The organism is Bradyrhizobium sp. (genome assembly GCF_035652035.1).
GTDB lineage: Bacteria > Pseudomonadota > Alphaproteobacteria > Rhizobiales > Xanthobacteraceae > Bradyrhizobium.
The window spans coordinates 1-115,343 of record NZ_DASREO010000085.1; the positions used below are offsets into that span (position 1 = coordinate 1).

General features: G+C 62.2%; 102 protein-coding genes (1 of these 102 running past the window's edge). 60 read left to right on the plus strand and 42 right to left on the minus strand.

Annotated elements, in window-relative coordinates; translation table 11 throughout:
* Positions 1–67 precede the first annotated feature (67 nt).
* Entirely contained in the window at positions 68–3,274 is a 3,207-nt protein-coding gene (locus VFB05_RS22495) for a multidrug efflux RND transporter permease subunit (RefSeq protein ID WP_325016329.1), read from the plus strand.
* A 9-nt stretch (positions 3,275–3,283) separates the two neighbouring features.
* Here VFB05_RS22495 and VFB05_RS22500 read toward each other — a convergent pair whose 3' ends face one another.
* The 7 genes from VFB05_RS22500 to bioB form a co-directional block, all read right to left on the minus strand.
* Positions 3,284–4,054: a class I SAM-dependent methyltransferase gene (locus VFB05_RS22500; RefSeq protein ID WP_325016331.1), complete on the minus strand. Its 771-nt coding sequence runs from the start codon at positions 4,052–4,054 to the stop codon at positions 3,284–3,286.
* A gap of 133 nt (positions 4,055–4,187) precedes the next feature.
* Positions 4,188–5,867 carry a methyl-accepting chemotaxis protein gene (locus VFB05_RS22505; protein WP_325016333.1) on the minus strand — a complete coding sequence of 560 codons (1,680 nt, stop codon included), beginning with the start codon at positions 5,865–5,867 and terminating at the stop codon, positions 4,188–4,190.
* Between the two features lie 135 nt (positions 5,868–6,002).
* The gene (locus VFB05_RS22510) at positions 6,003–7,316 is read right to left on the minus strand and encodes an MFS transporter (RefSeq protein ID WP_325016335.1); all 1,314 of its coding nucleotides are present in this window, start codon (positions 7,314–7,316) and stop codon (positions 6,003–6,005) included.
* Between the two features lie 16 nt (positions 7,317–7,332).
* Complete coding sequence (locus VFB05_RS22515) at positions 7,333–8,589, minus strand: adenosylmethionine--8-amino-7-oxononanoate transaminase (RefSeq protein WP_325016337.1); 1,257 nt, start codon at positions 8,587–8,589, stop codon at positions 7,333–7,335.
* Entirely contained in the window at positions 8,589–9,218 is a 630-nt protein-coding gene (gene bioD, locus VFB05_RS22520) for a dethiobiotin synthase (protein WP_325016339.1), read from the minus strand. Before bioD ends, VFB05_RS22515 begins: the two co-directional genes overlap by 1 nt.
* Positions 9,215–10,354: an 8-amino-7-oxononanoate synthase gene (locus tag VFB05_RS22525; protein ID WP_325016341.1), complete on the minus strand. Its 1,140-nt coding sequence runs from the start codon at positions 10,352–10,354 to the stop codon at positions 9,215–9,217. The genes bioD and VFB05_RS22525 overlap by 4 nt, the downstream gene beginning before the upstream one ends.
* A complete protein-coding gene (gene bioB, locus VFB05_RS22530; RefSeq protein WP_325016343.1) occupies positions 10,351–11,343 on the minus strand; it encodes a biotin synthase BioB in 993 nt (330 codons plus the stop codon). Before bioB ends, VFB05_RS22525 begins: the two co-directional genes overlap by 4 nt.
* 114 nt (positions 11,344–11,457) lie before the next feature.
* Here bioB and VFB05_RS22535 point away from each other — a divergent pair, with 114 nt between their 5' ends.
* The gene (locus tag VFB05_RS22535) at positions 11,458–12,093 is read left to right on the plus strand and encodes a GntR family transcriptional regulator (RefSeq protein WP_325016345.1); all 636 of its coding nucleotides are present in this window, start codon (positions 11,458–11,460) and stop codon (positions 12,091–12,093) included.
* Positions 12,094–12,596: 503 nt separating this feature from the next.
* Here the strand turns inward: VFB05_RS22535 and VFB05_RS22540 are convergent.
* The gene (locus VFB05_RS22540) at positions 12,597–13,646 is read right to left on the minus strand and encodes a hydroxyacid dehydrogenase (RefSeq protein WP_325016347.1); all 1,050 of its coding nucleotides are present in this window, start codon (positions 13,644–13,646) and stop codon (positions 12,597–12,599) included.
* A 36-nt stretch (positions 13,647–13,682) separates the two neighbouring features.
* Positions 13,683–14,609, minus strand: coding sequence for a Bug family tripartite tricarboxylate transporter substrate binding protein (locus tag VFB05_RS22545; RefSeq protein ID WP_414643276.1), 927 nt, complete (start codon positions 14,607–14,609; stop codon positions 13,683–13,685).
* 239 nt (positions 14,610–14,848) lie between these two features.
* Here VFB05_RS22545 and VFB05_RS22550 point away from each other — a divergent pair, with 239 nt between their 5' ends.
* Both VFB05_RS22550 and VFB05_RS22555 read left to right on the plus strand, forming a co-directional pair.
* Positions 14,849–15,406 (plus strand): decarboxylase, encoded by a 558-nt coding sequence (locus VFB05_RS22550; protein ID WP_325016351.1) that lies wholly within the window; start codon positions 14,849–14,851, stop codon positions 15,404–15,406.
* A 173-nt stretch (positions 15,407–15,579) separates the two neighbouring features.
* Positions 15,580–16,185 (plus strand): thiamine pyrophosphate-dependent enzyme, encoded by a 606-nt coding sequence (locus VFB05_RS22555; protein ID WP_325016353.1) that lies wholly within the window; start codon positions 15,580–15,582, stop codon positions 16,183–16,185.
* 2 nt (positions 16,186–16,187) lie between these two features.
* On the opposite strand, the gene VFB05_RS22560 is transcribed toward VFB05_RS22555, so the two are convergent.
* Both VFB05_RS22560 and gcl read right to left on the minus strand, forming a co-directional pair.
* Positions 16,188–17,264, minus strand: coding sequence for a rhomboid family intramembrane serine protease (locus tag VFB05_RS22560; protein ID WP_325016355.1), 1,077 nt, complete (start codon positions 17,262–17,264; stop codon positions 16,188–16,190).
* Between the two features lie 137 nt (positions 17,265–17,401).
* Positions 17,402–19,201, minus strand: a complete 1,800-nt coding sequence (gene gcl, locus VFB05_RS22565; protein ID WP_325016357.1) for a glyoxylate carboligase — start codon at positions 19,199–19,201, stop codon at positions 17,402–17,404.
* 199 nt (positions 19,202–19,400) lie between these two features.
* Here gcl and VFB05_RS22570 point away from each other — a divergent pair, with 199 nt between their 5' ends.
* Entirely contained in the window at positions 19,401–20,369 is a 969-nt protein-coding gene (locus VFB05_RS22570) for an MBL fold metallo-hydrolase (RefSeq protein WP_325016359.1), read from the plus strand.
* Positions 20,370–20,436: 67 nt separating this feature from the next.
* On the opposite strand, the gene VFB05_RS22575 is transcribed toward VFB05_RS22570, so the two are convergent.
* Positions 20,437–21,291 (minus strand): IclR family transcriptional regulator, encoded by an 855-nt coding sequence (locus tag VFB05_RS22575; protein WP_325016633.1) that lies wholly within the window; start codon positions 21,289–21,291, stop codon positions 20,437–20,439.
* A gap of 108 nt (positions 21,292–21,399) precedes the next feature.
* Positions 21,400–23,529, minus strand: a complete 2,130-nt coding sequence (locus VFB05_RS22580) for an acetate--CoA ligase family protein (protein WP_325016361.1) — start codon at positions 23,527–23,529, stop codon at positions 21,400–21,402.
* A 321-nt stretch (positions 23,530–23,850) separates the two neighbouring features.
* On the opposite strand from VFB05_RS22580, the gene VFB05_RS22585 reads away from it, so the two are divergent.
* From VFB05_RS22585 to VFB05_RS22670, 18 genes are all read left to right on the plus strand, one after another.
* On the plus strand, positions 23,851–24,543 hold the full coding sequence (locus VFB05_RS22585; RefSeq protein WP_325016363.1) for a GntR family transcriptional regulator: 693 nt from the start codon (positions 23,851–23,853) through the stop codon (positions 24,541–24,543).
* Between the two features lie 78 nt (positions 24,544–24,621).
* The gene (oxc, locus tag VFB05_RS22590; RefSeq protein ID WP_325016365.1) at positions 24,622–26,355 is read left to right on the plus strand and encodes an oxalyl-CoA decarboxylase; all 1,734 of its coding nucleotides are present in this window, start codon (positions 24,622–24,624) and stop codon (positions 26,353–26,355) included.
* Positions 26,356–26,417: 62 nt separating this feature from the next.
* A complete protein-coding gene (gene frc / locus VFB05_RS22595) occupies positions 26,418–27,695 on the plus strand; it encodes a formyl-CoA transferase (RefSeq protein ID WP_325016368.1) in 1,278 nt (425 codons plus the stop codon).
* Positions 27,696–27,883: 188 nt separating this feature from the next.
* A complete protein-coding gene (locus tag VFB05_RS22600) occupies positions 27,884–28,021 on the plus strand; it encodes a hypothetical protein (RefSeq protein ID WP_325016370.1) in 138 nt (45 codons plus the stop codon).
* Positions 28,022–28,359: 338 nt separating this feature from the next.
* Positions 28,360–29,661, plus strand: a complete 1,302-nt coding sequence (gene oxlT, locus VFB05_RS22605; protein WP_325016372.1) for an oxalate/formate MFS antiporter — start codon at positions 28,360–28,362, stop codon at positions 29,659–29,661.
* Between the two features lie 263 nt (positions 29,662–29,924).
* Entirely contained in the window at positions 29,925–30,356 is a 432-nt protein-coding gene (locus tag VFB05_RS22610; protein ID WP_325016374.1) for a CBS domain-containing protein, read from the plus strand.
* 102 nt (positions 30,357–30,458) lie between these two features.
* Positions 30,459–31,475: a 2-dehydropantoate 2-reductase gene (locus tag VFB05_RS22615; RefSeq protein WP_325016376.1), complete on the plus strand. Its 1,017-nt coding sequence runs from the start codon at positions 30,459–30,461 to the stop codon at positions 31,473–31,475.
* Positions 31,476–31,591: 116 nt separating this feature from the next.
* Positions 31,592–32,584 carry a nitronate monooxygenase family protein gene (locus VFB05_RS22620; protein WP_325016378.1) on the plus strand — a complete coding sequence of 331 codons (993 nt, stop codon included), beginning with the start codon at positions 31,592–31,594 and terminating at the stop codon, positions 32,582–32,584.
* Positions 32,585–32,715: 131 nt separating this feature from the next.
* A complete protein-coding gene (locus VFB05_RS22625) occupies positions 32,716–33,684 on the plus strand; it encodes a quinone oxidoreductase family protein (protein ID WP_325016380.1) in 969 nt (322 codons plus the stop codon).
* A 25-nt stretch (positions 33,685–33,709) separates the two neighbouring features.
* Positions 33,710–34,492, plus strand: coding sequence for a transporter substrate-binding domain-containing protein (locus tag VFB05_RS22630; RefSeq protein WP_325016382.1), 783 nt, complete (start codon positions 33,710–33,712; stop codon positions 34,490–34,492).
* A 222-nt stretch (positions 34,493–34,714) separates the two neighbouring features.
* Positions 34,715–34,984: a hypothetical protein gene (locus VFB05_RS22635; RefSeq protein ID WP_325016383.1), complete on the plus strand. Its 270-nt coding sequence runs from the start codon at positions 34,715–34,717 to the stop codon at positions 34,982–34,984.
* 167 nt (positions 34,985–35,151) lie between these two features.
* Positions 35,152–36,606 (plus strand): HAMP domain-containing sensor histidine kinase, encoded by a 1,455-nt coding sequence (locus VFB05_RS22640; protein ID WP_325016385.1) that lies wholly within the window; start codon positions 35,152–35,154, stop codon positions 36,604–36,606.
* Entirely contained in the window at positions 36,591–37,958 is a 1,368-nt protein-coding gene (locus VFB05_RS22645; RefSeq protein WP_325016387.1) for a sigma-54 dependent transcriptional regulator, read from the plus strand. Before VFB05_RS22640 ends, VFB05_RS22645 begins: the two co-directional genes overlap by 16 nt.
* A 107-nt stretch (positions 37,959–38,065) precedes the next feature.
* A complete protein-coding gene (locus VFB05_RS22650; protein ID WP_325016389.1) occupies positions 38,066–38,794 on the plus strand; it encodes a hypothetical protein in 729 nt (242 codons plus the stop codon).
* Positions 38,795–38,842: 48 nt separating this feature from the next.
* Complete coding sequence (locus tag VFB05_RS22655) at positions 38,843–39,481, plus strand: hypothetical protein (protein ID WP_325016391.1); 639 nt, start codon at positions 38,843–38,845, stop codon at positions 39,479–39,481.
* A gap of 47 nt (positions 39,482–39,528) precedes the next feature.
* Positions 39,529–40,815 carry an MFS transporter gene (locus VFB05_RS22660; protein ID WP_325016393.1) on the plus strand — a complete coding sequence of 429 codons (1,287 nt, stop codon included), beginning with the start codon at positions 39,529–39,531 and terminating at the stop codon, positions 40,813–40,815.
* Between the two features lie 18 nt (positions 40,816–40,833).
* Positions 40,834–42,087, plus strand: coding sequence for an arsenic transporter (locus tag VFB05_RS22665; protein ID WP_325016395.1), 1,254 nt, complete (start codon positions 40,834–40,836; stop codon positions 42,085–42,087).
* A gap of 150 nt (positions 42,088–42,237) precedes the next feature.
* Positions 42,238–44,535 (plus strand): heavy metal translocating P-type ATPase, encoded by a 2,298-nt coding sequence (locus VFB05_RS22670; RefSeq protein WP_325016397.1) that lies wholly within the window; start codon positions 42,238–42,240, stop codon positions 44,533–44,535.
* A gap of 196 nt (positions 44,536–44,731) precedes the next feature.
* Here the strand turns inward: VFB05_RS22670 and VFB05_RS22675 are convergent, their stop codons facing one another.
* Entirely contained in the window at positions 44,732–46,621 is a 1,890-nt protein-coding gene (locus VFB05_RS22675; RefSeq protein ID WP_325016399.1) for a right-handed parallel beta-helix repeat-containing protein, read from the minus strand.
* Positions 46,622–46,891: 270 nt separating this feature from the next.
* On the opposite strand from VFB05_RS22675, the gene VFB05_RS32225 reads away from it, so the two are divergent.
* From VFB05_RS32225 to VFB05_RS22705, 7 genes are all read left to right on the plus strand, one after another.
* Positions 46,892–47,155 carry a hypothetical protein gene (locus VFB05_RS32225; protein ID WP_414643243.1) on the plus strand — a complete coding sequence of 88 codons (264 nt, stop codon included), beginning with the start codon at positions 46,892–46,894 and terminating at the stop codon, positions 47,153–47,155.
* A 27-nt stretch (positions 47,156–47,182) separates the two neighbouring features.
* On the plus strand, positions 47,183–47,770 hold the full coding sequence (locus tag VFB05_RS22680; RefSeq protein ID WP_325016401.1) for a TetR/AcrR family transcriptional regulator: 588 nt from the start codon (positions 47,183–47,185) through the stop codon (positions 47,768–47,770).
* Positions 47,767–48,132, plus strand: a complete 366-nt coding sequence (locus VFB05_RS22685; RefSeq protein ID WP_325016402.1) for a nuclear transport factor 2 family protein — start codon at positions 47,767–47,769, stop codon at positions 48,130–48,132. The genes VFB05_RS22680 and VFB05_RS22685 overlap by 4 nt, the downstream gene beginning before the upstream one ends.
* Before the next feature lie 148 nt (positions 48,133–48,280).
* A complete protein-coding gene (locus tag VFB05_RS22690) occupies positions 48,281–49,261 on the plus strand; it encodes a 2-enoyl thioester reductase domain-containing protein (protein ID WP_325016405.1) in 981 nt (326 codons plus the stop codon).
* A gap of 330 nt (positions 49,262–49,591) precedes the next feature.
* Positions 49,592–49,942, plus strand: coding sequence for a hypothetical protein (locus tag VFB05_RS22695; protein WP_325016407.1), 351 nt, complete (start codon positions 49,592–49,594; stop codon positions 49,940–49,942).
* A 321-nt stretch (positions 49,943–50,263) separates the two neighbouring features.
* A complete protein-coding gene (locus tag VFB05_RS22700) occupies positions 50,264–51,643 on the plus strand; it encodes a cation diffusion facilitator family transporter (RefSeq protein WP_325016409.1) in 1,380 nt (459 codons plus the stop codon).
* A 224-nt stretch (positions 51,644–51,867) separates the two neighbouring features.
* Positions 51,868–54,198, plus strand: a complete 2,331-nt coding sequence (locus tag VFB05_RS22705) for a PAS domain-containing sensor histidine kinase (protein ID WP_325016411.1) — start codon at positions 51,868–51,870, stop codon at positions 54,196–54,198.
* On the opposite strand, the gene VFB05_RS22710 is transcribed toward VFB05_RS22705, so the two are convergent.
* A complete protein-coding gene (locus tag VFB05_RS22710; protein ID WP_325016636.1) occupies positions 54,199–55,089 on the minus strand; it encodes a LysR family transcriptional regulator in 891 nt (296 codons plus the stop codon).
* Positions 55,090–55,361: 272 nt separating this feature from the next.
* On the opposite strand from VFB05_RS22710, the gene VFB05_RS22715 reads away from it, so the two are divergent.
* The 5 genes from VFB05_RS22715 to VFB05_RS22735 are packed head-to-tail and all read left to right on the plus strand — an operon-like array spanning position 55,362 to position 61,333.
* Positions 55,362–55,835 carry a formate dehydrogenase subunit gamma gene (locus VFB05_RS22715; protein WP_325016413.1) on the plus strand — a complete coding sequence of 158 codons (474 nt, stop codon included), beginning with the start codon at positions 55,362–55,364 and terminating at the stop codon, positions 55,833–55,835.
* A complete protein-coding gene (locus VFB05_RS22720; protein ID WP_325016416.1) occupies positions 55,832–57,388 on the plus strand; it encodes an NADH-quinone oxidoreductase subunit NuoF in 1,557 nt (518 codons plus the stop codon). Before VFB05_RS22715 ends, VFB05_RS22720 begins: the two co-directional genes overlap by 4 nt.
* Positions 57,389–57,398: 10 nt before the next feature.
* On the plus strand, positions 57,399–60,275 hold the full coding sequence (gene fdhF, locus VFB05_RS22725) for a formate dehydrogenase subunit alpha (RefSeq protein ID WP_325016418.1): 2,877 nt from the start codon (positions 57,399–57,401) through the stop codon (positions 60,273–60,275).
* 4 nt (positions 60,276–60,279) lie between these two features.
* Positions 60,280–61,110 carry a formate dehydrogenase accessory sulfurtransferase FdhD gene (fdhD, locus tag VFB05_RS22730; protein ID WP_325016420.1) on the plus strand — a complete coding sequence of 277 codons (831 nt, stop codon included), beginning with the start codon at positions 60,280–60,282 and terminating at the stop codon, positions 61,108–61,110.
* Complete coding sequence (locus VFB05_RS22735; RefSeq protein ID WP_325016422.1) at positions 61,100–61,333, plus strand: formate dehydrogenase subunit delta; 234 nt, start codon at positions 61,100–61,102, stop codon at positions 61,331–61,333. The genes fdhD and VFB05_RS22735 overlap by 11 nt, the downstream gene beginning before the upstream one ends.
* A 72-nt stretch (positions 61,334–61,405) precedes the next feature.
* Here VFB05_RS22735 and VFB05_RS22740 read toward each other — a convergent pair whose 3' ends face one another.
* From VFB05_RS22740 to VFB05_RS22795, 12 genes are all read right to left on the minus strand, one after another.
* On the minus strand, positions 61,406–64,378 hold the full coding sequence (locus VFB05_RS22740; RefSeq protein WP_325016424.1) for a bifunctional [glutamine synthetase] adenylyltransferase/[glutamine synthetase]-adenylyl-L-tyrosine phosphorylase: 2,973 nt from the start codon (positions 64,376–64,378) through the stop codon (positions 61,406–61,408).
* 66 nt (positions 64,379–64,444) lie between these two features.
* Positions 64,445–65,911, minus strand: coding sequence for a sensor histidine kinase (locus tag VFB05_RS22745; protein ID WP_325016426.1), 1,467 nt, complete (start codon positions 65,909–65,911; stop codon positions 64,445–64,447).
* Positions 65,895–66,575, minus strand: coding sequence for a response regulator transcription factor (locus tag VFB05_RS22750; RefSeq protein ID WP_325016638.1), 681 nt, complete (start codon positions 66,573–66,575; stop codon positions 65,895–65,897). The genes VFB05_RS22745 and VFB05_RS22750 overlap by 17 nt, the downstream gene beginning before the upstream one ends.
* 277 nt (positions 66,576–66,852) lie before the next feature.
* Positions 66,853–68,445: a Do family serine endopeptidase gene (locus VFB05_RS22755; RefSeq protein WP_325016428.1), complete on the minus strand. Its 1,593-nt coding sequence runs from the start codon at positions 68,443–68,445 to the stop codon at positions 66,853–66,855.
* 175 nt (positions 68,446–68,620) lie between these two features.
* Complete coding sequence (locus VFB05_RS22760; RefSeq protein ID WP_325016430.1) at positions 68,621–69,109, minus strand: cytochrome c-type biogenesis protein; 489 nt, start codon at positions 69,107–69,109, stop codon at positions 68,621–68,623.
* Between the two features lie 5 nt (positions 69,110–69,114).
* A complete protein-coding gene (locus VFB05_RS22765; RefSeq protein WP_325016432.1) occupies positions 69,115–71,097 on the minus strand; it encodes a heme lyase CcmF/NrfE family subunit in 1,983 nt (660 codons plus the stop codon).
* The gene (gene ccmE / locus VFB05_RS22770) at positions 71,094–71,609 is read right to left on the minus strand and encodes a cytochrome c maturation protein CcmE (protein WP_325016434.1); all 516 of its coding nucleotides are present in this window, start codon (positions 71,607–71,609) and stop codon (positions 71,094–71,096) included. The genes VFB05_RS22765 and ccmE overlap by 4 nt, the downstream gene beginning before the upstream one ends.
* A 43-nt stretch (positions 71,610–71,652) precedes the next feature.
* Positions 71,653–72,753: a c-type cytochrome biogenesis protein CcmI gene (gene ccmI, locus VFB05_RS22775; protein ID WP_325016436.1), complete on the minus strand. Its 1,101-nt coding sequence runs from the start codon at positions 72,751–72,753 to the stop codon at positions 71,653–71,655.
* A gap of 356 nt (positions 72,754–73,109) precedes the next feature.
* Positions 73,110–74,504, minus strand: a complete 1,395-nt coding sequence (locus VFB05_RS22780) for a hypothetical protein (RefSeq protein WP_325016439.1) — start codon at positions 74,502–74,504, stop codon at positions 73,110–73,112.
* 148 nt (positions 74,505–74,652) lie between these two features.
* Positions 74,653–76,029 carry a sensor histidine kinase gene (locus tag VFB05_RS22785; RefSeq protein ID WP_325016441.1) on the minus strand — a complete coding sequence of 459 codons (1,377 nt, stop codon included), beginning with the start codon at positions 76,027–76,029 and terminating at the stop codon, positions 74,653–74,655.
* Positions 76,030–76,135: 106 nt separating this feature from the next.
* Entirely contained in the window at positions 76,136–76,807 is a 672-nt protein-coding gene (locus tag VFB05_RS22790) for a response regulator transcription factor (RefSeq protein ID WP_325016444.1), read from the minus strand.
* Positions 76,808–76,957: 150 nt separating this feature from the next.
* The gene (locus tag VFB05_RS22795) at positions 76,958–77,629 is read right to left on the minus strand and encodes a metallophosphoesterase (RefSeq protein WP_325016446.1); all 672 of its coding nucleotides are present in this window, start codon (positions 77,627–77,629) and stop codon (positions 76,958–76,960) included.
* Positions 77,630–78,071: 442 nt separating this feature from the next.
* Between VFB05_RS22795 and VFB05_RS22800 the strand changes: the two genes are divergently transcribed.
* Both VFB05_RS22800 and VFB05_RS22805 read left to right on the plus strand, forming a co-directional pair.
* Complete coding sequence (locus VFB05_RS22800) at positions 78,072–78,410, plus strand: VanZ family protein (RefSeq protein WP_325016448.1); 339 nt, start codon at positions 78,072–78,074, stop codon at positions 78,408–78,410.
* A gap of 641 nt (positions 78,411–79,051) precedes the next feature.
* Positions 79,052–80,017 (plus strand): Ku protein, encoded by a 966-nt coding sequence (locus VFB05_RS22805; protein WP_325016450.1) that lies wholly within the window; start codon positions 79,052–79,054, stop codon positions 80,015–80,017.
* A gap of 16 nt (positions 80,018–80,033) precedes the next feature.
* Here VFB05_RS22805 and VFB05_RS22810 read toward each other — a convergent pair whose 3' ends face one another.
* From VFB05_RS22810 to VFB05_RS22820, 3 genes are all read right to left on the minus strand, one after another.
* Positions 80,034–80,198, minus strand: coding sequence for a Flp family type IVb pilin (locus tag VFB05_RS22810; RefSeq protein ID WP_325016452.1), 165 nt, complete (start codon positions 80,196–80,198; stop codon positions 80,034–80,036).
* A 289-nt stretch (positions 80,199–80,487) separates the two neighbouring features.
* Complete coding sequence (locus VFB05_RS22815) at positions 80,488–82,068, minus strand: MDR family MFS transporter (protein WP_325016453.1); 1,581 nt, start codon at positions 82,066–82,068, stop codon at positions 80,488–80,490.
* Positions 82,069–82,215: 147 nt separating this feature from the next.
* The gene (locus VFB05_RS22820) at positions 82,216–82,737 is read right to left on the minus strand and encodes a YcgN family cysteine cluster protein (protein ID WP_325016455.1); all 522 of its coding nucleotides are present in this window, start codon (positions 82,735–82,737) and stop codon (positions 82,216–82,218) included.
* A 336-nt stretch (positions 82,738–83,073) separates the two neighbouring features.
* Between VFB05_RS22820 and VFB05_RS22825 the strand changes: the two genes are divergently transcribed.
* The 3 genes from VFB05_RS22825 to VFB05_RS22835 are packed head-to-tail and all read left to right on the plus strand — an operon-like array spanning position 83,074 to position 86,461.
* On the plus strand, positions 83,074–85,317 hold the full coding sequence (locus VFB05_RS22825) for a PBP1A family penicillin-binding protein (RefSeq protein WP_325016457.1): 2,244 nt from the start codon (positions 83,074–83,076) through the stop codon (positions 85,315–85,317).
* Between the two features lie 2 nt (positions 85,318–85,319).
* Positions 85,320–85,898, plus strand: a complete 579-nt coding sequence (locus tag VFB05_RS22830) for a DUF1214 domain-containing protein (protein ID WP_325016459.1) — start codon at positions 85,320–85,322, stop codon at positions 85,896–85,898.
* Complete coding sequence (locus VFB05_RS22835) at positions 85,895–86,461, plus strand: DUF1254 domain-containing protein (protein WP_325016461.1); 567 nt, start codon at positions 85,895–85,897, stop codon at positions 86,459–86,461. Before VFB05_RS22830 ends, VFB05_RS22835 begins: the two co-directional genes overlap by 4 nt.
* A gap of 13 nt (positions 86,462–86,474) precedes the next feature.
* On the opposite strand, the gene VFB05_RS22840 is transcribed toward VFB05_RS22835, so the two are convergent.
* Together VFB05_RS22840 and VFB05_RS22845 are read right to left on the minus strand one after the other, a co-directional pair.
* Positions 86,475–87,236, minus strand: coding sequence for a hypothetical protein (locus tag VFB05_RS22840; RefSeq protein WP_414643278.1), 762 nt, complete (start codon positions 87,234–87,236; stop codon positions 86,475–86,477).
* 31 nt (positions 87,237–87,267) lie between these two features.
* Entirely contained in the window at positions 87,268–87,465 is a 198-nt protein-coding gene (locus VFB05_RS22845) for a hypothetical protein (RefSeq protein WP_325016465.1), read from the minus strand.
* A gap of 258 nt (positions 87,466–87,723) precedes the next feature.
* On the opposite strand from VFB05_RS22845, the gene VFB05_RS22850 reads away from it, so the two are divergent.
* Positions 87,724–88,722 carry a DUF2336 domain-containing protein gene (locus VFB05_RS22850; RefSeq protein WP_325016467.1) on the plus strand — a complete coding sequence of 333 codons (999 nt, stop codon included), beginning with the start codon at positions 87,724–87,726 and terminating at the stop codon, positions 88,720–88,722.
* 11 nt (positions 88,723–88,733) lie between these two features.
* On the opposite strand, the gene VFB05_RS22855 is transcribed toward VFB05_RS22850, so the two are convergent.
* On the minus strand, positions 88,734–89,078 hold the full coding sequence (locus VFB05_RS22855; protein ID WP_325016469.1) for a DUF1491 family protein: 345 nt from the start codon (positions 89,076–89,078) through the stop codon (positions 88,734–88,736).
* Positions 89,079–89,190: 112 nt separating this feature from the next.
* On the opposite strand from VFB05_RS22855, the gene VFB05_RS22860 reads away from it, so the two are divergent.
* Both VFB05_RS22860 and VFB05_RS22865 read left to right on the plus strand, forming a co-directional pair.
* Positions 89,191–89,754: an XRE family transcriptional regulator gene (locus VFB05_RS22860; RefSeq protein WP_325016470.1), complete on the plus strand. Its 564-nt coding sequence runs from the start codon at positions 89,191–89,193 to the stop codon at positions 89,752–89,754.
* 82 nt (positions 89,755–89,836) lie between these two features.
* Complete coding sequence (locus VFB05_RS22865) at positions 89,837–90,733, plus strand: DMT family transporter (RefSeq protein WP_325016472.1); 897 nt, start codon at positions 89,837–89,839, stop codon at positions 90,731–90,733.
* 12 nt (positions 90,734–90,745) lie between these two features.
* On the opposite strand, the gene VFB05_RS22870 is transcribed toward VFB05_RS22865, so the two are convergent.
* On the minus strand, positions 90,746–91,411 hold the full coding sequence (locus tag VFB05_RS22870) for a peptidoglycan-binding domain-containing protein (RefSeq protein ID WP_325016474.1): 666 nt from the start codon (positions 91,409–91,411) through the stop codon (positions 90,746–90,748).
* A complete protein-coding gene (locus VFB05_RS22875; RefSeq protein WP_325016476.1) occupies positions 91,404–93,233 on the minus strand; it encodes a PAS domain-containing sensor histidine kinase in 1,830 nt (609 codons plus the stop codon). Before VFB05_RS22875 ends, VFB05_RS22870 begins: the two co-directional genes overlap by 8 nt.
* Positions 93,234–93,625: 392 nt before the next feature.
* Between VFB05_RS22875 and VFB05_RS22880 the strand changes: the two genes are divergently transcribed.
* Both VFB05_RS22880 and VFB05_RS22885 read left to right on the plus strand, forming a co-directional pair.
* On the plus strand, positions 93,626–94,060 hold the full coding sequence (locus VFB05_RS22880) for a DUF5330 domain-containing protein (protein WP_325016478.1): 435 nt from the start codon (positions 93,626–93,628) through the stop codon (positions 94,058–94,060).
* A 93-nt stretch (positions 94,061–94,153) separates the two neighbouring features.
* Positions 94,154–94,582 (plus strand): SufE family protein, encoded by a 429-nt coding sequence (locus VFB05_RS22885; RefSeq protein ID WP_325016480.1) that lies wholly within the window; start codon positions 94,154–94,156, stop codon positions 94,580–94,582.
* A 4-nt stretch (positions 94,583–94,586) separates the two neighbouring features.
* Here VFB05_RS22885 and VFB05_RS22890 read toward each other — a convergent pair whose 3' ends face one another.
* Together VFB05_RS22890 and VFB05_RS22895 are read right to left on the minus strand one after the other, a co-directional pair.
* Entirely contained in the window at positions 94,587–95,000 is a 414-nt protein-coding gene (locus tag VFB05_RS22890; RefSeq protein ID WP_325016482.1) for a MucR family transcriptional regulator, read from the minus strand.
* 146 nt (positions 95,001–95,146) lie between these two features.
* On the minus strand, positions 95,147–96,004 hold the full coding sequence (locus VFB05_RS22895) for a DUF308 domain-containing protein (RefSeq protein WP_325016484.1): 858 nt from the start codon (positions 96,002–96,004) through the stop codon (positions 95,147–95,149).
* 295 nt (positions 96,005–96,299) lie between these two features.
* Between VFB05_RS22895 and VFB05_RS22900 the strand changes: the two genes are divergently transcribed.
* The 3 genes from VFB05_RS22900 (at position 96,300) to VFB05_RS22910 (ending at position 99,434) form a co-directional block, all read left to right on the plus strand.
* Positions 96,300–97,949 (plus strand): glycosyltransferase family 39 protein, encoded by a 1,650-nt coding sequence (locus VFB05_RS22900; RefSeq protein WP_325016486.1) that lies wholly within the window; start codon positions 96,300–96,302, stop codon positions 97,947–97,949.
* Between the two features lie 114 nt (positions 97,950–98,063).
* Positions 98,064–98,843 carry a class II aldolase/adducin family protein gene (locus tag VFB05_RS22905; RefSeq protein ID WP_325016488.1) on the plus strand — a complete coding sequence of 260 codons (780 nt, stop codon included), beginning with the start codon at positions 98,064–98,066 and terminating at the stop codon, positions 98,841–98,843.
* A 171-nt stretch (positions 98,844–99,014) separates the two neighbouring features.
* A complete protein-coding gene (locus tag VFB05_RS22910; protein WP_325016490.1) occupies positions 99,015–99,434 on the plus strand; it encodes a hypothetical protein in 420 nt (139 codons plus the stop codon).
* Positions 99,435–99,437: 3 nt separating this feature from the next.
* Here VFB05_RS22910 and VFB05_RS22915 read toward each other — a convergent pair whose 3' ends face one another.
* From VFB05_RS22915 to VFB05_RS22925, 3 genes are all read right to left on the minus strand, one after another.
* Complete coding sequence (locus VFB05_RS22915; RefSeq protein ID WP_325016491.1) at positions 99,438–100,838, minus strand: M20/M25/M40 family metallo-hydrolase; 1,401 nt, start codon at positions 100,836–100,838, stop codon at positions 99,438–99,440.
* A 36-nt stretch (positions 100,839–100,874) separates the two neighbouring features.
* On the minus strand, positions 100,875–102,155 hold the full coding sequence (locus tag VFB05_RS22920) for a glycosyltransferase family 87 protein (RefSeq protein ID WP_325016493.1): 1,281 nt from the start codon (positions 102,153–102,155) through the stop codon (positions 100,875–100,877).
* Positions 102,156–102,216: 61 nt separating this feature from the next.
* On the minus strand, positions 102,217–103,770 hold the full coding sequence (locus tag VFB05_RS22925) for a helicase HerA-like domain-containing protein (protein ID WP_325016495.1): 1,554 nt from the start codon (positions 103,768–103,770) through the stop codon (positions 102,217–102,219).
* A 349-nt stretch (positions 103,771–104,119) separates the two neighbouring features.
* On the opposite strand from VFB05_RS22925, the gene VFB05_RS22930 reads away from it, so the two are divergent.
* The 9 genes from VFB05_RS22930 to VFB05_RS22970 all read left to right on the plus strand — a co-directional run bounded on the left by VFB05_RS22930 (position 104,120) and on the right by VFB05_RS22970 (position 112,145).
* The gene (locus VFB05_RS22930) at positions 104,120–104,485 is read left to right on the plus strand and encodes a DUF2267 domain-containing protein (protein ID WP_325016497.1); all 366 of its coding nucleotides are present in this window, start codon (positions 104,120–104,122) and stop codon (positions 104,483–104,485) included.
* A 23-nt stretch (positions 104,486–104,508) separates the two neighbouring features.
* Positions 104,509–104,916, plus strand: a complete 408-nt coding sequence (locus VFB05_RS22935; RefSeq protein ID WP_325016499.1) for a DUF4332 domain-containing protein — start codon at positions 104,509–104,511, stop codon at positions 104,914–104,916.
* 84 nt (positions 104,917–105,000) lie between these two features.
* Entirely contained in the window at positions 105,001–105,870 is an 870-nt protein-coding gene (gene folP / locus VFB05_RS22940; RefSeq protein ID WP_325016501.1) for a dihydropteroate synthase, read from the plus strand.
* Entirely contained in the window at positions 105,867–106,235 is a 369-nt protein-coding gene (folB, locus tag VFB05_RS22945; protein WP_325016503.1) for a dihydroneopterin aldolase, read from the plus strand. The genes folP and folB overlap by 4 nt, the downstream gene beginning before the upstream one ends.
* Positions 106,235–106,726 (plus strand): 2-amino-4-hydroxy-6-hydroxymethyldihydropteridine diphosphokinase, encoded by a 492-nt coding sequence (folK, locus tag VFB05_RS22950; RefSeq protein ID WP_325016505.1) that lies wholly within the window; start codon positions 106,235–106,237, stop codon positions 106,724–106,726. Before folB ends, folK begins: the two co-directional genes overlap by 1 nt.
* A gap of 69 nt (positions 106,727–106,795) precedes the next feature.
* Entirely contained in the window at positions 106,796–108,667 is a 1,872-nt protein-coding gene (locus VFB05_RS22955; protein ID WP_325016507.1) for a methylmalonyl-CoA mutase family protein, read from the plus strand.
* Positions 108,664–109,128 (plus strand): GFA family protein, encoded by a 465-nt coding sequence (locus tag VFB05_RS22960; RefSeq protein ID WP_325016509.1) that lies wholly within the window; start codon positions 108,664–108,666, stop codon positions 109,126–109,128. The genes VFB05_RS22955 and VFB05_RS22960 overlap by 4 nt, the downstream gene beginning before the upstream one ends.
* Before the next feature lie 35 nt (positions 109,129–109,163).
* The gene (gene scpA / locus VFB05_RS22965; RefSeq protein WP_325016511.1) at positions 109,164–111,317 is read left to right on the plus strand and encodes a methylmalonyl-CoA mutase; all 2,154 of its coding nucleotides are present in this window, start codon (positions 109,164–109,166) and stop codon (positions 111,315–111,317) included.
* Between the two features lie 99 nt (positions 111,318–111,416).
* Positions 111,417–112,145: an RsiV family protein gene (locus tag VFB05_RS22970; protein ID WP_325016641.1), complete on the plus strand. Its 729-nt coding sequence runs from the start codon at positions 111,417–111,419 to the stop codon at positions 112,143–112,145.
* A gap of 13 nt (positions 112,146–112,158) precedes the next feature.
* On the opposite strand, the gene VFB05_RS22975 is transcribed toward VFB05_RS22970, so the two are convergent.
* The gene (locus VFB05_RS22975; RefSeq protein ID WP_325016513.1) at positions 112,159–112,500 is read right to left on the minus strand and encodes a cupin domain-containing protein; all 342 of its coding nucleotides are present in this window, start codon (positions 112,498–112,500) and stop codon (positions 112,159–112,161) included.
* Between the two features lie 75 nt (positions 112,501–112,575).
* Positions 112,576–113,061: an SRPBCC family protein gene (locus VFB05_RS22980; protein ID WP_325016516.1), complete on the minus strand. Its 486-nt coding sequence runs from the start codon at positions 113,059–113,061 to the stop codon at positions 112,576–112,578.
* A gap of 160 nt (positions 113,062–113,221) precedes the next feature.
* Between VFB05_RS22980 and meaB the strand changes: the two genes are divergently transcribed.
* The 3 genes from meaB to VFB05_RS22995 form a co-directional block, all read left to right on the plus strand.
* Complete coding sequence (gene meaB, locus VFB05_RS22985) at positions 113,222–114,214, plus strand: methylmalonyl Co-A mutase-associated GTPase MeaB (protein ID WP_325016518.1); 993 nt, start codon at positions 113,222–113,224, stop codon at positions 114,212–114,214.
* Entirely contained in the window at positions 114,211–114,879 is a 669-nt protein-coding gene (locus tag VFB05_RS22990) for a pyroglutamyl-peptidase I (RefSeq protein ID WP_325016520.1), read from the plus strand. Before meaB ends, VFB05_RS22990 begins: the two co-directional genes overlap by 4 nt.
* 113 nt (positions 114,880–114,992) lie before the next feature.
* Positions 114,993–115,343: the beginning of a TIGR03808 family TAT-translocated repetitive protein gene (locus VFB05_RS22995; RefSeq protein ID WP_325016522.1), read on the plus strand. The gene runs 1,020 nt beyond the window's last position; 351 of the gene's 1,371 nt are visible here — the first part of the coding sequence; its start codon is at positions 114,993–114,995; its stop codon lies off the right edge, out of view.

The following is a 115,343-nucleotide window of genomic DNA, read 5'->3' on the forward strand; positions in this document are numbered from 1 at the left end:
ACGCGGCCGCCGACCAGCAAGGCTGAAAGGCCGATTGAACGAAACATCCGGAAATCGCGAGTTCCCCATGACCCACAGCTTCATCGACAGGCCGATCTTCGCCACCGTGCTGAGCGTCTTCGTGACGCTGATCGGGCTTGGCGCGCTCGCGATCCTGCCCATTGCGCAATATCCGGAGATCGTGCCGCCAACGGTCCAGATCACCACAAGCTATCCGGGAGCCTCCGCGGACGTCGTTTCGCGGACGGTGGCGACGCCGCTCGAACAGGAGATCAACGGCGTCGAGAACATGATCTACATGAACAGCCAATCGACTGGGGACGGCAAGCTCACCATCACGGTGACGTTCCGGATCGGGACTGATCTGAATGTCGCGCAGATGCTGACGCAGAACCGCGTGCAGGACGCCCTGCCCCGGCTGCCGGAGGACGTGCAGCGCCAAGGCGTGCAGGTGAGAAAGGCAACGCCTGACATCCTGCTTGCCATTCACCTCTATTCGCCAGACTCATCCCGCGATCTGCTTTACATCTCGAACTACGCAACATTGCACGTGAAGGACGTGCTGGCGCGGCTGCCGGGCGTCGGCGACGTCACGATGCAGGGCGGGCGCGAATACGCCATGCGCATCTGGCTCGATCCGGACAAGGTCGCGGCGCATAATCTGAACGCGAACGAAGTTCTGACCGCGCTGCGCGCCCAGAACGTCCAGGTCTCGGCGGGCATCCTGAACCAGCCCCCGATCGCCTCCAAGCAGGCCTATCAGATCAACGTGCAGACGCTTGGACGGCTGTCAACGCCCGAGGAGTTTGCCTCGATCGTGCTGAAGGCCGATAGCGAGGGGCGCGTCACACGGCTGCGCGACGTTGGCCGCGTCGAGATCGGAGCGTCCGATTACGGCTCGACCGCCTTCATGGACCGCGAACCGGGTCTACCGCTCCTGATCTTCGCCCAGCCGGGCGCCAATTCGCTCGCCGTCGATCGCGAAGTGAAAGACGCGATACAGAAGCTGAGCAAGGACTTCCCTCCCGGCCTCGAATACACGATCATCTATGATCCGACCATCTTCGTCAGCAAATCGATCGACGAGGTGATCAAGACGATCTTCGTCGCGGTTCTGCTCGTGGTCGGCGTCGTGTTCCTGTTCCTGCAGAGCTGGCGCGCCGCGATCATTCCGGTCATCGCTATCCCGGTCTCGCTGGTCGGCACATTCACCTTCCTGTACGCGCTCGGGATCTCGCTGAACAACCTGTCGCTGTTCGGCCTCGTGCTCGCGGTCGGCATTGTCGTCGACGACGCCATCGTCGTGGTTGAGAATGTCGAACGCAACCTCGAGCGGGGGATGAAACCGAGGGAGGCCGCTCATGTCACCATGAACGAGGTCGGCGGCGCGCTGATCTCGATTGCGCTGACGCTGTGCGCGGTGTTCGTGCCTTCGGCGTTTCTCTCCGGCATCACCGGCGAGTTCTTCCGGCAATTCGCGATCACGATCGCGGCCTCGACGCTGATCTCTTGCTTCATCTCGCTGACCCTCAGCCCTGCCCTTTGCGCCGTTTTGTTCAAGGCCCACGAGCCTGGCCACGCCGCGCGCCGTTCATGGATCGCGCGTCTGGTGCAGGCGGGATTCGACCGCTTCAACTTCGGCTTCAATTGGCTCTCGACGGGCTATGGACGGTTGACGCGGCGGCTTCTGCAGATCGCAGGCGTGGTGCTCGCCGTCTACGTTGGGCTCATCGGCATCGCCGGCGTCCAGTTTGCACGCGCGCCCACCGGCTTCATCCCGGAACAAGACCAGGGCTATCTGATCACCGTGCTGCAATTGCCGCCCGGCGCGACACTCGATCGGACCGAAGCCGTGGTCAAGAAGGCGATCGACATCATGATGTCGACGCCAGGCGTCGAACACGTGGCCCCGTTTGCGGGGCTCGACGCGACCACCTTCACCATCGCCTCCAATGCCGGGACGATCTTTTCCGGCCTGCCGTCGCTCTACAATCACCAGGTTGAGGGCGTGACCGCGGCGAGCGTGCTGGCGGATTTGCGCAAGCGCCTTTCGGTGATCCAGGAAGCCCATGTGCTGACGATCCCGCCGCCACCGGTGCATGGCATCGGCAATGCCGGCGGCTTCAAGTTGATGGTGCAGGATCGCGCGGGTCTGGGATCAGAAGCGCTCGCGAAAGCGGCGCAGAAGCTGGTCGCCGCCGCCAACAAGGATCCGAGCTTCGCTGGCGTCTTCACGCTGTTCGGCACGCGCTCGCCGTCGATCTATGCCGATATTGACCGCGAGAAGGCCGAAAAGGTCGGCCTGACGCCGACCGACGTGTTCTCGACGCTGCAGCTCTATCTCGGCTCGCAATATGTCAACGACTTCAACTATCTCGGCCGCACTTATCAAGTGATCGCGCAAGCCGACGGCAGTTTCCGCCAGGACCCGCAGGACATTGCGCGGCTGAAGGCGCGTAACCGATCGGGCGAGATGGTCCCGATCGGCACGGTCGCGCGGATGAAGTCCGAGAACGCGGCCTACCGCGTGCCTCGCTACGATCTATTCCCGGCCGCTGAAGTCATGGGCGTCGCCGCCCCGGGCGTTGCGACCGGCACGGCGCTGAAGCAGATGGAAGAACTCGCCCATGATGTGCTGCCGCCGGGGATCGGCTTTGAGTGGACCGAGCTTGCCTTTCAACAGCAACTGCCGGGGACCTCATCTTTGCTGGTGTTCGGTGCCGCGGCCTTGTTCGTGTTCCTGGTGCTCGCGGCCCAGTACGAGAGCTGGAATCTGCCGCTGGCGGTGGTGATGATCGTGCCGATGTGCCTGCTCGCTTCCGTGACCGGGCTGTTGATGCGGGGCATGCCGATCGACGTGCTGGCGCAGATTGGCTTCGTCGTCTTGGTCGGTCTTGCGGCCAAGAACGCGATCCTGATCGTTGAATTCGCGCGGCAGACCGAAGAAAGCGGCGCCACTCCGGCTGAAGCCGCCGTCACCGCGGCGCGGACGCGGCTGCGCCCGATCCTGATGACGTCGCTCGCGTTCATCTTCGGCGTTGCGCCGCTGGTGGTTGCGACCGGCGCAGGCTCGGAGATGCGTCAATCGCTGGGGACGGCGGTGTTCTCCGGCATGCTGGGCGTGACTGCGTTCGGCCTGCTGTTCACGCCGGCCTTCTATACCATCGTCCGCAAGATCGGCCGCAAGGGCACGAAGTCAACCGAACAGCGCAAGGAGGCAAAGCATGCCGCAGCGACCGCAGACGATCATGCCAGCGACGCACGCGCCGCATGACGTGAACCGTTACGTCAGCGCGGGCTCTTTCTTGGAAACTGCCTGCTCGGCCGCCTGCCAACGCACATCGGAAGAGGAATGCATTGTTGCCTGGGTCGCCGGCGTCTGCTGCAACAGATAGAACGCGGAGCGGAAGCCAAACTGCATGTAGGCCAGGCTCAAAAGCAGGAGAGACGGAGACTTCAACGGCATGCGGCGCACTTCCAGCACTCTCATGCCGTGCTCTGATGCAAGCCTTCCGATCAGCCCCCGGAACCAGATCGGGTACTGAATGACCAGCAAGCCATCTCGCGCCATGTAGTCACCAACCTTGGAAAACAGGACGGGAAGATAGCGTTTCGAGGTCGCGAATTGCCGGTCCTTGTTGGCGAATTCCGCCTCGAGATAAGGCGGGTTGGCCAGGATCAGATCGAACTTGCCCTCGACGTTGGAGAACATGTCGCTTTGCTTGACGGTGACGTTGTGGATGCCGTGAAGCCGGCAGTTCTCCGCCGTGTTCTGAACCGCTGATGGGCTGATATCGACTGCAAGCAGTTCGCGCGCCTTGGGCGCACAGAACACCGCGCCTACGCCGCTGCCGCATCCGAGGTCGAGGACCATGTCTCCAGCCCGGCAGTAGTCGACACAGGCATGCTCGTTCTCGAGCGGCTTGTAGACGCCGGGGAAGATGACCAGCCGCTTTCCGCCAACGACAATCGACGGCCAGATCCTGTTCAGCATCCCGACATAGGGATACCAGAACATCATGAACGCGTGTTTTGCAAACGACCAGATTATCATCGGCGCGAGTCCCCTAACCGTTGGCAGCCGCTTCCGAACGGCTATCGGCGGCCAGTTTCTCAAAAAACCGTTAAGAATTGTCCCCGCGCGAATACGCTCTTTGGCTTAAGCCCATAGGGCAAAGCGACGCTGATCAGGCCGCGCGGATATTGGCGAGGAAGCGATCGACGTCGGCGCGAAGCGTCACCGCCTGCTTGCTCAGCTGCTCCGCCGAGGCAAGCACGCCGTTCGAGGCCGCGCCGGTCTTTTCGGCTGCATCGTTGACGGCCGCAATATTGCTCGAGACCTGACCGGTGCCGAGCGCTGCTTCCTGCACGTTGCGGGCGATCTCCTGGGTCGCCGTTCCCTGCTGCTCGACCGCGCTCGAGATCGCCGACGCGATCTCGTTGATCGAGCTGATGGTGCGGCCGATGCCCTCGATCGCCTGCACCGCTTCGGTGGTTGCATCCTGCATGGCGCCGACCTGAGCCGAGATTTCGTCGGTTGCTTTCGCGGTCTGGCTCGCCAGCGATTTGACTTCGTTGGCGACAACGGCAAAGCCCCGGCCAGCTTCGCCCGCGCGCGCCGCCTCGATCGTGGCGTTGAGCGCCAGAAGATTGGTCTGGCTCGCGATATCGCTGATCAGCTTGACGACGTCGCCGATCTTCTGCGCCGCCGCCGACAGACCCTGCACGGTGAGATTGGTTCGGTTGGCCTCGGCGACTGCCTGGCCGGCGATTTCCGTCGATTGGGTCACTTGGCGGCCGATTTCCGACACCGAGGACGACAGTTCCTCGGTCGCGGCCGCGACGGTCTGGACGTTGACCGACGCCTGCTCGGCGACGGCCGCCACGGACGTGGCCTGCTGGCTCGCCTCGATTGCGGTCGAGGACATGCTGCGGGAGGTCGCCTGCATGTCGGAAGCAGCGCCGGCAAGACTGTCGAGTGAGGCACGGACACCGCGTTCGAATTCATCGGCGGTGCGAGCCATAATAAGCTTTCGCTCGGAATCGGCCTGCGTCTTCAGGACGTCCTGCTCGCCGCGAAGCCGCTCTGCCTCGATCATGTTGTCGCGGAACACCTTGACCGACTGCGCCATGGCGCCGAGTTCGTCGCCGCGCTCAAGCGCCGGAATCGAGGTCGATGTATCGCCTTGTGCAATCTTCCGCATCGCGATCGTCATTGCGTTGATCGGATTCACAATGCTGCGGCTGAGCAGGAGAAAGAGACCGCCGATGACAAGCATCGCCAGGCCGATCAGGATTCCCCGGGTCAGCGCCTGACTCCAGAAGATGGCATTGATGTCGTCGAGATACATGCCGGCGCCGATCACCCAGTTGAAGGGCTTGAATTCGACGGCATAAGAGGTCTTCGGCAGCGGATCGCCTCCGGCGGCGCGCGGGAAACGGTAGGACAAGAAGCCACCGCCATTGGCGGCAATCTCAAGCTGGCGCTTGACGAATAGAACGCCATCGGAATCGGCCGCGTCATAGAGGTTCTTGCCCTCGACCTTGGGATTCGGGTTCGCCACCGCAACGCCCTTGGGGTCGATGGCGTAGAAGTAGTCATCCTTGCCGAAGCGGAAGGTGCGGATCAGCACCTTGCCGTGCTCGATGGCATCGGCCTCCGAAAGCCCGGCCTTCTTTGAGGCCTGATAATCCAGCTCAAGCGTCTGGCGTACCAGCAGGACGACATCCTGGAGCTTGGCCTTGCGATCCTCAATCAGGTTGCCCCACAGCGCCGACAATCCCATGGCTGCCATCGCGGCGATGCCCAGCACGGACAGGCCGATCATCATGAAGAGCTTGTAGGAAATCCGGAGGTTGCCGAGCATTCAACACCTGATTTTGGAAACGCCGTGCGGGCGGGAAGCGGACAACCGGTCCGATGCAGATCACGATGCGATCAACATAAAGAGAGAGCCCCTAAGTAAGGGTAAAAATCCGTGAACGCGTGTTTCACGGCGAGCTCAATCCGATTTGGCGTAGCCCTTGAGGCTTACAACCGCACTTCCACCGCCAAACAGCACCAGCGCAACGAGGCATGCGCCCATCCTGAGATCGCCGGTGAGAACCGAGACATAGCCGAACAGCACCGGAGCGATGAGGCTGCCGATCTGACCCGCGCTACTGATGAACGCGATACTGCCGGCGGATTCCCTTTCGGAGAGGAAGCCGGTCGGAATGGTCCAGAACAAGGCGGTGGCGGAGAGATAGCCGATCGCAAGGACGGCGAGGCAGGCGACCGACAGCGCGGAGTTCCACAATGAAAAGGCGATCGCAATCGCCGCGCAGCCAGCGACGGCGACGGCGGCGAAGAAATGCCAATGCCGCTCGAGCCGGCGATCGGAATGATAACCGAACACGAGCATGCCGGCCGCTCCGATCATGTACGGCACCGCTGACAGCAGGCCGACATGCAGCAGGTTCGTCACGCCTGCGCGCTGGATAATGGTCGGTGACCAGAAATTGAGAACCATTCCCGCCCATGTCACCGAGAAGTAGCCTGACGTGGCGACCCACAGCATTGGCTTGCGCAGCGCCAGCAGAAAGGCGCGCGTGCCGGAGCGGCTGTCGCTACCGCCTTTGACCTTGAGGTTGGCGATCAGCAAGTCTTTCTCCCGGTCCGATAGCCAGACGGCATCGCGCGGCCGATCATTGAGCACGAAGAACGCCGCGATCCCCATGACCACCGGCAGCATTCCCTCGATCAGGAACAGCCATTGCCAATTCTTTAGCCCGAGCAGGCCGCCGAGGTTTTGCATGATCACGCCGGAAATCGGCCCACCGATCGTTCCGGATGCCGCGATTGCGAGCACGAAGTAAGACATGATCCGCCCGCGCATGCGGTCCGGAAACCAAAGCGTGAGATAGAGAATGATGCCCGGAAAGAAGCCGGCCTCAGCCGCGCCGAGCACGATGCGCGCGAGGTAGAACTGAAGCGGGCTTGAAACGAAAGCCGTGGCCATCGAGGTCAGGCCCCACAGGCACATAATCCTCATAATGGTTTTACGCGCGCCGATCTTCTGCAACACCAGATTGCTCGGCACTTCGAACAGGATGTAGCCGACGTAGAACAGGCCGACCCCAAGGCCATAGCTCGCGTCGGTGAGGCTCAGATCATCCTTGAACTGCAGTTTGGCGAAGCTGACATTGACGCGGTCAATGTAGTTGAGAACGTAGCAGACGAAGATAAAGGGGATGATCCGCCAGACCACCTTGCGGTAGAGGCGACGTTCGTCGTCGCTCGCGATTGACGCCAGACCTTCCATGCCTTGTTGCAAGTTCTTCTCCCCCCACTCAGTGGAGGTTAGCGGCATCTTCTATCGCTGCATAGATCTCGTCGAGATCGGCCTGGGTGACGCAATAGGGCGGCATCACATAGATCGTGTTGCCGAGCGGGCGGACCAGCAAATTCCGGCTGCCGAAGAACGCGAGGAGCTTTGGCCCGATACCGGCAAGATAGCCACTGTCGCGCACGTCGAGGTCGAGCGCCGCAATGGTGCCGACGCGGCGCACATCCTTAAATCTTTCATCGGAGCGAAACGGCGCCAGCGCTTTTTCCTGCATCGCCGCGACGGAAGCAACGCGTCCGAGAGTCGCCGGATCGCTCCATAAATCCAGGTTCGCTTTGGCGGCGGCGCAAGCAATGGGATTGGCCGTGTAGGAACTGGAATGGAAGAAAGTGCGGCTGCGGTCGTGCGAGAAGTGCGCATCGAAGATCTCGTTTCGGCAGAGCGTCACGGCAAGCGGCAGCGCGCCGCCGGTCAGCCCCTTCGAGTAGCAAGCGATGTCGGGCACGACGTCCGCCTGCTCGCACGCAAACAGCGTACCGGTGCGGCCCCAGCCGGTCATGACCTCGTCGGCGATGAACCACACGCCGGCCTGCTCGCAGATCCGCTTCATTTCCTTCAGCACCCACGGCTGATACATCAGCATCCCACCCGCGCCCAAGATCAGTGGCTCGACGATGAAGGCGGCTGGCTTGTCACGGCAGGCCACCTCCAGTGCATCAAGCGTCGTTTGCTCCTGTCCTCCAGACGGAAACGGCACCGTCGCCACGTCGAACAGCAGCGGGCCATAGGCGGCATTGAAGACGCCGCGGGCGCCGACCGACATCGCCCCGATGGTGTCGCCATGATAGGAGTGCTGCATCACCACGATGCGCGAACGGCTTTCGCCGATATTGCGCCAATAGCCGAGCGCCATCTTCAGTGCGACCTCGACGCTGGTCGAGCCGCTATCCGAGAAAAACACATAGTCGAGGCCGGGCGGCGTCAGCTTGAGAAGCGCAGATGCCACCCGTTCGGCCGGCTCGTGCGTGTGACCGGCGAAGATGATCTGGTTGAGCCGTTCCGCCTGCTTCTGAATCGCGCGGACGATGGCGGGGTGACAATGGCCGTGCGTGACCACCCACCACGAAGCGATGGCGTCGATGATGCGGCGCCCGTCGGCCGCATAGAGATAGGCGCCCTCGCCGCGCTCGATCTTCACCATGTCGGGCTGCAGCGCGTGCTGCGTGAACGGATGCCAAATGGGAGACGTTTTTCTGCGCATCAGCGAAAATCGCCTGGATTGAACGATGCGGCGAAGGCGTCGCGCAGCGCATTTCGATTGAGCGGCGCAATGCGCGGCAACCGCCCGAGGCGTTTGACACGCCCGATTTCGCAGATCGCGCGCTCGCTCTCGGTATGGCTATCGCCGAGAAACGCAATGCCGAGAAGTTCGATGTCGCGCCGGCGCAGGGCCTCTATGGACAGCAGCGAATGGTTGATGGTGCCGAGCGTCGTTCGGGCGCACATCACCACGGGAAGGCGCCATCGCGCGAACACGTCGATATAAAGAGTGGATGGATTTAGCGGCACCATCAGACCGCCGGCGCCTTCAATCACCAGCGGCCGGCCGCCCGTGTCGGGTGGCACCAGCGCGTCTGCATCAATGCGGACGCCATCGATCGCAGCCGACTGATGCGGCGAGACCGGTGTCTTCAAACGATAAAGCTCGGGGAGGATGCGGTCGGAGGACAAGCCGCCCAATCGCGCGACAACCTGCGAATCCGTCTCGCCTTCAAGGCCGGACTGGATCGGCTTCCAGTAACTGGCTTGAAGCAGATCGGCGAGGCCGGCGGCAAAAACGGTCTTGCCGATTTCGGTGTCGGTGCCGGTCACCACGATCGGCCGGCTCATCGGCTTCCGCCGCCCGTGACTTCGGCGAGCGCATCCAGCATCGCGCGCACATCGCTCTCGTCGACATTATTGGTCAGCGAAATGCGCAACCGCGCGGTGCCAACTGGTACTGTCGGCGGACGAATGCCCCTGATGTCGAAGCCGCGCGCCTGCAAGCCGCCCGCAAGCGTCATCGTTCGTGCATTGTCGCCGACGATATAGGGGATGATCTGCGAGCCACAGAACTGCCATCCCTGGCGCGCGCCGATTTCCTCTCGCGCAAAACCGATCAGCCGTGTCAGGCGCTGCTGGTGCACCGGCTCCTCGCGCAGGATCGCGAGCGCTTCCTCAACAGCGACCGCCATCAGCGGCGACGGCGCGGTCGAGAAGATGAACGGACGGCAGCGGTTGACGATGAAATCCCTCAGCAGCCGCGTCGTCGTCACCAGTGCGCCGGCAGCGCCCAATGCCTTGCCGCAGGTGTGAATGGCGATGAGATTCTCGCGGCCCTCATAGGCTGCTGTGAGGCCTCGGCCGTTCGGACCAAAGACGCCGGTGGCGTGCGCTTCGTCGATCATCAGGAAGGCGTCGTGGCGGTCGGCAATCGCAACAAGCGCTTCAAGCGGCGCGAAATCGCCGTCCATGCTGTAAAGGCTTTCGGCGACGATCCAGATCCGCCCCTTGCCACCTTCCCGGCGCCAGGTGCGGATCACCTCTTCAACAGCATTGGCATCGTTATGCGCGGAAAAGCGAAACTCGGCGCGGCCCGCACGCGCGCCTTCGTGAATGCTGGCATGAACGAGTTGGTCCAGTACGAGGAGATCACCCCGCTGCGGGAGCGTCGTCAGCACGGCGAAATTGGCGGTATAGCCGGTCGCAAAAAAGATCGCCGCTTCCGCGCCGAAGAATTTCGCAGCCTCGGCCTCGAGGCTTTCGTGCTCGGCGCAGTTGCCGCGGAGCAGCCGCGAGCCGCCGGCGCCTATTGGCGTTCCCGCCTCAACCGCAGCCGCAATCGCCTTGCGCATGCGCGAATTGTTGGCGAGCCCCAGATAATCGTTGGAGGAGAAATCGATGCCGGCGCGGGCTTTAAGGCTGCGCAGCCGATCGTCATCCTTCAGCGCGTCCAGGTCTGCGGCATAGCTTGCGGCGAGGCTCACGACTTGAGGCCGGAAGTGATGCCGAGCCGATCGAACAGATTGGCGTCGCGCGATCTTTGCGGATTCTTCGTCGTGAGCAGCACATCGCCGATGAAGATCGAATTGGCGCCGGCGAGGAAACATAGCGCCTGCAATTCGTCTGTCATGTATTGCCGCCCTGCCGAGAGCCGCACCACGCTTCTAGGCATCATGATGCGGGCCACCGCGACCAGCCGCGCCAGCGCGATTCCGTCGGGGCGCGCGGCGGTGTCGTTGACCGGCACGCTCTTCACCTCGTTCCACAGATTGATCGGCACGCTTTCGGGATGGCTGGGCAAATTGGCGAGCAGCACCAGCATGCCGAGCCGATCGTCGACCTCCTCGCCCATGCCGATGATGCCGCCGCAACACACCTTGATGCCGGCTTCGCGCACGTGGGCCAGCGTATCGATACGGTCCTGCAAGGTGCGCGTCGTGATGATCTGGTCGTAGAATTCCGGCGAGGTGTCGACGTTGTGGTTGTAGAAATCGAGCCCTGCTTCGCGCAGACGCGCGGCTTGCGGCGCGGTCAGCATGCCCAGTGTCGCGCAAGCCTCCATGCCCATTTCTTTCACCGCGCTAACCATGCCGCAGACCTCGTCGAGGTCGCGGTCTTTCGGATTGCGCCAGGCAGCGGCCATGCAGAAACGCGTCGCGCCGGCATCCCGCGCGCGCTGTGCGGTCGCGACTACATCGGCCTGCGCCATCAATTTCGTCGCCTTCAACCCCGTGTCGTAATGCGCGCTCTGCGAGCAGTAGCCGCAGTCCTCCGGGCAGCCTCCGGTCTTGATGCTGAGCAGGCTCGCGGTCTCGACGTGATTGGGATCGAAGTTTGCGCGATGGGCGCTCTGCGCGCGAAACATCAGATCGGAAAAGGGCAGATCGTAGAGCGCTTGCGCTTCCTTGCGCCTCCAGTCGTGACGGACAACCTCGCGGCTGTCGTGCTGCCCCTCTGCCAATCCATCTGCCATCGCACCGCCCTTTCATTTTATAGATAACTATGATTTTTATCTATAATCATACCGATGCGTTTTACGTTAGCGGAGGCCATTGGCCATCGCACTCAAATTTACGATAGATAATCTATGACTGACGCCGCCGAGAATTCGACCGTTGCCACCCGCATCACCGAGGCCATCGCGGAGCGCATCATTGCGGGCACGCTGAAGCCCGACATGCCGCTCCGTCAGGACCACATCGCGCGCGAATTCAACTCGAGCCACGTGCCGGTGCGCGAAGCCTTTCGCCAACTCGAGGCTCAGCATCTCGTGGTCGCCCTGCCCCGGCGCGGCGTGCGGGTCGCGCCGCTCGACGCCACAGCCATTCGCGAGATTTCCGAGATGCGCGCGGCACTCGAAGTGGTCGCATTGCGCCACGCCGCGCCGCGACTGACGCAGGCACATCTCGCCAAAATCGAGCTGGCGCTGATCGAAGGCGAGAACGCCGAGACCTTGCAGGATTTCGAGGCCGCCAACCGCGCCTTTCACAAGGCGCTGGTTGCTCCCTGCGGCATGCCGCGCCTGCTTGCCAGCCTCGATGGATTGCAGCGCGCGAATTCACGGCTAGTGTTCGCGATGGCGCGCAGTTCCGGCTGGCGGCCGCGGTCCAATCAGGACCATCGTCTCATTCTCGGGGCGTTGCGCGCACGCAATATCGAGCAGGCGAGCGCGCTGCTCGCCCGCCACATTCAGACCATCGAGCGGCTAGTGTCCCAGTTCTGACATTCGTATCGTGTCGCGGCAAGTTCGCTTACGAATGTCAGAACTGAAAGGACACTGGCAATTCTATAATTTCAGTGTGGCTTTGACTCTGACGTTCCTTCGAAGGAGTCGCGGCAGCACTGAAAGGAACGTCAGTGTCGCCGCACTGAGCGTTCCGGCGGCTTGATTTGAGATGAGAGAAAGAGGCGTTAGACGCCGGCGGCCGGAAGGCTCGCCGCCGCGATGGCAACGATCTCGGAAAGCCGCTGTCCGATCCGGGATCGGGTCGAGCGCAAAATTGAATTCAGGCGGGCCATAACTTGTTTCCCAAGACCTTCGTCCAAGCCATTGGCCTGAAACTCGAAAGTCCTGGGATAAGGTATGGGTTCCGCTCGCCTCAGTGTCGAGATTGCCACGAAAATAGCAACGGGACGCGCGTGCAGACCGGGCGGCGCAGCAGATTCATTGCTGCCCGGCGGCCAGGGAGAAACAAAATCTTCTACGGTCTTCCCGAGTTCAATGGCCTATCCCGGCGCAAAGCCGAAGGTGCGCTCGAAGCGCTTGACATAAGCCGGCCAGACTTCCGGGTTGATCAGGCGCGGCGGCCGCTTGCCGTCGAGTGCATCGAGCATCTGCTCGGCAGCGATCCTTGCCATGTTCTCGCGCGCCTCCCTGGTCACGCCGGCCGTATGCGGGCTCGCGATCACATTGTCGAACTTCAGCAGCGGATGATCGGGCGGCGGCGGCTCCTTGGCCCAGACATCGAGGCCCGCGCCCGCGATGCGCTTGTCGCGCAGCGCCTGCTCCAGCGCCACTTCGTCGTGGATGAAGCCGCGCGCGGTGGTGATGAAATAAGCGTGGGGCTGCATCAGTGAAAATTCGCGCTGCCCCATCATGCCCTTGTTGTCCTTGGTCAGCGGGCAGGAAATCGACACGAAGTCCGAGCGGCGCAGCAGTTCATCTAGCGTGACCTTCTCGCCGCCACGCTCGGCCATTTCAGTTGCCGACAAATAGGGATCGTAAGCCAGCACGTTCATGCTCAATAGGCCCTTGCAAAGCGCGGCGATGCGGCGGCCGACATTGCCCAGCCCAACGATGCCGATCGTCTTGCCCCGCACCTCCTGGCCCATCAGCGCGTTGCGGTTGACGTTGGCTTCGCGCCGGATGACGCGATCGGCCTGGATGATCCGCTTCGACAGCGTGAGCAACATCGCCAGCGCATGTTCGGCGACCGAATGCGCGTTGCCGCCGGACTGGTTGACCACGATCACACCGGCTGCCGTGCAGGCGTCGACGTCGACGGGATCGTAGCCGGCGCCGTTCGAGGAAACGATCAGTAGGTTCGGCGCGCGGCGCAGCAGATCGGCAGTGGCGTGAAAGTGCGGCGCCAGTTCGTCGCGCGCAGCGCCGATCTGATAGGCATGCGCGGCTGAAAGGATCGGCGCCGACACCTCGTCCGGGCTCTCGTTCTCGAGCCGGTCGAGCCGCACGTCGGGGCGCGCTTTGAGAATATCGGCATAGAGCTGGTTGGCGAGATATTTGACGTAGAACACGCGCTTGTTGTTGACGGACATGTCTTTGCTTTTCTTCTTTCGGTTCTGATCCAACTATTATTCGGCCGTCATGCCGGCCGCCTTGATGATCGGGCCCCACTTGTCGTAGTCGGCATGAATCTTGGCGTCGAGCTCTTGCGGCGTGCTGCCGATCGGCGAAGCCCCGAACTTGGCCAACTTCTCCTTGACCGGATCGGTGTTCAGCGCGGCAACAAACTCGCGCGAGATTTTTGCAACCAGGTCGGGGCGCATGCCCGCGGGGCCCAGGAGGCCCCACCACACTTCGGTGTCGTAGCCCGGCACGGTCTCCGACATTGCAGGCACATTGGGCAGGAACGGCGATCGCTTGCTGGTGGTCACGGCGAGCGCGCGCAGCGTTCCCGCCTGCAACTGCCCGAGCGCTTCCGGCGCGTTGTTGAAGGACATCGGAATTTGCCCGCCCAAGAGATCGTTGATCGCGGGCGCCCCGCCTTTATAGGGAATCGCGCTCATGTCGAAGCCTGCGAGCTTCTTGAGCAGTTCGCCGGCGAGATGCGTCGAAGTGCCATTGCCGGACTGGCCGTAGGAAAGGCTGCCCGGCTTGGCCTTGGCTTGCGTAATGACATCGGACAGCGTCTTGAACGGCGAATCCGCGCGCACCACGAGGATGTTCGGCGACGAAGCCAAGATCGAAATCGGCGTAAAGTCCTTGAACGTGTCGTAGGGAAGCTTCGGATAAAGGAACGGGTTGGTGGCATGACCGCTCGCCACCACCATCAGCGTGTAACCGTCGGGCGCAGACGTCGTCAGCGCCTGCGAAGCGACGACGCCCCCTGCCCCAGGCCGGTTTTCGACGACGACCGATTGGCCCCACTGCTTCGAAACGGCATCGCCCAGGGTACGCGCGAGAATGTCGACGCCGCCACCGGCCGCATAGGGCACGAAGATATGAACGGGTCTTACAGGGAACGTCGCCTGCGCCAGTGCGGCGCTACTGGCAAACATCGCCACGACGCCGATAGCCGCCCGCAGGCATCGGCGAAGGAACAACATGCCGAGCCACGCGCCGCCGAAGAACCGACCTCCCTGTTTCATTTATCCGCCTTATGCCATGCCTGCGTATCGGCCACCTCGTCGCCTCACGCAGATCGCAACGCGATCAGGACATGTTGACAATCCCGCCGTTCGCGTCAAGTTTCGGCGCCTCAATAAGGCCGTTGCAAGCGGCAATGGAGGAAACATCAATGACGGCCGCGGACGGACAAGTGTCTCATGCCGGCGGGGGCGAGAAGAGTTGGTACGAGATCGCGTTGCAGACGCTCAAGCGCAACGACATCAAGCTCGTGCCCTATGTGCCTGACCGGGTGCTGACGCGGCTCATCAAGGAATTGCACGCCGACCCGTTTTTCACGACGTTTCCGACCGCGCGCGAGGAAGAAGCTGTCGGCATCGTTTCGGGCGCCTGGATGGGCGGCCTGCGCGGCGCGGTGTTGATGCAGACCTCCGGCTTTGCGACGCTCGCCAACGTGCTGGCCTCGCTGGCGCTGCCCTATCAAATTCCGCTGATCATGTTCGTGTCCGAGCGCGGGACGCTCGGCGAATTCAATTACGGGCAGTCGCTGGTGTGCCGCACCATGCGTCCCGTCCTCGATTCACTCGCCATGGAACATCACACCGCAACCCGGATCGACGAATTCGAGTTCATCGTCGACCGCTCGATCAAGCAGGCGATCACCACGCAGGCGCCCGTTGCGCTGATCCTGTCGCCGCTCCTGACCGGCGGCAAGGTATTCGACAAGTGAGACTAGTGGAGTGGATTTGACATTCGCTACTCGCCAAGCCGCAAGTTCGGAATGCGAATGTCAAATCCTAAACTCCACTAGAAATATATATCTTCTAGTGGTCCTTCTGATTCTAACATTCGCAAAAGGGATCGCTGAGAAGGGATGCGAATGTTAGAATCGGACCACTAGCGATGAATCAAACACCCGCACGCAACACCAAGGTGATGAACCGCTTCGATCTCACCTCGCGGCTTGTCGCCAAGTTGAAGAACGAAGAAGCCGTCATTGGTGGCATCGGCAATACCAACTTCGATCTGTGGGCCGCCGGTCATCGCCCGCAGAATTTCTACATGCTCGGCAGCATGGGGCTGGCGTTTCCGATTGCGCTCGGGGTTGCGCTGGCGCAGCCGAACCGCCGCGTGTTTGCGCTCGAAGGCGACGGCTCGCTCTTGATGCAGCTCGGTTGCTTGTCGACGATTGCGACCTTGAAGCCGAAAAACCTGACAATGGTGGTGATGGACAACGGCATCTACCAGATCACCGGCGCGCAACCGACGCCCGCCGCCAGCGCGACCGATCTGATGGCTGTTGCGATCGGCTGCGGTCTCACGCGCAGCACCTGGGCGGCGGATGAAGACGACTTCGAGCGCCTGATCGATCAATCACTGACGTCTTCGGAGCCGATGCTGATTGGTGTGCGGATCGACGACAAGCCCGGCACCGGGACCACCCGCCGCGATCCCGTGCAGATCCGCGAGCGCTTCATGAATGGGCTCGGCGTCCGCGAAGTGCTGTGAGGCTACAGTCCGCGTCGTCGGCCTCGCTCGGCGCGGAAACTCGCCGCAACGAACCCGCCGCGATCGTTGAGCCCGCGCGTCAGCTCCGGCCAATAAACAAGCGGTGTCAGCCCGAGCACGGCGACAACCACGATCAACGTTGTGATGACGGGAACGGCGGCCGCCGCCTCGATCAGGCTTCTCAACGAGGACGCCGCCCAGGGCACGAGGTTCGCCGGCAAGAGAATGTCGCCGGTCGTCTCCGGAAGCGTGAGGATCACGACGGCGCCCATCACCAGCGCATTGCCCGCGGCAAGCATGGCGACCGTCAACGCGAGCCCTCGCGGCAGCGACAGCGCAACGTCGATGCCCTTCACGGCGACGATCAACACCGCCAGCACCAATAGCATCGCGACGGGCGAAAAATCGGTCAGCCACGCCACGACTGCAAAGAGGATGCCGAGGTTCAGTTTGACGAATTCCGGAAACTTGCAGCGCATAAGCTTCGGGCCCGTAACCTCGAATGCATCGATGACAGCGCAGACCACCATGCCGGCCAGGATGCCGCCGAGATGCGCACGCCAGTCGACCCTTCCAATGAACGCAACGAGCACGTTGAGCCCGAGGTTGATCACGAAGAAGCTGGCCGGCAGGTCGATCCGCTTCAACAGCTTCAGACACAACAGCGCCCCGAGAATGCCGGAGATTCCGGCGGAGGCGCCGACACTCAAGTAAAGACCGGGGGACGTAAAGATACCGAAGAGCGCGCCGGCGATCACCGAGGCAAAATAGATCAGCAGAAAATAGGCCGTGCCGATGCGCTTCTCCAGCGGCCCGCCCCACCAGACCAGGCACGCCATGTTGGTGAGGATGTGCAACATGCTGACGTGCAGGAAGGCATAGGCGACGAGCCGCCAGTACTCATGGCGGGCCAGCGCACCGCTGTAGATCGCGCCTGAACGAAACAATGCGGCCGAACTCGGGACGGATGTGCCCGAGCGCTGCAACACGAGCGCATAGACAACGATGTTGACGCCCAACAGCAACGCCGTCGCTGTGTGTGGAACCTCGAACGCGCCGACGGAACGGGAAAATTTCATGACGGATGCGCGACCGCACGATTGCAAGACGACCCGAACTCAGCCTTAAGGCGTCTTGGGCGCGCGCGCAAGCGGCGGCGAGGCTCGCCGCCGTGCGTCATCCATTTTGTGATCAGGCCTCGATAAGGCGGGCTCTGCTATACCGGAAGCAACTGATCGGCACGTTTTGCCGCAGGGCTGGCAGGCTCATCGTCGAGCGGCAGATCGAGCACCTCCTCGAATTCGACGACGTTGTCGATCTCGGTGCCCATCGCGATGTTGGTGACGCGCTCGAGGATGAATTCGACGACCACCGGCACCTGATGTTTCTTCATCAGTTCGCGCGCTTCCGTGAAGGCCGCCTGCGCGTTCTTCGGATCGGTGACGCGGATCGCCTTGCAGCCGAGCCCGGTGGCAACCGCGACGTGATCGACGCCGTAGCCATTAAGTTCGGGCGCGTTGACGTTCTCGAACGACAATTGCACGTGGTAGTCCATGTCGAAGCCGCGCTGAGCCTGCCGGATCAATCCGAGATAGGAGTTGTTCACGACGACGTGGATATACGGCAGCTTGAACTGCGCGCCGACCGCAAGCTCCTCGATCAAGAACTGGAAATCATAGTCGCCCGAGAGCGCAACGATCTCGCGGGTTGGATCGGCAGCGCGCACGCCGAGCGCCGCCGGCAGCGTCCAGCCCAGCGGACCCGCCTGCCCGGCGTTGATCCAGTTGCGCGGCCGATAGACGCTGAGGAACTGCGCGCCGGCGATCTGCGACAGCCCGATGACGCTGACATAGCAGGTGTCGCGGCCGAACGCTTTCGTCATCTCCTCATAGACGCGCTGCGGCTTGATCGGAACGTTGTCGAAGTGGCTCTTGCGCAGCATCGAGCGCTTGCGATCCTGGCACGCCGCCGGCCAGGCCTGACGCTCCTTCAGCTTTCCCGCCTTGCGCCATTCCCTCGCAACCGTCACGAACAGTTCGAGCGCAGCCTTCGCGTCGGACACGATGCCGAGATCGGGATTGAAGACCCGGCCGATCTGTGTCGGCTCGATATCGACATGCACGAACTTCCGTCCTTTCGTGTAAGTCTCGATCGAACCGGTATGCCGGTTGGCCCAGCGGTTGCCGATGCCGAGCACGAAGTCGGATTCCAGCATCGTGGCGTTGCCGTAGCGATGGCTGGTTTGCAAACCGACCTGGCCGGCCATCAGCACGTGGTCGTCGGGAATAACGCCCCACGCCATCAGCGTCGGCACCACGGGGACATTGGTGATCTCGGCGAACTGCACCAGGAGATCGCTGGCGTCGGCGTTGATGATGCCGCCGCCCGCCACGATCAGCGGGCGATCGGCGGCATTGAGCATCTCGAGCGCCTTCTCGACCTGCTTGCGCGACGCCGCGGGCTTGTAAACCGGCAAAGGCTCGTAGGTCTCGACGTCGAATTCGATTTCGGCAAGCTGCACATCGAGCGGCAGATCGATCAGCACCGGACCGGGACGGCCCGAGCGCATGATGTGGAAGGCCTGACTGAAGACGCGCGGCACCAGCGCCGGCTCGCGCACCGTCACCGCCCACTTCGTCACGGGCTTCGCGATAGCTTCAATGTCTACGGCCTGAAAATCTTCCTTGTAGAGCCGCGCCCGCGGCGCCTGGCCGGTGATGCACAGGATCGGAATCGAATCTGCGATCGCCGAATAAAGACCCGTGATCATGTCGGTTCCAGCGGGACCGGAGGTGCCGATGCATACACCTATATTGCCAGCCTTGGCGCGGGTGTAACCCTCCGCCATGTGGGAGGCACCCTCGACATGACGCGCCAAAATGTGGCTGATCGAGCCGTTCTTCTTCAGCGCTGAATAAAGCGGATTGATTGCGGCGCCGGGAACGCCAAAGGCGCAAACGACGCCTTCCTTCTCCAGGATCTGCACAGCCGCATCGACCGCTCGCATCTTCGCCATGTCACGCTCCATCCGATGATTTCTCGAGTGGAGATCATCGGGCTGAGCGGCACATCATCTCAACGGACGCGATTTTATTTCCCGCAAGATGGCAGTGAGGGGATTTTTTCGCGTCGCGTCAGAACGTTAGCGGCAAGAAAAAATGGAAGTGCAGAGTCTGCTCCAGCTGATAAGGTTTGATCCTTTGGGAGTGCCGAAGATGTTCGATGTCTCGCGCCGCAGCCTGACACTTGGCGCAGCCACTGCTTGCGTTGCGCTTGGGCTCGAAAAGCGGGTCACCTTTGTTGATCCGGCGAAAGCTCAACAATCCGACCCTCAACCCTATCGCAAGTACAAGATCGGCGACGTTGAAGTCTTTTCCCTGATCGACGGCATGCGCGATGCTCCCTTGCGGGACAATATGATCAGAAATGTTGATTTCGAACGGGTCAAAGCCGTGTTGCGTCATGCCGGTTTTCCCGACAATCGGCCGTCGCGCTTCATCGTGATGGCAGTCAAGCTGCGCGATCAGGTCGTGCTGATTGACGCAGGCACGGGCGGTCATCCGATCTACGGAGAGGGCAACGGACGGCTATTCGCGAGTATGGCCGCCGCGGGGCTCGACCCCAGGGCGGTCAAGACTATCCTCGTCTCTCATCTTCATGGTGATCACATCTACGGCCTGATGCACAACGAGACCAACGCGCAGCTCTTTCCGGATGCCGAGATCATGGTGCCGGCAACCGAGTTGAACTGGTGGACACGCCCGGGAGTCGAGTCGATCGATCTCGGGCCGACCCGCAAAGGACTGGCCCGGCGCATTCAGGCGACGATCGCGACGTGGAAAAATGTCAGGCCTTTCGAAGGAGAGCCAGAACTCGTGCCTGGCGTTCACGCCGTTCAGGTGCCCGGCCACAGCCCTGGAATGGTCGCGCACCTCGTCGCTTCCGGCGGCGATCAGTTTCTGATCAGCGCCGACGTGGTCAACTTCTCGCCCCACATTTCAATAAATCCGGAATGGCAGCTCGCTGTCGACCAGGACCCGCAGATGGCCGTCGAAACGCGAAAGAGGATTTTCGATCGCGCGGTCGCAGACAGGCTCATCATTTCAGGCACTCACTGGCTAATGCCCAATGCCGGCAAGCTGGCCAAGGATGGCAACAGCTACGTGTTCACAGCCGAAGTGTAACGCCGGGCAAGAATCCCCAGGACATAGCTGCGCCAGACTTCGCGTTCCAACCTACGAATACACGCCCTTAGCGAACCACTTCCGCGGCGGGCGGCATCACGCCGCCCAGCACGATGGTCAGTTCGGCTGCGACCGAACGCACGATACAGCCGAGCACGGGCAGCCTCTCGTCGGTGATCCGGCTGGTCATGCCGGAAACCGAAATGGCAGCGAGCGGTTCGCTGCAATCGTTGTAGACGACGGCAGCGATGCAACGCAGCCCGATGCGCGCTTCTTCGTCGTCCACGGCATAGCCGCACTGCCGCACCTTTTCGAGCTCCTTGAACAACTCGCCGGGACGAACGATCGACTTTTCGGTCAACCGCGGCATGCCCTGCCGGCAGATGATCGAATTGACGTCTTCGTCGGCGTAGGTGGCGAGCACCGCCTTGCCGACCCCGGAAGCCACCATCGCAACGCGGCCGCCCACTTTCGTGAGCGAGCGCATGATCTCGCGGCTTTCGATGCGCGTGAGCACGATGATGGACTCGTCGTCGACCACGGCGAGATTGGCGGTCTCGCGGGTCTGGTCGCGCAGCTTGCGCAAATAAGGCATCGCCTGCGCGGTAAAATTGCGGCGGCGGGCGAAGGTGGCGCCCACGGAAAAGCTCTGCGCGCCGACATGCCATTTCGATTCGTAGCGGTCGAAATGAACGAAGCGACGCTTTTCGAGTGTCGCGAGCAGGCGATGCACCGTCGAGGTCGATAGTCCCGTGCGTACGGCGAGATCGGTGAGACGATATCCCTCGTCGTCCTCGGCCAGCGTCTCGATGATCAGGAGCGCGCGATCAACCGATTGAACGCCGCCGTCGCGGGAATCGCCTTCGCTATCCATGCCCGATTTCGGCTCGACCGCCTTGCGCCGGATCACGTTTCTCTTCATCGCGACTGCCCCTGACATGAGAGACCTCTTCGCTCGATAAAACCGCGCTGCTCGATTCCAGATAAGAAAATGCCGCCCCGGTCTTGCCGGAGCGGCATGTCGTGTTGCTTAGAGCAGGCCCGCGCCGCGCGCCCACTTGTACTTGGCGCCCAATACCTCGACCGGGATTTCGGTCGAATAGGCATAGGCCGGAATGCCGTGCTGGTAGAGATATTCGGCGGCTTCCTCGACCTCGATGTCGCCGGCGAGCGAAGCGACGATCGGCTTCACGAAGCCCTTCGCTTCCATCTCCTTCTTCACCTCGACCATGTTGCGCGCAAACACCATCGGCGGCGTCACGATCGTGTGCCAGTAGCCGAGGATCAGCGAGTGAATGCGCTCATCGGTCAGGCCGAGCTTCACCGTGTTGACGTATGTGATCGGCGGCTCGCCGCCGGTGATGTCGACGGGGTTGCCGGCCGCACCGAACGGCGGGATGAACTTCCGGAACGCGGCATCGAGATCCGGCGGCATCGTCATCAGCGACAGGCCGTTATCGACGCAGGCGTCCGATAGCAACACGCCCGAACCGCCGGCGCCGGTGATGATCAGCACGTTCTCGCCCTTTGGCGTCGGCAGCACCGGAACGCCGCGCGCAAAATCGAGCAGCTGCCGCAGCGAACGGGCGCGGATCACGCCGGACTGCTTGAGAACGTCCTCGTAGATCTTGTCGTTACCGGCGAGCGCGCCGGTGTGCGAGGACGCGGCCTTGGCGCCGGCCGACGTACGGCCGGCCTTGAGCACGACCACCGGCTTCTTCTTGGCGACGCGCTTGGCGGCTTCGGCGAATGCACGGCCGTCCTTGAGATCTTCGCAGTGCTGCGCGATCAGGTTGGTGTTCGGGTCCTGCTCAAAGAAGGCAAGCAGATCGTCCTCGTCGATATCGGACTTGTTGCCGAGGCCGACGATCGCGGAGACGCCCATCTTGGCCGAACGCGAGAAGCCGATGATCGCCATGCCGATGCCGCCGGATTGCGACGACAGCGCCGCGTGGCCCTTGACGTCATAAGCCGTACAGAAGGTCGCGCAGAGATTGGCGGGCGTATAGTAGAAGCCGTAGATGTTCGGCCCCATCAGGCGGACGTTGTACTTCTTGCCGACCTCGACGATCTCGGCCTGCAATTCGGGATGGCCGGCTTCGGCAAAGCCCGACGGAATCAGGACGGCGCCCGGAATTTTCTTCTCGCCGCATTCGGTGAGCGCGGCCGCCACGAACTTTGCGGGGATCGCGAACACCGCAACGTCGATCACGCCCGGAACGTCCTTGACGCTCTTGTAGGCCTTGTAGCCGAGGATCTCCGGAGCCTTGGGATGGATCGGCAGGATCTCGCCCTTGTAACCGCCGTTGATGAGGTTCTTCATCACGGAGTTGCCGATCTTGCCGTCCTCGGCCGAAGCGCCGATCACCGCAACCGCCTTCGGCTGCATGATGCGGTTCATGGCGGTGACGATTTCTTCGGTCGGACGCGGCTTCTCGCGCGGCTTGTAGTCGAAATCGACGACGATGCGCACGTCGGCCGCAACTGCGTCCTTCTTGGTGGCAAACACCGGGTTGAGGTCGAGTTCGACGATCTCGGGGAAGTCGCTGACGAGCTGCGACACCTTGACGATGACGTCGGCGAGGGCTTCACGATTCACCGGATCGCCACCGCGTACACCCTTGAGCATCTCGTGCGCCTGGATGCCGTCCAGCATCGAGAGCGCATCGTCCTTGGTGGCCGGCGCAAGGCGGAAGGTGACGTCCTTGAGGACTTCGACCAGCACGCCGCCGAGGCCGAAGGCCACCAGCTTGCCGAACGAGCCGTCGGTGATGGAGCCGACGATGACTTCGGTGCCGCCGGCGAGCATCTGCTGGATCTGGATGCCTTCGATCTTGGCATCAGCCTTGTACTTCTTGGCGTTGGCCAGAATGACGTCGTAGGTTTTCTGGGCGTCTTCGGCGGTCTTGACGCCGACCACCACGCCGCCGGCCTCGGTCTTGTGGAGGATGTCCGGGGAGACGATCTTCATCACGACCGGGAAACCCATGCCGGACGCCATCGCGGCCGCCTCGGCCGCCGACTTCGCCACACCCTCTTTGGGAACCGGGATTCCGTAGGCGTCACAAACCAGCTTGCCTTCGGGCGCCGTCAGACTTGTGCGTTTGTCCGCCTTGACTGCATCGAGAACTTTGCGGACCGCATCTTTGGAATTCGACATTCGCTTCCTCCTTGACTTCAATTCTTGGTGCGCAGGCAGGAGGTGCTGGCATCAGCAACGTCTCGGCCTGGCGGGGACTCACTCGCTTTTCATGTGACGGCAGACGTTTAGACCAGGTCCGTTACAGCTTGACCGGGACGCGGGAATTCGCTCGTATGGCATTTGGTATGCCAGAAACGAACTTGTCAAGTCACGGAAATGCTGAAAACAGGGGCAACTTGACATTCTGGCATGTGGTATGCCAAAAATTACTGAGTTCTGGTTCTTAAATATAAGATACACCAACGGCGGACCTCTCACTCAACCAGGGCATCAACAACCATGGCCGACGCAGACATTGCCGTAGTCCGGATCGTGCCGGAGACAAGCTTCAAGAACAAGGCGTATGAGGCGCTGAAGGAAGCCATCCTGAAGATGGACATCTATGCGACGCCGGAGCCGGTAATGCTCGACGAGCGCGCGCTGTCCGAACGCCTCGGCGTCAGCCGAACGCCCATTCGCGAAGCGATCGCGATGCTGGAGCAGGACGGCTTCGTCAAGACCGTGCCACGCCGCGGCATCGTGGTCGTGCGCCGCACCAAGAGCGAAATCGTCGACATGATCCGCGCCTGGGCCGCACTCGAGAGCATGGCCGCGCGCCTGATCACGACCACTGCGCGCAAGAAGGACATTTCTGCGCTGCGCGACTTCTTCACCGATTTCGGCAAGGACCGCCTCCCCGAGCAGCACATCGAGGAATATTCGAAGGCCAATATCGCGTTCCACCAGGCGCTGATCGCGCTCAGTGAATCGCCGACATTGGTCGACATGACGAACGAGATCCTGCTGCATGTGCGCGGTTATCGTCAGTTGACGATCGGACGCACCGAGCGGATCGCCGCGTCCCTGCCCGAACATCTGGCCATCATCGACGCCCTCGAACAGCGTGATACCGAACTCGCCGAAAGGCTGGCGCGGGACCACACCCTCGGCCTTGCGGCTTTCGTCGAAGCGCACGGCAAGGAACTGTTTTAGGCGCGTCATACCTCACGCGTTTCGAACCAATCAGGGGACGAACTCGTTCCCGTTAAAAAACGACCAAGGAGAAGCGGAATGTCCGCAGTAGTACAGAGCATCGATGCCAAGGCGACCGAACAGGAACTGACGGACGGCTTTCACCTCATCATCGACGCGCTCAAGCTCAACGACATCAAGACGATTTACGGTGTGCCGGGCATTCCGATCACCGATTTCGGACGCATGGCGCAGGAAGAAGGCATCCGCGTTCTCTCCTTCCGCCACGAACAGAACGCAGGTTACGCCGCTGCGATCGCCGGCTACCTGACCAAGAAGCCCGGCATCTGCCTCACCGTGTCGGCGCCCGGCTTCCTCAACGGCCTGACCGCGCTGGCGCACGCCACCACCAACTGTTTCCCGATGATCCTGATCTCGGGCTCGTCCGAGCGCGAGATCGTCGACCTGCAGCAGGGCGACTACGAAGAAATGGATCAGCTCGCGATTGCGAAACCCCTTTGCAAGGCGGCCTATCGCGTGCTGCACGCGCAGGACATCGGCATCGGACTTGCGCGCGCGATTCGCGCCGCGGTCTCGGGCCGTCCCGGCGGCGTCTATCTCGACCTGCCCGCCAAATTGTTCGGCCAGGTGATGGACGCGGAAGCCGGCCGCAAGTCTCTGGTCAAGGTGATCGATGCCGCGCCGGCGCAGATCCCCGCCCCCGCTTCCGTCAAGCGCGCGCTCGATGTGCTTAAAGCGGCAAAGCGTCCGCTGATCATTCTCGGCAAGGGCGCAGCTTACGCGCAGGCCGACGAGGAGATCCGCACGTTCGTCGAAAAGAGCGGCGTGCCGTTCCTGCCCATGAGCATGGCCAAGGGCTTGCTGCCCGATCTTCATCCGCTGTGTGCGGGGGCTGCGCGCTCGACCGTGCTGAAGGACGCGGACGTCGTGATGCTGATCGGCGCCCGCCTCAACTGGCTGCTCTCGCACGGCAAGGGCAAGGCCTGGGGCGAAGCACCCAAAAAATTCATCCAGATCGACATCGAGCCGAAGGAAATGGATTCCAACGTCGAGATCGTCGCGCCTGTGGTTGGCGACATCGGCTCCTGCGTCTCCGCGATGCTGGCGGCAATGGGCACTGGCTGGACTTCTGCTCCGGCAGACTGGGCGCAGAAGGTCAGCGCCAAGCGAGAAGAGAACGTCGCCAAGATGGCGCCGCGGCTGATGAACAACAACTCGCCGATGGATTATCACGGCGCGCTCGGCGTGCTGCGCACCATTATCAAGGAGCGGCCGGACGCCATCCTCGTCAACGAGGGCGCCAACACGCTCGATCTCGCACGCGGCGTGATCGACATCTACAAGCCGCGCAAGCGGCTCGACGTCGGCACCTGGGGCGTGATGGGCATCGGCATGGGCCAGGCAATCGCTGCTACCGTCGAAACCGGCCATCCCGTGCTCGCGGTCGAAGGCGACAGCGCCTTTGGTTTTTCCGGCATGGAGATCGAGACCATCTGCCGCTACAACCTGCCGGTCTGCGTCGTCATCTTCAACAACAACGGCATCTATCGCGGCACCGACGTCAACAAGAGCGGTGGCGCCGATCCGGCGACCACGGTCTTTGTCGCCGGCGCCCGCTACGACAAGATGATGGAGGCGTTCGGCGGCGTCGGCATCAATGCGACGAGCCCGGACGAACTCAAGCGCGCTGTGAATGCAGCGATGGATTCCGGCAAGCCGACCTTGATCAACGCGGTGATCGATCCCGCCGCCGGCTCGGAGAGCGGACGCATCGGCAACCTCAATCCGCAAAGCGCTCTCAAGAAGAAATAAGCCAACAGGACCCACACGCTCCCGCGCACGGGAGCAGATCATTTGCAAGACGGAGTAAGACGATGACAAAGGCGCTGAAAGGCGTTCGCATTCTCGATTTCACGCACGTTCAATCGGGCCCGACCTGCACGCAGCTGCTGGCGTGGTTCGGCGCGGACGTGATCAAGGTCGAGCGCCCCGGCGTCGGCGACATCACGCGCGGTCAATTGCAGGACGTCCCGAACGCGGACAGCCTGTATTTCACCATGCTCAACCACAACAAGCGCTCGATCACGCTCGACACCAAGAACGCAAAGGGCAAGGAAGTCCTCACCGCGCTGATCAAGAGCTGCGACGTGCTGGTCGAAAACTTCGGCCCCGGCGTGCTCGATCGCATGGGCTTCCCCTGGGAGAAGATCCACAGCCTCAACCCGAAAATGATCGTGGCTTCGATCAAGGGCTTTGGTCCCGGCCCGTACGAAGACTGCAAGGTCTATGAGAACGTCGCGCAGTGCACCGGCGGCGCGGCTTCCACCACCGGCTTCTATGACGGTCTGCCGCTCGTGACCGGCGCGCAGATCGGCGACAGCGGCACCGGTTTGCATCTTGCGCTCGGCATCGTCACGGCGCTCTATCAGCGCACCCACAGCGGCCAGGGCCAGCGCGTTACGGCTGCGATGCAGGACGGCGTGCTCAACCTCTGCCGCGTCAAGCTGCGCGACCAGCAGCGCCTCGCCCACGGCCCGCTCAAGGAATACAGCCAGTTCGGCGAAGGTGTTCCGTTCGGCGACGCGGTGCCGCGCGCCGGCAATGATTCCGGCGGCGGTCAGCCCGGCCGCATCGTCAAGTGCAAGGGTTGGGAGACCGACCCGAACGCCTACCTTTATTTCATCACCCAGGCCCCGGTCTGGGAGAAGATTTGCGACGTGATCGGCGAGCCCAGCTGGAAGACCGATCCGAACTACGCCAAGCCGGCAGCCCGTCTGCCCCGCCTGAACGAAATCTTCGGCCGCATCGAACAATGGACCACAACCAAGACCAAGTTCGAGGCCATGGAGATCCTCAACAAGTTCGACATCCCCTGCGGCCCGATCCTGTCGATGAAGGAAATCGCCGAGGATCAGTCGCTGCGGGCCACCGGAACAGTGGTCGAGGTCGATCATCCGACGCGGGGCAAATATCTGTCGGTCGGCAACCCGATCAAGCTGTCGGACTCTCCGAGCGAGGTGAAGCGCTCTCCGCTGCTCGGCGAGCACACCGATGAAATCCTCCGCCAGGTGCTCGGTTTCTCCGACCACCAGGTGAAGGAAATCCATGATTCGGGCGCCCTCGATCCGCCGCGCAAGGAAGCGGCTGAGTAAATCGCGCTCCCGAAAGATACAAAAGGCCGCCGCCTCGGCGGCCTTTTTATTTGATAAAACAATGACTTATAGATACGTATTGTTGCATTGCAAAACAAATTATGCTGCTATGCAAACAAATCCGTTGTTCTTGGTATCTGGTATACCTACGTTAGGTCAGTCGCACTGACCAACTCAAGGAACGCCACATGCCCACGACCGCTGTTATCGCTTTCGCGCCCTCCGCCAACCCGTTTAGCCGCCTGCTCACGACCATCGACCGCTGGCTGATGGCCTACGCCGAGATCACGATCCGCAACGGCGATATCCCCCGCTGCGGCATTTGATAGACCGGGCGCAAGGATCCGCCCCCGATCCGAACAAAACCCTATCGCAGCCGATGGCTCCCAAACCTTGGGAGCCATTTTTTTTGCGCGTTGCGCGGCTATATGATGTCCTCAATCGAGGTGCAGTCGGCGCAGCATCGGCCGCCTGAAATCGAGGACCGCCTGCAGCAGAACCGGCTTGCCGTTCGACAGTCGCCATCAGCAGAAGGTCTAGCCTGCCCGGCAACATTGCGACAAAATCGATCTTGCGCCTTGGCATATATTATACCAGAATGTGAACTTGTAGCGCTCGACCTCCGACTGGGTAGGCCAAAAAGCGCACAACAGGAGGAGACACAATGACGGCAACCGCAGCGAGTGCGCCGAGCCAGAGCATATCCAACAGCTTTCGGTGGACGCAACTGATCGTCGGCATCATCTGCATGGCGATGATGGCCAATCTTCAATACGGCTGGACTTTCTTCGTCCCTCCCATGGCGAAAGCGCATAACTGGGAGATCGCCAGCATCCAGGTCGCATTCAGTCTCTTCATTGCGTTCGAGACCTGGTTGACCCCGGTTCAGGGATTCTTCGTCGACTGGATGGGCCCGCGCGGTCCAAAAGTCATGGTCGCGATCGGCGGCGTGTTCGCTGCCGCTGGCTGGCTCATCAACTCCTACGCCAACTCGCTGGAAGTGCTGTATGTCGGCGCAATTCTTTCCGGCATGGGTGCGGGCGGGGTCTACGCCACTTGCGTCGGCAACGCGGTGAGATGGTTTCCTGATCGCCGTGGCTTGGCGGTCGGCCTTACAGCCGCAGGCTTCGGTGCGGGCGCAGCCCTCACCGTCATTCCCATCCAGAAGATGATCGCCTCGATCGGCTACGCCGACACCTTCTTCTGGTTCGCGCTCTTTCAGGGCGGCATCGTCTTTGTGCTCGCCTGGCTCCTACGCCCGCCGCTGCCCGGCGAAGTCCCGACCGCCTCGGCCGTGAAAGTCCTGCAATCGAAGACCAGCAGCAACCCGGCTCAGGTGCTGCGATCTCCGCTGTTCTGGATTCTCTACCTGATGTTCATCGCGGTGTCCGCGAGCGGCCTCATGGTGACCGCGCAGCTCTCGATCATCGCCAAGGACTACGGCGTGGCGCAAACGATTCTTCTGTTTGGTCTGCCTACGCTGACGCTCGCCGGCGTCATCGACAGCGTGTGCAATGGCGGCGCCCGGCCGTTCTTTGGCTGGGTGTCCGACCAGATCGGCCGCGAATACACGATGGCGATCGCGTTTACCCTGGGCGCCGCCGCCTATTGGCTGCTTGGAACGGCAGGCACGACGCCGTGGGCATTCGTGATCTGCGCCGCGATCGTTTTCTTCACGTGGGGCGAGATCTTCAGTCTGTTCCCTTCGACCACGACCGATATATTCGGGCCGCAATACGCGACGACCAACACCGCCCTGATGTACTCGGCGAAGGGCGTGTCGGCCTTTGTGGTCCCGTTGGCCAACATCCTGAAGGTCCACACCGGCAGCTGGCACGCCGTGTTCGTGGTGGCATCGGTCATGAATCTTCTTGTGGTGGCGGCCGCCTTGTTCGTCATACGGCCGATGCGGCTGTCGGCAAAGGCCGCAGAAAAGGACAGCCCGGTGGCGCAGCCGGCGGAATAGGCGCGAAGGCGCCCTCCACCGAACAGGAATGTCGGGGCGCACCTCGGTGCGCCCCTCTTTTCCGCCGAAAATTCTGGCATACAAAATACAAATAAGATCTATGAGCTGCGGCGGCATAGTAACTTTCACCGGTGAAATGTCAGCGATACTGCCGCTTTTCCTGCGAAATCGCCCTCACAAACGAATTGACAACTGGCATAACGTATACCAAACTTCTTTCTGATATGATCATGCCTTCTGCGGCTGACCCTGAGGAGCTTGCGATGAAAGTCGGAGACATCCTGCGCAAAAAGACCGCGCGTATTTCCACCATTCGAATGAACGAGACCGTCGCCATTGCCGCGCAAGTCATGCGCGCCAGCAATGTCTCTGCCCTCGTCGTCAAGGACGTCGTGCGTACGGAGGGTAACACCGCCGTCGGCATGTTCACCGAACGCGACGTCGTGCGTGCCATCGCCGAGCACGGCGCGGCCGGGGTCAACCTGAAGGTTTCGCAGTTGATCTCGGTGCAGCAGCTGGTGTGGTGCTCTTCCGACGACACGCTCGAAGACGTTCGTCATCTGATGAACCAGCATCACATCCGCCATTTGCCCGTGATCGACAATCACAGCCTGTGCGGTGTCGTGAGCATTCGCGATATTTCGACGGCGTTTGACGAAGAGGCGATGGCCACGGTGTTCGCCGCTTCGGCCTAAGCCGCCTTCCCTTTCAGTCCATTTTCCAGCGCGGAAATTTCGTTTCTGCGCAATACGGTGACGTGTCCAAATTTCACAAGTTCAGCTTCGAAGTGGGGTCCCATGAAGGTTTGCATTTACGGCGCCGGCGCGATCGGCGGTTATCTCGGGGTCGAGTTCGCACGCGCGGGCGCCGATGTGAGCCTGGTTGCGCGCGGCGCGCATCTTGCGGCGATGAAGACAAATGGATTGAAGCTTCTGATCGGCGGTGAAGAGCGCGTCGTGCATCCGCGCTGCACCGATAACCCGGCCGAACTCGGCCCTCAGGATTTCATCATCATCTGCCTGAAGGCACATTCCATCACCGGCGTCATTGAGGTGATGAAGCCCTTGATCGCGCCGCAAACCCGCATCGTGACCGCCGTCAACGGCATTCCCTACTGGTACTTCTACAAGCACGGTGGTGCGTATGAGGGATCGACGCTGGAGAGCATCGATCCCGGCGGGCGGCAATGGCGCGAGCTGGGGCCCGAGCGCGCCATCGGTTGCATCGTCTATCCCGCAACCGAGATCGTCGCGCCCGGTGTCATCCAACACGTCTACGGTGACCGTTTTCCGATCGGCGAGCCTTCGGGCGAGACGACGGAAGACGTCACCCGCCTGTCCGCATTGTTCAGCGCGGCCGGCATGCAGGCGCCGGTGCTCGACCGCATTCGCGACGAGATCTGGCTGAAACTCTGGGGCAATGTCTGCCTCAACCCGATCAGCGCGCTGACGCACGCCACGCTCGACGTGATCTGTTCCGATCCGGCGACGCGCGCGCTGTCGAAGGCGATCATGATCGAGAGCCAGACGATCGCGGAGAAGTTCGGCGTCAGATTCCGCGTCGATGTCGAACGGCGGATCGAAGGCGCGCGCAAGGTCGGCGCGCACAAGACCTCGATGCTGCAGGACCTCGAACGCGGACGGCCGATGGAAATCCAGCCCTTGGTCTCGGTGGTGCAGGAAATGGGACGGCTGACGGACACGCCAACCCCTGCCCTCGACGCCGTGCTTGCGCTGGTGGTTCAGCGTGCGAAAGTCGCCGGACTTGGCTGCACGCCTGCTACGGTCGAGGCGAAAACGCCGGCGTTTGCCTGAGTTCGCCTGATCACCCCCGCCATGCAGCGCCGCCGTAGACAATTCAAGGCTGCGGCGGCATCCTTCCTCCGAAATCAAGAAGGCGCACTGACAGGTGTGCGGCTTTCGGAGGAAAAATGCTCAAAACCCGATTTACCGAACTTGCCGGCGTCGACCATCCGATCGTCCAGGGCGGCATGCAATGGGTCGGCGTCGCCGAACTGGTTTCGGCGGTGGCGAACGCAGGCGCGCTCGGCTTCATCACCGCGCTGACGCAGCCGACGCCGGAAGACCTTCGAAAAGAAATCGCGCGTTGCCGCGACATGACCGACAAGCCGTTCGGCGTCAACCTGACCATCCTGCCCTCGATCAAGCCGCCGCCTTACGCGGAATATCGCCAGGCCATCATCGAAAGCGGCATCAAGATCGTCGAGACCGCGGGCAACAAGCCGCAGGATCACGTCACCGAGTTCAAGAAGCACGGCATCAAGGTCGTGCACAAATGCACCAGCGTCCGCCACGCACTGTCGGCCGAGCGCATGGGGGTCGATGCGATCTCGATCGACGGCTTTGAATGCGCCGGTCATCCCGGCGAGGACGACACCCCCGGCCTGATCCTGATTCCGGCCGCCGCCGACAAGGTCAAGATCCCCATGATCGCATCGGGCGGCTTTGGCGACGGCCGCGGCCTTGTCGCAGCGCTCGCGCTGGGCGCCGAAGGCATCAACATGGGCACTCGCTTCATGGCGACGCGGGAGAGCCCGATCCATCAGGCGATCAAGGAACGCATCGTCGCCAACGATGAGCGCGAGACCGAGCTGATCTTCCGCACCATGCGCAACACCTCGCGCGTCGCCAGGAACGCCATCTCCACGAAAGTGGTCGCGATGGAGAAGGAAGGCGCAGCCTTCGAGCAGGTCCGCGAACTCGTCGCCGGCAACCGCGGCAAGATGGTCTATGCCACTGGCGACGCCGACCAGGGAATCTGGTCCGCAGGCCAGGTGCAAGGCCTGATCCACGACATTCCGAGCTGCGCCGAGCTCATCTCGCGCATCGTCCGCGAAGCAGAGACCATCATTCAAGGCCGGCTGGAGGGCATGATGTCCCCTCGCCGTCAGGCCGCGGAATAAGGAACTAAGGGCTCGTCATCGCGAGGAGCAACGCGACGAAGCGATCCAGTCTGATTGAAGAGATTCTGGATTGCTTCGCTTCGCTCGCAATGACGGGTAAATACTGGACGCTCCAACGAGGAAACAACCCCATGAAGGCCTATGTCTACGGCGCCAATGGCGCTGAAATCGCCGATGTCGCCAAGCCAGCTCCTAAGGCTGCGCAGGTGCTGGTTCGCGTTCACGCCTGCGGCCTCAACCGCGCCGATCTCGGCATGACCAAGGGACATGCGCACGGCAGCGCGGGCGGCGTCGGCACCGTGCTCGGCATGGAATGGGCCGGCGAGGTCGCCGAACTCGGCCCCGACGCCAAGGGCGTCAAGGTCGGCGACAAGGTGATGGGTTCGGGCGCAGCGGCGTTTGCCGAATATACGCTCGCCGATCACGGCCGCCTGTTCCGCGCGCCTTCGAACATGAATTTTGACGAGGCCTGCACCCTGCCGATTGCAATCACCACCATGCACAACGCGGTCGTCACCGTCGGCGCTTTGCAGGCGGGACAGAGCGTGATGATTCAGGGCGCAAGCTCCGGCGTCGGGTTAATGGCGATGCAGATTGCAAAATTCAAGGGCGCCAAGCTCGTGGTTGGCTCGTCGACCGACGCCACCCGCCGCGCGCGGCTGAAGGAATTCGGCGCTGATCTCGCAGTCGACTCCAGTGACGCCGGCTGGGTTGATCAGGTCTTGCAGGCAACCTCGGGCGAAGGCGTCGACCTGATCGTCGATCAGGTGTCGGGCAAGGTCGCGAGCCAGAATTTAAAGGCGACCAAAATCAAGGGCCGCATCGTCAATGTCGGCCGCCTCGGCGGCACACATGCCGACTTCAATTTCGATCTGCATGCGGCGCGGCGGACCAATTATATCGGCGTCACCTTCCGCACCCGGTCCATCGAGGAAATCCGCGAGATCTTCAAGCTTGCAAGCGCCGATCTGTGGCCGGCGGTAGAGAGCCGCAAGCTGCAATTGCCGATCGACAAAGTTTTTGCCTTTGACGATATCGGCAAGGCGTTCGCGCATATGGAAGCCAACAAGCATCTCGGCAAGATCGTCGTGACCTTTTAGCAAACAGTTTTCCGTGGAGTTTCCCATGAGATCCTGGATCGTCGTGATGGCGGCATCGGTTACTCTTGTAGCCACCGCATTCGGCGCCTTCGCAGAAGATGCAAAGGCGATATTGGCGCCGAATGGAAAACTGCGCGTCGGCGTTTATCTCGGCAGCCCCACCTCGCGGGTCGTCGACCCCAAGACCGGCGAGAGCCACGGCCTGAGTTTCGAACTGGGCAAGGAGTTGGCCAAGCGGCTCGACGTCCCCTTCGAGCAGATCGACTACAAGCGCATTTCAGAGATCATCGAAGGCATGAAAGCGGGCGACGTCGACTTCACCATCAGCAACTCGACGCCGGCACGCGCAGAGTTTGTCACGTTCAGCCAGACGCTGCTGACGATCGAACTCGGCTATCTCGTCGCCGCCAACTCGCCGATCACGGCCATTGCCGACGTCCAAAAGTCGGGCCTTCGCATCGGCGTGACGAAGAACAGCACATCGCAGGGCACGATTCCGAAGTTGCTGCCGAATGCGGTGGTCGTGCCTGCGGAGAATTACAAGCGCGGCATTGAAATGCTGGAGCACGGCGAGATCGATACTTACGCCACCAACAAGCCGACGTTGTTCGAGATGTCGGACCAGATGCCGGGGTCGCGGATCCTGGAAGGGCGATGGGGCGAGGAACATCTTGCGGTCGCAATCCCGAAAGACCACGCCGGCGGACTGGATTATATCAAGAGCTTCGTCGAGGATGTGCAGAAGAGCGGCCTTGTCGAGCGGCTCGCCGCACAAGCGGGGCTCAGGGGCGCCGTGAAAGCGCAATAGGCAAGAGTACCGAAGCGCCGCGAAACGGACCTCGCGAAAGTCCTTATCGTCACTGATTTCTCAATGCCGATCCAGGATTTCGTGTCATGTCGATGACATGAACATCACAAGCTTGAGCAGTCTGCTTATCGTTCAGGCAAAACCGAACGATCTATTCATTGTGGATTAATTTCGAGGCGGGTAGTGGTGCCGCCGGGGGACTACCACAAATTGGAGAATATCGTGAAAAAGCTTGCTTTAGCCCTGTCCACCGGACTTCTGGTTACCTCGCTCGGGGCCTCGGTCGCGAATGCGCAGACCATGCGAATGGAAGCAGCGGAACATCCGCGAATCGTGCGCGCCATTCAGAACCTCGAAGACGCAATCGCCTATCTGGAAGCCGCACCGAATGATTTCGGCGGCCACAAGGGTGCGGCGATCCAGGCCTCGCGCGCGGCGATTTCCGAACTGCGCGCCTCGCTCGCGTTCCGTGCCCAGATGGATCGGCGCTAGTCGATATTAGAAAACCAGGTTATTGGAAAACCGAGGCTCCAGACCGGCGGCGAAACAACGTCGCTGGTCTGGGGCTTTATGCCCCCGGCAATGACCTTCCGCTCCGATAGCGATCGCCTCATATTCGTATAGATTGGCGGTTCGTGTCATTTGCACCGGGAATTTCGATGCGATCTCTCAGGTCGCGACTGCTGGCGCTCTGGATCATGCTGGTCCTGTCGGGTACGGCGACCGCATATCTCCTGTTCGAGTCGTTTCAAGAGACAACGAATGCACGCGTGGCACGCTCGGAAGAGTTGGTCGCACGGGCCTGCCGTGATATCGCCGACCGCTATCAGTTCTTCGTCTCTGGCTGGGCCGGCGGGCCAATCGACGACCGACTTCGGCAGCAACTGGCAACGGTGGTACAGGCCGCCCTCTCTACCGCCACCGGCGTCGAGGGCGGCATCTGGCAAGCCGATAAAGGTTCGCTCGCATACGCCTTTCCTTCCTATGAGGGGACCGGTCCGAAGACCGATCTTCCGGCCGCAGAGCTGAACACGATCCGTGACGTCAATGCCGAGGCTCTGCGTTCCGGCCGACCGGCCGGCCTGCGGCAGCCCGCACGCTCGCAGGTCCTTTTGGTGCACGCCTGCCCGCTGCGCGGACCGCTACAGGGCACCACAGCCTGGAGCATGACGCGCGCCCAAACCGCGGAGGGACCGGCCTACACGCAATTGCTGGCCGGGCTGGTCGTGCTGGCACTCACCATTTTCGGCTCGGCTATCTGGCTCGCTCGCGTGCTGCTCTCGTGGTCACGGAAGATCGCGACGCTGGAGAAGGCGCTGGGGAGACGCGAGAGCGGTTTGGTCGATCTTCCAAGACTTCCGCGCACCGGTGAACAGGAGCTCGACAGGTTGGTCGATGCACTCAACGAGACCGGCGAACGGCTTGCGCAGGAGCGCAGCCGCGCGAGCACGGCCGAGCGTCTGGCCGCCGTCGGACGGCTGTCGGCGGGACTTGCGCACGAAATCCGCAATCCTATCGCGGCGATGCGGCTCAAGGCGGAAAATGCGCTTGCTGCAAGCGATGACGCCCGCAAGGGAGCTGCGCTGGATGCGATCCTCAAGCAGGTCGCGCGGCTCGACACGCTGCTGCGCGACCTCTTGCAAATGACCCAGGCCGGCGAGCCCAAGCCGAGAGATGTCGAACTCGCGTCGTTCCTGCAAACGACGATCGAGCCCCATCGGGAGCTCGCGGCGGCGAACGGAGTGTCGATCGAGGCGGGAACCGAGGAGCCCGACAAACCGTTACCTTGTTTTGATCCCTTGCAAATGCAGCGCGCTCTCGACAATCTCATCCTGAATGCAATCCAGAACACGCCCGCCGGCGGCCGCATCGACGTGAACGCCCGGCGGCAGCAGGACGCGTTGTTGCTGAGCGTAACCGACAGTGGGCCAGGGGTGAGCCAGGACATGCGCGAACGCTTGTTCGAGCCGTTCGCAACCGCACGTGCCGACGGCACCGGGCTCGGACTTGCCATCGTGCGCGAAATCGCGCGTGCCCACCGCGGAGACGTTCGCCTTGTATCCACCGAGCGCGGCGCACGGTTTGAGATCGAGATGCCATGGCAAACGTCCTGATTGTCGACGATGATCCGGCCCTGCGTGAGGGACTCTTCGAGGCATTGACCGACCTCGGACACACGGCGCAGACCGCATCGTCCGGACGCGAAGGTCTGGCCGCCCTGTCCGAGACGGTGGAGGCGGTGCTGCTTGATCTCAATATGCCCGGCATGGACGGCATCGAGGTGCTGCGCCGCATCCGCGCGCGGGAGAATCCACCTGCCGTGGTGGTGCTGACCGCCTTTGCGAGTGCGGAGAATACCATCGAGGCCATGCGGCTCGGCGCATTCGACCATCTCACCAAGCCGATCGGGCGCGACGAGCTGAGGACTCTGTTGACGCGCCTGCCCTCGCGACAGCGCCCCGCCGCCACGACTGCCACGGCCAGTCTCGACACGCTGATCGGATCGAGCGAGGGCATGCGGCGGGTGCAGAAAGCGATCGGGCTCGCCGCCGATACCCAATCGACTGTTCTCATCTTTGGCGAAACCGGAACCGGAAAGGAGTTGGTGGCGCGCGCGCTTCACGTGCACAGCCAGCGTAAGGATGGGCCCTTTATCGCGGTGAACTGCGCGGCCATCCCGCCGGACCTGCTCGAAAGCGAACTGTTCGGGCATGTCAAGGGTTCGTTCACAGGCGCGGTCGCCGACCGCACCGGTGCGTTCCGCGACGCCGATAACGGTACGCTGTTCCTCGACGAGATCGGCGACATGCCGCTTGCAATGCAGGCGAAGATTCTGCGGGTCTTGCAGGAACGGATGATCACCCCGGTCGGCGGCAAGCCGGTCCGCGCCACGGCGCGGGTCGTGGCCGCAACCCATCGTGACTTGTCAAAGCTGGTGGCGGCGGGTGAGTTTCGCGAAGACCTCTACTACCGGCTCAATGTCGTTCCGATCGCGATCCCGCCGCTGCGCGAGCGACCGGCCGACATCGTGCCGCTGGCGGAACACTTTGTGTTGCTGTCGGCCTCACCGGGACAGCCGATCAAGCAGCTCGGCCGCGGCGCGATCGACAAGCTCACGCGTTACAACTGGCCTGGCAATGTCAGGCAATTGCGCAATGTCGTCGAGCGGGCCTGCGTGCTGACCAGAAGCCACACCATCGAAGCCGACGATATCCATACCAGCGCCGAGGAAACTCATCGGCTTCCTGCGGGACCGCCCACGGGCGACCTGCCGACAGCCGTCGCGCAACTTGAGGAAGCGATGATTCGGAACGCGCTCGCGGCCTGCGGCGGCAACCGCACTGAAGCGGCGCGGCGCCTCAATATCAACCGCCAGCTTCTCTACACGAAGATGCAGCGCTACGGCCTGAGCTGCGGCGACGCGTCAGAAAACCCGACACCCAGCGTCGGCAAAGACGACGATTGAAGCCCCTCCTCCGCTGTTAACTCCTTCATAAGCAAGCAATTCAGCTTTGGCACGGCCATTGCTGATGCTTTCGCATCGGCGATGAGATCGCCGTTCGAAGGAGCTTGATGATGAAACTGACAACGAAACGAATACACGCGCTTGCGTGTGCGTTTCTCGCCGCGACCGCTATCGGCGCGGGAACAAAAGCCTATTCACAGACAGTCGGAACAGTCTGGGATTCCTCGCAACTGCCGGAGTCGCGCGGCCGGGTGAAACAATACACGCTGACCCCGCGAGGTGACGTTGACGGGCTGATTCTCGCCGACGGCACGGAAGTGAAGCTGCCGCCGCATCTCTCGGCCCAGATCGTCTATGCGATCCGCCCGGGCGACGAGGTTTCGATACGCGGTCTTCGTGCGCGGGCTGTTGCGCTGGTCGATGCGGCCTCGATCACCAATATCTCGACCGGCAGAAGCGTCGCCGACAATGGACCGCCGCGTGGTCCAGATCGCGGCGGCATGCAGCAGACCTATAGCGGCCGGATCACCACGACGCTGCACGGCAAACGCGGCGAAGTGAACGGCGCGCTGTTCGACGACGGCACCCAGCTTCGTCTGCCGCCGCCGGAAGCCGAGCGCTTTGCCGACTGGTTGCAGCCCGGACAGATGGTGTCCGTCCGCGGAGAGCTGCTCGATACGGCGCTCGGCCGAGTGGTCGACGTGCAGGCGATTGGTGCTTCACCCGGTCAGATGACCGAGCTCGACGGACCGCGTCCGCCGCGTGGCCCCAAAGGTCGTCCGGAGGGCGGCCCCGACCGGTTCGCTCCGCCGCCTCCGCCCCCGCCGCGCGGCTGAGACCGATAGCGACATTCAAGACCCAACAAACCAGAAGAGGAGAACAACATGCACTGGATTGATCCCGATTGCCTGCCGGAAGTGAAAGGCACCGTCGAACGCTTCCTTCTCAACCCTCACGGCGAGATCGATGGATTCGTCATCACTGACAACACGCAAGCGTCCGTCCTCGTTCACACCCCGCCGCACATGGAGGCCGAGCTGACCCGCCAGATCAACGCCGGCGACGTGGTCGGCGTCCGCGGCGTCCGCCCGCGCAAGGCAGATCTCATCGCGGCGGTCGCGGTCACCACGGCCAGCGGCGCTGACATCGTCGATCGGGGGCCCGATCACGATCGCGAACATCCCAGGATCGAGAAAAAGAAGATGTCGGCGGAGGGAACCGTGCGGCTGTCGCTGTTTGGCCCAAAAGGCGAACTTCGCGGCGCGCTGCTAGCCGATGGCACGGTTGTCCGTATCGGGCCGAAGGAGGCTGAACAGGTTGCGAAGCTTCTGGCGCCGAACGCGAAGATTGCCGTGAAGGGTGATGGCCTCGAGACCAAACATGGCCGCGTGCTGCATGCGAAGGAGATTGGCAGTGGCAGCGGCGACCTTCGTCCGATCAAGGAGGCCAAGCCGAAGCCAAAACCCGGGCACGACCCCAAGCACGAGGCAAAGCCAAGGCACGATCGCGCCGAACACGCCTGAGGCAGTGACGCGAAATGCGATAAGTGGAATCGAGGTCGAGGTTCGGCATGTCTACGGATTCAGTATCAACACAGCGTGCCAACCGCGCCCTCGATGCCGCCAATTTCTTCCTGGCCGACGTCCGCGATGGCTTGGGGCCCTATCTCGCCGTCTATCTCCTGACCGAGCAGAAATGGGACGAAGCCAGCATCGGTGTCGTCATGTCGATTGCCGGCTTTGCCGGCATTGTCGCGCAGACACCGGCCGGCGCTCTCATCGATGCAACAAGGGCAAAACGTCGGGTGATGGCGGCTGCGGCGCTGATCGTCACCTGCGCCTGCCTGATCCTGCCGCTGTGCCCGGGCTTCTGGCCTGTTGCGGTATCGCAAGGCATCGCGCATGCGGCGGGCGTGATCTTCCCACCGGCGATATCAGCGGTTTCGCTCGGCGGCGTCGGCCACCGCGCTTTCACGGGGCGAATCGGCCGCAATGAAAGCTTCAACCATGCGGGCAATGCTACGGCCGCGACGATTGCGGGCATCGCGGCCTATTTCTTCGGCCCGCAGGTCGTGTTCTACCTGCTCGGCTTCATGGCGATCGCAAGCCTCGCCAGCGTGCTTGCGATCCCGGAACAGACGATCGACCATGATCTCGCGCGGGGACTGCATGAACGTCGGACGGGCGCCGATGACGCCGCGGAGCAGCCATCGGGCTTGAGCGTTCTCCTGACTTGCCGTCCGCTTCTGATCTTTGCCGTTTGTGTCGCCCTGTTTCACCTTGCGAATGCGGCGATGCTGCCGCTGGTCGGGCAAAAGCTGGCGCTGCAGGACAAGAATCTCGGCACGAGCCTGATGTCGGCCTGTATCACCGCCGCACAAATCGTGATGGTGCCGATGGCGATGCTGGTGGGCGCGCGTGCAGACCGATGGGGGCACAAGCGCTTCTTCCTCGCAGCCTTGCTGATCCTGCCAATTCGCGCCGCGCTCTATACACTGTCCGACAACAAGGCCTGGCTTGTTGGCGTGCAGCTTCTCGACGGCGTCGGCGCCGGCATCTTCGGCGCGATCTTTCCGGTGATCGTGGCGGATCTCATGCGCAACACCGGCCGTTTCAACGTTGCGCAAGGAGCGGTCATCACGGCGCAAAGCATTGGCGCCGCGCTGTCGACCACCCTTGCCGGTCTGGTCGTGGTGAAGGCGGGCTATAGCGCCGCCTTCCTCGCGCTTGGTGCGGTCGCGGCTGTCGGCTTCGCCGTTTGCTGGTTTGCCCTGCCCGAAACGCGCTTGAAATCCGCCGCGGTCTCAAGCCAAACAACAGGGAAACCGCTCCCGCCGTGCGACACCGCGGCGGGGTGATTTGGAGACGACAGAACGATGCTTTCGCACGAATACCTTCTGGCATGGATCATCATTGCCGCGGCGACCGCCGGCGTGATCATCAGGCCGTTTCGCCTGCCGGAAGCGATCTGGGCCGTCGCCGGCGCCGCCGCGTTGGTGCTTTGCAACTTCCTTGACCCGAGGGAGGCGTTGTACGGCGTCGCCAGGGGCCTCGACGTCTACTTCTTCCTGATCGGCATGATGCTCACCGCCGAACTCGCGCGCGGCGAAGGCCTGTTCGACTATCTGGCCGCCTTCGCGGTCGAGCATGCGCGGGGCTCGCCACAGCGGCTTTTTCTTCTGGTGTATGCCGTGGGCATCCTCGTCACCGTGTTGCTCTCCAATGACGCCACGGCAATCGTGCTGACGCCCGCAGTCTACGCCGCGACCCGCGCCGCCGGCGCCACCCCCCTGCCCTATCTCTTCGCCTGCGCCTTCATCGCTAACGCCGCAAGCTTTGTGCTGCCGATCTCCAACCCGGCCAACCTCGTGGTGTTCGGCGCACGCATGCCGCATCTGTTCGAATGGCTGCGCCAGTTCACGTTGCCTTCGCTCGCTGCTGTCGTTGCGACCTATATCGTGCTTCGCCTTAATCAGCGCCGCGCGCTCGCCGATGAAAACATCGCAAGCCGCGTACCGCATCCCAAGCTCGGTCGCGCCGGCGGGCTCACCGCCATCGGCATTGCAGCGATCGGTGTCGTGCTGCTGACGGCTTCGGCCCTCGACGTGCCGTTGGGATTGCCGACCTTCATCTGCGGCGGCGTCACGGCCGCCCTTGTGCTCGTCCTGAGCCGCCAGTCGCCCTGGCCGGTGATCAAAGGCGTCTCCTGGAGCGTGCTGCCATTGGTTGCCGGTCTGTTCGTGATGGTTGAGGCGCTCGTCAAAACCGGTGCGATCGGCGAGCTCAGCGCGTTCCTGCAGGGGATCATCGACAGATCGCCGAACACGGCCGCCTGGGGTGCCGGAATCGTCACAGCGATCTCCAGCAACATCGCCAACAACCTTCCCGTCGGCCTGGTCGCCGGTTCGGTCGCAGCCAACGACCATCTTCCTCCTTCCGTCCTGAGCGCGATGTTGATCGGCGTCGATCTCGGACCCAATCTCTCGGTCACCGGGTCGCTCGCGACGATTCTGTGGCTGGTGGCGCTGCGACGGGAAAAGATCGACGTCACGGCCTGGCGTTTCCTGAAAGTTGGCGTGCTGGTCATGCCGCCCGCGTTGCTGGTAGCACTGGCAGCAACTGGCTGGTGAAACGAGGCGACAATAGTATCCATGTCCAGCTGGGCTGGATCGGCGGCCGCGGGCGTTCACCCACCCGGCTCATCACGTTGATATCGATCAAACCTGTCCGACTGATCGCGGCGATAATCTGGTCGCGTCTCATGCGCGGGCGAACCGAGAATGGCTTGGCTATGGTCTGAAAGATTCCTGCGGCGTGCGCTGATCGCCGTCGCAATCGTTGGGCTGCTCTTCGGATTTGTCGCCTGGCTCGCAAACAGGCGCGATGTGGCGGAATGTTGCTGGATCGGCGGAACAATCCCGGTCGTAATCGTTCTGCTTGTCTCGATCGTGCGCGACTTCGCGGCCGGCCGGATGGGTGTTGATTCGATCGCCCTCGTTTCAATGGCGGGCGCGATCGTGCTCGGTGAGGCGCTGGCGGGCATTGTCATCGCCATCATGTATGCCGGAGGCAACGTGCTTGAGGACATCGCGGTTGCGCGAGCCCAGCGTGACCTCAGGTCGCTGATTGACCGCGCGCCGAGAATTGCTCATCGCCGCGACGGATCGACCATCACCGATACGCCGATCGAGCAGGTTGAAGTCGGAGACATTGTTCTGGTCCGCAGTGGCGAGGTGGTTCCGGTGGACGGCGCCGTTACCAGCGCGGAAGCGACGATCGACGAGTCGGCGTTGAGCGGCGAGCCCATTCCCGTGTCGAGGGGCTGCGGAGAATTGGCGCGCAGCGGTTCTCTGAATGCGGGCGGACCTTTCGAGATCCGGACGTCAGCGGCCGCTGGCGAAAGCACTTACGCCGGCATCATTAGAATGGTGAGCGCAGCCGAGAGCGCAAAGTCACCTTTCATCCGCATGGCGGATCGATACGCCTTGCTGCTGTTGCCGATGGCCCTGCTGGTCGCCGGTGGCGCCTGGTTTTTCTCGGGTGATCCCATTCGCGCTCTGGCTGTGCTGGTCGCAGCGACGCCGTGTCCGCTTATTCTCGCAGCTCCGGTTGCCTTCATTTCGGGGGTCGCTCGGGCTGCAAAGCGCGGGATTCTCGTCAAAGGCAGCAGCCCCCTCGAAGCGCTTGCCCAGACACATACGGTGATGTTTGACAAGACCGGCACACTGACGGTCGGCGGCGCCCGTCTTGTGGCCATCGAAGTTGCTCCCAACCATCAAGCAGATGAGGTGCTCCGCCTGGCGGCCTCGCTGGAGCAGGCGTCGCATCACGTCGTTGCCGCAGCCATCGTCCAAGCCGCCACGGCACGGGTTCTCAAACTGAGCGCCGCATCGCAAGTCCGCGAAACCGCAGGCGCAGGTCTCGAAGGCATGATTGACGGCAGGATGATCCGGGTCGGATCGCACCAGCTCGTGGTCGGATCTCAAAAGCCCGAAGCCTGGGTGGTTCGGGCTCTTCGACGCGGCGCGTGGCGCTCGGCCCTCACCGTATTCGTCGCCGTGGACGGTTTCACCATTGGCGCCTTGTTGCTGGGTGACGAACTTCGGCGTGAAACACCGCGCGCCGTTCAAGCGCTGCGATCGGCCGGAGTATCCCGGATTGTGATGGTGACGGGCGACCGGGCAGAGGCAGCCGAAACGATCGGCGCCGCGCTTGATCTGGATGCGGTTCTTTCGGACCGTGAGCCGGCCGACAAGGTCGACGCTGTCGCGACCGAAAAACGCCGAAACCTGACCGTCATGGTCGGGGACGGCATCAACGACGCTCCTGCTCTGGCGGCCGCAAATGTCGGCATCGCACTTGGCGCACGGGGCGCGAGCGCGTCCTCGGAAGCGGCCGATGTCGTCATCCTCGTCGATCGTGTCGATCGTATCCCGGACGTGATCAAAATTGCGAAGCGGACCCGATCGATCGCCTTGCAAAGCATCGTATCGGGGATGATGCTGTCCGGCCTTGCAATGGCCTTGGCCGCGATCGGATGGCTGCCACCGGTCGGCGGTGCCCTGACGCAGGAGGTCATTGATGTCGCGGTGATCCTTAACGCCCTGCGTGCGCTGAGCCCCGGCCGCGCAAACGGTCGCCGAAGGATGCCGGCTGCGAAGGCGGGCTCTCTTCAAGCGGATCACGCGCAAATGGAGCCGACGCTCGATCGCCTGAGAGAGATTGCAGATGCGCTGGACCAGGCAGAAGCGGCCAGCGCAGTCGCCTTGATTGCGGAAGCGGATTCGATCGTCGCAACAAAGATCGTGACCCACGAGCAGGACGACGAGAGTGAGGTCTATCCGCACGTCGCAAAATACCTGGCAGACCGGCATGGGCTCGGAGCCATGAGCCGGGCGCATCGCGAGATCATACATCAGTCGCGCCTGTTGCACCGGCTCGCTGACGGTCTAAGCGCTGAAGATATCGATCCCTACCTGATCCGGGATGCCCAGCGGGTCATCGAGTCGATCGAAGCTCTTGTGCGCATCCATAACGCCCAGGAAGAGGAAATCTATGAATATGCGATCGGGGCGTAGCTGAAAGCCGGGAGTAAAATCATCGACATCCCTGCTGATTTGCGCATCGCGCTGCGACGGGAAAAGATCGACGTCACGGCCTGACGCTTCCTGAAAATCGGCGCTCTGGTCATGCCGCCTGCGTTGCTCGCAGCGCTCGCGATGGCCGTCTGGTGAATGCAAGGATGGCCTGACTCATCCTAACGGGAGGCGGCCGCTAGTTTCCTTGCGCAACCGCGTTCGGGTTGGTCACATTGCCGTCGATTTCAAGATTTGAGCTGTTGTGAGTCACGAGAGCCTGGCTGGAATCCTGCATGATCAGGGCCCGCGTCTGCGCATCGACGCCGTTGAGCGGCAGCTCCGGATGCTGATTCCATCCTGTGATGACATTGTTGCGGATCGCGCCGCCTGAAAGCTCATTCACCCAGATTCCACTTCGGCCGGATCCGATCACGGCGTTGCGCTCGATTACGACGTTTGTATTCGGTGACGACGCCGGGAAATCGTTCTTCGGAGTCGTCGTCGCCACCTCGATCGCCCCCACCGCGATCTGGCTGCCCGAACCTGAGGCCATGGGGCCAAGGCTGCCGCGCACGACATTGTCATGAATGGTGACATCGTGCGCCGGCGGCGTCGGAATCAGAACAAGCGGAACGCCGTTCAGATTCTGGAAAATCTCGATCCCGGCGAAGCTGGTGTGCCCGACCTTGTTCCCGGCAACCGTCAGGCCGATGTTGCCGGCGCCATAGACGCCACGGCCGAACAACACGTCGCTGACCTCGTTGTTTTTGATCGTCGACCCCTGCCCGCGGGATGCCGGGTCGGCGAGAGCCATGCCGAAGCCCGCGGCAAGCGTCGGCAAGTCTGCATCGAACATAACGGTGACCGCGCCGCCGAAGACCGGCGGCACCGAGTCCGGCGGCTGTTGCGAGACGATGGTCGCGCCACCGAGCTCATTTCCGGTCGCAGGATCGATAAAGTTGACCTTGGTGCCGTCCGGGAAGCGACGGAAGGCGGCGCGATCGACGATGAGCTGGCGGGGCCCGAGCTGTTGCACCACGGTCGCAGCGTCCGTCTCGTAGATGGCGAGAGCATCGTCGAGGTTGCGGGCGACAAAATTGTTGTGGATGTGATTGGCGCCGGCATCGTTGACGAAAATGATGCCGCCGGCATTGGCCGAGATCAAGCCGCCCGGTCGCGGCATCACACGAACGCGCTCCACGATCCCGTTCGAACTCGAGTTGAATAGAATCCCTTGTACGCTCGATCCATAAATCGTCGCGTCCGAGACCGTGATCGAGTCTCCTCCGGCCACAGAAATCGTCGCCTGCCCTCCCCGCACGAACACGACGATGATGTCGCCGGGCCGGAACGTCGACAGGGTCGGACCCTGCACCCATGGCGCGTTGCTCGGGACCAGATCCAACGCACCGCTGGCAATCGGCTGCGTCAACTCCATGCGCGATGTGCCAGGGAGAATATCGCCATCACGAAAATCCAGAGCCCAGAACCCGAGCGGGTTGGTAGGAGCGGTGCTTTGGGCGAGACCGTTGAATTCAACCGGATCGGGCCAACCTGGCAGAGTTGCGTAGGAGAGCCGCCGCGCGAGCGGATCGATGGCCGTCAACTGCACATGCGTGTAGGGCCGCGAGATGAAGTCAGCCCGAAATCGCGTCAATGTCACGTGCTCGCAATTGACGACGGCAAATCCCTGCAGGAAGGCGCCGGCAAAAAAGACCGTTGAATCGTCGAGGTCGATCGTGAGATCGGACAGTGATTTCAGCAGCAGATAGGCCGTCGAATTCTCGGGGGTGAGAAAGTAATAGGCGCCGCGGTCAACCGTAATCCGCTTGATCGGATGGCTCTCCGCATACTGCAGGGCCGCCTGGAACAGCGGCCGCGCATCGGTGGTCGGACTATTCGGAGGCAGATTGTTCGCGGCAATCCCGAGCCGCACCAGGTCACGCGAGAGGTTGATCGCATCGCTCTGTGTAGTGGCTTGCGAGGCACTGTCGGCAATCGCATCGGCGTGGGCCGGCGATCGTGCAGCGAAGGTCCAGCCTAGTGTTCCGAGCATTGCCGCGGCTACCAGCCAGTTCCCTTTCATGCTTGTGCCCTCCCGCGCCATCGTTGCTTCGACGACGCTCCAATGAGCTGCCGATGCGCAACGCCATGTCGGCCGCCGATTGTGGCGAGATCCCGTGAATGCAAAATGAACCAACAGACAACATCTTGTGTTCGAATGCTCGCGCAGCGTCGCGATTTCATGAAGCGAGGTCGCGAAACCGCGTCCATCGGTTTCCCCTGCCTGAGGTTCCTCGTCGCCTTCCGAAAACGGGTTGCAACCTGCCTGGACCCCTGAAACCACTGGATGTAGATGCGCGAATTCGCGCTCGGTCACGAGGCGCTGAGGCGCTTTGTTGGCCGCGAGCCGCTCAGGCGCGTCCACGAATGCGTGTTAGCGGTACTGGCGCTCGAAGCGAGCCGATCGACCCGCGGCTCTGAGTCTGTCTCAATGCCCCGCGTCATCCGGGCAAGCCTCGCGCGCGATCAAGCAAGCGACCGGGACACCTTCGCGTTCGGAAACGGCACCGCCAAGCTGAGCCTTGACAGGCAAAATATAAGCTTTATTCTAAAATGAACATTTTATAATGATGAGCGAGGAAACGTGGTCAGATCGCGATCCTACGATGAAGACGACGTATTGACGCGCGCCATGCACGCGTTTCGCCGCGAGGGCTACGCGCGAATTTCGATTCCCCAGCTCGAAGCGGCGACGGGCCTCAGTTCCGGGAGCATCTACAACAGCTTCGGCGACAAACGCGGCATTTTTCTCGCAGCGTTCGAACATTACCTGCACTCCGTGCTCGAACGGCGCATCGCCCAGTTTGCAAAGCCTGAAAATGGACTGGTGGGGGTTCGTCAACTCTTTCTGTCATTGCTGCGTGAACCCGACGGCGAAACCTTCGGATGCTTGATCACCAACTCGGCGATCGAATTCGGCGCCGACAACGACGCTGCGGAATCAGCCATCGTCAAGGGATTTGCAATCCTGGAGCGCCTCTTCGCCGATCGCCTCGCGGCCGCGGTGTCGTCGGGCCAGCTTCCGAAGCGGTTTGACCCCAAGGCCGGTTCAGTCCGATTGCTGGCTCTTTACCAGGGTGTGCTCGTCCTCGTCCGCGGCGGCTATGATCTCAAGGCTATCCGGCGCGCGATCAACCAGGAATTCGATCATCTCGAAGGGGAAATCTCATGACGCCTGAAACCCTCTGGCATCGTTACGCGCGCATCTGGTCCTCGGAGCCGGCAGTTCGGACGTCGGAGCTGGAAGTTTGCCTTGCCGATGATTGCACCTATTGCGACGTCAACGGACTGCTTTCCGGCCGCGAAGCGCTGTCGCGCTACATGGGCGGATTTCAGCAGACCGTGAAGGGGGGCAGGTTCGAAATTCTGTTCGTCATCCATCACCACGACAGAATGCTTGCGGAGTGGCGCTTGCTCGGAGCAGACGGCGCCGTCCTCCAGACGGGACGAAGCTTCGCGAATGCTGCACCCGATGGACGGTTGCTCAACATCAGCGGCTTCTTTGATTCGCCAGGACGGGCGCGCGCGGCCTGAGGACTTCGCGTCGAAGGTGATTGCGCGGCAGATCCGACTTGCCTGAAGGCGCCGGTCCCATTCGGCCCGCCTTCGCCGGCGTCGGACTTACTTCCAAACTGGGCTGCGAAGGCGTTCACGGCCGCATGGGCCGAGCGAGAGGCATCAGATGAAGCAGATTGAATTTGTCACCCCAGGCCGCCCCGAAGATGTCGTGAGCTATGTGGATGCCGCGATGCCGCCAAATCCCGAAGCAGACGACGTGCTTGTCAAAGTGCGCGCGTTCCCGATCAATCCGGCCGACCTCCTGACCATGCAGGGCGTCTATCCGCGGCTTGATGCAAGCACCCACGCGATTGGCACCGAGGCTGTCGGAGAGGTTGCCGCACTGGGGACTGACGTGGAAGGGCTCGCTCTCGGAGATCGCGTCATGCTGTTGACGCTGAACAATTGGCGTCAGTTCCGCCTGGTCAAAGCACACGACATCATCAAGCTCTCATCGCACGGGGACCTCATGCAGCAGGCGGGGCTCAAGGTCAATCCGGCGACCGCTTCGCTGCTGCTGCAGAATTTCGTCGATCTCAGGCCCGGCGACTGGATTGTTCAGGACGCCGCGAATTCTGCCGTCGGCCGCGCGACGATTCAGCTCGCCAAGCTGTCCGGCGTGCGCACGATCAACGTGGTTCGCCGCGCGGATGTCATCGACGAACTCAAAGGCCTTGGCGCAGACGCCGTGCTGGTCGATGGCGACGACCTCGCCGCCAGAGCGCAGGCGACTATTGGCGGTGGATCGATCGTGCTGGGCTTAGACTCTGTTGCAGGCTCGGCGACCGACCGCATCGCTTCATGTCTGAAACCTGGCGGGACGCTTGTCGTCTACGGAGCCATGAGTGGAGCGCCCTGCACGATCAATCCCGGCACGCTGGTCTTCCAGGACATTCTCATCCGCGGTTTCTGGCTTTCGAAATACCTGATGAACGCACCGCGCGATGCCATCGCGGCTCTCTACGCCGGCCTCGATGATCTCGCGTCGTCCGGCAAGCTCGATACCAGGATTGATTCAGCGTTTCCCGCCTCCGACATCAAGGGCGCCGTCAGTCGGGCTTCCAAGCCGGGCATCAACGGCAAGGTGATGGTCACCTTCGACTGAGCGGTCGGGACGTGCAACTTTCGAACGCGGCGTCATCGCCGAAATCAAAAGCGTCGGTCCGTGGCGAGCTCCGGCGGTTTGACGAGCGGCTCCAGCTGATTTGCTTCTCACGCAAGCCTTCCTGCAAAAAATATTTCGCTTCGCGTTTTGGTAGACACAGCTTTAGTGATTCCAGTCGTTCCGTTCCCGCTTGAGGGGCGTTGCGCATCGTCACGAACGTTGGGTGCGGGATGCGATGGACACTTTCCTTGCGTCGGACGAACGCATGGACAGGTGGACAGCGAAGCCATGTGGTTCTGACGTCTCGACGCTGACGTCAAGCTGGCGACAATGCTGACGCATTGCGCCGGTGACGGTGACAAAAAGCCCGATCGCCGGGAAGAGCATGGAATAAGCCGTAACACCATCGCGCAGGGAATGCCGGACTGTTTCGGCGAACCTGTGGTGGACTTACTCGTGTGCTTTTTTCCTTTGCACGCGAGGCTGCGGGTGAGCCTGATCACCCGGCGTTCCCTGCGCCCTCTTCTTCAGGGCGAAAAATTCGGACAAAGCTCGGGCGTATGGCGCCGGGAGAAGGAGAAGGTGTGTCAAGTGAGAAACTCGTCATTGCCTGCGACAAACGCAAAGCGTTTGCGCGAGGAGCGCACGCGACGAAGCAATCCAGCGCTGAATCCGATGTGAAGGCTGGATTGCGGAGCCTGTCATCGGGCGTGCATTCGCGCGACCCGTTGGCTAACGCTCGCAATGACAGCTTAATCCCGGACGCTAATGCAACTAAGTAGCAACAGCGAAATTTGATCGTTCTTTAATCGTTAAAGACGCCCTGCTAAACCCTAGTGTGGCGGTTCAGAAGTCCGCATCATCTATGCCGCGAGCGGGTCATGCGGACTTCTGAACCAAAGCCACACTAGATCAACAAGTCAAGCTAGCGTCCTTTCGATTCCGAAGTTCGAAAAGTGGCCCCGGAAATGCTACGAACTTCGGAATCGGGACGCTAGCCCCATGGAACACGGCATTCATCCGACCAAGTCACGCGTCGCGGCGATTTCGATCTTCGCCAGCGCCGGCATGGCTATCGCCAAATTCGTGGTCGGCATCGCGATCGGCAGTCTCGCGCTGATCTCCGAAGCGCTGCACTCGTCGGTGGACGTGGTCGCGACCATCGTCACCTGGTTGGTGGTGCGCTTTTCCGATCGCCCGGCCGACGAAGAACACCACTACGGCCATGGCAAGCTCGAGAGCGTGTCCGCGCTCGGCATCATCGCCATGCTCTACGTCCTCGCCGGCGGCATCCTGGTCGAATCCTTCAGCCGCCTGCGTAACGGCACCCCGCCTCCGATCTTGTCGGCCATCCCGTTTATCGTGCTCGTGCTCGATATCGCGGTGAACCTGTGGCGAGCCCGCGCGCTGCATCGCGCCGCGCACGAGACCAAAAGCCAGGCACTCGAAGCCGACGCGGTGCATTTTGCCTCCGACGTGCTGGGCTCGCTTGCGGTCATGGCAGGCCTCGCGCTCTCCGGTTTCGGATTTTGGTGGGGCGACGCCGTCGCCGCGGCCACCGTTGCCGTCGTCATCGCGGCGCTCGGTATGAGGCTCGCCCGCTCGACCGTCGAAACGCTGACTGACCGCGCGCCGGAAGGCGTTGCGGCGCAAGCCGCCGCCGCGATCCGCGCGGTTCCAGGCGTGGTCAGTGTCGAGCGCCTGCGGGTCCGCATGGTCGGCGCAACCCATTTCATCGACGCCATCGTGCAGGTGCCGCGCACCTATCCCATCGACCGCGTCGACGAGATCAAGCACAAGGCGCAAGGAGCCGTTTCCGATGCGCTCGATGACGCCGATCTGACCTTCACGGCCGTGCCGGTCGCGCTGAACAACGAGAGCGTCCGCGAGCGCATCATGGTGATCGCCCGCAACTCCGGCCTCGCCGTCCATCACGTGACGGTTCACGATCTCGGCGACAAGCTCACCGTCTCTATCGACCTCGAAGTCGATGGCGAGATGGCGCTGACGGCGGCCCATGACATTGCCCACGCGCTGGAGCGGAACATTCGCGACGAATTCGGTGAGAACGTCGAGGTCGACACCCATATCGAGCCGCTGGAACCGGAATTGCCGCTGGGAACCGACGCTGCTCCGGAGCGGGTGGAAACCATCCGCGCGGCGCTAACGCAGCTCGCGGCCACAGGTGCGATCCAGGACATCCATAACGTGCGCGTGCGCGACACCGATGCCGGCGAAATCGTCAACTTCCACTGCCGCGCAGCGCCTTCGATGAGCGTGATCAAGGTTCACGAGGGCGTCGACGAGATCGAGCGGGCGCTCCGCCGCGCCTTTCCGACCGTGAAGCGCGTCATCAGTCATGCCGAACCGCCGAAGGTCTGAGCACGTCGCGAGCCGATGCGCGTTCCCGTTTCGGACTCATCTCGCCCGGCAATTTGCGGGCTTTTTGGCGACTAAGATTCGGCGTGGACAAGAATTATTTGGCTTAACGAATCGTTGACTCTCGACAGCCCCAGAAAAGTGGATTCAAATGAATCTGATTCGGGGAGCGGCGATTCTCCTCGAATGGGGTGGGTACTGCAAAGCTTTCCAAGGGGGCCAACGGTATGGCGCGCGCACACGCGGCGAGCGCGTGCGTCCAATCCGATTCGATCAAGGGATTGGCGCAATCGATCGCGAAGCCAGCCTATCACAGGCTGTTGTTAGCGGAGCCTGCGCTCCGTCGTGCAGTACCGACACTGATCATCGCGTTCCTGATCACCATTTGCCTCGGCGCCTTCGTGCAGGTGGTCGATCAATCGCGCCAGAAGCGCGCGGCGACCAAGCGCGACCTCGCGGCCGTGGCCGATCTGCTCGCCGAGCGTCTCGATCGCATTGCGTCGGGACGGCAGGATCGCACGATCGCGTTCGAACGTCTCCAACTGTTGCTGCCGGGGCTGATTCCGTCATGGGCGATCGCGGCCGGGCGCCATGTCATTGTCACAGGCCTGGACCAGCGGGTTCTCGCCCGCGTTCCGATCGAATCCGCGATCGGCGATACCTCCAGCATCCTCGAAATTATCAGCGCGGTGGTGCCGCCGGCGCCCGCGGGGCAAGTCTCGGGCGTCACCGACATCACACTGCCGAACGGCAGCGGCGCGCTGGTGGTCCGTCACGCCGTCCGCTCCCTGCCCGGCCAGGTGATCGTCATTCAGGAGAAGCTGGATTCGATCTGGCGCTCGGATGCGGCACTCTCCGTGACGCTGTCGGCCACCACCGGCTTCGTCGTGCTGATCCTCGGCTTTGCCTTCCACTGGCAGTCGACCCGGGCCCGCGAGGGCGATCTCATCAACGACGCCGTGCGCGGCCGCATCGATACGGCGCTCAACCGCGGCCGTTGCGGCCTTTGGGATTGGGATCTTTCGCGCGGCAGGATCTTCTGGTCGCAGTCGATGTTCACCATGCTCGGACTCGATAACCGCAGCGACCTTCTCACCTTCGGCGAAGTCAATGCGCTGGTGAATTCGGACGACATCGACCTGTTCGAGATCGCCGATCAGCTGATCTCATCGAAGATCAACTACATCGACCACACCTTCCGCATGCAGCACACCGACGGACACTGGATCTGGCTGCGCGTGCGCTGCGAACTCAGCCAGGGCGCGGCCGATGCCGGGCTGCATCTGATAGGCATCGCGGTCGATATCACCGAGCAGAAGAGTCTCGCCGAAAAGACCGTCGAGGCAGATTTGCGGCTGCGCGACGCGATCGAAACCATTCCCGAAGCCTTCGTGCTGTGGGACGCCAGCGACCGGCTCGTGCTCTGCAACTCGCACTTCCAGCGCCTGCACAAGCTGCCGGACTCCGCAGTCATTCCGGGAACGTCCTACGAGACCGTGATCGAGGTCGGCCGGATGCCGGAGGTCAAGACCCGCCTGCACGAGATCGCCAACCAGGCGCCGGGCGCGCGAACCTTCGAGGCGCAGCTCGACGACGGCAACTGGCTGCATATCAGCGAGCGGCGGACCAAGGATGGTGGCTACGTCTCGGTCGGAACCGACATCACCCGCATCAAGGAGCACGAACAGAAGCTCGTCGACAACGATCTGCGGCTGCGCGCAACCGTCATCGACCTGAAGCGGTCGCAAAGCGAACTGGAGCGGCAGGCCCTCGAACTTGCGGACTTGGCCGAAAAATATTCCCGCGAGAAGACCCGCGCCGAAGAAGCCAACCAGACCAAATCGAAGTTCCTCGCCAATATGAGCCACGAGCTGCGCACGCCGCTCAATGCCATCATCGGTTTCTCCGAAATCATGGAAAGCGGCATGTTCGGCGCGCTCGGTTCGGAGAAATATCGGGAATACTGCCACGACATTCTCACCAGCGGGCATTATCTGCTCGAGGTGATCAACGACATCCTCGATATGTCCAAGATCGAGGCCGGGCGGATGAAGCTCGACATGGAAGAGCTCGACCTGTCGAAGACGCTCGCCGAATCCCTGCGCGTGGTGTCGGGCCGCGCCGACGACAAGAATCTCGATCTCGATGCCGAGATCGATGGCCCGATCTCGATCGTGGCCGACCGCCGCGCCACCAAGCAGATCATCGTCAACCTGCTCTCCAACGCCGTCAAATTCACACCTGACGGCGGAAGGGTCGTCGTCCGCAGCCGCGAGGTCGCCGATTCCGTCGTGCTGTTGATTGCCGATACCGGCATCGGCATCGCGCCGCAGTCGCTGCGGCGGCTTGGGCGCCCGTTCGAGCAGGTCGAAAGCCAGTTGACCAAGACCTATCATGGCTCGGGACTGGGGCTTGCGATTGCGCGATCGCTGGCCAACCTGCACGGCGGTTCGATGCGGTTGCGTTCGAAGCTCGGCAGCGGCACGGTCGTGCGGGTGTCGCTCCCGCGCAAGGCGATCAGCAAGGTTCTCAACGAAACCAGCGCGGCCGCGGCCTGACTATTGCAGCGAGGGCGCGACCTCGCGTGCGATCTGTACCAGCGCGGCAATCAAGGGGGTCATGGGATCGCGCTGCGGAACCACCATCCCGATGCTGTAATCGACAACCGGATCGATGATCGGGATGCTGCGGACCTTGTCCGCGAGCCCCAGCGTCTCCGCCAGTTTCGCAGGCATCACGCTCGCCCAGCGGCCCGTCTTCACATGGGTGTAAAGCACCAGCAGCGAGTTCGAGGTCAGCGTTGGCGTCGCCTCGGCCCCGACCGATTTGAGCGCGCGGTCGATGATGCGCCGGTTCTGCATGTCCGGCGTCAGCAGGCATAGTGGGACCTTCCCGACCTCCGTCCAGGTCACCTGGTCGCGATCGCCGAACATGCCTTCGGGCGACGTCAGCAGGCGATAACTTTCGTTGTAGAGCGGAATGGTGCGGACATTGCCGATCGGCTCGTTCTCGATATAGGTCAGGCCGGCATCGACCTCGAGGTTTTCAAGCAAGCCGAGGACGTCGGCCGAGGTGCACGATACAACCCGAAACCGCACATCCGGGTGACGTGCACGAAACGGCGTCGTGAGCGAAGCCACCATGCCGAGCACGGTCGGGATCGCCGCGATGCGGATTTCGCCGGAAAGCTTGTCTTTCAGCGAATTGATTTCCTGGCGCATGGCGCGGGTATCGCCGACGATGCGCCGCGCCCAATCCAGCGTGCGTTCGCCTTCCGGGGTGAAGCCCTGAAAGCGCGACCCCCGCTGCACAAGCATCACGCCAAGAATTTCCTCTAGCTGCTTGAGACTGGTCGACATCGTCGGCTGCGTGACACCGCAGGCCTCCGCCGCCCGTCCGAAATGGCGTTCCTTGGCGAGTGCCAGCAGAAGTTCAAGCTTGTCGATCAAGACGTCCCCCAACGTTTCGAGGATAACGGATATCACGGCTTCGCTGCCGTCATACGGGGCTAAAAGTTCTATTCTGAAACAGGCTAAATCGCACGAATTTTGGCCCTCGGAAGGGCCTGCCAAAGCCCTCATCATTACCACCGCCTATCGATCAATTTCACTTCTCTATCGATTGCCTTTCGCTATCGCAGCATGAGACAGCTTTATTGATTCTTAGAACGATTCCGCATCTTTATCAGCCTCAAATAAGCTGCTGATTGAGAAGGTGGAATATGCCCGTTTACGAACCATGGGACAGCAAGCGCGGCGCGGAAATTATCGCCGAAAACAGCCACATTGAAGGCCCGACGCTAGTGATTTTGCACGCGCTGCAAGAGGCCTTCGGATACGTGCCGGAAGCCGCCATTCCGATGGTCGCGGAAGCTCTGAATTTGTCGCGCGCGGAAGTGCACGGCACCTTCACCTTCTATCATGATTTCCGGCACAAGCCCGCGGGCAAGCATGTCCTGAAGCTCTGCCGCGCCGAAGCCTGCCAGGCCGCGGGCGGCGATAAGGTCGCCGCGCGCGCCGAAGCCAAGCTCGGCGTCAAGATCGGCAATACGACGGCGGATGAGCGCGTGACGCTCGAGCCGATCTATTGCCTCGGACTGTGCGCCACCGCGCCGTCCGCGATGCTTGACGGCCGCGTGGTTGGAATGCTGGACGAAGCGCGTATCGACGCGCTGATCGCGGAGGCGCAACGATGAGCGTGCGTATCTTTATTCCCCGCGATGCGGGCGCCGTTGCGGTTGGCGCAGACGAGACTGTGGCGGCGATCGAACAGGCGGCCGCTCAGCGCAACGCGGCAATCGAAATCGTCCGCACCGGCTCGCGCGGCCTCTATTGGCTGGAGCCAATGGTCGAGGTCGCAACCCCAAAGGGTCGTGTCGCATACGGCCCGGTGAAAGAAGCCGATGCGGCATCCGTGCTGGACGCGATCCTGAAAGACGGCCCGCACCCGCTCCGGCAGGGCCTCACCGAAGAAATTCCCTGGCTCAAGCGCCAGACCCGTCTCACCTTCGCCCGCTGCGGCATCATCGATCCGCGTTCGGTCGACGATTATCGCGACCATGACGGCTATAAGGGCCTGGAGCGCGCGCTGTCGTTGACATCGGATGCGATCCTCGCCGACGTGACGAGGTCGGGACTGCGCGGCCGCGGCGGCGCAGGTTTTCCGACCGGCATCAAGTGGAAAACTGTAGCGCAGACGAGTGCCGAGCAGAAATACATCGTCTGCAACGCCGACGAAGGCGACAGTGGCACCTTTGCCGATCGCATGATCATGGAAGGCGATCCCTTCGTGGTGATCGAAGGCATGACCATTGCCGGCATCACCGTCCGCGCCACCAAGGGCTACATCTATATCCGCTCCGAATATCCGCACGCCGTTGAGGCGATGAAGGCCGCGATCGCGGCCGGCAGGCGCGCAGGCACTCTCGGCAAGGCCATTTGTGGTTCGAAGCACGATTTCGATCTGGAAGTCCGCGTCGGCGCCGGCGCCTATGTTTGCGGCGAAGAGACCTCGCTGCTCGAAAGTCTGGAGGGCCGCCGCGGTATTGTCCGCGCCAAACCGCCCCTGCCCGCGCATAAGGGCCTGTTCGGCAAACCGACCGTGATCAACAACGTGCTTTCGTTTGCGGCGATCCCCTTCATCCTCGCCGGCGGCGCGAAAGCCTATGCCGATTTTGGCATGGGCCGCTCGCGCGGCACGATGCCGATCCAGCTTGCGGGCAACGTCAAGTTTGGCGGCCTGTTCGAAACCGCCTTCGGCATCACGCTTGGCGAACTCGTCGACGACATCGCCGGTGGCACCTTTACCGGACGTCCCGTTCGCGCGGTGCAGGTCGGCGGTCCGCTCGGGGCTTATTTCCCGCGTGCGCTGTTCGATACGCCGTTCGATTATGAAGCCTTCGCCGCGCGCGACGGCCTGATTGGACATGCCGGCATCGTGGTGTTCGACGACACTGTCGACATGGCAAAGCAGGCGCGCTTTGCGATGGAATTCTGCGCCGTCGAATCCTGCGGCAAATGCACGCCCTGCCGGATCGGGTCGACCCGCGGCGTCGAGACCATCGACAAGATCCGTGCCGGCGAACGCGTCGAGCAAAACCTCGCGGTGGTCGAAGATCTCTGCAACACCATGAAATTCGGCTCGCTCTGCGCGCTGGGCGGCTTCACGCCCTACCCCGTCATGAGCGCGCTGAAACACTTCCGGGAAGATTTTGGCCCGGCCCCGACAAGTCTCCAGGCTGCGGAATAAGGAAATCGCCATGTCGCTGATTCACGAAACCGACTTCGGAACCCCGCGCTCCAAATCCGAGACGATGGTCACGCTGACCATCGATGGCCAGAGCATCACGGTGCCTGAGGGCACCTCGATCATGCGCGCGGCCATGGAGGCCGGAACGCAGATTCCAAAGCTCTGCGCGACCGACATGGTCGATGCGTTTGGCTCCTGCCGTCTGTGTCTGGTCGAGATCGAAGGCCGCGCCGGAACGCCGGCGTCGTGCACCACGCCCGCGACGAATGGCCTTGTCGTTCACACCCAGACCGAGCGGCTGAAGAAGCTACGCAAGGGCGTCATGGAGCTCTATATCTCCGACCATCCGCTCGACTGTCTCACCTGCGCCGCCAACGGCGACTGCGAATTGCAGGACATGGCGGGCGCGGTCGGTCTGCGCGACGTGCGCTACGGCTACGAAGGCGAGAACCATGTTTTCGCCAAATCCAATGGTGAGGCCAATGCGGCCTGGATGCCGAAGGACGAATCCAACCCCTACTTCACCTACGATCCCTCCAAGTGCATCGTCTGCTCGCGCTGCGTGCGCGCCTGCGAGGAAGTCCAGGGCACCTTTGCTCTAACGATTTCCGGCCGCGGCTTCGACAGCCGCGTTTCGCCCGGCATGAACGAAAGCTTCCTCGGCTCCGAATGCGTCTCGTGCGGCGCCTGCGTCCAGGCCTGCCCGACCGCGACGCTGACCGAAAAGTCCGTGATCGAGATTGGTCAGCCCGAGCATTCCGTGGTGACGACCTGCGCCTATTGCGGCGTCGGCTGTTCCTTCAAGGCCGAAATGCGCGGCGAGGAAGTGGTGCGCATGGTGCCGTACAAGGACGGCAAGGCCAACCGCGGCCATTCCTGCGTCAAGGGCCGCTTCGCCTACGGGTACGCGACCCATAAGGAACGTATCCTCAAACCCATGATCCGCGAGAAGATCACCGAGCCCTGGCGTGAAGTGTCGTGGGACGAAGCCTTCAACTTCGCCGCCGCCAAGTTCAAAGGCATCCAGCAGAAGTACGGCCGCGACGCCGTCGGCGGCATTACCTCGTCCCGCTGCACCGACGAAGAGACCTATCTGGTGCAGAAGCTGATCCGCGCCGGCTTCGGCAACAACAACGTCGATACCTGCGCCCGCGTCTGCCATTCGCCGACCGGCTATGGCCTCAATACGACCTTCGGCACTTCGGCCGGCACGCAGGATTTCGACTCCGTCGAGGATACCGACGTCGCGGTGATCATCGGCGCCAATCCGGCGTCCGCGCATCCGGTATTCGCCTCCCGCCTGAAAAAGCGCATCCGGCAAGGCGCCAAGCTGATCGTGATCGATCCCCGCCGCACCGAAATGGTGAAGTCGGCGCATATCGAGGCGCTGCATCTGCCGCTGTTGCCCGGCACCAACGTGGCCGTGCTCACCGCGCTGGCGCACGTCATCGTCACCGAAGGCCTCGTCAACGAAGCCTTCGTCCGCGAGCGTTGCGATTGGGACGAATTCCAGGACTGGGCCGCGTTCGTCTCATTGCCGAAGCACAGCCCGGAAGCGACCGCGATCATGACCGGCGTCGATCCGAACGATCTGCGCGAAGCTGCCCGCATTTACGCGACCGGCGGCAATGGCGCGATCTATTACGGGCTCGGCGTCACCGAGCACAGCCAGGGCTCGACCACGGTGATCGCAATCGCCAACCTCGCGATGGCAACCGGCAATATCGGCCGTCCCGGCGTCGGCGTGAACCCGCTGCGCGGCCAGAACAACGTGCAGGGCTCCTGCGACATGGGCTCGTTCCCGCACGAGCTGCCCGGCTATCGTCACATCGCTGGCGACGCAGTGCGCCAGCAGTTCGAGGCGGCCTGGAACGTCAAGCTCAACCCCGAACCGGGTTTGCGCATTCCCAACATGTTCGACGCCGCGATCGAGGGCACCTTCATGGGCCTCTACGTGCAGGGCGAGGACATCCTGCAATCCGACCCGAACACCTCGCATGTGGTGCAGGCGCTGTCGTCGATGGAATGCGTCATCGTTCATGACCTCTTCCTCAACGAGACCGCGAACTACGCGCACGTGTTCCTGCCGGGCTCGACCTTCCTGGAGAAGGACGGCACCTTCATCAACGCCGAACGGCGCATCCAGCTTGTCCGCAAGGTGATGACGCCCCGTAACGGCCTGGCCGACTGGGAGGTCACCATCGGCCTTGCGAAAGCAATGGGCTTCGAGATGAACTACAGCCATCCGTCCGAGATCATGGACGAGATCGCCGCGTTGACGCCCACTTTCGCCGGCGTCTCCTTCGCCAAGCTCGAGGAGCTCGGCTCGGTGCAGTGGCCCTGCAACGAGAAGGCGCCCGAGGGAACGCCGATCATGCATATCGACGGTTTCGTGCGCGGCAAGGGCAAGTTCGTCGTCACCGAATATATCCCGACCGACGAGCGTACCGGGCCGCGCTTCCCGCTGCTGCTGACGACGGGCCGCATCCTCAGCCAGTACAATGTCGGCGCGCAGACCCGCCGCACCGAGAACGTTGTCTGGCACAGCGAAGACCGGCTCGAGATCCATCCGCACGACGCCGAGCAACGTGGCGTGCGCGATGGCGACTGGGTGCGGCTCACGAGCCGCGCCGGTGAAACCACGCTGCGCGCGCTGATCACCGACCGCGTCGCGCCGGGCGTCGTCTACACCACTTTCCACCATCCGGACACGCAAGCCAACGTCATCACCACCGAGTTCTCCGACTGGGCCACCAACTGCCCCGAATACAAGGTCACGGCGGTGCAAATCTCGCCGTCCAACGGACCGTCAGAATGGCAGAAGGCCTATGACGAGCAGGCGCGACAGTCGCGGCGGATTGCGCCCGTCGTGGAAGCTGCGGAGTAGACGCTTGCACGATCCGGTTCGCAGCGTCGAGCGTGTGGTGTGGCGGGATTCCCGCCTCAGCGAGGGCACGCGTGCGATCCCGGAAGAGACGGCGCTGGCGCTGACCTACAATGGCGGCACCTACGCGGTCATGATGGGGACACCGCAGAACCTTGCGGATTTCGCCATCGGCTTCAGCCTCAGCGAAGGGATTATTCAGACGCCTGAAGAAATCTCATCGCTCGAGATTGTCGACCTTGAGGACGGCATCGAATTGCGAATGTGGCTTTCGGAAGAGAAAGCCGCCCGCCTCGGCGAGCGGCGGCGCCATATCGCGGGCCCCACCGGCTGCGGGCTTTGCGGGATCGACTCCATCGCGGAAGCCGTGCGTCCAAGCGCGGTCGTCGGCAAGGGACGCTCGTTCTCCCCGCGCGAAATCATGGTTGCAATGGCCGGCATTTCGCCGCTGCAGCCGATCAACATCGAAACCCGTGCCGTTCACGCCGCAGCGTTCTGGACGCCTGCAGGCGGCATCGTCTGCTTACGCGAGGACGTCGGCCGCCACAACGCACTCGACAAGCTCGCCGGAGCCCTGGCGCAGGCCAAGGTTTCCACGAGCGAGGGCATGGTGCTCCTGACCAGCCGCGTCTCCGTCGAAATGGTGCAAAAGACGGCGGCAATCGGCGCATCGGTCATGGTCGCCGTTTCCGCGCCGACGGCGCTGGCCGTCAAAATGGCCGAGGCCGCCGGCATTACGCTCGTCGCCATCGCCCGCTCCGACGGCTTTGAAATCTTCACCCATCCCGATCGCATCGCGTCAGCGGCGATCACGCAAGGAGCGGCTCATGTCGCATAGCCATAGCAATCTGGTCTACATGGCCAATCAGATCGGCAAGTTTTTTCAGAGCCAGGGACACGACAAGGAAGTCGCGGGCGTCGCCGATCACATCAAGAAATTCTGGGATCCCCGGATGCGCAAGGCGATCTTCGCCCACCTCGATGCCGGCGGCGCAGGCCTCGATCCGAACGTGCTCGAAGCCCTCGCATCGCTGAAAGCGGCCGGCGTGAAGGCGTATTGAGACAGGCGGCAGGCACGCGAACCGGCACCACCCTCGGATCAAGTCCGACGGCATGCTTCGCTTGAAAACGCTTTAACCCCGCTCCTCGATCACCGCACGAAATACCCGACGCACCTCGGTTTGGGTCTCCTTGACCCGCGCCTGAAGCGACGAGAAATCGGGCGCATCGCCGGCACGCGCCATGATGTGCAGGAGGTCCTCGCCGGCGGTGTCCGGATTGAATCCCTCATTGACGCAGAGCCGCAGGATTTGCGTCAGGTCGTGATACAGCAGCGCCGCAGAGCGCAATGTTTCCACTGACGCCGCCGGCAATATGCCGAGCCGGGCGGCGTTGTCGAGCACATGCAGCGTGTTGACGTCGAGGATGTCGGGCTTCTCGGCCGCGTGGACGAGTTGCAGATACTGGGCGATGAAATCGATATCGACCAGGCCTCCCGCGACATACTTCAGATCCCAGAGATCGCTCTCGCCCTTTTCCAGCGCAATGGCGCGCCGCATGTCGGCCACGTCCATCGCAACGCCCGCCGTCTCGCGCGGTCGCGTCAGGACCTGGCGGATGGTTGCTTCGATCCTGTCGCGAAAAGCCGGTGAAGCCGAAATCACCCGCGCCCGGGTCAGCGCCATGTGCTCCCAGGTCCAGGCCTCCTTGTCCTGATATTCGGCGAAGGCATCGACATGTGACGCCACGGGCCCGGCCCGGCCGGATGGCCTGAGCCGCATATCGATGTCGTACAGCACGCCATAGTTCGTGCGCGTCGTGAAGGCTGAGATCAGCCGCTGCGTGAAGCGCGCAAAATATTGCGCGCCATGCAACGATTTGGCGCCGTCGGAATCCGGATGATCCGGATCGAAGTCGTAGAGCAGGATCAGGTCGAGATCGGAGGCCGCCGTCATCTCGCGGCTGCCGAGCCTACCCATCGCCAGGATCGCGGTCTCCTGTCCCCTGATCCGGCCGTATTGGGCGGCGAATTGCTCGCTCACCAAGCCGTGCACGGTATGCACGATGCCTTCGGCGACGTCGGCGAAGGCGGTGCCGGCCTGCTGCGCGGAGACGGTGCCGGACAGAATCCGCGTACCGATCAAAAACAGGCTTTCGCGGCCAAACAGCCGCAGCCGGTCGAGAAATTCTTCGTAGGAACCCGCATCCTCCAACGTCGCGGCCAGACGCGCCGACAGTTCGCTCCGGTCCGGCATGGCGCCGAAGAAACGCGGATCGATCAGACCGTCCATGATTTGCGGCTGCCGCGCCAGCATGTCGCCGAGCCTTGGTGCCGCACCGAGAATCAACGCCACCAGCGCCACGAGGTCGCGGTTTTGGCTGAGCAGCACAAACAGCCGGCCGCCGCGTTGTAGCGCCTGAAGGAAACGGTCGAAGACGACAATGGCATTGTCGGGGTCTTCGGCATTGGCAAGCCCGTCGATCAGCGACGGCAGAAATTCGACGAACGAGTTGCGTGTCGCCTCGACGCGAAATACGCGATAGTCGCCGTCCAGCCACTGCCGAACGGTCGCCGCGACCGCGACAGGCTTCTTGAAGCCAAGCGAGGCGAGATGATCGATCAGGCGCGGATCGTCAGGCCCTCCGCGATAGTCCACATCCGGCAGCTTCGCCGTTCCCGCAGGGTCGCCCTCAAACAGCTTGGCGTAATGTCCCTGCACGATCGTAAGGTGTTTGAGCAGGTCGGCTGCGAACGCCGCGCGGCTCTCATAGCCAAAAAACCGCGCAAACTGCTCGATGGCCTCGGGCTCATCCGGCAGCGCATGGGTTTGCTCGTCGGCGACCATCTGCAAGCGATGCTCGACCCGGCGGAGGAATTCGTAAGCCGCGGTGAGCTGATCGCGCGCTTCAAACGTGATCCAGTGGCTCGAGGCCAGCCGGTCGAGCGCCTCCAGCGTCGGCCGCACGCGCAGCTCCGGATGCCGCCCGCCGGTGATCAGCTGCTGGGTCTGCGCAAAGAATTCGATCTCGCGGATGCCGCCGCGCCCGATTTTGACATTGTGGCCTTCGACCGCGATATCGCTTTGCCCGCGATAGGTCTGCATCTGCCGCTTCATGTCATGCACGTCGGCGAGCGCGGCAAAATCCAGATGCTTGCGCCAGACAAAGGGCGCAAGCTCCGCCATCAGCGCTTCGCCGGCCGCAAGATCGCCCGCGCAAGGCCGCCCCTTGATCATGGCGGCGCGCTCCCAAGTGCGGCCCTCCCGCTCGTAGTAATGTAGTGCCGACGCGGTCGAGATGGCGAGCGGCGTCGAGGCCGGATCCGGACGCAGCCGCAAATCGACCCGGAAAACGTAGCCATCGCCGCTGCGTTGCTGCAACATTCGCGACACGCCCTGCGCCATACGGATAAAGAACGGTTGCGGTTCGATATCGGGCGCAAGTGAGGACGCCTCGGCGTCGTAAAAGACGATCAGGTCGATATCGCTGGAGAAATTCAGCTCTCCTGCGCCCATCTTGCCCATCGCCAGCACGATCAGACCGCATCCCTCTTCCGGGCGGTCCGGATTCGGCGGACGCATCCTTCCGCGCGTCGTCTCCTGACGCAAAAGAAAGTGCAAGGCCGACTGCACGCAAGCGATGGCAAGATCTGTCAGCACCTCGGTCACGCGCATGACAGGCCACACGCCGCCGATGTCGCAGAGTGCGACCAGAAGCGCAGCTTCGGCTTTCGCGCTGCGGAGCGTTTGCATCACGTCGGTTTCGCTTGCAGCCGCCCACACTCGCTCGTGAGTTTGTTCGAACAACTGGTTCAAGCGCTGATCGGGCTCACCTTGCAGGATCCGGAGCGCACGCGCCGCATCGGAGCGGATCAGCTCGAAAAGATAGGGTGACGCTTCCGCGAGACTTGTGAAGATCTGCCGGGCACGGGGATAGCGCGCGAACAGTGCTTCAAACTCGGCCGCATGCGCGGGCGCAATATCCGACAGCCAGTCCGAAAGCCGGCGCGCCGCTTTGTCGGGGGCCATAAGATGTGGCGCAGTAGCGAAAGCTGCGGCAAGCGAAATGGACTGCACATTCGCATCATGGAGTCCGCGAAGAGTCATGGCGAATGTCGATCCAGAAGAAGCTCAAGCCAGCATGAAATTCCGCGCGGAACGGCCAAGACCGATTCACGCTGCTTTCTGTGGCATATCGGGCGTTTGAGCCGCAAGCCTGTCGCTGGAGCCTGACAGGGCGGGAATCGCCAGTGTGGCAATAAGTCCCGGATGGGCGTCGTCGAGCCTGAGATCGCCGCCATGCAGGGTCGCGACCGCCGAGGCCAGGCTCAGCCCAAGACCGGAACCCGGCTGTGTCCGGCTCGCCTCCAGCCGGACGAATCTCTCCACCGCGTGTTTGCGGTCGGCAGGCGGAATCCCCGGCCCGCGGTCGGTGACGCTGAGCAGTACGCGGTCGCCCACACGTTTGGCCTCGATCAGGATCGTCTTGCGATCGGCTTCAGCGGTCGCGCTGAGCGGCTGCACGGCAGGATCGGGCTTACCGTACTTGATGGCGTTCTCGACCAGGTTGGCCAAAGCCTGGCTGATCAATTCTCGATTGCCGTGGATTGGCGCGGGCTCGACTTTCACCTGCAGCGTCATGCCGTCGTCCTCGGCGAGCGGCTCGTAGAGCTCGTGAATGCCGTGGGCGACGTCGGCCGCGTCGAAATCGTCCATGTTGCCGCGAGCCTGTCCGGACTCGGCGCGCGCAATCATCAGAAGCGCATTGAAGGTCCGGATCAGACCGTCAGATTCCTCGATGGTTCGCTCCAGCGCGGAGCGGTACTCCGGCTCGGTCCTGGATTTCGACAGCGCTTCCTCGGCGCGATTGCGCAGACGGGTCAGCGGCGTCTTCAAGTCGTGGGCGATGTTGTCGGAAACTTCCTTGAGCCCCGTCATCAGCGCCTCGATGCGCTCCAGCATCGCGTTCAGATTCAGCGCAAGGCGGTCGAGCTCATCGCCGCTGCGTCCAACCGGAAGACGGCCGCTCAAGTCGCCGGCCATGATGCGCTGGGTCGTGCCCGTCATGGCATCGATCCGGTGCAGCACGCGCCGCGCGACAAAAATGCCGCCGCCGAGGCCCAGCACCACGACGACCAGAAGCGACCATTGCGCGGCCTTGGCGACGATGCCGAACATCCGGCGCCGCTCCTCGAGATCGCGCCCGATCAAGAGCCTGAAGCCGCTCGAGAGTTCGGTGACCTTCACCAGCGCGTAGTGATCGGTAGAATCCTGATCGTCGAGACGACGATACGCGGTTTCGGACCATCCGATCGTGGCCATCACGCCCGGCGCGAGTGCGCCAACGTTGCCGGCAACCGGCTGCCCTGCCGGCGTGGTCACGAGATAGAGATTGGCGCCGGGACGCAGCGCCCGGTTTTCGATGGTGCGAACTAGGCCTTGCAAACCGCGCCGGGCGAAGATTTCGCTGACCTCGCCGGTTTCCGCGCTCACCGTGGCGGTGATCTGCTCGGTGACCAGATGCCGCGTGTTCCAGGCGAAAAAGGCAAGCAGAGACGCGGCGAACAGCGCGAACAGAAACAGGTAGACCAGCGTCAAGCGAAACGCCGTGGTTCGGATCAGCTTACCGAATGCCGTCACGGATCATGTATCCCGCGCCGCGAATGGTATGAAGCAGCGGCCGCTCAAAACCCTTGTCAATCTTGGAGCGTAGCCGCGAAATATGCACGTCGATGACATTGGTCTGTGGATCGAAATGATAATCCCAGACGTTCTCCAGAAGCATGGTCCGCGTCACCACCTGGCCCGCATGCTTCATCAGATATTCCAGAAGGCGGAACTCACGCGGTTGCAATGTCAGCTCTTCCTTGCCGCGCATCACGCGATGCGAGAGGCGGTCGAGCTCGAGGTCGCCAACCCGGTAGGTGGTGTCCTCCGCCGGGCCGCCGCGGCGGCGCGACAGCACTTCGATCCGGGCAAGCAGTTCCGCAAACGAATAGGGTTTGGGCAGATAGTCGTCGCCGCCGGCTCGCAAGCCCTTGATGCGGTCGTCGACCTGCCCGAGCGCCGAGAGGATCAGGACGGGGGTGCGGTTGCCCTTTTCACGCAGCGCGCCAATCAGCGACAGGCCGTCGCGCTTGGGCAGCATGCGATCGACCACGAGCACGTCGTAATCGCCGCCTTCGGCAAGCGCGAGCCCTTCCTCGCCGTCGCCAGCCAGATCAGCCACATATCCGACTTCACGAAACGCCTTGACCAGGTAGTCGGCGGATTCGCGGTCGTCTTCGATGATCAAAAGGCGCATCTGGGTGTCGGTTGCAAGCGCGGTCACGTGGAAAGTTCCATCACCATGGCGCGGCCGGGGCCCTCATGCAAGGCGATCGGACGCGCCACTCCACCAAGGTCAAAAAAAGCGGGCGGTGAAGCTGGGGGGACCTCACCGCCCTTTGACCTCCCGACGGAGGGGGGCGTTTTCCACCGGAAGGTAGTCAGGAGAGCGGGTTAACGACCCGCCCCCAAGGAAAGCGCCATCGGCGGGGGCGATTATGCCGACGGTACCCTCCATCTCGTCATTCCCTGCGTTAGCCTTTGGCGAGCGGGACCGCGACAAAGCGCGAAGATCCGCCGCTCTTGACCCGCATCAGGACGCTGTTCTTGTTGTCGTTACGCGCGGAGGTGATGGCCTCCCGCACATCTCCGACACTGGTAACGCTCTTCCCGGCGACTTCCAGAATGACGTCGCCTTCCTTGAAACCGCGCTCCGCCGCCGCGCTCTTCGGATCGACGTCGGTGACCACGACGCCCTCCTTGCCGGCGCCGGCAACGGAATTGGCCGGTGCAAGGGTCAAACCGAGCTTCGGCACATCGGTTCCACGGGTGGTGCCGCCCTTGTCGTTATTGTCGGTATCGGCCTTGGCCTCGATCGTATTCGGCAACTGGCCGAGGTTCATGCTGACCGTCTTGTCCTGGCCCTTGTGCAGGACGTTCAGTTTGACGGCTGTGCCAGGCGCGAGCCCGCCAATGGTGCGAGCGAGCTCACGGGCGTCCTTGACCGTTTCGCCATTCACGGACGTGATCACATCGCCGGATTCGATACCGGCCTTCGCCGCCGGACCGTTCGCCTGCGGTTCCGCAACCAGCGCGCCTTCCGCCTTCTTCATGCCGAGGCTCTCGGCGATATCAGGCGTGACCGGCTGAATTTGCACGCCGATCCAGCCGCGGCTCACCGAGCCCTTGTCCTTGAGCTGGGCAACCACGCTCTTCACGGTGGCTGAGGGAATCGAGAACGCGATGCCGACGCTGCCGCCGGACGGCGAATAGATCGCGGTGTTGACGCCCATCACTTCGCCTTCGGTATTGAAGGCCGGACCGCCGGAGTTGCCCTTGTTCACGGGCGCGTCGATCTGGATGAAATCGTCATACGGACCGTTGCCGATGTCGCGGCCACTCGCCGAAACGATGCCGGCCGTCACCGTGCCGCCGAGGCCGAAGGGGTTACCGACCGCAAGCACCCAGTCGCCGATCCGCGGCTTACCGTCGGACAATTTGGCGAACGGGAAATTCGAGCCGCCCTCGACCTTGATCAGCGCAAGATCGGTTCGCGCGTCGGTTCCAATCACCTTGGCGGTGTAGGTCTTGCCATCGTCGGTCGTCACCTCAACCTTGTCGGCGCCATCGACCACGTGATTGTTGGTCACGGCAAAGCCGTCAGCCGAGATGAAGAAGCCGGAACCCTGTCCGGTCACCATGCCGCGGCCGCGCGGAATGGAGCGCAGGCCGGGCGGCAGGTCCCCGCCACCAAAGCGGCGGAAGAAACGCTCCATCGGCGATCCCGGCTGGAAGGGCGAGGAGTCTTCGTCATTGTTGTTGTCGTTCTTGGAGAGTTTCTCGTTGATATTGACCTTCACCGAGATCACGGAAGGCTTCACGCGCTCGACGATGTCGGCAAAGCCGACCGGCCGTGCGACCGTCTTCACCTCGTTGTTGACCTGCGCATGCGCGCTGGTGCTGAAAATATCGACAGGACCCGACGACGAGCCGAAGCCATAGGCGGCGACGCCCAGGCCGGCGACAACCGAGGCCATCAAGGCGAATTTGCGTGCCGACAGAAGACGCGAGCGGCGCGGCGCCCGATAGGACGGAAGTGAGGAAAGATCGATGGGGCGATCGGTCATAAAAGCTTCTCCAGAGCGTCAGTGAAAGTGGTGCGGGGCGCAGGCACCCATAGGCCTGAACATGGTGATTTCAGCCTTACAACGCGCTGACGGAGGAATTAAACTTTGGTAATGAAGGCTCAAGGCTATGCGGCGGATGATCGCAGGCCAAACCACGCCGTTTTTTGCTTCCGCGCTATTTCTCGGAAACGGGTTCCGTGGCGATCAATTGATTGATCCGCGCCTCTTCGTCGGGCGTCAAATTCGATAACGCCTCATCCCGTTCCGTGCTCGTGCGGGCGCGGCGCCGGGCCTGCCTCCACAACGCAATACCGCCAACCGAGAAGGCCAGCGGCGTCAAAAACCAGAGCAGCCAGGTGTGCGAGTTGAGCCGCGGCTTGAGCAGCACGAATTCGCCATAGCGCGCCACCAGAAAATCGATCACCTGGGCGTCGGTATCGCCGGCGGCGATTCGCTCGCGGACCAGCAGCCGCAGGTCGCGCGCCAGCGGCGCCTCGGAATCGTCGATCGACTGGTTCTGGCAAACCATGCAGCGCAATTCGCGCGACAAATCCCGGGCGCGAGCCTCTTTGGCCGGGTCCGCCATGATCTCGTCGGGCAGCACGGCATAAGCCGGCGTCGCCAACGTCGCCACAATTGTCAAAGCGAGAAGAGCGCGTTTCAAGGACATCACTCCGCCGGCTGCAATTCGCGCACCGCTTTTGCAGGTTTTGGCGCCCCGACACGCAGCCGCCGATCTGACAACGACAGCGCGCCGCCGAACGCCATCAGCACCGGGCCGAACCAGATGAAAAGCACGAACGGCTTGTGATAGATGCGCACGGTAATCGATCCGTCGGTGCCGATATCGCCCAGCGAAATGTAAAGCTGGGTCGCGCCGCGCGACAGCAATGCCGCCTCCGTCGTGGTGGCGTTGCGCGTGGTGAAATTGCGTTTTGACGGCGTCATGGTGTCGATCACGCGGCCATCGACCAGCACACTGAACTTTGCCGCCATTTCGCGATAGTTCGGACCCTGTCGCGGCGTCAGGCTTTCGAGTTTGAGGCTGTAACCGGCGATGTTGGTGACATCACCGGCTCTCATCGTCCTGATGTTCTCGCTGTTCCACGACGTTTCGCAGACAATGCCGATCAGCGCGATGCCGACGCCGGCATGCGCGAACATCGTGCCCCAGGCCGAGCGCGGCAATCCGCGTGCCCGCCGTATCGTGACACCGAGCGGCAGCCGGAACATGCCGACGCGCTCAGTGATATCGATGACAGCGCCCGCGATCACAAACATCGCAAGGGCGATCGCGAGCGGCGCAAGCGTGCTTCCGCCAAACGACCAGGCCAATACAAAAGCCAGGACAATCAACGCGACAATGCCGGCCGCGATCAGCCGCTGGGCGGCGCCAAGCAGATCGCCGCGCTTCCAGGCGAGCATCGGTCCAAAGGGCAAGGCGATCAATAGCGGGACGAACAGCGGCCCGAACGTCAGATTGAAGAACGGCGCACCGACCGAAATCTTCTCGCCGGTCATCACCTCCAGCGCGAGCGGATAAAGCGTCCCGACAAACACCGTCGCGCACGCCGTCGTCAGCAGCAGATTATTCAGGACAAGCGCACCTTCCCGTGAGATCGGCGCGAACAGGCCGCCCTGCTTCAGCGAAGACGCGCGAAAGGCGTAGAGCGAGAGGCTGCCGCCAATGAAGACGCACAAGATCAGGAGGATGAAGACGCCGCGCCGCGGATCATTGGCGAACGCATGCACCGACGTGAGCACACCGGAGCGGACCAGGAAGGTGCCAAGCAGCGACAGCGAGAAGGTCAGGATCGACAGCAGGATGGTCCAGACCTTGAGCGCGTTGCGCTTCTCCATCACGACCAGCGAATGCAACAGCGCCGTGCCGGCAAGCCAGGGCATCAGCGAGGCATTCTCCACCGGATCCCAAAACCACCAACCACCCCAACCGAGCGAGTAGTAGGCCCAGTAGGACCCCATCGCGATGCCGGTGGTGAGGAATATCCAGGCGATAAGCGTCCACGGCCGCACCCAACGTGCCCATGCCGCATCGATCCGGCCTTCGATCAGCGCCGCAATCGCGAAGGAAAATGAAATCGAGAAGCCGACATAGCCGAGATAAAGCATCGGCGGATGCACGGCGAGTCCGATATCCTGCAAGACGGGATTGAGGTCCTGGCCTTCGATCGGCGGATTGGCGATCCGCAGGAACGGATTGGAGGTCGCGAGAATGAAAAGATAGAACGCGCTTGCGATCCAGGCTTGCACCGCCAGCACGTGGGCGCGAAGCGATATCGGCAGGTTGTTGCCGAAGATCGCAACCAGGCCGCCGAACAGCGCCAGGATCGAGACCCAGAGCAGCATCGAGCCTTCGTGGTTACCCCACACGCCGGTGATCTTGTAGATCAACGGTTTCATCGAATGCGAATTCTCGACCACGTTGACGACGGAAAAATCCGAAGAAACGTGCAGCGTCACCAGCGCTGCAAACGAAGCGGCGACGAACAGGAGCTGGGCGACGGCCGTCGAGCGCGCGACATTCATCAGCGAATATTCGCCCCAGCGCGCGCCCAGGATCGGCACGGTCGACTGGATCAACGCCAGCCCAAAAGCCAGAACCAGCGCGTAATGTCCGCTTTCGGCAATCACCGCATGGCTCCTTGCCCGCCTGGCGTCGCGCTCGCGGCGTTTCCATCCATCCGCGCGCCGCCTTTCGCCTTCGCTTCGTATTCGTCCTTCCAATGCCCCTGCTTCTTCAGGGCATCGGCAACATCCTTGGGCATGTAGTTCTCGTCGTGCTTGGCAAGAACCGTGTCGGCCCTGAAGACGCCGGAGCCGTCGAGCGCGCCTTCGGCGACAACGCCCTGCCCTTCGCGAAACAGGTCGGGCAAGATTCCCTGATAGGAAACCGGCAACTCGGAGCTTCCATCGCTGACTTCAAACGTCACCTTCAGATTGTCGCCGCGCACCAGCGACCCCGGCTGCACGAGGCCGCCGAGGCGAAAGCGCTTGCCCGGCTGGATATGCTTCTCCGCAACCATCTTCGGCGTCGAAAAGAACAGAATCGAATCGCGCATGGCGTTCAGCACCAGCGCGGCCGCCACCGCGAGCACGGCGAGCGAACCGCCAATAATCGTCAAACGCCGCTGCTTGCGTGTCATCGATTGCCTCTTCCGCAGCCCCGCGTCATTCCGCTCATCATACTCATCCGTCTAGCCCGAGATTCTTCAGACCTTCGTTCAACAGTTGCAGCCGTTCGGGATCCTTCGCAACCGCCTGCCGCGCATCGGACAACGCGGCCTTGGCCTTGTCGGTGTCGCCCAGCACCATATAGGCCCTCACCAGCCGCAGCCATCCTTCGACATCATCGCCATTCTGTTTCAGCCGCGCCGCAAGGCGATCGACCATGCTGTGGATCATTGCGCTGCGATCGGTGTCGCTCATATCTTTTGCCGCGGCCACGGCGTCATTCGACGGTCCGGGAACCGGCGAGCCGCCGACCCGCACCAGAGCGCCCTGAACCAGCGGACGCCAGGGCGCGTTCGCCGGCGCCTTCTCCAGCATGGCGCGCCAGATCGAAGCTGCGTCGGCCGTGCGGCCGTCTTGCTCTGCGGCCAACCCCAGGAAGTACCTTGCCTTCACCTCCTCGGCGTCGAGCGCCACCGCGCGCTCGAACTCGGCCTTGGCCTCGGCCGTGACCACCCCGCCCGCGGCTGCGGTCAACGCCTCGCCAAGATCGGCCCGTCGCGCGGCGTTCTCGCCGTTATAGGTGATCGAATTGCGGAAGGCGCGGACGGCATCGTCCAGACGTCCGAGCCGGCCGTACACCGGCGCGATCACACTCCAGCCTCGCCCGTCAGCGGGGTTTTTCTCCAGATGCTGCTCGACCTGGGCGATGAGATTTTCGAGCGATTGCGTTCCAGCGGGCGCGCGGCTGCGCTGGGCCAGCGGAAAATCGGGCAGACCGGGCGAACCAAGCGCGCCATAGAGCCCAATCGCAACGATGGGCAGCCCGACGAGAGCCACAACGGCAGCGAGCCGGCGCAAGGCGACATTCGTTCCCGACGGAGCCCGCTGATTGTCGGCCGCTGCCAGCAACCGGCGGCTGATCTCGACGCGCGCTGCTTGGGCTTCCGGCGGGTTGATGAGCCCCGTCGAAACGTCGCGCTCGATTTCGCTGAGCTGATCCCTGTAGACGGCCGCCTCGCTGCCATCCGCCTGCTTGCGATTGCGACGGCCGAGCGGCCAGAGCACGGCAAAGATCGCCGCGGCCGTCATCAGCGCGAACACAAACCACAGCGTCATCTAGTGTCCCGGTTCTGACATTCGTATCCTGTCGCAGCGCCCACTTTTACGAATGTCAGAACCAAAGGGCACTAGCGACCATGCGATTTCAGTGTGGCTTTGGTTCAGAAGTGCGCATGACCGGCCCTCGGGACGAACGATGCGGACTTCTGAACCGCCGCACTGGCGGGTTCCGAAGCGGCGCAACTCAAAACAGCGCCTTGCCGTCGCTTTACACCACAGCCGCAAAGGGCCGGCAATTGACAATTATCAATTTGAAGCAAAAGGCCTAAAATATTGAGATAGCTCACGAAAAACTGATTTTCAAAGCAGGGAATTTTGCCCCTTCCGCAAACAGCGCAGGGCGGGCTTGCGGTCTATCCCGCACGCTGCGATTTGCGTTCGCCCGTTACGGCGTTTTCGGCAGAGCGGCTCATCAGCGCTGCATAGTCGGCGCCGAACAACACATCGCAAAAGCGGATGGCGGCTGCCACCTGTGTCTGACGATAGGCGCGCCCCTTGCCGTCGCTGCCGCGCAGCGACTGCACCAGGGCTTCGGTCGACTGTTCGACATAGTGCTGAAGATCAGAATAGGTTCGCATCGTCACTTCGTTGATGGCGAGTTCACTCGCATAGGTCCGGCAGACCGCGACGAATTCGATCAAGGCGGTGGTTTCGTCCACGTCGCCCGGGTTGATCGCAGCGCCCGCACCGATGTCCTTGTCGGTGCGCTGGCGCAAGATGCGTCTCACCCGGCCTGGAACGCTGTCGATTTCCGATTGCAACGCACTGGAGATGTCGGCGCGGATTGCCGCGAGCTGCCTGCCCCAGGTTGAATCGTTGCGCAGATCGAGTTCGGTCCTGAGGCCGCGCACGCCATCGTGGAGGGTTTTCAGGTGCTCGGCGACTTCACCGAAACGGCCGCGCCTGATGTCGATCCGCAGCGTCGCTGCCAGACACGACAGGTCATACAGGGCGATGGTGACGGCTGTGCCAAATGGCGTCGAGGCCACACGCATCTCGTCATCGGAAGCCGCCATACGGATGGCAAGGCGAATGATCTGCCATGGCGCAGCCAACCTCTGGATCACCAGCGACAGCGCGAACGGCAGCAACTGCGGGGTCTGCAAGGACGGCACATTCATCGCAGCGATCGCCGCTTCGATTTGCGCGTCGTTGAACACCCGCATGTAGCTCGGAAGCCGGTTGCCGAACGCGTCGATGGCTTCGCGCGCGTGCAACAGACGGGCAATCGACGGCAGATCTTCGATCACATCCGTCGGGCCGATACGAGCGAGCGCGCGGCGATCGGACGTCCCCGGCGCCGTCATCGTCAGCAGCGTCTCGGCCGCGGCGTGTTGAAGCTTCCGCGTGGCGGCTTCGATCTCCGGCGTCGTGCCGCTTTCCGGGCCGCGGGCGAGCGCGGCCTCGAATTCCCCTGCGAGCGCCGGCGTCGCCTCGCGCGCCAGCCATTGCCATACCGGCAACAGCGAGGAGCGGCGAATTTGCCCCGGCCGTGGTGCTGCGTTGCCTTCGATCAGAAACGGCTCAAGCGGATGAAACAGGATCCGGGCCGGATTGTCGGTGCGCGGCCGCGCATCGTCCGTGTTGCCGCGCACGATCTTGCGCAACTGCTCGAGCACGAGATTGGCAACCGCAGCGTCCTCGCCGCGCTCAATGGCGCGTTCGAATTCCCGCATCAAAAGCGCCTGCGACCCCGGCGGAAGCCTGGCCAGATAGTCTCTCAGCCGTTCGGTTGACGTCTGGCTCATGCGCCCGGGGTGCAAGCTTGTGCCGCGGCAAAAATACGTCCGCACGGCATAGTAGAAGCCACCGCGTTAAGAAGTCGTTTAGGATGACCAAGCGCCCAGGAGGCTTCCGGCCCTCAAATCTATCACAGGTTGCAGGTATCGAGCAGATTCAGGCCGCCGGCAGCAGGAGTTCTGCCCGTAATCCTCCGATCGGGGCGCGGCCGAGGGTCAGGCTGCCGCCGTAGAGGGCAGCGAGATCGACCACGATCGACAGGCCAAGGCCCGAGCCGGGCTTGGATTCGTCAAGCCTCTGTCCCCTGCGGGACACCTGGGCCCGCTCCTGTTCCGAAAGACCCCGCCCGTCGTCATCGACGACGATCTGCAGCATCGACGTTGCGCCTGGCTCGGCGGGCTCTTCGACGAGCGCCTCGATAAAGACCCGCGAGGAGGCCCATTTGCAGGCATTGTCGACGAGATTGCCGACCATCTCCTCGAGGTCCTGGCGTTCGCCGCGAAACTTTGCGTTTGGGGCGGCGGAAACCTCGATGGCGACGCCGCGGTCGCGATGGATCTTTTCCATGGTCCGGCGCAAGGCGTCGACCACCGGGCCTACTTCCGTGATGGTGCCGACGATCGTCAGCCGCGCCGCAATCCGCGCGCGCTCCAGATGGTGGGCGACCTGATCACGCATCACGTCCGCCTGCTCGAGAACCTTTGCGGCAAACAGATCGGACGAATGGGACGTCGCCTCGTTGACGATCACCGACAGCGGCGTCTTGATCGCATGCGCCAGGTTGCCGACGTGGGTGCGGGCGCGTTCGACGATTTCGCGGTTGGCATCGATCAGCGCGTTGGTCTCTCGCGCAAGCGGCGCGATCTCAACTGGAAATTCACCTTCCAGCCTCTCCGCGCGGCCGGATCTGATGTCGGCGATCGCATCCGAGATGCGCTTGAGCGGAGCGAGGCCAAAACGGACCTGGAAGATCGTGGTCAGCACCAGCACGATCGACAGCGCGACGAACGTGCCGCCGAGATAGTAATCGAAATTGCGGGTCTCATCGAAAATTTCCGATGCATCGCCAGCGACATCGACAAGAAACTTGCCGTCGGCGCCGAGATCGACCGGCCGCTCGACCATTCGCAGCGTCTGCCCCTCCGGCCCCTCGACATAGCCCTGGCGAATACCGGCGGCGCTCAGTTCGGCGCCGTGGTCCTCAAGCTTCGGCAGTTTCTTGTCCCACAGCGAACGCGATGCGCGCACCTCTTCCTTTTCGGCGTCGGTACGGGTGATCTGCCAGTACCAGCCCGACAGCGGCAATTCGAACAGCGGCTCGCCGAGCGACTGGAATTGATGATCGGGCGGCTCGTCGGGCGTCGCCACCTCGGCCACCAGCGTTCGCAGATACAGATTGAGACGGCGGTCGAAGGCGCGCTCGGTGGCATCGCGGTAGACGGAGGACAGGATCACGCCGGTGATCAGGAGAATGACCACCACCCAGGCGGTCGCCGACAGAAACAGCCGGGTCGCAAGCGAACTGCGGCGCATCAGGGCGTCATCCCGAACGGTCGTGCGCAGAGCATCCACATGGCGAGCTACCAGACGTCAAGAAAAGAAGCCAACGCCGGAACAGAGCACAGGTGGAGACGCCGGATCAACCACCCGCTGCTGGTGGTGTCAGCAGATAGCCAAGTCCCCTCACCGTCTGGATGATATCGACATCCAGCTTCTTGCGGATACGGCCGACAAAAACTTCAATCGTGTTCGAGTCGCGATCGAAATCCTGATCGTAGAGATGCTCGACCAGCTCGGTGCGCGAGACCACGCGGCCGGTGTGGTGCATCAGATACGCCAGCAGGCGATATTCATGCGACGTCATCTTGATCGGATTGCCCGATACGCTGACGCGGCCGGTGCGGGTGTCGAGCGAAACCGGTCCGCAGGTCAGCTCAGACTGGGCATGGCCGGTCGAGCGGCGCAGCAGCGCGCGAATGCGCGCCAGAATCTCTTCGAGGTGAAACGGCTTTGCGACATAGTCGTCGGCGCCGGCGTCAAAACCCTGAACCTTGTCGCTCCAGCGATCGCGCGCGGTGAGGATCAGGACCGGCATCGAGCGGCCGTTGCGTCGCCAGGCTTCCAGCACCGAGATGCCGTCCATCTTGGGCAGACCGATATCGAGCACCACCGCGTCATACGGCTCGCTATCGCCGAGGAAGTGTCCCTCTTCGCCGTCGAAGGCGCGGTCAACCACATATCCGGCGTCCGACAGCGCCGTCGTGAGCTGGCGATTGAGATCCGGATCATCCTCGACGACAAGTAAACGCACGCGAGTCTCCCCAAATGTAGTTATCACCTTCAGGCGCATGATGAGCGCCGCCGTCGTGAATGGGCTATGAACGGCTGACATCCGCAAGATTACTTTTTCTTCACGAGGGCTTTGAACGGAATTCCTGCCGCAGCGCAAGAGGCGGATTCGTTAACGCCGCGCCGGGGCTCCCTTGATGACGAGGAAATCGACCGGGCCGCCCGGCCTGTCGTCGTCGAAAACGCCGATGGTCAGCCGCCCCGTCTTCCAGGCCGCCGTATCCAGATTGGTTCGGCCGTCGAAAAGCAGCGGACCAGTCGGGTCGTTGTCGTGGCCATGAACGACATGAAGGTTGCCGAAGCCCTTGGAATAGCCCTTGGGATATCGCTTCCACAACAACGTCTCTTCGCGCTGACGATCCAGCGGCGCTTCGGGATCGACGCCGGCGTGCACATAGAGGCGATGTGCGTCGACATGCAACAGCCGCAAGCGGTCGAGCCAGGCGATGTGGGATTGCGGGACGCGGGACGCATCGCCGCCGTAGGAAGCCAGCGCCGCATCACCGCCTTTGGTCAGCCAATCCGCCATCTTCGAAGGATCGCGCAACGCATCGACCATCATGGCATCGTGGTTGCCCTTCAACGTCACCAGCGCAAACTTGTCATCGACATCAGACATCATTCGGTCGATCACGTCCTTGCTCGCCGGCCCCTTGTCGACGTAGTCGCCGATCACAACGATGGTATCTTTTGCGCTGTTCGATCGTGCTGCAATTTCGGCAAGCCCCTGATCCAGGAGATCGAGGCGGCCATGGATGTCTGGAATGACGAAGGTCTGGCTCATCGCGAACGCCGCACCTGATAGTTCGGTGGTACCACAGGCAGTCCGTTCGGAACGGCGCTCACCTTGCGATCAGCATCACGGGAATTACCGCCAAATACAAGATTTCACACTAGTGGAGTGGATTTGACATTCGCTACCCACCGAAACGCGAATTCGTCAAGCGAATGTCAAATCCAAAACTCCACCAGAAAACCGCTATTTGCTGGGGGTCCTTCTAATTCGAACATTCGCAAAAACGGCCGCCGAGAAGGGGTGCGAATGTTAGAATTGGACCACCAGCTGCACCGAGTTCAAGCCGCAGCGCTGACCGAAGGCCTGCGCGGAAATTTACCAAGAATTTTAGTGGCGATGAGGTGATTTCGGCCACGTCGAGCTCAAATGAGTTGAGCTCAAATCAAATGTGGCCTACCTAACGGGCATGATTCAAAGGCTATCCGCTATCATGGGCTGGCTGGCGCTCGCCGCCATTGTGTTCGTGACTTTATCGCCCATCGAAGCCCGCCCTTCCGTGGCCAGCCCTCATCTGGAGCATTTCGTGGCTTTCGCTTTGATTGGCATTGCGTTCGCGCTGGCCTATCCGAGTCGTATCCTGCTGGTTGTCATCGTCGTGGTGGGAGCCGCGCTCGGCCTCGAGGCGCTTCAACTGCTGACGCCGGACCGCCATGCCCGCGCCACTGACGCCCTGATGAAATCGCTTGGCGGCATCAGCGGAATTTGCGCCGGTCAACTCGTATACTTCCTTATCCGCGTGAAGCCGATCCAGGCTGATCACTCGGTATGAGCTCATGACTTGCCGCTCCGCAAGTGAGCGCGCGGCGAAGCTCAGAAGGCCCTGCGGGGATGTCCAAACATCGAGATACGCGGCGCAATGGCGAATTGCGTCCGACGCCGATAGCGCCATGCGCAAGCGACGTATCCGACAAGGAAGCCCGCAACAAAGATTGAAGACTGAAGGAGAAGAGTGAGCATGGAATGCATCCGGTTATCCCCCCGTACTTCTTGATCGCCCGGAATAGGGCGACATGATGAATTGAGATGCTGAAACCTGCTTTCCGCTGCCCGCGTCCAGGTGCAAGCTCTCGCAGGCCCGATCATGCTCGATTCGTGATCACGAAAAAACCGGAATAACACGGGCACCGGATTCACACGGATTGAAACCGGCGAGCGCCATCGGACGCAGATGAAAGTTCCATAGCGCGTTCGTTCCATCACCAATCATGTTCCATTGCCCGATCCGGCATCGGCCAATGACCCACGGGCCGGACCAGTTTCTGCTCGGCACGACCGGGCAACCGAGCGTCACCGCAGCAAAGCAACTCATCGCGGTTAACGCCGTTGCCAGATTCCCGGCCCGGCTTGGTTGAAACCCCGCCGCGCAGTGATATCGTTGCCTTTTGGTCTGTTGCGTTTGAGGAGTATCCCATGGCCCCCCGCGCCAATTGGAAGGGTTTTCTGCGCCTTTCGCTGGTGACCTGTCCTGTCGCGCTCTTTCCCGCGACGTCGGACACCGAAAAGGTCAGTTTCAACCAGATCAACCGCAAGACCGGCCACCGCATCAAATACGCCAAGGTCGATGCAGATACCGGCGAGGAAGTCGCATCTGAGGACATCATCAAGGGCTACAAGGTCGATACCGACACCTACATCGAGGTGACAAAGGACGAGCTCGACGACCTCGCGCTCGAATCGACCCATACCATCGAAATCGACGAGTTCGTCCCGAAGGCGCAAATTGAAAGCCGCTACCTGATCCGCCCCTATTATCTCGTGCCCGACGGCAAAGTGGGGCACGACGCCTTCGCCGTCATCCGCGAAACCATTCGCAGCATGAACAAGGTCGCGATTGGCCGCATCGTTCTGACCAATCGCGAACACATTGTCGCGCTGGAACCGCTCGGCAAGGGCCTGATGGGAACGCTGCTGCGCTATCCCTACGAGGTGCGCAGCGAAAAGGAATATTTCGACGACATCCAGGACGTCAAAGTCACGAAGGACATGCTGGACCTTGCCAAGCACATCGTTGAGCAGAAATCGGCCTCGTTCGAGCCCGACAAGTTCGAAGACCACTATGAGACGGCGTTGATCGACCTGATCAACAAGAAGCGTGCAGGCATTCGCCCTACAGCGAAGGCTGCTCCGAAGACCGGCGGCAACGTCATCAACCTGATGGACGCGCTCAAGCGCAGCCTTGCCAACGAACGGCAGGCGCCTCCCCCGGAAGCCAAGACCAAGGGCAAGAAGTCGAAGAAGCGCGCCGAAGGTCAACGCGAGATGTTGCTGCCTATCAGCGGCAAGCGCGCGGCGAAAGAGGATGCGAAGAGCGAGACCAAGGCTCCAGCCGCGAAAAAGCCCGCCCGCAGTTCGGTTCGGACAAGGAAGGCCGGATAGCGCGAGACGGACGCCGCTATTTCAGCGACGAATTGATCGACGAGAACTTGGTGTTCATGCCGCTGCCGATGCCGTTGACAGCGGTGATGATCACGATGCTGAGGCCGACGGCGATCAGGCAATATTCGATTGCGGTAGCGCCGGACTCGTCATTGAGGAATCGCGAAACAAGCCGCAGCATGGACAACTCCTGCGCGCAGACCCCAGAGCACTGCTACTCACTTTAGTGGCGCGGAATCTAGGGTTCGATTGGTTACGGCGGCATTGAAGAACGGCCTGAATGGCCCATTAATCGATACGGTCTTCATTCCCCGATTTTCAGATAACTAATTGATCCAATATCGAAAATCGAGTGCGTATTTGATGCCGCGTCGATCGATGGCCGCGCGTTCAAGAAGCAGTCATTGAAGACGCACCCAGCGCGACGGAAGAGCTTATCGCGCGCTCCATAACGGCGAAGCCAGGCTGATCTATTCGGCGAGCTCGACCGGCCGCGCGGGACCCGCGAGCGGCCTCTCCTCCATCAGCCCCATGCTAATGGAGGCGACGACCATCATCGCGGCAGCGGCGCCGAACACATAGCGGAACGCAGCGATCATGTCGGCGGCCGGAATTGCGCTCATCACGCCGCGATGCTCGCCCGAAAGCGATATGTCTCCGCCGAGCGCCGTCAGCAAAATGGCCGAGAAGACCGCGACCGTGAACGACGCCATCAGAGCACGGAAGAAGTTGGTCGCACCCGTGATGGTGCCGACCTGCGACCGCGCAACCGCATTTTGCGACGAAACGGTGGAGACCGGAAAGGCTGTACCGAGGCCCAGGGCGAAGATCGACAGCAGCACCAGCAGGAGCCACAGCGGCATCGGCGCCAACGCGAGCGCTGTCGCGGTGGCTGCGGCGATGATCGTTCCGATGATGGCAACGTGCTTATAGTGTTTGGAGCGCGCCATAGCCTTGCCGGCGACTGCCGCGCCAAGGGTCGAAACCGCGGCCAGCGGGATCAGCGCCATGCCCGCCTCGCTCGCGCTGAGATGATAGACGCCTTCATAATAGAGCGGCAGATAGACCGTCAGTCCCAGCATGGCGCCCATGGCGCAGCCGCCGCAAACCATCGCGTAAGGCACCACTGTTCCGCCCATCAGCGACAACGGCAGGAACGGCTGGTCGGCTCGCAACGCATGCCACACAAAGGCGAACGCGAGCGCGATCGAGGCGCCGATCATCGCCATGATGACCGGCGAAAGCCACGCATAACGGTTCCCGCCCCAGGTCAATACCAGCATCACGACGACAGCGGCCGCCATCAGCAGAACGCCGCCGAGCCAATCGACCTTGCGGCGCCGGTGGAACACCGGGATGCGGCCCATCTTCGGCAACAGCATCGCAAGCGAGGTCAATCCAAGCGGCACGTTGATCCAGAAGATCATCGACCAGTGGAGATGTTCGGCAAACACGCCGCCAAGGATCGGGCCGCCAATGCCGGCGGCCATCCACACGCCGCTGAAATAGGCCTGGTACTGGCCGCGCTCACGCGGCGTGACGACGTCGGCAATGACGGTCTGAACGAGCGGCAGAATACCGCCGCCGCCCAAGCCCTGAAGGCCACGGGCGATAATCAGGACCGGCATGTTGGGGGCGATCGCGCACAGGATCGAGCCCACGACGAACAGGCTCATCGATGTGATGATCATGCCGCGGCGGCCATAGATGTCGCTCAAAGTGCCGAAGACCGGCGCGACCGCGGTCGATGCCAACAGATAGGCGGTAATCACCCAGGAGAGGCTGGAAACGTCCCTGAACTGCCGGCCAATGGTCGGCAGCGCCGTCGCAACGATGGTCTGGTCGAGCGCGGCCAGGAACATCGTCAGCATCAGGCTCAGCAGGATGGTGCGGACCTCGCTTGGGGTGAGCGGCGCAGGCGCGATCGGCGGCGCGTCCGCGTCGCTGATATCGAGGATGTCCGCGGGCACCACCGTGGGCTCGCTGGCGAGACTTTCGGACAATGTTGGCTGGTCGGTCGAGGGACGGCCCTGACGTTCGAACTTGTTCATCTGAAGGTGATGCTGGAAAGGGGCGGTTCACCGCAAAACATGTTCCCTCATTAAGGGACGAATCGGGGTTGCGGCAGCGGGTCGGGCGCATGGGTGCTGCCCGGCGAACGCCGTTTGGTTCAAAAATTCGCTATCGGGCAAAATTCGCTATCGGGAAGGCGTCGGGCGCTTCTTCAGCCGCGCGCGCTTCGGCAGCAGCGCCGGCCACCCCACAATATGATCCTCGAGATCCTCGTCCGGGACTTCGTCCTCGGTCCCCTGCACGCGTCCTCGCACGGAAACGCCGGCCTCATGCACCGTATTGGGCTCGCCCGAAATCAGCGGGTGCCACCAATAGAGGTCGCGGCCTTCCGCCACCAGGCGATAACCGCAGCTTGGCGGCAGCCAATTCAGCGTGCGGACGTTGGCGGGTGTCAGTCTGACGCAATCCGGAACCTGTTCGGAACGATGCTGATAATCCTTGCAGCAGCAAAGGCCTGCATCGAGAAGCTTGCAGGAGATGTGAGTGAAGTAGATCTTGCCCGTATCCTCGTCCTCGAGCTTTTCCAGGCAGCAACGGGCGCAGCCATCGCACAGGCTTTCCCATTCCGCATCCGACATTTGTTCCAACGTCTTGGTTTTCCAGAAGAATCCCTCTTGTGGTGAGGGCGACTGGGGCTTTTTGGTCATGGGATCCCGATTTTTCGGATATTTGGCTGCCTTCCGATCTTCTAAGGTCCGCGGCAAGAGCGGCGCAAGTGCTCAGGATGACCGGACTTCGCGAGGTTCGGACCACGTTATCCCTTCCCCTTGAAATGTGAGGCGGGCCATTGGTTTATCGTGCCTACTCGGCTAGATAGGTTGGTGACGGCCAAGGCGCCATATGCCTTGGCTTTGCCGCAACATTCCCGCAGGATTTGAGCGCCATGCACCGCAAACGGTGATCGACCTCAAGTCAGACAACGAAACCGGAATTCCTGTTTCAGGTAACGCCTGCTCGTGCCCAACACCGTTTTAGCCGAATGGATGAAGACGATCCGGCGCCGGATGCTGGATCTGGACGCGCGCATCGATTCGACGCTGTTCTCGGCCGGCAAAGGCTCACGCGAGCTCTATGAGCGTTATTCGGCGTTCATGGACCGCTTCTATGTCGGCCGCTGGAAGCGCTGGGTTTTCATCGAGCCGCTGTCGGAAGCCGCCACCCTCGGCCTTGGTGGCCTGATCCTGCTATTGATGCTGGCTGTGCCCGCCTTCCGCGAGACCGCCGACGAGGACTGGCTGAAGAAGTCCGACCTCGCGGTCACCTTCCTCGATCGTTACGGCAATCCGATCGGCAGCCGCGGCATCAAGCATAACGACTCGATCCCGCTGGAAGATTTTCCGGACGTCCTGATCAAGGCCACGCTGGCGACGGAAGACCGCCGCTTCTACGACCATTTCGGCATCGACATCCCGGGCCTGGCGCGCGCGATCGTCACCAATGCGCAAGCCGGCGGCGTGCGGCAGGGCGGCTCGTCGATCACGCAACAGCTCGCCAAGAACCTGTTCCTGTCCAACGAGCGCACCATCGAGCGCAAGGTGAACGAGGCGTTCCTGGCGATCTGGCTGGAGACGAGGCTCACCAAGAACGAAATCCTGAAACTCTATCTCGATCGCGCCTATATGGGCGGCGGCACCTTCGGCGTCGACGGCGCGGCGCATTTCTACTTCAACAAGTCGGCGCGCGACGTCAACCTTGCGGAAGCCGCGATGCTCGCGGGGCTCTTCAAGGCGCCGACGAAATATGCGCCGCACATCAACCTGCCGGCCGCGCGCGCACGCGCCAACGTCGTGCTCGACAATCTCGTCGATGCCGGCTTCATGACCGAGGGCCAGGTGTTCGGCGCACGCCGCAATCCGGCCACCGCCGTCGACCGCCGCGATGAGAACTCGCCGAACTACTATCTCGACTGGGCCTTCGACGAGATGCGCAAACTCGTCGACACCTTCCCGAAATCCTACAATGAGCGCGTGTTCGTCGTCCGCACCGCGATCGACATGAATGTGCAGCGCGCCGCCGAAGAAGCCATCGAGAACCAGCTGCGACAGTTCGGCCGCGACTATCACGCCACGCAAGCTGCAACCGTCGTCTCCGATCTCGACGGTGGCGTCCGCGCCATGGTCGGCGGCCGCGACTATGGCGCAAGCCAGTTCAACCGCGCCACCGACGCTTACCGGCAGCCCGGCTCGTCGTTCAAGCCGTATGTCTACACCACCGCCCTTTTGAACGGCTTCACGCCGAAGTCGATCGTGGTCGACGGTCCCGTCTGCATCGGCAACTGGTGTCCACAGAATTACGGCCACTCTTATTCCGGCGCGGTGACGCTGACGCAGGCGATCACCCGCTCGATCAATGTCGTGCCGGTGAAGCTGTCGATCGCGCTCGGCGGCAAGTCGCCGAATCCCGCCAAGGTCGGTCGCGCCAAGATCGTGGAGGTCGCGCGCCGCTTCGGCATCAAGGCGCCGCTGCCCGACACGCCCTCGCTGCCGATCGGTGCCGACGAAGTCACGGTGCTCGAACACGCGGTCGCCTATGCGACCTTCCCGAACAAAGGCAGGTCGGTCACGCCTCACGCGGTGCTGGAAGTTCGCACCGGCGCCGGCGATCTGGTCTGGCGCTGGGACCGCGACGGTCCGAAGCCGAAGCAGGCGATCCCGCCCAACACTGCGGCCGACATGGCCGAGATGATGAGCCACGTGGTGAGCGAAGGCACGGCGCGGCGCGCGGCACTCGACGGCATTCCGACCGCCGGCAAAACCGGCACGACCAACAACTACCGCGACGCCTGGTTCGTCGGATATACCGGCAACTTCACGTGCGCCGTCTGGTTCGGCAACGACGACTACTCACCGACCAACCGCATGACCGGCGGCTCGCTGCCGGCGCAGACCTGGCACGACATCATGACCGCCGCCCATCAGGGCGTCGAAATCAAGGAACTCGCAGGCGTCGGCATGGGCCCGAAACTGCCGCCCCCGCCGCCTGGGGCTCAGGCGGCCAACGGTGGCGCAAAAACGCTGGAGATCAAGCCGCCGCCGGTCCTCACCAAGCGCGGCGCGGATATTCTGGTACGCGTGGAAAAGATGCTGGACGAGGCGGCCAAGACGACCGAGGGACCTGCCAAGCCGACCAAGCCGGTGTCCTCGACCTCCGCAGGATTTAACGAGAGCTTTGCCTCGTCGGCATTGCCCGGCGAAACGGCGGCACCAACCGCTCCACGCAAGAACTAAACGTGCGACTTATCCTTGTCACCCTGCTGGCGCTGATACTGGCCGCTGCCGTTGGCCTCGGCGCCACGTGGACGACGGCAACCCGCGGCACCGACATCGGCACGCTGACCATCGGCGCCTGGACTGCACGGCCGAGAACCGGCACTGCCGACGTTGATCCGTATTCGCGTGCCTCCATCGCGCGCAGCGGCGAACTGCCGGTCGGCACCGGCGACGGCGTTGCGTTCTCAGCCACGCGCGACGATCGCAAGCAACCGCTTGACGGACGCTGCGACGTGCTGGTCAGCGGAATAACGCCCGCTGCACGGTTCTGGACGCTGACGCTCTACGATGCGAGAGGACGGCTGGTGGCCAATTCGCTGCAGCGCTACGGCTTCACCAGCCAGGAAATCATTCGCGGCGCCGATGGCTCGTTCGAGCTGCGGGTCGCTTCGCGCTCGCGCGCCGGCAACTGGCTGCCAACGGGCGGCATAGAGCGCTACACGCTGGTGCTGCGGCTCTACGATACGCCGGTTGGCGTTGCGACGCGCACGCAGCGCGACGCGCCGATGCCCTCCATTGCGACCGTGAGCTGCCCATGATCCGGTTGGTATTTACGATTCTGGCCGGCTTGTTCCTCGGCGGCATCGTGCATCTGGTCAGCGTGCTGGCCCTGCCACGCATCGCGACACAGGACGCCTATTCGCGGCTTGCGCCGATGACCAAGTTGAATGCGGTCACAACCTTGCCCCAGCCAGATCCGAACAGCGCACCCCTGCCGTTCATGGATCCTGCTTTTGCCGTCGCCGTCTGTCGCTACGACCTGTCCGGTGGGCCGATCAAACTCGCCGTTCCCGTGAGCCAGGCCTACACGTCAGTGTCGTTCTATACCCGCAATGAACTGGCCTACTATGCCATCAACGACCGTTCTGCCGGACGCAAAGTCATCGAACTCGATCTGATGACGGAAGCCCAGCACGCGGCGCTGCCCGAAGACGAGGATGTCACCGCAGCCGACCGGCTGATCATCGATTCACCGAGCCTGTCCGGACTGATCGTGATCAAGGCCTTGGCGCCGGAGCCCGGCCTGATGGCGCAGGCGCAGGGCACGCTCGCCGCATCGAGCTGCAAGGTGCAGACCGAACCGATGCCAGCCAAGCGTTGAGTGAGATTGGCGTTTAGCCTTTCGAGTTGACGGTGTATCCGGCGACCGGCTCGATCGTAACGGGCGGATTGGCAGCGAGCCTTGCCAGTTCGTTGATCAGCCGGTCCGCTTCGGCGGCGATGTTGTCCGGCCCCTGCACCACCAGCCGTTCCAGCGCCCAGCGGTACGACGAAATTCGCCGCTCCTGGCATTGCTGGACCCATTGCACGATCAGCGTGTTCTCTTCCATCCGCGCGACGGCATCAGTGCGCTCGCGCGGCGACAATTGCGAGACACGCTCGAGGCTCGCTTTACGTTTCCGATCGAGATCGAGCACACGCCCGGCCGTCGAATAAAACGGCTCGAAGCGGGTGATGTCGTCGCGCACGTCATCGATCAGTTGCGAATAGCGCGAGGCGTCCGAGCGATGCGGCTCGTCGATCAGCGCGCGGCCGTATGCAGTGCGGTCGAAGACGACCTTCTGTCGCCATGGCGATGCGATGACCTGATAGTCGCCAAACACCGTCTTCCAGGCGGGACGGGAATGCGGCGGTTCGATCAGGGGATAGGCTTGATCGCGAAGCTGCCTTTCGCCGTCGGTGAGCTGGAACTGCGATGGCTTGATGCCGACGCTGCCGGTCGCCTCGGCGCCCAGCCAGCGATGCATGTCGTCGTTGCGGAAATCATCACGGGTGCGACCGAAGTCGCCGCCGGAGCAACCACCAAGCAGAAGAGCCGTTGCAAGAAGAACCGAAAGCGAGAGGGAAGCGTGAGGCTGGCGCCGCGTGCGGGTCAAATGAGAAGGGCCCGGCATATCAGATCCGGCGTTAGCGGCGGCGGCGACGGCGGCCAGGGGCTGTCCCCTCCTCTGGCCCACGATCTCCGCTGGTTTCCTCGGCCTGACGCTCGATGCGGATGACGGGAAGGATCAGAACCGTCGCCTTACCTTCCTGCAAGGCGCCATCCATGGTTGAGCCCAGCCGCCGTGACGCCGCATCTGCTGGAAATTCAATGATGGTGCCCATTTGCGAACTCTCTCCGGTTGCCGCTTGTGACGCGATTTGCGGCGCCGGCGGTCATTAAGACCAAAACGTGGTTAACGGCTTCTTAATTTGTGACGCCGGTGGATTAACGGCTGCGACTTTCGCCGTACCGATTTGAGAACGTCAGCGACATAGCAGCTAAATGCACGCGAGCGCTTCACGGATTGTTTTCCTTAACGCGGCGTTAAAGCAAACCGGCGTAGGCTGACGCGAGATTTGAAATCAGTCGCGTACCCAAAGATGACAACACGTCCGCTGTTCTCGGGTTTTGACGGTTTGATGAGCCTCTCCCGCCGGGAGGGCGTCGATATCCGTCCCACCCTGCTTCGCGTCCTCGCCGATCTCTACGTTCAGACCAATGCGCACAGCGAGGAAGAAGCCCGCCAATTCGTCGAGCTCACATCGCGCCTGATCGATCAGGTCGACGATGCGACGCGCGCGGCGGTGCGGGCGCGGCTTGCTCTCTATCCGGAAACACCCGCGCCGGTCCTCAAACATCTCGGACTCAAACCCTCGCCTTCCGATCAGCGCGTACGGCTGGCGGCTGAACGTCCCGTTGGCTCAGCGTCAGAGGCCACCCTCGCGCCGGAAGTGGCGGCGACATCCCGCGAAACCCCATTACGCATGACCTCGAACCTGTCGATGCAACCGGCTGACGCGGCGGAAATCAGCAACCTCTTTTTTGGCGCAGCCTCGGCCGAGCGCGTCTTGATGCTGCACAATCTTGCCGAAACGCCGCTGAAGGCTTCCGCGCGTGTTCCCGCCTATCGCGCGCAACGTGCGATCGAGGCGCTGGAAATGGCGGCCTGGGTTGGCGACGTCGATAATTTCACGCTCGAGCTCGGTGAGACGCTGATACTGCCCTGGAAGATCGCAACGCAAGTGGTCAACGATCCGACCGGCGAGCCGCTCGCGTGCGCGGCCAAGGCGCTTGGCATGTCGAGCCTGGTTTATCAGCGCGTCCTGCTGTTCCTCAAACCCGAGACCGGCACGTCCGTTCACACGGTATACCGGCTCTCGCGCCTCTATGACACACTGCAAGAACGGTCCGCGCTGATCATTCTGGCGGCGTGGCGCGGCTCGACCATGGTGGCGGCGCGCGCACGGTATCGTTCAGGGCTTTATGACGACGAGCGCAGCCGGGCGCGGAACGCGGCGGTGCAGACGCGAACCGGCACGCCGCCCGCGAACGGCGTTGCCGTACCCCGCACGGCATCGTCGCAGAATTCCGGACGCTGATAAGAACCGCCTCAGTCGCGCGACAGGTCGAGAAAGTGCCGCCCGGAGCGGTCTTCGGTCTCAACGATCCAGGCATCCGGATCAAACCGGATTTCCTTTTGCAGACGCTCCTCGACCGAGGGTTCGGGCAACGGCTCCTTCGATGTCGGCATGAACAGCCGCTCGATCGGCCGTGAGTCGTCGTAGACCGTCTGCGGCGCCGGCACGTAAAGCATGGCGTTGCCGTCGAGCAATGCCACCTTGACGAACACGGCGCCCGCCTCTTCCGCGCCTCGCCGGCGCACCGCGCCAAAGACTCCCGCGGTCTGGCAACGGCGCAAATAGGCCGCGACCCATATACTTGATTTCAATCGCATGAAATGACGATAGGCCAGTCGATGGCGCGATGCTAGTGGTCCGCGGGCGGTCACTTGAAAGACGAATGCCGATCGGTGATGTTGACCGTGGCGAAATCAGGCGGAAACCATCGTGGCCCAGCGATCGAAACTCGGCGATGCCTTGAAGCAACGACGCGCCGAACGCGAATTGACCCTCGATCAGCTCGCCGCGAAAAGCGGCGTAAGCCGCGCGGCCATTTCAAAGATCGAGCGAGGTGACAGCACGGCCTCGACGTCGACGTTGGGCAAGCTTGCCGAAGCGCTCGACCTCAGCATCTCGCAACTCGTCGGCGGCAAGCACCGCGAACCGGTCCTGCACATTCCCCGCGAGCGCCAGCCCAGCTTTGTCGAGGACACCACCGGCTTCGAGCGGCGCTCGCTCTCTCCGATGTATTCCGGACGCGGCGTCGACTTCGTCCTCAACAGATTGCCGGCGAAGGCCAGGACCGGTCCATTCCCGTCACACCGCGAAGGCGTCGAGGAGCACCTCTATGTGACCAAGGGGCGGCTCAAGGTGACGCTCGGTGGCACGGCCCATGTCCTCGACACCGGCGATTTCCTGTTCTATCGCGGCGACATGAGCCACAGTTTCGAGAATCTCGGCACGAGCGTCTGCGAGTATTTCATCGTCATCGACAGCACACGGCTGCGCTGAGGGCCTATGGCCCCATCCCTTGCCGGACAGCCCATCTTCTCATATGATAGAATAATTCTACCATAAGAGAATCTGGCGAAACATGAGATCCCCCGATTTTCGCGGCCTGCTATGGGGACTGCTGGGCGTTGCCGCCTTCAGCCTTACCCTTCCGGCAACGCGCGCCGCCGTACCTGCACTCGGCGTCGCCTTCGTGTTTCTGGGCCGCGTGACCGGCGCGGGAATAGCCGCCGCGCTCATCCTCCTGATCGCCCGTCAGCCGCTGCCGCAGCGCGGCGATTGGCCGGGCTTGATCGCGACATCGCTTGGCATTGTGCTCGGATTTCCGCTGCTGACGACGCTCGCGCTGATGTACGTCCCGGCATCGCACGGCGCTGTCGTCGTCGGCTTGCTGCCGATTTCGACCGCGGTCGCCGGCGCGGTGCTGGCGGGGGAGCGGCCGAGCGCGGGCTTCTGGCTTGCGAGCTCTGCGGCGACCTCCATCGTGCTCGCCTTCATCGTGCAGAGCTCGGGCGCGCGTCTTAGTCTGCCGGACGCGGCTCTGATCGGCGCCGTGGTTGCGGCGGCCTGCGGCTATGCCAAAGGCGGACAGCTTGCGGCACGGCTCGGCAGCTGGCAGGTCATCTGCTGGAGCCTCGTGATCGCGCTCCCCGCCAACGCGATCGCCTCAATCCTGTTTGTCAGCTTTCCGCAACAACATGTTGCGGCCTCTGCATGGACCGGCTTCGCCTATGTCACGCTGGTCAGCCAATTGACCGGCTTCTTTGCCTGGTATTATGGGCTCGCGCTCGGCGGCATCGCGCGTGTCAGCCAAATGCAGCTGTTCCAGCTTTTCTTCACCCTTGCCGCCTCGTCATGGTTCCTTGGCGAGACGATCGATGGACGGATTTTGATCTATGGGACGGCCGTCGTCATAACTGTTGCGATCGGTGCGCGTGCACGCATCCTCCGGACGGCGCCATCGCACGCAGCAACGTAAATTGAGGCGCCCCTATTCGACCGGATGGCCGATCGTGGAAGCAAGCTCACGCACCAGGCGATCGGACACCTGCCCCGTGACCGGGAGCTTTCGTTTCCGTTCGAATCGCTCGATCGCAGCCTGGGTGTCAGCCCCGACAACGCCCGTCGGCTTCAATTGCCCATAGCCATATTCGGTCAGCGCGCGTTGCACGGCGGCAACGCGATGCGCCCCTGAGACAGACGCGCTGTCGACGTGGCTCGATAGCGGCACCGTAAGCGGCGGGCGCGGAATATTCGCCGTCGCCGGTTGCACCGAGCTGGTCGTCTTGACGAGGCTGGTCAGGGGATCGGCGGCTTTCGGATCTGCGGCCCTGGCGTCCACCGGCCTCGCTTCAGGCAGCGGAACGTCCGCCTCGGCCTGCCGTCGCGGCGAATGACCGGCGGGCAGCGATGCCACCGCAGGCATGACGGTCACCGTGCCAAACATCGGCGCGGGATGACGCCCGGCCTGCATGAACAGCGCATTGATGATGATGGCGCAGACGGCGATCAAAGCGAGCGCGCCGGCAATCACGTCTTTCGGGCTATGCAGAAAAATACGCATCGCAAGGCCGCGCTCGGAATCCTCCTGGATCGCGGCGGCTCGGGAGCGGCGGCGGCGCGGCATTTCATCGTCGATGATCGATTTCCTAGGCACTTTTCTTCACCTGAGGGGCCTGCTCGGGCACGGCGGGACGCGACGGCGGAGCGAGCGTTGTAATATTGCTTGAAGGTTGCGCAATTTGTGGCGTCAGCGGCAGCGCAACGGTCACGGTGGTGCCTTCGTCGACCTTGCTCTGCACGGTCATGTCGCCGCCATGCATCGCCACGAGGCTCTTTACGATCGACAGTCCAAGGCCCGTGCCTTCGTGCCGGCGCTGATAGGTCTTGCCAGCCTGGAAGAACGGGTTGCCGATCCGCTTGAGGTCATCGGCGGCAATGCCGACGCCGGTGTCGGCGATACGCACCACGAGCCGCGCGCCTTCGATAATGGCAGAGACCGTCACGGTGCCGCCGCGTTCGGTGAACTTGACGGCGTTGGAGACGAGGTTGAGCACGATCTGCTTGAATGCGCGGGGATCGCCGATCATGATCGGCAGATCTTCGGCTGCGCGGGTGACGAGATCGATGCCGCTTTCGCGCGCCTTCAAAGCGAGAAGATTGCAACAATTGATCAACGCTTCGCGCGGCGCGAATGGCTCCGGCATCAGTTCGAAATTGCCGGACTCCATCTTCGATATATCGAGAATGCCGTTGACGACCGACAACAGGTGCTGACCTGAATCATTGATGAGCTGGGCATATTCCTTGCGGCGCGCGGCATCCAGCATCAACGCGTCTTCCTGCATGATCATCTCGGAGAAGCCGATGATGGCATTGAGCGGCGTGCGCAGTTCATGGCTCATTGTGGCAAGGAAGCGGGTCTTCGAAGCATCCGCCTGCTCCGCCGCGGACCGCGCCAGATCCAGCGCGTGTTCCTGGTTCTTGCGCTCGGTGACGTCGCGCATCACCGCGACCACCTCGGCCTCCGAAGATTTTGAAAACACCGTTTCGAGCGGCCGGCAACGCATCTCCACCCAGATGAAATTGACCTGGCCGGCCTGCGTACCATCGCGGCCGCGGCTGACATCGCGCTTGAGGCGGAACTCGACACTTTGCACCTCGCCGCCACGCGCCGCATCCGAAAGCGCGGTCAGATAGGCCGGGCGGTCGGCGACGTGGACGCGATCGAACAGGCCGTAGCCCAAAAGGCGCGAGGCCGGCGTTCCCAGCAGCGCTTCCACTGCCGGCGATATGAAGCGCACGGCGCCGTTACGCTGATGGCGGGAAATCACGTCGCTCATATTATGCGCGAGCAGGCGATAACGGTCTTCCTCGACATAAAGCAGCGAGGCACTGGTGCGTGCAAGCAATTCGGTGCCAAACGCAAGACCAGCAGCATAGAGCGTTGCCGCGGCCACGCCGAAGGCCGTCAGGATCGCGCGCGTATCCAGGTCGACATCGTCGACCGGCAGCAGTTGAAAATGACCAAGCGCGATCAGCAGGGAGACACAGATCAAAGCGACCGCTGAAGCAAACGCAACCACCCGGCGCGATGCCGACAGTGCAGCTTCCACCGGCACGACCACCAGCCAGATTGCCGCGAACGATCCGATGCCGCCGGTGCTCGATGCCAGCATCATGATCAGGCCGGCGAACACCAGGGACGAAAGGAAACAGGCCTCTTCGTAACGACCGGTTCGCGACAGGAACCAGGACAGCACGATGGGCGCAATCAGCCAGGCGAAGGCCGCAACCCCAAGCAGGGTCGGCGCGCCGTGCATGGCGAGGTAGACTGGAAATGCGGCAAATGCCGTGAGGCTTCCCAAGAGCCGCGGAGCGATGAAAGCGCGATGGCGCGCGCGCATCAGCACGTCGTGTTGTGCCGACGGGTGCAGCAGCGCATCAAGGCAATCGCGAATGGTACTCAGAACTGTCACAGCTTTGGCTTCGGCCTGTGCGTCGAACAGACGCCCGGGAACACCCCCCTTGTCGTTGTCGCAACCTGTCAGAGCGACATTAAATGAACGCTAAGGCGGCCCGCATTGCCGCCCGAGAGCGCATCTCCACGCACTTTCGGAGACGGATGCGGGCCTCAATCAACGCAGATGGTGAATAGCGGGTTTCCGGAAGCTTTTCGGTATGGTTTCGAAAGTGTGGATGGCCTGCCCACGCCTGGAATCGGCATCAATCAAAAATTTACGCCGAATCAAACCAAACGCATTTTTCGCGAATTTTTCGCGATTTAACTTCAAAGCAAACACTTGCGATTTATCGACGACTGTTAGGGATCGAAAAAACGGCGGAACAAGAAAGGCAGCCGGAGTAGCAAATGTTTTTTCTGCTTCGCTTGGCGTTTTGGATCGGGCTCGTGCTCGTTCTGTTGCCGCGAGACAAAACTCCGGAGAACGACAAGGCGCCCCAAATCAATGCGTCCGAAGCGGTCTCGGCTGCAACGGCTGCGCTCTCCGACATGGGACAGTTCTGCAAACGTCAGCCGACGGCATGTGAGGTTGGCGGCCAGGCCGCAACCGTGATCGGCCAGCGCGCCCAGGGCGGCGCGCGCAAGCTGTATCAGATCATCACCGACAAACCCGAAAAATCCGACAAGTCTGACAAATCCGACAAGTCTGAAAAAACCGACAAGCGCGCGCCGGACCACACCGGGTCGATCAGCGGCATGGAGGCTCCCGACGTCGCCCATGACACGCTGACGCAGGACGATATGCAGATCGACTGGCAAGGCGCTCCGCCGCCGTCGCCGTAATCGCCTCGAAAAACGGCAATAATTCCGGTCCGGAACGATATCGCTTTCAGCCGCCTTGCCCTTTATATAGGTGGCTGAAGGTTGAGCACGATCATGACGATTGACGAAATCCGAGAAAATTTCGAACTGCTGGAAGATTGGGACGACCGCTACCGGTATGTCATCGAGCTCGGCCGGACGCTCGAGCCGATGCCGGAAGCAGAACATTCGGCCGCCAACAAGGTGCAGGGTTGCGTTAGCCAGGTCTGGCTGTCGAAGAAGCTTGGACGCAATGATGCGGGCGAGGCTCTGCTGAAATATATTGGCGACAGCGACGCTCATATCGTGCGCGGATTGGTTGCGATCCTGTTGATGCTTTACTCCGGTCAGACGCCGCAAAAAATTCTCGCCACCGACGCTATCGCCATATTCGACGAGTTCGGATTCCGCGAGCATCTCACGCCGCAACGTTCCAACGGCCTGCGCGCGATGGTCGAACGCATCCGTACCGATGCGCGTGAAACATTAGCCACGGCTTCGTAAGTTACTACTTCCGCCGGCGGCGTTGCTGCCCAAGCCCCATCTTCTTGGCGAGTTGCGAGCGGGCGACCGCATAATTGGGCGCGACCATCGGATAGTCCGCCGGCAAACCCCATTTTTCCCGATATTGTTCCGGCGTCATGTTGTATTGGGAGCGCAGGTGCCGCTTTAACGACTTGAAGCGTTTGCCGTCTTCAAGACACACGAGATAGTCCGGCTTCATGGACTTCTTGACGGAGACCGCTGGCTTTGCGGGTTCCGACGGGGCTTCGGGTCTGCCCGTTGAAACGCGCACCAACGCCGCATGAATCTGGTTGATCAGGCCCGGAATTTCCGATGCCGGCGTCGGATTGTTGCTGAGATAGGCCGAGACGATGTTCGCGGTCAGATCGATGAAATTCTTGCCGGTGGTGTCGGTCATGGCCAAGACCTTCTCAAGAGTTTCATCCTGCAAGCCGTAACCCTGTTGATTCACGACGCGTCAGCGCTTTTTGGATATGAGCGGATTAGTTGTGCAGAGTACTTGTGCAGAGTATTTGGGCAGAGACAAGAACGGCAATCCAATTTTCACGGCCGCTGGTCGAGGTGCGCGCGCAGTTCGTCAATCGAGGCAAAGCGCATCATGCCTTCCGGCATCTGTGCCTCGATCGAGCCATCGGAATACAATGAATAAGCCATCCCATCGACGACGCCCGATTTGAGGACGGTAACCTGCGGTTGATTTTCGGCGGCCGGAGGCTGGCGGGTCGCGCCGGGTTCGCCGAACGTCGGCGGCGTGCGCGGTGGCCGGCGTTGCGGCTGACCTTCTGCAGGCCGCGCCCGCGCCGATTTCGGCCAGGCGTCGTCGAAGCTTGCGGGCGGAACTTCATTCGCCTCCACGGCGGGCGCGTCGGCCGCCCCCGGGCGGGGCTCGGCGACAGGTGCATCGCCGGCACGCGCTTCGGCCCGTTCGCGCTCGCGGCGCGATGTCGATGAAAACATCAAATTGCGCCGTGGCTTCGGCTGCCCCTCAGGCGGTGATGGCGCGTCCTGGCGGGACCGATCGCGGACCGCCGCCTCGTCGACCCAGGGAGCTGACGCTGCCAGTGGCGGAGGCTGACCTGCTTGTTGCTCGGCGCCCGTCGGATCGGCATGCGAGGCAGCAATATCGCTCTCGGCGGCGGCCGGACGCGGTAACGCGACGGGCTGTGATCCGCTGCGCTTCACGTCGAGCGCCGGGCTCGACCCAAGCTGGCTGGCGATGCCTTTCAGTTCCCTGACGGCAATCCACAAGCTCAGAATGATCAATCCGGAGCAAGCCGCCACTGAGCCGGCAAGTATCAACGTGTTGCCAAGACCGAACTCGTTGATGGGGATCCCGAAACCGATCGCAAGGAGGCCTGCCAGCAGGCAGCCAATCCCGGCGACCAACATTCCAATCGTCATCAAATTTACCCCTGGGCCGCGCTCCGCCACCCGCGCAAGCCCCCCTACAGTCCCCCGATGCCACGATACCGTCATATTGCGTGCCTCGCCAACCGGCAATTAACTAGGTAATTCCGAGACCTGCCGGTCATTGGAACCATGGTTAAGGGCCAAATCCGCCGTTTCGTTGCGCCGCAGTAGGGGAATTACGCCACAATTGCCAATTACTTGGCAGTGGAACTGCGCTATATGGATGCCGGGGATGAGGCCCACTAGGCGCTAGCTGGGCCAAGAGGACACCGGGTTACCAATAGCGATGACATCAATCACGACCTCCGCTCTCGAAACGCCTCTCCGGCGCTCGATGGAGCGAACTTGCGACGACGCCGCAAAGCTGGTGTTGGTTGCGGTCGGAGTGGTCGCCGCTTTCACTTTTCGCGACTACGGCCTCGGCTGGGACGACTACACCCACGCCGAATATGCCGATCTGTTGCTGAAGATGTACGGCTCCGGATTCAGGGACACGGGCGCATTATCGTTCGTCAATCTTTACATGTACGGCGGCGGCTTCGACATGGCCGCGGCGTTGCTGCACAAGGTGATCCCGCTCGAACTGTTTGAGACGCGGCGGCTTGTCGGCGCCATCGTCGGCGTCATTGGTCTCGCCATGACCTGGCGGCTGGGCCGTCGCGTCGGCGGTCCACTCGCCGGACTAGCAGCGCTGCTGCTTCTGGCGCTGTGTCCGACGTTCTACGGCCATATGTTCATGAACCCGAAGGATGCGCCGTTTGCTGTAGCTATGGTGATCCTGATGCTCGGTCTGGTGCGTCTTGCCGAAGAATATCCGCATCCCTCGCCACGCACCGTCCTCATCGTCGGCCTCGGCACCGGCCTTTCGGTCGGCTCACGCATCCTCGGCTGCATGGCGTTGCTTTACGCGTTGATCGGCTTCATCCCGATGCTGATCGAGGAAATCCGCACCCACGGGGCACGGGAAACGGCACGACGGTTTGTTCGGATGTCGTATGCGCTGCTGCCCGGCCTGATCCTCGGCTACCTCGTGATGGGATTGATCTGGCCGTGGTCGATCATCGAGCCCGATCATCCCTTCCTGGCCGCGACCTATTTCTCGCAATTCTTCGAAAAGCCATGGAAGGAGATGTTCGACGGCGCGATCTTTTCGGTTCCCGACATGCCGTGGTCGTACCTCCCGACGCTGTTCGCATTGCAGCTTCCGGAAGTCTTGCTGGCACTGACGATCGCAGGTGTCGGCGGGACAGTTCTGGCCCTAACCCGGAGCGACGTGCCCGCGCGCCGCAAGACCATTCTGCTGATGTTGGCGCTGGCGGCGTTGTTGCCGATCGCAATCGCCATCCTCAAGCGTCCGGCGCTCTATAACGGCATCCGCCATTTCATCTTCGTCATTCCGCCGATGACGGTGCTCGCAGGTGTCGCCTTCGCGCGCGGCATGGAATGGCTGCGCAAAAATCATCGCAGCTGGCAACCCGCTGCGCTGGCTATTTTCGCGTTCGGCCTGATGCTGCCGCTGGGCGAAATGATCCGCCTGCATCCCTATCAGTACACCCATTTCAACCACATCGCCGGCACTGTGCGCGGCGCCGACGACCGCTACATGCTCGATTACTGGGGACTTGCGTTCAAACAGGCCTCCGACGGCCTGCGCGAGCAGCTCGAGGAAAAGCATGAAACTCCAGCGCAAGGGCACAAATGGAAAGTCGCGGTGTGCGGTCCGCATCGTGGCGCCCAGGTCGCTTTAGGGCCCGACTTCACCATCACGGGAGACAGTCATGGCGCCGACTTCGCGATGACGCTTGGCGAATTCTACTGCAAGGGCCTGACTGCACCGGTGCTGGTCGAAATCAAACGCGACGACGTCGTGTTTGCCCGCGTCTACGACATCCGCGGGCGCAGTATTTCGAGCCTGTTGTCGACGCCGCCGCCGTAATGCGCAAGGACTCGCCGCCAAAAGACATAACTGTCGTTTCCGTCGCGCGCCTTGTCGCAGGCCGAACGCAGGACTAGGTATTCGAACAATTCGGTCATCACAGGAGAAGGCGCGATGTCGCCAGCGGAAGCCCAGTTGAAGGAAATGCCGTCAGGAATGACGGATGCAGAGTGGGAGCAGCGCGTCAATCTCGCCGCCTGCTACCGCCTGATCGCCTATTATGGCTGGGACGATCTGGTCGATACCCACATCTCCGCGCGCGTCCCCGGTGGGGAACATCATTTTCTCATCAATCCCTATGGACTGATGTTCGACGAGATCACCGCATCGAGCCTGGTCAAGGTCGATCTTGACGGCAACCTGCTGACCGAAAGCCAGTACAACATCAACCCGGCCGGATTCACGATCCACTCGGCGATCCACGAGGTCCGCGAGGATGCCGGCTGCGTGATCCATCTGCACACGCCCGACGGCACCGCTGTCGCCACCTCCGCAGAGGGCTTGCTGCCGCTCAATCAAACCGCCCAGCTTGTCACCTTCGATCTCGCCTATCACGACTATGAAGGCATCGCGCTCGATCATGACGAGCGCCCGCGCCTGCAACGCGACCTCGGCAGCAAGAACCACATGCTGTTGCGTAACCATGGGACGCTGACCGTCGGCCGCTCGGTGGCGTCAGCCTTCGAGCGCATGTTCCATCTCGAACGGGCCTGCACCATGCAGGTCCGCACCCGAATGCTGGGACCGACCGCCTACCCGGTCGATCCTGATGTGATCGACAAGAACACCCAACTGCTCGACAATCCCGAACGGGCGGAACTGCGCTCGACCACACTGGTGTGGCCGCCGCTACTCCGCAAACTCGATCGGTTGGATCCGAGCTACAGGAATTGAAAAATCAGCCGATCGGATGTAGAGTGTTTCCATATACCTCTGCACGTTGAATTAAACGCCGCCCAATCCCGGGCGGCGTTTTTACGTGGGCGGTACGCTTCCCATATTGCACTGCGTCTTGCAGGCCCTATTTCGTTGCGATCAGATGCCGCCGTGCCTTTGGGGGACATCATGAAAAAGATCATCCGTGTCGTAGCCATCGTCGTTGCACTCGCAGCGGTCTTGCCAGGAGCAACGGCCCAGCAGGCCGATCCACCCAAGTCAACCCTGACCGCGAAACTGAAGCAGACATATCTGGAACGCCGGGCAAAGCTCTTGGGCCAGGTGAAGGACATCTACTTTGCCGTCGGCTGCAAGATTCTGCCTGATAATGCCGGCGCCCGAATTGCCCGCAGGGATCGCGATCTTGCCGCCATCAGAGACCAGGCGGTCCTTGATTTGAAGGAAGATCAGGAGCTCGTCGAGGCCGCGAAGCAGGAGGGCATGGAGCGCGCCGCCAAGCCCGGGGCGTGCGATTACTATCGGCGCCATCCGGAGGCCGCCGAGGCGATGCGTCGGGAAGCAGGCGAAACGGATCAGCCGAAGCAGTAGGCCCTACCCCGCCAATGCTGCGAGAATTCTCGCCCAGGAGCGAATGCCCTTGTGGAAGCTTCGCAGGTCGTATTTCTCGTTCGGCGAGTGAATATTGTCGTCGTCGAGCGCAAAGCCCACCAGCAGCGAGTCAAGGCCGAGCGTGCGCTTGAAGTCGGCAACGATCGGGATTGAGGCGCCCGATCCCATCAAGACGGCGTCCTTGCCCCACTCCTCGGCCAGCGCGCGCCGGGCCGCCGCGAGCGGCTTCATGTTCCAGTCAAGCGCAACGGCAGGTGCGTTGGAATGGTCGGTGAATTCCGCGCGGCAATCGCCGGGCAAGCGCGCCGTGACGTAATCGCGAAACGCATTGCGGATCTTGTTGGGATCCTGTCCCTCCACAAGGCGGAACGAGACCTTGGCGGAAGCCTCCGCCGGAATCACGGTCTTCGAGCCCTCGCCGATATAGCCGCCGACGATGCCGTTGACGTCGCAGGTCGGGCGCGAAGAGACTTGCTCGATCAACAGACGTCCCTTCTCGCCGGCCGGGATCGACAGCCCGATGGGTTTGAGAAATTTTTCCGCCGTCAGGTCGAGTTTCTTCCACTGCTCCAGAACGTCCGCCGGCACATCCTTGACGCCGTCATAGAAGCCAGGGATCGTGATGCGGCCGTCGTCGTCGAAAATGCCGCCGAGAATGCGGGTCAGCACCCGGATCGGGTTTTGCGCGCCGCCGCCAAAAATGCCGGAGTGCAGATCGCGGTTCGCGGCCTTGATCTTCACCTCCTCATAGACGAGGCCGCGCAGCGACGTCGTGATCGCCGGCGTGTTTGGATCCCACATGCCGGTATCGCAAACGAGCGCATAGTCTGCCTTGAGGTCCGCCTTGTTCTTTTCGAGGAACGGCACGAAGTTTTTCGAGCCGACCTCCTCCTCGCCTTCGATCACGATCGTCAGATCGATCGGCAACGATCCCGTCACCGACTTCCAGGCGCGGCATGCCTCGACGAAGGTCATCAGCTGTCCCTTGTCGTCTTCCGCGCCGCGTCCAACGATGATTTTCCGTCCGTCCGCGTGATCGGCGACGACCGGTTCGAATGGCGGGCGATGCCAGAGATTCGACGGATCGACGGGCTGCACGTCGTAGTGGCCATAGAACAGCGCGTGCGGCCGCCCGTTGGTTGATATGCCGCTGGATCTGGCGACGACGGCCGGATGTCCGTCGGTCGGCCGCACCTCGGCGCTCAATCCCAGCGTCGCGATGTCTTTCGCGAGATGATCGGCGGCCGCTTTGCAATCGGCGGCAAAGGCCGGATCGGCGGAAATCGACTTGATGCGTAGAAGTGTAAACAGCCGCGTCAGACTGTTTTCGAAATCGGCATCGATGCGATCAAGGACTTTTTGAAGCTGGGCGGCGTCGGACATTTCCGATCTTCCTTCGTGAGCAGGACTGTTCTGACTTTACTCTATGGTAGATGTGGACAAGGAGCCAGCCACGGAACCCGGCTTATCTTCGATTGTATGCAGCAGATACCAGGCAAGCGCTGCCGCGATCAGGGCAGTGGCGAGGAAGTTGTTTCCGAACGCCTGAACTTCGTGCGGAAAAACCGGAAGCGAGAGGCAGACCAGCACGGCAGACATCGCCAATACGATCCATGTTGCCCTGCGCGCGACATCACGCGGATCGTAGGCCGCCCGGTGGAGCAGGACCGTGAGCGGGAAGAACAGCCAGATGAAGTAATATTGTCGCGCGAGCGGCGATGCGACGGTCATCAGGCAGAACAGGATGCCGAGTTCCTCGGCGTCCGAACGCGGCGTCCTGCGCGAGGCCCGCGGCATCACCGCAATGAAGCCGAGGCCAATGAGAGCCGAGATCCCCAACACGACCCAATTCGCTGTCTTGAAGTCGAGGTTGAGCAAATTCATGTAAGCCGGCGCGTTGTTCGGGTTGTCCTGGTTGTAGTCCACGGGGCGCGTCAGGCGATGCGTCAACGAGATCAGGGACTGGTTCATCCACGACCAGTTCTGATCCTCGCGCTGGCCGAACCCTGCTTCCGAACTCGATCCGACCATTCCCTGATACCAGGTCTTCAGCTCGGACATGTTGTGCTCGAAGCCGCGGATCGGGGCCGGAATGGCGATCAGAAAAACGGCGAGAAACACGATCGTGCTTGCGACCGACGCCCATTGCCGCCGCCACACCAGATAAGGAAGCACGGCCACCGGAAAAACCTTGATCGCCGTCGCAAGCGCAAACAGGATTCCGGAACTCCAGGGACGGTCATGTTGTACCAGCCAGAACCCCCACAGCATGATGGCGAGCAGGACCAGATTGGGCTGGCCGAGATCGAACATGTCGAAGGTGAATGAGATCATGGCGATCGACGGCAACGCCGCCAGCCAGGGGGATACGGTCTTGCCGTCGCCGGTCATCGCATTCGAAAGCTGTGCCGTCATCCACCATGCAATGACGTTCAGCAACGACAGAAGGAGATAGAGCGGGATTTTGCCGAAGAATGCGGGGATGGCGAGCAGGATTGCCGCCGGCGGCGGATACAGAAAAGCAAACGTCGTGTGCGGGTCGTGCGGATAGAGATCGCCCCCGTGCAGGACCTGCTGGCCGGCCCAGAACCACAGCGGGTAATCCTTGGTCTTTCCGTGGCCGAATATCTCGGGACCGAGGACGTCGGCGGTCAGCACGACGCAGCAGACCAGGAAAAGGATATCGAGCGGCGCTCGCAACGACGGAAGTCTCAAAACGCCTCACTTTCTGAAGTTGAAAAGGATCAGGCCGTGTTGGCTGTTACCGGCGCAGCAATCCGCCGAGCGCGCCGCGCACGATGGAGCGGCCGATCGAACCGCCGATCGAGCCGCCGACGGATTTGCCGAGATCGGCGACCGCGCCGCCAACGACCTTGTTGGTCACCGACCGCGTGACGTTGCGCGCAATCAATTGGCCGGTCGACAATCTGCCGCGCGGCGTGTTGGTGCCGAAGATCGCGCCCACGATGCCGCCGACCTGTCCAAGAAGTCCGCCACCTCCGCCGCCCGCGCCCCCCACCCGCTTCTGCAAAACCTCATAAGCGGATTCGGAATCGATCGCGGTATCGTATTTGCCTTTCACCGGACTGTTGTCGATGATGGATTTGCGCTCCTCCGGCGTAATCGGTCCGATGCGCGCGGTCGGAGGTCGCACCATGACGCGCTCCACCACGGCCGGAATACCGTTACCTTCCAGAAAGGACACCAGGGCCTCGCCTTTGCCGAGCTGAGTGATCACTTGCGCGGTATCGAGCTTCGGATTGGGACGGAAGGTTTCGGCTGCAGCCGCCACGGCTTTTTGGTCGCGCGGCGTGAAGGCACGGAGCGCATGCTGCACGCGGTTGCCCAATTGAGCGAGCACCTTGTCGGGAACATCGATCGGGTTTTGTGTCACAAAATAAACGCCGACGCCCTTGGAACGGATCAGCCGCACCACCTGCTCGATCTTTTCCATCAGCGCCTTTGGCGCGTCATTGAACAACAGGTGAGCTTCATCAAAGAAAAAGACGAGCTTCGGCTTGGGAGGATCGCCGACCTCGGGGAGTTGCTCGAACAGTTCCGATAGCATCCACAACAGGAAGGTCGCGTATAATCGCGGGCTTTGCATGAGCTTGTCGGCAACCAGGATGTTGACCATGCCACGGCCGTCACGGTCGGTGCGCATGAAGTCTTTCAGATCGAGCGCCGGCTCGCCGAAAAACTTGTCACCGCCCTGGTTTTCCAGCACCAGAAGCTGACGCTGAATGGTTCCAACAGTCTGCTTCGAGACATTTCCATACTGGGTCGTCAGCTCGCCGGCATGCTCGGCGATGAAAGACAGGATCGCCCGCAGATCCTTCATGTCGAGGAGTAATAGTCCCTGCTCGTCCGCAACGCGGAAAGCGATGTTTAGCACGCCCTCCTGAACGTCGTTGAGATCCATCATGCGCGACAGCAAAAGCGGGCCCATCTCCGAGACAGTGGCGCGCACCGGATGTCCCTGCTCGCCAAACACATCCCAGAACACGGTGGAGAACTGATCCACCTGGAACGAAAGCCCCATATCGGCGGCCCGCTTGACGATAAAGTCCGCAGGCACACCGACTTCCGAGATGCCGGACAGGTCTCCCTTGATATCGGCCGCGAACACGGGAACGCCGGCGCGCGCAAATCCTTCGGCCATCACCTGCAACGAGACGGTCTTGCCGGTCCCGGTCGCGCCTGTCACGAGCCCGTGCCGGTTCGCGAGCGGAAGCGTCAGCCAGGCGGGCTGCTCGCCCTTGCCGATAAAAATCTTCTCGGCCGTGTCGGCGGTCTGATTTTCTGACGTTGCCATCACTTTCGCCTCTTCTGCACCTTAAGGCGCAGTCCAAGCCCACACTTATCAAGCCTACACTTATATTGCATGTTGCGAGCCGATTGAAACCTTCGACGAAGGAACGAAGGATGGAAACGCATTCCATTCGGCGCGCTTTCGGTCCGATTTGCTGCTGCGCTCCATCCTATTTTCAACAAAACTTCTCGGCAAAAGTGCAAAATGGACACCTGCCCTTGCATTGGTGCAACACCTGCGGATCGATTCACACGCGCACGCGCGCTGGTCGCTTGTAATTCCTCTCGCGGGAGCTCAAGATAAATCGCAAGCAGGGGGCCCGGCGAAACAAGCCGGCCGAGGACGGGGCGCAATGGACGAGCTGACGGCGTGGCTGGCCTCCAAGGCCGGTATCGAAGACACCGTGGCCGAAAAAACCATCGGCATTATTCTGGGTTACCTTCGCAACGAAGGTCCTTCCGATAAGGTCCAGGCCTTGATCGACAGGATTCCAGGAGCAGAAGCTGCAATCACTGCTTCCGAGAACAATGGCGGCCTCGCAAAACTGATGGGCGGCGGCCTGATGGCTGTCGGCACCCGGCTGATGGCGCTGGGACTTGGCGTCAGCGACATTCAAAATATCGCGCGAGAACTTTTCCGGTTTGGCCGAGACAAAATCGGGGAGGATCAGATGGGCGCGATCATCGCGGGGACCCCCGGCCTCAGCCAATTTGCCTGAAGCACATTTCCAGCCGAAAAATCATGACATATCCAATCTCCGAGATTCATGGCCTTTCGTCCTTCGCAGCCGCCAAACTGAAATCGCTGGGCATCCGCACCACCGACCGCCTGCTAGAGGCGGCCAGCACGGTGAAGGGACGCAAGATGCTTGCGTCGAAGACCGGCATCAGCGAACAGCAATTGCTCGAATGGGCCAATTTCTCGGACTACATGCGGATTCCCGGCATGGGCAAGGCCAAGGTCGGATTGGTCCGCGCCGCCGGCGTGCCGACGGTGCGCGAACTGGCGCTGCGAAACCCGTCGCGCCTGGCGCAGAACATGAAAGAAGTGAATATCAGGCGCAAACTGGTTCGTGTCATGCCTTCCGAAAAGTCGGTCGAGCAGCTGATTGCGAAGGCGCGCAAGCTTCAACCCAAGATCACATACTGACTCCTTGTCCTGGGCGTGATCGGCAGGCCGCCGGAGCCTACGCGATCCCTTGACTCCCCCGCCTCGACCGCGCAAAGCCACCGCATGAGCGCGACTTCGCCCGGGACCGTCCCCCCGGCCGCCGCGGTGGATCGTCGGACAGAGCGCCGGACCTGGCCGGAACGGCTGTCCCGACCGTACCCGCTGGTGATGGGGGTCTTGAACATCACGCCCGACTCCTTCTCGGACGGCGGACGCTTCCTCGCGCCGGAGAACGCGCTGGCTCAGGCTCGGCGCATGGTGACAGAGGGCGCCGACATGATCGACATCGGCGCTGAATCGACCCGGCCCTATGGCGCGCAGCCGATCTCCGCCGACGAGGAGATACGCCGCCTGCACCCGATCCTAGCCGACGTCGTCGCGCTCGGAACTCCCGTCTCGATCGACAGCATGAAACCGGTTGTCGTCGCCTGGGCGCTCGATAGCGGAGCTGCCATCGCCAATGATGTCTGGGGCCTGCAGGGCGATACGGACATGGCCCGGTTGATCGCCGAGCGGCATTGCCCGGTCGTGATCATGCACAACCGCGACCGCGCCGATCCGACCATCGACATCATGGGGGATATCGCCGAGTTCTTTTCGCGCTCGCTTGAGATCGCCGCGCAAGCCGGCATTGCGCCGGAAAACATCGCGCTCGATCCCGGCATTGGCTTTGGCAAGACGCAGGAACAAAGCATCACGGTGCTGGCCCGCCTGAGCCAATTCGACACCTTTGGGCTGCCGCTGTTGGTCGGAGCGTCACGCAAGCGCTTTATTGCGACGCTCTCGCCATCCGAGCCCGACCAACGCCTCGGCGGTTCGATTGCCGCGCATCTGATCGCGGCGAAAGCCGGCGTGAAAATCATCCGGGCCCATGACGTCTCGGAGACTGTGCAGGCCTTGCGCGTAGCTAAAGCGATTTGGGACAGGGAATGAGCGACACGATCTTCATCACCGGCCTCGTCATCCACGCCCGCCACGGCGTCATGGATCATGAAACCGAAGTCGGACAGCGTTTCGTTATCGACCTCGAACTCTCCGCCGATCTTTCGGAGTCCTCGCGCACGGACCGACTGGCTGACACTGTCTCCTATTCCAACGTGGTCGCAACTGCGACCGCAGCCTTCAAGGATACCAATTACAAATTGCTGGAACGCGCGGCAGGCGCTGTCGCCGATGCGGTGCTGGCGGCGTTTCCGAAGGTGAGCGCCGTGAAGGTTACCGTCCACAAGCCGCATGCGCCGATCGCGGCGATCTTCGAAGACGTCGGCGTGGTTCTGATCCGCAATCGGAAGGTTTGATGGCGCATGCCCTGATCGCACTCGGCGGCAATGTCGGCGACGTCCGCGCCACGTTCCGGAAGGCGATCGCCAATATCTGCGGCATGACGCAGGCAGCGCTGTTGGCGCGCTCGTCCGACTATACCACCCCGCCCTGGGGCGACGTTGCGCAAGCGCCTTTCATCAATGCCTGCATCGAAATCGATACGCCTCTCGACCCGCATGCACTGCTATTCGTCCTGCAAAAGGTCGAGACGAAATTCGGCCGCGATCGCGGCAGGGAACGGCGTTGGGGGCCGCGTACGCTCGACCTCGATTTGATCGCTTATGACGACGTGTCGATGCAAAAGCCGGAACTGACCCTGCCCCACCCTCGTTTGTTCGAACGGGCCTTTGTGCTGGTGCCGCTCGCCGAGATATCGCCGGAACGCGTGATCGGCGGCCGCAGCGTTGCTTCGGCGCTGGCCGGGCTGTCCACCGAAGGAATCGAACGCCTTCCGGACCTCCTTTGAGCTCAAAACACCGTTTGGCTTGACGGCGCGGGCGTGGCAATTTCGGTGCCCAATGACGGCTGCGAAAAAATGACATCCCCTGACGAATTCTCCCTGGCCGCGGACTTTACGCCCGCCACTTACGACGATTGGCGCAAGCTGGTCGACGGTGTCCTGAAGGGCGCGCCGTTCGAAAAGCTGGAGAGCAAGACCTATGATGGGCTCACGATCGAACCGATCTATCGGCGCGCCCATAATGTGGCGCCGATCGCGGGCCGGCCTGCGGCTATGCCGTGGCAGATCATGCAGCGGATCGATCATCCGGATGCTGCGGCCGCCAATGCGCAAGCCGTCCACGATCTCGAAAACGGCGCAAACGGGATCGAGATCGAATTTGCCGGCGGGCCTGGCGCCCGCGGCTTCGGTGTTATCGACGAGGCACCGGAAACACTGAAACGGCTGTTTGACGGCGTCTTCTTCGATGCCGGGATTTCGATCGCGATCCATCCGGTGATCGGACGCGGCAATGCCGGCGAGGTGCTCGCCACGCTGATCGAGGGGCGCCGTGTCGATCCCGCCAAGGTCGATCTCCGCTTCAACTATCAGGCGCTCAGCACGATGGCGGTGCGCGGCGGCGCTCCAGCTCCATGGGCCGAGATGACAAAGCCGTTTGCAGGCGTCGTCGGCGGGCTGATGAAGCGTGGTTTTCGCGGCCCGTTCGTGCTGGCCGATGGACGCGCGGTCCACGATGCCGGCGGGTCGGAAGTCCAGGAATTGGCGCTCGCGCTGTCGCTCGCTGTCGCGTATTTGCGCATGCTGGAAGACGGCGGCATCGACCTTGATGCCGCGCGATCCGCGATCTCGTTCCGCCTTACCGCGGATGCCGACCAGTTCCTGACGATGGCGAAATTCCGCGCGCTACGTCTGCTCTGGGCCAGAGTCGAGACAGCCTGCAGGCTCGCGCCCAAACCGATCTTTCTTGCCGCCGAAACCGCATGGCGGATGCTGACCCAGCGCGACCCTTACGTGAACATGCTGCGCGCGACGATGGCGACATTTGCGGCGGGCCTTGCCGGCGCGAACGCGATCACGGTGCTGCCGCATACGCTGGCGCTGGGATTGCCGGATGCATTTGCGCGCCGTGTCGCGCGCAACACGCAGCTTGTCCTGCTTGACGAATCCAACCTTGCAAAGGTTTCCGATCCCGCGGCCGGCTCCGGCGGCATCGAGAGCCTGACGCAGGCGTTATGCGAGGCGTCGTGGCCGCTGTTCCAGGACATCGAAAAGGCCGGCGGCGTGTTCGCCGCGCTCGAACAAAACCTGATTCAGAGCAAGGTCGCCGCCACGCGCAAAGCGCGCGAGGCCAATATCAACAGGCGCAAAGAGGTCCTGACCGGGGCCAGCGCCTTTCCTGATCTCAAGGAGGCCCAGGTCGCAGTCCTCGCCGTGAAGCCAGCCGCGCCTTCATCTTCGGCCGAAGCCAAAATCAAATTCGAACCGTTATCGCCGCTGCGGCTCGCCGCCCCCTTCGAGCATTTGCGCGACCGCTCTGATGAAACCTTCAAAGCCAAGGGAGCAAGGCCAAAAGTCTTCCTCGCCAATCTCGGGACGGCGGCCGATTTCACCGCCCGCGCGACCTTTGCCAGAAGCTTCTTCGAGACCGGCGGCATCGAAGCGATCGGATCGGAAGGTTTTGAGCGTCCCGCGGCCATTGCGGCCGCGTATCGGGCCTCCGGCGTTTCACTCGTCTGCATCTGCTCGTCCGACCTGGTTTATTCCGAACACGCCGAAGCTGCCGCCCGGGCCCTTCATACCGCCGGGGCAAAACATATCTATTTGGCAGGAAAAGGCGGCGCGCAGGAAATGGCCCTTCGCGCGGCCGGCGTGAGCGAGTTCATCTTTGCCGGTTGCGATGCGCTCGCTGCCCTGCAAAAGGCCTACCGGCTGCTGGAGAGTGCATGAGCGATGTGACAAAACCTGTTCTCACCGGTGGCTGCCAATGCGGCGCGATCCGCTTTGCGCTGTCGGCGCCCCCGACCAAGATCAGCATCTGCCATTGCCGGATGTGCCAGAAGGCCGCCGGGGCCCCGTTCGCCTCCTTTGCCGAGATCGAAAAGAGCGATTTCGCCTGGACACATGGCAAGCCAGCCGCGTTCCGCTCGTCCTCGATCGCCGAGCGGGATTTCTGCCAGGCTTGCGGCACGCCTCTCAGCTTCCGCCGCATTGATGGCCCGCGCATCGAGATCTTGACCGGCACGTTCGACCGCCCGGACCGGCTGGTCCCGACCCGGCAATACGGAACAGAGTCCCGGCTCGGCTGGGTGGTCGGAATTTCCAACCTGCCGAGCCAGACCACGTTGCAAAGTTACGGCCAGGAGAAGCTGGGCAGCATCGTCAGCCACCAACACCCGGACCATGATTAACGGCAGCAGGGCCAGTTTGTGTTAGAGTGGCAAGCATGAGCCGCATTCCGAACTTTGCCGATATCGCATTCGAAAGAGCAGCCGCAGCCGCGTCTCCTGCCAACGCCGAACCTTGGCTCACGCCTGAAGGCATCCCGGTCAAGCCTTCCTATGGCGAAGGCGATCTCGCCGGCATCGATTTCCTCGAGACTTGGCCAGGCATCGCGCCATATCTGCGAGGCCCCTACCCGACCATGTATGTCAACCAGCCGTGGACGGTCCGGCAATATGCCGGTTTCTCGACGGCTGAAGATTCCAACGCCTTCTATCGCCGCAACCTTGCCGCCGGACAAAAGGGCCTGTCGGTCGCGTTCGATCTTGCGACCCATCGCGGCTATGACAGCGATCACCCGCGCGTCGCCGGCGATGTCGGCATGGCGGGTGTCGCGATCGACTCGATCTACGATATGCGCACGCTGTTCGCCGGCATCCCGCTCGACCAGATGAGCGTGTCGATGACCATGAACGGGGCGGTGCTGCCGATCCTTGCGCTGTTCGTCGTCGCCGCCGAGGAACAGGGCGTTCCACCGGAAAAATTGTCGGGCACCATTCAGAACGACATTCTGAAAGAGTTCATGGTGCGCAACACCTATATCTATCCGCCCCGGCCCTCGATGCGGATCATCTCCGATATCTTCGCCTACACCTCGCAGCGGATGCCGAAGTTCAACTCGATCTCGATCTCCGGCTATCACATGCAGGAGGCCGGCGCGACGCAGGACCTCGAGCTTGCCTATACGCTTGCCGATGGCGTCGAATATCTGCGCGCCGGACTCAAGGCGGGGCTCGACGTCGACCGCTTTGCGCCACGGCTGTCATTCTTCTGGGCGATCGGCATGAACTTCTTCATGGAAGTCGCCAAGATGCGCGCCGCGCGGCTATTGTGGGCAAAGCTCCTCAAGCCGTTCAGCCCGAAGGACCCGCGCTCGCTCTCGCTGCGCACGCACTGCCAGACCTCGGGTTGGTCGCTGACCGCGCAGGACGTGTTCAACAACGTGATGCGCACCACGATCGAGGCGATGGCCGCCACCCAAGGTCACACGCAATCGCTGCACACCAACGCGCTCGACGAGGCGCTGGCGCTGCCGACCGATTTTTCCGCACGGATCGCGCGCAATACGCAGCTCTTCCTGCAACAGGAAAGCGGCACCAACCGGATCATCGATCCCTGGGGCGGATCCTACTATGTCGAACGGTTGACCCGCGACCTCGCGACCCGAGCGTGGGGCCATATTGAGGAAGTCGAAGCACTCGGCGGCATGGCAAAGGCGATCGAGGCTGGGCTTCCGAAGCTGCGGATCGAGGAAGCCTCCGCCAAGACGCAGGCGCGGATCGATGCCGGCAAGCAGGCCGTGATCGGCGTCAACAAGTACAAGCCATCGGACGAAGCGTCGATCGATATTCTCAAAGTCGACAATTCCAACGTCCGGCGGCTGCAGATCGACAAGCTGAAGCGGCTGCGCGGCGAGCGAGATCAGAAGGCCGTCGATGTGGCCTTGGCAACGTTGACGCGCGCGGCCGGCGAAGGCGGCAACTTGCTGGCGCTCGCGATCGATGCCGCGCGCGCAAAGGCGACCGTCGGCGAGATTTCAGATGCGATGGAGAAAGTATTTGGTCGGCACCGCGCCGAGATCAAATCCATCACCGGCGTCTACAAACGGGAGGCCTCCGTCATGTCCAACCGCGTCGAGAAGGTGCAGGCGCTGATCGACGCCTTTGAGGAAGCCGAAGGCCGACGGCCGCGTATTCTCGTTGCCAAGATCGGCCAGGATGGCCATGACCGCGGCCAGAAGGTAATCGCCTCGGCTTTCGCGGATGTCGGCTTCGACGTCGATATCGGACCGTTATTTGCAACCGCCGAGGAGGCCGCCCGACAGGCGGTCGAGAACGACGTGCATATTCTGGGTGTGTCGTCGCTGGCGGCGGCGCATCTCACCGCCGTGCCGGAACTCAAGGCCGCGCTGAAGAAAGAAGGCCGCGACGACATCATGATCATCGTCGGCGGCGTCGTGCCGCCGCAGGATTACGACGCGCTTTACAAAGCCGGAGCGGAAGCGATCTTCCCGCCGGGCACCGTGATCGCCGATGCCGCCGAAGAACTGATCAACAAATTGAACGCGCGATTGGGCCACAGCGCAGCGGCGGAGTAGCACGCGCAAAACGTCCCACTCGAAGGATTTCCCTTGCACCCGATAGAAGTCAATTTCGCCCGCAGGATTGGCCTTGTGGGCGTCATCGTCTGCGCCGCCATGACCGCAGCAAATGGCGCCGAGCCGAAACCGGACGCGGCGCTGAAGAACAAGATTCTGGACGCTAGTGTTTTCCTCGACGAGAAGATCAAGAAGGATGCGGCCTTGGCGTCGGATTGTCTCTCCGATGGCAAGAAGTGGATCGCCAAGGTCGCGGCTGACGCTGCCAAATCGCTGAAGGAAGATCCCCAGTTCTTCAAGGAGGGTCGCTGGACCTACGAACGCCGGTACGACGTCCGCTCCGTCGTCGGCGACCGCTATGTCTCGATCGTCCGCTCCGACTACGTGGACGCCCACGCTCCGAACACCGATGTCGACACCGTTCTGTGGGACCGTAGTCAGAACAAGCGCATCTCCATTCGCCCGTTCTTCACGGAGACGGCCGATAATGGCCCGGCAATGGATGCCATGCTCAAGGCGGTCGTCGCGGCTTTGAAGGTCGAAAAGAAAAAGCGCGACGCCGACGATGCGGCCGGCGTCGAATTCCTCCAGAACCTCAAACCAAAGCTGCTCGGTATCGGTGCGGTGAGCCTTGCGCCCTCGACTGAGGCCGGCAAGAGTTCGGGCCTCACCTTCCACTATCCGCCTTACGCCGTCGGCGCTTATGCCGAGGGCGAGTATGTCGCCTTCGTGCCATGGGAGGCGCTCAAGGCTTTCCTGACGCCGGAAGGGGCGAGGATTTTCGGCGGCGCGCGCCCCAAAAGCGACGAGGATGCGACGCAGCCGTAGGCGTCACGGGCCGCTATTTTCCTTCGAATGTCCCCATCGCCCCGAGCCGCACGGTGAGCAACTCGACGTCGGTGGTTGCGACATGCGGTCCCTGGCGGATCTGAGCCGGCGTCGTCCAGAAGGTCCCGGCTTCGCAGCGCCTTCCGCCGGTCTCAATCGTGCCTGACAGCACCAGCACAAATTCATCGGCCGGATGAGTATGGACCGGGATGATCGTGCCGGCGGCAAGACGGGCGCGATGAATCGATCCCTCAGGCACTGGCTGCGCGAGCGGCAAAAGTTCAACACCCGGCAGAAAGTCGATCTTCAACCAGGTCCCGTCACCCGGATCGGCAAAAGTCTGATGGCTGGTCATGAGATAGCTCCCCAACTTCATCCCAAGGAGCAGCTTAGATAGTGCCGTTGAGCCAGAAGCCAAATTCAATGATGATCAACTTCCCCGGCGCTCCTCGGCGCGCCGCGCCAGGGCCCGAACAAGGGAATTGGTCCGGTCGGGAATCCATGACTGAAAGAGCGTCAGCCAGGAATCGGCGTCCTTCGGCTGCGGATTGAGACGAACGCTCCACTCGATGAAGGTTCGGTTACCCTCGATGACGCCCAACAGGTGCATCGTGCCCCGATATCCCGTCGGGGCAACCGGCTCCGGACGAAGACCCGACGGAAACGGAAGCGGTTCGAGGCTCTGATAGGTCAGGATACGCCGCTCGTCGGAATGTTCCGCCAGGCTCTGCCGAACCCAGTTGCCGAGATAGCAAAAGCGCCTGACTGCGCCAACCTCGTCGCCTCCCTTGCCGTCCTCGATAACGCTCTCGGTCACGCCGTCGATATAGGCTGGGTAGTTGTTGAAGTCGCGGATCAGCGACCACACGGTTTCTACGGGATGGTCGATGACGGCGCTGTAGTAGGCTGTAGTCATGTGGGGCCTTCGATTGGACTGGTCCGTTCGCCGGGAACGTCGGCCCCGATTTTGATACTATATCCCCTTTCGACCCACCCGATTCCTGAGCACCGGAAAGGGCGTGGATGCCGTTCTCCCGCCCCTCGTATGTCCCGCCCGGTCGTTGTAAACCCAAGTCATGAACTCGCGTAAGAACGCCGCCCCTGACATCAAAACCTTGGCCAAGGACCTGCGCACCGGCCATCGCGCAGCGCTGGCGCGCGCGATCACGCTAATCGAAAGCCGGCGCGGCGATCATCAGGCAGCCGCGCGCGAGCTCGTGCAGGCTCTGCTCCACGACACCGGCAAGGCCGTTCGCGTCGGTATCACCGGCTCACCGGGCGTCGGCAAGTCGACCACGATCGACGCGCTCGGCATGTTCCTGATCGGGCGCGGCCACAAGGTCGCGGTGCTTGCGGTCGATCCCTCGTCGGCGCGCACCGGCGGTTCGATCCTCGGCGACAAGACGCGGATGGCGCGGCTTGCGGCTTCCGATTCTGCCTATATCCGTCCCTCACCTGCTTCCGGCACGCTCGGCGGGGTGGCCGCGAAGACGCGCGAGGCGATGCTGCTCTGCGAGGCGGCGGGCTTCGACGTCGTGCTGGTGGAAACGGTCGGCATCGGCCAGTCCGAGACCGCCGTCTGCGACATGACCGACTTCTTCCTCGCGCTGATGCTGCCCGGCGCCGGCGATGAATTGCAAGGCATCAAGAAAGGCCTCGTCGAACTCGCCGACATGATCGCGATCAACAAGGCCGATGGCGACAACGTCAAACGCGCCAATCTCGCGGCGGGCGAATATCGCAGCGCCCTGCATATCCTCAGCCCCCGCTCGAAGAATTGGGATCCACCTGTCGTCACCTACTCGGCGCTGACCGGTGCCGGCATCGACACGCTGTGGCAAAAAATTCTCGATCACCGCACGGCGATGAATGCATCAGGCGAATTCGCAAGCCGCAGGCAGGAACAACAGGTCAAATGGATGTGGTCGATGCTGGAGCAACTGACGATGGCGCGGCTGCGCTCGGACGCGTCGATGCGCGCCAAGGTGAAGCGGATCGAAGCCGAAGTCGCCGGGGGGCGCGTTTCACCGGCGCTTGCCGCCGAACAGATCGCGGAGATGCTGCGGTGAGCGGTCATCTGCGATTGCTCGTGACCGGCTTTGGCCCGTTCCCCGGCGCGCCGTTCAACCCCACGGAGCCATTGGTTTCGCGCTTGTTGCGGCTACGCCGCCCTGCCCTGAGCGATGTCGAACTGACCGGGCATATTTTCCCGGTGACCTACAAGGATGTCGACCGCGAGCTGCCGGAGCTGCTCGCTTCGCATCGTCCGCATGCTCTGTTGATGTTCGGGCTCGCCTCGCGCACGGCTTATGTGCGGATCGAGACGCGCGCCCGCAACGCCGTCACGATGTTGTGGCCCGACGCGGGTCGGTCAAAGCCACGCATGGGGTCGATCGCCGGCCACGACGATGCCATGGCGTTCGGCCCGCATACGGAAAAGCTTTTGCGAGCTGCACTCGCAACAGGCATCGACGCCCGTCTCTCCCGCAATGCCGGCAGTTATCTCTGCAATTATCTGAGTTGGCGCGCGATCGAAGCGGCCCGCCGCGAAGGCGGTCCGGCATTGGCTTCCTTCGTCCATATTCCCGTGATTGCGCGCGACGGCTCGGCTCGCGAGGGCATGTCGGACATTACACTCGAGCAACTGGTCGATGCCGGCGAAGCCGTCTTGATGGAGATGGTAAAGCTGGCCCGGCAAGCGATCGTGCAGCGCGCCGACGCCACGCAGCATTAACCCTACCCCCACAATCAGCCGCAGAAGCCGGCCCTCCCACGGGCGACGCGGCATTTTCTTGCTACCTAGAGAAGCGCAAACACGGCCGTATCCACGGAGATGATCACGCGATCATGGACGTCAATCGCCGCCATCTTGTCGGGCTAGCCGCTACGAGCGCGGGCGCGCTGGCGATGTCGCCTCAAGCGAGCGCGGCTCAGCCGGTTTCCGCATTCGGCCGCGACGCCACGCAATACGGCCTTCGTCCTGGCAGCGCCGACGATCAGACCAGAATTCTGCAACGAGCGATCGATGACGCCGCGCGCGCACAAGTGCCGCTGGCGCTGCCGCCCGGGGTCTATCGTGTCAGCCAGCTTCGCCTGCCGAACGGCGCGCAGCTCGTCGGCGTGCGCGGTGCCACCCGGCTTGCCTTCATTGGTGGTGCGTCCCTGCTCACGAGCGAAGGCGCCGACCATTTGGGGCTG

Coding starts and splice junctions, on each gene's coding strand:
- VFB05_RS22495 (WP_325016329.1), top strand. CDS start 68: ATGACCCACAGCTTCATCGACAGGCCGATCTTCGCCACCGTGCTGAGC.
- VFB05_RS22500 (WP_325016331.1), bottom strand. CDS start 4,054: ATGATAATCTGGTCGTTTGCAAAACACGCGTTCATGATGTTCTGGTAT.
- VFB05_RS22505 (WP_325016333.1), bottom strand. CDS start 5,867: ATGCTCGGCAACCTCCGGATTTCCTACAAGCTCTTCATGATGATCGGC.
- VFB05_RS22515 (WP_325016337.1), bottom strand. CDS start 8,589: ATGCGCAGAAAAACGTCTCCCATTTGGCATCCGTTCACGCAGCACGCG.
- bioD (WP_325016339.1), bottom strand. CDS start 9,218: ATGAGCCGGCCGATCGTGGTGACCGGCACCGACACCGAAATCGGCAAG.
- bioB (WP_325016343.1), bottom strand. CDS start 11,343: ATGGCAGATGGATTGGCAGAGGGGCAGCACGACAGCCGCGAGGTTGTC.
- VFB05_RS22535 (WP_325016345.1), top strand. CDS start 11,458: ATGACTGACGCCGCCGAGAATTCGACCGTTGCCACCCGCATCACCGAG.
- VFB05_RS22540 (WP_325016347.1), bottom strand. CDS start 13,646: ATGTCCGTCAACAACAAGCGCGTGTTCTACGTCAAATATCTCGCCAAC.
- VFB05_RS22545 (WP_414643276.1), bottom strand. CDS start 14,609: ATGTTTGCCAGTAGCGCCGCACTGGCGCAGGCGACGTTCCCTGTAAGA.
- VFB05_RS22550 (WP_325016351.1), top strand. CDS start 14,849: ATGACGGCCGCGGACGGACAAGTGTCTCATGCCGGCGGGGGCGAGAAG.
- VFB05_RS22555 (WP_325016353.1), top strand. CDS start 15,580: ATGAATCAAACACCCGCACGCAACACCAAGGTGATGAACCGCTTCGAT.
- VFB05_RS22560 (WP_325016355.1), bottom strand. CDS start 17,264: ATGAAATTTTCCCGTTCCGTCGGCGCGTTCGAGGTTCCACACACAGCG.
- gcl (WP_325016357.1), bottom strand. CDS start 19,201: ATGGCGAAGATGCGAGCGGTCGATGCGGCTGTGCAGATCCTGGAGAAG.
- VFB05_RS22570 (WP_325016359.1), top strand. CDS start 19,401: ATGTTCGATGTCTCGCGCCGCAGCCTGACACTTGGCGCAGCCACTGCT.
- VFB05_RS22575 (WP_325016633.1), bottom strand. CDS start 21,291: ATGAAGAGAAACGTGATCCGGCGCAAGGCGGTCGAGCCGAAATCGGGC.
- VFB05_RS22580 (WP_325016361.1), bottom strand. CDS start 23,529: ATGTCGAATTCCAAAGATGCGGTCCGCAAAGTTCTCGATGCAGTCAAG.
- VFB05_RS22585 (WP_325016363.1), top strand. CDS start 23,851: ATGGCCGACGCAGACATTGCCGTAGTCCGGATCGTGCCGGAGACAAGC.
- oxc (WP_325016365.1), top strand. CDS start 24,622: ATGTCCGCAGTAGTACAGAGCATCGATGCCAAGGCGACCGAACAGGAA.
- frc (WP_325016368.1), top strand. CDS start 26,418: ATGACAAAGGCGCTGAAAGGCGTTCGCATTCTCGATTTCACGCACGTT.
- VFB05_RS22600 (WP_325016370.1), top strand. CDS start 27,884: ATGCCCACGACCGCTGTTATCGCTTTCGCGCCCTCCGCCAACCCGTTT.
- oxlT (WP_325016372.1), top strand. CDS start 28,360: ATGACGGCAACCGCAGCGAGTGCGCCGAGCCAGAGCATATCCAACAGC.
- VFB05_RS22610 (WP_325016374.1), top strand. CDS start 29,925: ATGAAAGTCGGAGACATCCTGCGCAAAAAGACCGCGCGTATTTCCACC.
- VFB05_RS22615 (WP_325016376.1), top strand. CDS start 30,459: ATGAAGGTTTGCATTTACGGCGCCGGCGCGATCGGCGGTTATCTCGGG.
- VFB05_RS22620 (WP_325016378.1), top strand. CDS start 31,592: ATGCTCAAAACCCGATTTACCGAACTTGCCGGCGTCGACCATCCGATC.
- VFB05_RS22625 (WP_325016380.1), top strand. CDS start 32,716: ATGAAGGCCTATGTCTACGGCGCCAATGGCGCTGAAATCGCCGATGTC.
- VFB05_RS22630 (WP_325016382.1), top strand. CDS start 33,710: ATGAGATCCTGGATCGTCGTGATGGCGGCATCGGTTACTCTTGTAGCC.
- VFB05_RS22640 (WP_325016385.1), top strand. CDS start 35,152: ATGCGATCTCTCAGGTCGCGACTGCTGGCGCTCTGGATCATGCTGGTC.
- VFB05_RS22645 (WP_325016387.1), top strand. CDS start 36,591: ATGGCAAACGTCCTGATTGTCGACGATGATCCGGCCCTGCGTGAGGGA.
- VFB05_RS22650 (WP_325016389.1), top strand. CDS start 38,066: ATGATGAAACTGACAACGAAACGAATACACGCGCTTGCGTGTGCGTTT.
- VFB05_RS22655 (WP_325016391.1), top strand. CDS start 38,843: ATGCACTGGATTGATCCCGATTGCCTGCCGGAAGTGAAAGGCACCGTC.
- VFB05_RS22660 (WP_325016393.1), top strand. CDS start 39,529: ATGTCTACGGATTCAGTATCAACACAGCGTGCCAACCGCGCCCTCGAT.
- VFB05_RS22665 (WP_325016395.1), top strand. CDS start 40,834: ATGCTTTCGCACGAATACCTTCTGGCATGGATCATCATTGCCGCGGCG.
- VFB05_RS22670 (WP_325016397.1), top strand. CDS start 42,238: ATGGCTTGGCTATGGTCTGAAAGATTCCTGCGGCGTGCGCTGATCGCC.
- VFB05_RS22675 (WP_325016399.1), bottom strand. CDS start 46,621: ATGAAAGGGAACTGGCTGGTAGCCGCGGCAATGCTCGGAACACTAGGC.
- VFB05_RS32225 (WP_414643243.1), top strand. CDS start 46,892: ATGCGCGAATTCGCGCTCGGTCACGAGGCGCTGAGGCGCTTTGTTGGC.
- VFB05_RS22685 (WP_325016402.1), top strand. CDS start 47,767: ATGACGCCTGAAACCCTCTGGCATCGTTACGCGCGCATCTGGTCCTCG.
- VFB05_RS22690 (WP_325016405.1), top strand. CDS start 48,281: ATGAAGCAGATTGAATTTGTCACCCCAGGCCGCCCCGAAGATGTCGTG.
- VFB05_RS22695 (WP_325016407.1), top strand. CDS start 49,592: ATGCTGACGCATTGCGCCGGTGACGGTGACAAAAAGCCCGATCGCCGG.
- VFB05_RS22700 (WP_325016409.1), top strand. CDS start 50,264: ATGGAACACGGCATTCATCCGACCAAGTCACGCGTCGCGGCGATTTCG.
- VFB05_RS22705 (WP_325016411.1), top strand. CDS start 51,868: ATGGCGCGCGCACACGCGGCGAGCGCGTGCGTCCAATCCGATTCGATC.
- VFB05_RS22715 (WP_325016413.1), top strand. CDS start 55,362: ATGCCCGTTTACGAACCATGGGACAGCAAGCGCGGCGCGGAAATTATC.
- VFB05_RS22720 (WP_325016416.1), top strand. CDS start 55,832: ATGAGCGTGCGTATCTTTATTCCCCGCGATGCGGGCGCCGTTGCGGTT.
- fdhF (WP_325016418.1), top strand. CDS start 57,399: ATGTCGCTGATTCACGAAACCGACTTCGGAACCCCGCGCTCCAAATCC.
- VFB05_RS22735 (WP_325016422.1), top strand. CDS start 61,100: ATGTCGCATAGCCATAGCAATCTGGTCTACATGGCCAATCAGATCGGC.
- VFB05_RS22740 (WP_325016424.1), bottom strand. CDS start 64,378: ATGACTCTTCGCGGACTCCATGATGCGAATGTGCAGTCCATTTCGCTT.
- VFB05_RS22750 (WP_325016638.1), bottom strand. CDS start 66,575: ATGCGCCTTTTGATCATCGAAGACGACCGCGAATCCGCCGACTACCTG.
- VFB05_RS22755 (WP_325016428.1), bottom strand. CDS start 68,445: ATGACCGATCGCCCCATCGATCTTTCCTCACTTCCGTCCTATCGGGCG.
- ccmE (WP_325016434.1), bottom strand. CDS start 71,609: ATGACACGCAAGCAGCGGCGTTTGACGATTATTGGCGGTTCGCTCGCC.
- ccmI (WP_325016436.1), bottom strand. CDS start 72,753: ATGACGCTGTGGTTTGTGTTCGCGCTGATGACGGCCGCGGCGATCTTT.
- VFB05_RS22780 (WP_325016439.1), bottom strand. CDS start 74,504: ATGAGCCAGACGTCAACCGAACGGCTGAGAGACTATCTGGCCAGGCTT.
- VFB05_RS22785 (WP_325016441.1), bottom strand. CDS start 76,029: ATGCGCCGCAGTTCGCTTGCGACCCGGCTGTTTCTGTCGGCGACCGCC.
- VFB05_RS22795 (WP_325016446.1), bottom strand. CDS start 77,629: ATGAGCCAGACCTTCGTCATTCCAGACATCCATGGCCGCCTCGATCTC.
- VFB05_RS22800 (WP_325016448.1), top strand. CDS start 78,072: ATGGGCTGGCTGGCGCTCGCCGCCATTGTGTTCGTGACTTTATCGCCC.
- VFB05_RS22805 (WP_325016450.1), top strand. CDS start 79,052: ATGGCCCCCCGCGCCAATTGGAAGGGTTTTCTGCGCCTTTCGCTGGTG.
- VFB05_RS22810 (WP_325016452.1), bottom strand. CDS start 80,198: ATGCTGCGGCTTGTTTCGCGATTCCTCAATGACGAGTCCGGCGCTACC.
- VFB05_RS22815 (WP_325016453.1), bottom strand. CDS start 82,068: ATGAACAAGTTCGAACGTCAGGGCCGTCCCTCGACCGACCAGCCAACA.
- VFB05_RS22820 (WP_325016455.1), bottom strand. CDS start 82,737: ATGACCAAAAAGCCCCAGTCGCCCTCACCACAAGAGGGATTCTTCTGG.
- VFB05_RS22825 (WP_325016457.1), top strand. CDS start 83,074: ATGAAGACGATCCGGCGCCGGATGCTGGATCTGGACGCGCGCATCGAT.
- VFB05_RS22835 (WP_325016461.1), top strand. CDS start 85,895: ATGATCCGGTTGGTATTTACGATTCTGGCCGGCTTGTTCCTCGGCGGC.
- VFB05_RS22845 (WP_325016465.1), bottom strand. CDS start 87,465: ATGGGCACCATCATTGAATTTCCAGCAGATGCGGCGTCACGGCGGCTG.
- VFB05_RS22850 (WP_325016467.1), top strand. CDS start 87,724: ATGACAACACGTCCGCTGTTCTCGGGTTTTGACGGTTTGATGAGCCTC.
- VFB05_RS22855 (WP_325016469.1), bottom strand. CDS start 89,078: ATGCGATTGAAATCAAGTATATGGGTCGCGGCCTATTTGCGCCGTTGC.
- VFB05_RS22865 (WP_325016472.1), top strand. CDS start 89,837: ATGAGATCCCCCGATTTTCGCGGCCTGCTATGGGGACTGCTGGGCGTT.
- VFB05_RS22880 (WP_325016478.1), top strand. CDS start 93,626: ATGTTTTTTCTGCTTCGCTTGGCGTTTTGGATCGGGCTCGTGCTCGTT.
- VFB05_RS22885 (WP_325016480.1), top strand. CDS start 94,154: ATGACGATTGACGAAATCCGAGAAAATTTCGAACTGCTGGAAGATTGG.
- VFB05_RS22890 (WP_325016482.1), bottom strand. CDS start 95,000: ATGACCGACACCACCGGCAAGAATTTCATCGATCTGACCGCGAACATC.
- VFB05_RS22895 (WP_325016484.1), bottom strand. CDS start 96,004: ATGACGATTGGAATGTTGGTCGCCGGGATTGGCTGCCTGCTGGCAGGC.
- VFB05_RS22900 (WP_325016486.1), top strand. CDS start 96,300: ATGACATCAATCACGACCTCCGCTCTCGAAACGCCTCTCCGGCGCTCG.
- VFB05_RS22905 (WP_325016488.1), top strand. CDS start 98,064: ATGTCGCCAGCGGAAGCCCAGTTGAAGGAAATGCCGTCAGGAATGACG.
- VFB05_RS22910 (WP_325016490.1), top strand. CDS start 99,015: ATGAAAAAGATCATCCGTGTCGTAGCCATCGTCGTTGCACTCGCAGCG.
- VFB05_RS22915 (WP_325016491.1), bottom strand. CDS start 100,838: ATGTCCGACGCCGCCCAGCTTCAAAAAGTCCTTGATCGCATCGATGCC.
- VFB05_RS22925 (WP_325016495.1), bottom strand. CDS start 103,770: ATGGCAACGTCAGAAAATCAGACCGCCGACACGGCCGAGAAGATTTTT.
- VFB05_RS22930 (WP_325016497.1), top strand. CDS start 104,120: ATGGACGAGCTGACGGCGTGGCTGGCCTCCAAGGCCGGTATCGAAGAC.
- VFB05_RS22935 (WP_325016499.1), top strand. CDS start 104,509: ATGACATATCCAATCTCCGAGATTCATGGCCTTTCGTCCTTCGCAGCC.
- folP (WP_325016501.1), top strand. CDS start 105,001: ATGAGCGCGACTTCGCCCGGGACCGTCCCCCCGGCCGCCGCGGTGGAT.
- folB (WP_325016503.1), top strand. CDS start 105,867: ATGAGCGACACGATCTTCATCACCGGCCTCGTCATCCACGCCCGCCAC.
- folK (WP_325016505.1), top strand. CDS start 106,235: ATGGCGCATGCCCTGATCGCACTCGGCGGCAATGTCGGCGACGTCCGC.
- VFB05_RS22955 (WP_325016507.1), top strand. CDS start 106,796: ATGACATCCCCTGACGAATTCTCCCTGGCCGCGGACTTTACGCCCGCC.
- VFB05_RS22960 (WP_325016509.1), top strand. CDS start 108,664: ATGAGCGATGTGACAAAACCTGTTCTCACCGGTGGCTGCCAATGCGGC.
- scpA (WP_325016511.1), top strand. CDS start 109,164: ATGAGCCGCATTCCGAACTTTGCCGATATCGCATTCGAAAGAGCAGCC.
- VFB05_RS22970 (WP_325016641.1), top strand. CDS start 111,417: ATGACCGCAGCAAATGGCGCCGAGCCGAAACCGGACGCGGCGCTGAAG.
- VFB05_RS22975 (WP_325016513.1), bottom strand. CDS start 112,500: ATGACCAGCCATCAGACTTTTGCCGATCCGGGTGACGGGACCTGGTTG.
- VFB05_RS22980 (WP_325016516.1), bottom strand. CDS start 113,061: ATGACTACAGCCTACTACAGCGCCGTCATCGACCATCCCGTAGAAACC.
- meaB (WP_325016518.1), top strand. CDS start 113,222: ATGAACTCGCGTAAGAACGCCGCCCCTGACATCAAAACCTTGGCCAAG.